Here is a 97,014-nt window from a genome sequence, read left to right as displayed (position 1 = left end):
GCGCGCCGGCTGCTCCAGCTCCGGCCCGATGCCCAGGTCACCCTGCTGGAGAAGGAGGACCGGCTCGCCGCCCACCAGACCGGCCGCAACAGCGGCGTGGTGCACGCCGGCCTGTACTACGAGCCGGGTTCGCTCAAGGCCCTGCTCTGCCGCCGCGGGGTCGGCCTGCTGAAGGAGTTCTGCGCCGAGAAGGGCCTGGGCTACTCCGAGATCGGCAAGGTGCTGGTCGCCCTCGACGCCGCCGAGCAGTCCCGGCTGGACGCCATCGCCGAGCGGGCCCGCGCCAACGGGGTCCCCGGCATCCGGATCATCGACCGCGCCCAGCTGGCCGAGCTCGAGCCGCACGTCACCGGCGTCGCCGGCCTGCACTCCCCCACCACCGCGATCGTCGACTACGCCGGGATCACCCGGCAGCTGGCCGCCGACGCGCAGGCATCTGGGGCCTCGGTCCGCACCGGCTTCGCCGTCACCGGACTGCGGCACACCACCGGCGGGCCGGCCGAGGAGGTCGTCGTGCAGGGAGCCAACGGCGAGGAGCTCGCCGTCGACCAGGTCGTGCTCTGCGCCGGCCTGCAGGTCGACCGGCTCGCCGAACTCGCCGGCGACGGTTCCGCCCCCCGCATCGTGCCCTTCCGCGGCGAGTACTTCGCCCTGGTCCCCGAGAAACGCTCCCTGGTCAACGGCCTCGTCTACCCGGTACCCGACCCGCGCTACCCGTTCCTCGGCGTCCACCTCACCCCCCGGTTCGACGGCGAGGTGCTCGTCGGCCCCAACGCCGTGCTCGCCATGGCCCGGGAGGGCTACCGCCGGCGCGACGTCAGCCCCCGGGAGCTGGCCGAGATCGTCCGCTACGCCGGGTTCCGCAAGTTCGCCGCCCAGCACTGGAAGACCGGTATCGCCGAGATGCGCGGGTCGCTCAGCAAGCGCACCTTCACCGCCGCCGCCCAGCGCTACGTCCCCGAACTCACCGCCGCCGACCTGGTCCCCGCCACCGCAGGCATCCGCGCCCAGGCGCTGGAATCCGACGGCAGCCTCGTCGACGACTTCCGCATCACCCGCACCGGCGCCGTCGTCGCCGTCCGCAACGCCCCCTCCCCCGCCGCGACCAGCTCCCTGGCCATCGCCGAGCACATCGTCGACGACCTCCTCGGCCGCCGTCCGGGGTGACGGGCGCGGTGCCCCGCGCCGCCCGCCTGTGGTGCGACGGTCCGGCCGGCTTTCAGGCCCTGCCGGACCGGCAGGCGCCGGCGGGCCCGGCCAGCGGCAGGGCGAGCCGCGTCGGGGTCTGCAGCTGCGGGATCGGGGCCTCCGGCGAGGGATGCCGCCGCAGCCCCGACACGGGCAGCCCGCGGGACGACCGGACGATCCGCCGCCCGATCCGCATGATCACCGCGGCGACCAGGCACAGGCCCGCCGTCGTCAGCCAGGCTGCGGTGTAGGAGAACGCCTGCGCGATGACGCCGAACAGGAGCGGCCCGGCGCCGGCCCCCAGTGACAGCCCGGTCTGTACGAAGCCGGTGACGGAGGCGGCCGCGGACCGGTCGTCGCGGATGACGGCGAAGTGGAACAGGCCGGTCCATCCCCACCCGGACCATGCCTTCTCCCGCACGGCGCCGGCCCGGTCCCCCGTCCGCGGTCCCCGGGGGCGTCCCCCGACCGGTCACCGGGCGAGCAGCGCGGCCAACCGGGAATCGGCGGTGATGACATCCGGATCGGTGCGCACGTCCACCACGCACGGGCGGCCGCAGGCGAGCGCGCGGGCCAGGGTCGGCTCCAGCTCCTCCGGCCGGTCGATGGTCAGCCCTTCGGCACCGAGCCCGCGCGCCCACCCGGCCAGGTCGAGCGGACCGATGGCCACCCCGGCCAGCCGCCCGTGCACCTTCGCCTGGTGCATCGCGATCGTCCCGTACAGGCCGTTCTGGAACACGATTACGACGATGCCCGCACCGTGCCGGACCGCGGTCTCCACCTCCTGGCCGGTCATGAGCACGCCGCCATCTCCCACCGTGGCGATCACGGTGGTGTCCAGCGCGGCCATCTTCGCCGCGACGGCGGCGGGCACGGCGTACCCCATCGCACCGTTGGCGGGAGCCAGCTGGGTGCCCGGATCGGTGAAACGCCAGTAGCGGTGCACGAAGCCGGCGAAGTTACCCGCGTCGTTGGTCACCACCGTGCCGGCGGGCACCAGACGCCGCAGCGTGGTGACGACGTCGGTCGGGTGGATCCGGTCCGACGCCGGCCGGTCGCCCGGCGTGCTGAACCGGTCGACGGCGGCCCGCGCGTCCGACCAGTCCCTCGTGCGCGGGCTCGCCAGGTCCGCCAGGTGCTGGAGCAGCGAGCGGACGTCGACGTCGAAGGCCTCCGTCGGGCCGTCCCGGTCGGGGGCCTGCACCCCGTTACCGGCCATGATCAACCGCTGCCCGGGGAGCGGGAACCGGTAGCTCTGCGTCGTGGTCTCGTCGAGCCGGGTGCCCAGGACGAGGACGACGTCGGCCTTCTCCAGCGCGCCCAGGAGGTCCGGGGCCAGCCCCATCCCGAGGTGGCCGGCGTACTGCGGGTGGTCCTCGGGGAAGGCGTCCTGCCGGCGGAACGCCGTGTAGACGGCCAGGCCCAGCCGCTCCGCGGTGGCCACGAGCTCCGCACGCGCCGGGCGGGCGCCGCCTCCCGCGATGACGACCGGCGCGGAGGCGCCGTCCAGCGCCTCCGCGATCGCCCGCGCGGCGGCTGCCGCGTCGTCCTGGCCGGGAGACGTGTCCACCGGGGGTAGCTCGCCGTCGTAGGGCTGCGCCCAGAAGTCGCCCGGTACAGAGAGCACGGCCGGCCCCCGCCGGCCCGTGGTCGCCGCCCCGAGCGCCTCGGCGACCAGTGCCGGGACCTCGGCCGCCGTGGCCGCCTCCCGCGACCACGTGGCCAGCGGTGCGAAGAAGGCGGCCAGATCGACTTCCTGGAAGCTCTCCCTGCCGAGGTCTTCCGACTCGACCTGACCGAGCAGGACCAGCATCGGCGTCTCGTCCTGGAAGGCCGTGTGCACACCGATGGACAGGTTCGCCGCACCGGGCCCGCGGCTGCCGAGCACCACCGCCGGCACGCCGCAGAACTTGGCGTCGGCCTCGGCCATGAAGGACGCACCCCCCTCGTGCCGCGTGGAGACGAGGGTGGTGGACGGCTCGGCCTCCAGCGCGTCGAGCAGCCCCAGGAACGACTCGCCCGGGACGGTGTAGGCCCGTCGGACACGGCTGCGGACCAGGAGGCGGACGACGGCTTCGGCAACGGTGCTGCCCATGGACTTTCCCATCTCTCGTCGGGGTGCGAGCGGTCGCCCGGTCGGCTCAGATGACCGCGCCGACCCGCCAGGGGACGAACTCCTCGTCCCCGTAGCCGAGGTCCTCGCTCTTGGTGGCCCTGCCGGATGCGGTCTGCAGGACCAGGTCGAAGATCTCCCGGCCCACCTCGTCGAGGGAACGGTCGCCATCGACGATGGCCCCCGCGTTGACGTCCATGTCGTCGGTCATGCGCAGGTAGAGCTCGCTGTTGGTGGCGACCTTGATGCTCGGCACCGGCTTGCACCCGAAGGCGGAGCCGCGGCCGGTCGTGAACACCATGACCTGGGCACCACCGGCCACGATCCCGGTCACCGAGACCGGGTCGTACCCAGGCGTGTCCATGAAGACGAAGCCCTTGCTGGTGACCTGCTCGGCGTAGTCGACGACGTCGGCCAGCGGCGTGGTGCCGCCCTTGGAGATCGTGCCGAGGGACTTCTCGAGGATCGTGGTCAGCCCGCCCGCCTTGTTCCCCGGCGTCGGGTTGTTGTCCAACGTCCCTCCGGACTTCTCCAGGTACTGCTCCCACCAGCCGATGCGTGCGAGCAGCTTCTCCGCGACGGCGGGAGCCACCGCCCGGCGGGTGAGCAGGTGTTCGGCGCCGTACACCTCCGGCGTCTCTGCCACGACTCCGGTCCCGCCGTTGCGGACCAGCAGGTCCACCGCGGAGCCGACGGCGGGGTTCGCGGTGATCCCGGAGTAGGCGTCGGAACCGCCACAGTTCGTGCCCAGGATGAGCTCGCTCGCCGGCACCGTGGATCGGCGGGCCTTGTCGACCTCCGGCAGCATGCTGGTCAGCGTCGACACCCCCGCCTCGACGGTCCGCCTGGTGCCGCCGAGCTCCTGGATCGTCGCCGCGACGATCGGCAGGTCGGGGCGCACGGGGACATCCCTCGTCAGCTCCGCGATCTGGTTGTGCTCGCACCCCAGCCCGAGCACGAGGAAGCCACCGAAGTTCGGGTGCATCAGGTACCCGGCCATGGTGCGGCGCAGCACGGCGAGCGTCTCGGGATCGCCGATCCCGCAACCGGTGCCGTGCGCCAGCGGGACGACGCCGTCGACGTGCGGGAACTGCTCCAGGAGGTCGGAGTACCGGAAACGTTCGGCGATCCGCCGCGCCGCGGTCGCCGAGCAGTTCACCGAGGTCAGGATCCCGAGGTAGTTGCGGGTCCCGACCCGGCCGTCGGAACGCACGTACCCCTCGAACGTCGCCTGCTCCGCCACGGGGAGGGGCTCGGGCACCACGACGCCCTCGCCGATGCCGCCCTCGCGGGAGAAGCGACCGAAGCGGAGGTTGTGCGAGTGGACGTGGTCGCCGGGGGCGATGTCGGCGGAGGCGAACCCGATGACCTGGCCGTACTTGAGGACCGGCTCACCGCCGCGGACGGCCCGGGTCGCCACCTTGTGTCCCCGTGGCACCGGGCCGGTCGGCGAGTCGACGTCGCCGATCGCCACCGCGACGTTGTCGGCGAGGCTCAGGACCAGGAGCCCCGGATGGGAGCGGCCGGAGACCGACCCAGAGGGCATGTGCACGTTCGTCGTCACAGCATTCTCGTTTCCGTGTCGTGTCGTCCCGCCGTCGGCCGGGCTCGACGTCCGCTTTCTCAGTCGAGCAGGTACTCGGCTCCCGAGCGCTCGCAGACGGCCCGGATCTTGTCCTTCAGCGTCTGCGGCACCGGGATGCCGTCGCGTGCCCGTTGCTCCCGCGACGCCGCCTCGGGGTCACCGGGCACCAGCACGGGCAGCTCCGGGTCCACCGGAGGAGTCGCGTGCAGCACGTCGATGGCGGCATCCAGGTCCGCCTCGAACTCACCGGGCGCACGGAAGGCCTTCGGATCGATCGCCAGGAAGAAGTGGCCGATGTTGTCCGGATCGCCCGGCCGTTCCTCACGGATGGGCGCGAAGGCACCGCCGGACAGGGTGGCCGACAGGATCTGCACCATGACGCTCAACCCGTAGCCCTTGTGGCTGGACATCTCCGGGGTGCCACCCAGTGCGGTCAGCCCGCCGTCCGGGCGGTCGAAGATGTACTGCATGGCTGCCGCCGCATCCCGGACCGGCGTCCCGGCCTCGTCGAGCACCCAGCCCTCCGGGAGCGGCTTGCCGTGGAAGTCGTAGACCTTCACCTTGTTGGCAGCCACCGTGCTGGTCGACATGTCGAGCACGAACGGACGGTTCCGGCCGGCCGGCGCCGCGAAGGCGATGGGGTTGGTGGACAGCCGGGGGACCGCGCCCCGGGTGGGCAGCACCGCCACGGTCCGGCCCGAGGTGGTCACCAGCCCGACCAGCCCGCGCTCCGCGGCCAGGGAGGCGTAGTAACCGGTGGCGCCGAAGTGGTGCGAGTTGAAGACCGTCACCACGCCGACCCCCGCAGCGGCAGCCTTGTCCGCCGCCAGCTGCATGCCCATGACGCCGGCGGGATGCCCGAGCCCACCTCGCGCGTCGATGAGAGCCGTCGCCCCGTGCTCCCGCACGACGACCGGGCGGACGTCGAGCCTGAGCTCGCCCCTGTCCCGGATGCCCTCGTAGTACATGAGCATCGACAGCCCGTGCGAGTCGATGCCCGCCAGGTCCGTGTCCACCATGACGTCAGCCGTCGTACTGGCGAGCTCGCCGTCCATCCCCCACGCGTCCAGCACGCTCAGGATCTGCTTCCGGACCCGTTCGGCCGGCACGCTCATCGAGATCTCCTCGTCCTCGTCCGTACGGCAGCGAGCGGCGGCTCCCTGCCGGATGCGCCTGTCGCCGGGTGGATGGCGGCCCACCCGGTCAGTGGTCAGGGACGTGCGCCCTCCCCACCCGGGGTCGGCCGGTCGGCCACCCACTGCCGGTAGTCCGCCCGGGTGCTCTCGTCCGGCGGGTAGGTGCCCCGCAGGGGCGCACCCGCGTCGACCCGGGACAGGACGAACTCCTCCAGGCGTTCCTGCTCGGCCGCGGCGGCGGCCACCTCGGCCGCGAGGTGACGCGGCAGGCACACCACACCGTCGTCGTCGCCGACCATGATGTCGCCGGGGTAGATCGCGACCTCGCCGCAGCCGATGGGGACCTGCAGGTCGACGGCGTGGTGCTGGACCAGGTTCGTCGTCGGGGACGCGCCGGCGGCGAAGGTGGGCATGTCGACCGCGGCGATCCCCGCCGCGTCCCGTACCGAGCCGTCCGTCACCACACCCGCGACCCCGCGGCGGAACAGGCGGGTGGCCAGGATCTCCCCCAACGAGGCCGCGCGCGTCTGCCCGCGGGAGTCGATCACCAGGACCGCGCCGCTGGGGACGGACTCCACGGCCAGGCGCTGAGGGTGGTCGTAGTCCTGGAAGACCGCCAGCACGTCGAGGTCCTCGCGCGCCGGGATGCACCTCAGGGTGAACGCCGGGCCCACCATCCGGGGTCGGCCCGGCCGCAACGGCCGCGGGCCGCCGAGGAACGTGTTCCGCAGGCCGCGGGCCATCAACTGCGTCGTCAGCGTCGCGGTGCTGACCTCGCGAAGAGTGGCGAGGACGGCATCCGGGACCTGCTCCGGCAGGCCAGGGACAGGATCGGGCGAGGGGGCCATGCGGATCGCCTCCCGGCGGGCTCGGCGTGCTTGGTATACCAATATACCAGCGATGCCTGCCGACGAGAAGGGCTCGCACCGGCCGATCCATCAGGCGGCCTCCGAGTCGACCGCCCCGCGCCCCGTGCGGACGCTCAGAGATCCACGGTGCAGGCCAGTGCGTCTCCACCGGTCTCAGGCGTCGCCGCCTCGGTGATGTGGCGGAGCATCAGCTCCCGCGCCTCCCCGGCGCGACCGGCTTCGACGGCCTCGAGGATCTGCCGGTGCTGGGTGAACTCGTCGGCCCAGCTGGGCGTCGCGGCCCAGAGCAGGCTCACCGCGCCCAGTGCGGTCAGGTCCTGCAGCCCGTCGAGGGCCGCGATGATCAGCTCGTTCCCGCACTCGCGGTAGAGGCTGCGATGGAACCGGCGGTTGGCGAGACTCAGCCCGACGTGGTCGTCGTTGGCCAGCCGCTCGCGCGCCTCTTCCAGCGCCAGCCGCGCCTGGGGGACGTGTTCACCGGAACGCTCCGCGGCACACGCCGTGGTCCACGGTTCCAGCAACAGCCTCATCTGGCGGACGCGTTCGAGGTCTTCCTTCTCCAGGCGCCGGACCGTGACCCCGCGGTTGCGCGCGATGGTGACCAGCCCCGACGAGGTCAGCGAGATCAGCGCTTCGCGCACCGGGGTCTTGGAGACGCCCAACGCCTCCGCCAGGCGACGCTCGACGAGGACCTCGCCCGGCCGCAGACGGCCGGAGAGGATGGCGCGCCGGATCGAGTCGGCCACCGTGTCGGAACGAGTCGTCGCTGCCGGCAGCGGGGTCAGCGAACCGTCACTCACGGAACCGATCGGCTCTGTCTGCGTCACCATGCTGGTATACCACCCACCCGCCGTTACGGAAACGTAGCGTCCCCGTCGAACCACCCCGACGGGGGTGCCGCGCGGACCGCCGGTCGTCGTCGGGCGCGTCCGCGCGGCGGCCCCGCGCCGGGGCCCACCATGGCGGGCTCGAGCGATCAGCCGCGAGCCCTGCCGGAGAGCTGCTCGACGAGCAGCAGGAGCGCGGAGTGGTCCAGGTCGCCATGGCCCTCGGCGCGCAGGGCCCCCATCAGCTGAGCCGCGAGAGCGCCCATCGGGATCGCCACCCCGACCTCCCGGGCCGCCGACGTGACGATGCCCAGGTCCTTGTGGTGGAGGTCCACCCGGAAACCGGGGGCGAACTGGCGCGCGAGCATCCCCGCGCTCTTGCGGTCGAGGATCCGGTTTCCGGCCAGCCCTCCGGCCAGGACCTTCACCGCCGCCTCGGTGTCCACGCCCTGGGCTTCGAGGAAGACGATCGCCTCCGCCACGAGCTGGATCGTGCCCGCGACGATGAGCTGGTTGGCGGCCTTGACGATCTGGCCGGATCCGGCCGGACCCACGTGGACGATAGTGGCGCCGACGACGTCCAGGAGGGGCCTGGCCGCCTCCATGTCGGCGCTCTCGCCACCGACCATGATCGAGAGGGTCCCCTCGATGGCGGCGGCCTCGCCGCCGGAGACCGGTGCGTCCAGCGCTCCGACGTCCTTGGCGCGGGCCGCCTCGGCGATGCGCACCGAGACGTCCGGGCGGATGGTGCTCGCGTCGACGAGCACCGTCCCGGGACGAGCGGACGCCAGGACGCCGTCGTCACCGAGCACGACCGCCTCCACGTCCGGGGAGTCGGGGAGCATGGTGACCACCACATCGGCGTCACCCACCGCTTCCCGGATGCTCCCGGCGGCGCGCCCTCCCCGCTCCACGAGGGCGTCGACCTTGCCTCGGCTACGGTTGAACCCGATGACGTCGTGCCCGGCCGCGACGAGATTGGCGGCCATCGGTCCGCCCATGATGCCGAGCCCGATGAATGCGATCTTGGTCATGGAACTTCCTCTCCTGGAACGGTCGTGGGTCAGGCGCCGGCGCGCCGCTCGCGGGGCAGCCAGCCCAGACTCTCCGCGGTGGTCGTGCTCGGCTTGTACTCCAGCGCGACCCAGCCGGAGTAGCCGGCCGCCGCGAGCTGCTCGAGGCGCCCGTCCAGGTCGATCGTCCCGGTCCCCGGCTCGTGCCGGCCCGGCGCGTCGGCGATCTGCACGTGCGCGATGCGCTCGGCGTGGTCGTCGATCACCCGATCGACGTCGTCGCCGTTGACCGTCAGGTGGTACAGGTCGCAGAGCAGGCCGAGGTTCGTGACGCCGGTGTCGGCAGCCACCCGGTCCAGCACCGCCACCGCGTCGGCCGCGATGAGCAACGGGTAGTCCGGTGCGCCGCTCACCGGCTCCACCAGGACGGTGCCGCCCACGCGACCCGCGGCACGACCGGCGAGGGCGAGGTTTTCCAGGGCTACCTCGTCCTGGGCAGAGCGGCCGCCATCGTGGCTGCGGTTGCCGTACAGCGCGTTGAACGCTCGGCAGCCCAGCCGCTCACCGATCCCGACGACGACGTCGACGTTGTCCCGGAACTCGGCTCGGCGATCCGGCAAGGAGACCAGGCCGCGGTCGCCGGCGGCCATGTCGCCGGCGAAGAAGTTGAGCCCGATCAGCTGGACCCCGGCCTCCTCGAACGCACCGACGAACGCGTCCACCGCGTCATCCGATGGCACCGCCTCGGCGAAAGGCCACCAGAACTCGGCAGCCGTGAACCCGGCTTCGCGAGCGGCGGCGGGCCGTTCGAGGAGCGGAACCTCGGTGAAGAGCAACGAGAGGTTGACGGCGTAAGGGAAGGGGTCGCCGGCCACATTCATCTCCTTCGCTTGGTCGCGACCACCGGGCCGCAGTGAGCACTGTCCGAGCGACCGCTCCGGTCGCCACGGGAGCCGGAGCGGTCGGGCGCCACACCCATACGGCAGCCTGGTGGACCGCTTGTCGGGGTACCGCTCATTGGTATACCGTACGCCACGTGGACCGGGGGCGGCATCGGTCGACCGGCGCTCCCTCAGGGAAAACCGGCCCCTGAGCGGGCCCGCCCGTCCCGCGACCGGGACCGGCGGGCACACGAGCAGGGCGGCCAGGGTCCACAAGGGGCCCATCCGGAAGGTCCCCGATGCACCATTCACGTTCCATTCACCGAACGCCGGACCCTGCTCACCTGACGGCGGGGACGCCGACGTCGACAGGAGGATCCCGTGTCCCTGAAGAAGCTGTTCACGAACGATGGCGTGGCGCTCGGCATGATGCTGTCCGGCGTCAGCAATCCCGGCGTAGTGAGCATGATCTCCACCGCCGGGCTGGACTACTTCATCCTGGACATGGAGCACGGCCCCTTCGACTGGTCGGACATGGCCGCCATGATCGGGATCGCGCGCGGCGCGGGGATTCGGCCGATCGTGCGCATCCCCGAGATCCGCCGCGAGACCGTGCTCAAGCCCCTGGACGCCGGAGCGGCCGGACTGCTGGTGCCCATGGTGGACACCGTCGAGCAGGCGGAGGAGATCGTGCGGCACGCCAAGTACGCCCCGCAGGGACAGCGTGGCACCGCGCTCCGGCGCGGTCACAGCGACTATGCGAAGAAGCCGGCAGTCGAATACATGGCCCGGGTGAACGAGGAGACGACGATCGCCATCCAGATCGAGAGCCGGGAGGCGGTGAAGAACGCCGAGGCGCTCGCCGCCGTGCCTGGGATCGACGCCCTGTTCATCGGGCCCTTCGATCTCTCGGTCGACATGGGACTCACCGGCCAGGCGTCGGATCCGCAGATGCGGGAGGTGTATCGGACCGTTCTGGCCGCAGCCAAGGCGTCGGGCAAGGTCGCCGGCATCCACCTCTTCGATACGCAGCTGGCCAAGAGCCTCATCGAGGAGGGGTTCCAGATGGTGTCGGTCAGCAGCGACATCGACATCATCGTGGACCAGACCGCCGCGAACGTCTCCGCGCTGCGCGGCTGAGCTTCCGCACCGGTCCGCGCTCGACCGCCAGGCCCGGCGCCGGACCCGGCTCCACCCCCAGGGGAGAGGAGCCGGGTACGGCCCGGGCCTGCGTCGTCGACCTGTCCGGGCGGTACGACTCAGTCGTTGCGCGGAAATCCCAGGTTCAGCCCGCCGTGCTCGGGGTCGAGCCACCGGGAGGTGACGACCTTGCCCCGGGTGAAGAAGTGCACTCCTTCCGCACCGTGCGCGTGGCTGTCACCGAACAACGACGACTTCCAGCCCCCGAACGAGTAGTAGGCCATCGGCACCGGGATGGGCACGTTGACGCCGACCATGCCGACCTCCACCTCGCTCTGGTACCGGCGCGCGGCGCCACCGTCGTTGGTGTAGATGGCCGTCCCGTTCCCGTAGGGGTTGCTGTTGACCAGCTCCAGGGCGGCGTCGTAGGTGGGTACGCGGACCACGCTCAGCACGGGGCCGAACACCTCGTCCCGGTAGACCGTCATCTCCGGGCGCACCTGGTCGACCAGCGTCGGCCCCAGCCAGAAGCCGTGGGGCTGGTCGGCGACGACGACGTCCCGGCCGTCGACCACGAGGCTTGCGCCCTCCCGTTCGGCCGAGTCCACGTAGGACGCCACCCGATCGCGGTGTGCCCCGGTCACCAGCGGGCCCATGTCGCTGCCCGCCGACCGCCCGTCCCCCACCGTGATCGTCGACATCCGCTTGGAGATCCGGTCGACGAGCTCGTCCCCGACCGGGTCGACGGCGACCACGACCGAGATCGCCATGCACCGCTCCCCCGCCGAGCCGAAGCCGGCGTTGACCGCCCCGTCCGCGGCCAGGTCGAGATCGGCGTCCGGCAGCACCACCATGTGGTTCTTGGCACCACCCAGGGCTTGGACGCGCTTGCCGTTCGCGGTACCGCGCTCGTAGACGTAGCGGGCGACGGGAGTCGACCCGACGAAGGAGATCGCCTTGACGTCGGGGTGGTCCAGGAGTCCGTCGACGGCCACCTTGTCTCCCTGGAGGACGGTGAACACGCCGTCCGGGAGGCCCGCCTCCTGCCACAGCCGTGCGATCCAGGTGGCGGCCGACGGATCCTTCTCGCTCGGCTTGAGGACCACGGCGTTGCCGGCGGCGATCGCCACGGGGAAGAACCACATCGGGACCATCGCCGGGAAGTTGAACGGGCTGATGATCCCCACGACCCCGAGCGGCTGGCGGATGGAATGGACGTCGACGCCGGACGACACCGCCTCGGAGTAGCCGCCCTTGAGCAGCTGCGGGATGCCGCAGGCGAACTCGACCACCTCCAGCCCGCGGGTGACCTCGCCGAGCGCGTCGGAGAGCACCTTGCCGTGCTCGGCCGTGATGATCTCGGCGAGCTCCTCCTTGCGCGCGTCGAGCAGCTGGCGGAAGGCGAACAGCACCCTCATCCGCCTGGTCAGCGAGGTCCGGCTCCAGGACTGCCACGCCCGTGCCGCGCTGGCGACGGCTACCTGGACGTCGTTCTCGGAGGCCAGCGCAACCGTCCGCGCGACGTGCCCGCCGGCCGGGTCGTACACGTCGGCCGAACGGCCCCCGTCACCGGCCCAGTCCGCTCCGTCGACCCAGTGACTGACGTGGCTGTCCATGTGCTTCCCTTCGTGGTGGGTGTTCCCGCGTCATAGTGCAGCTGCCCGTCCCCTGCTCCGCCGGCCGGGCGTCCGGCCCCGGTCGGGCGCGTGACGCGGTGGCCGGCGGACGAGGAACAGCCGCCGGTCAGGCCCCGACGTCGACCTTCGGCTCGTCCCCGCTCCGGGCGCTCCGGGCCCTGCGGGTGTTGCGGGCGTAGCGGAGCAGCGGAAGCACGACGGCGAAGACGACGACCGCCCCGAACAGGGTCCCGGAGATCGGCCGCTCGACGAAGCCGAGCAGATCCCCGTTGAAGATGCGCAGGGACTGGCGGAACGCCGTCTCCAGGAGCCCGCCCAGGACGAAGGCGAGGACGAGCGGGCCCGGCTCGTAGCCGTACTTCTTCATGAGGTAGCCGAGGATCCCGAATCCGATCACGACGAGCATGTCGTAGAAGCTCGTGTTGACGGTGTAGACGCCCAGCATGATCACGATGACCGTGATGGGCGAGAGGATCGACGCCCGGACGCGCACGATGCGGATGAACAGGCCCACCATCGGCACGCTCAGGATGAGCAGGAACAGGTTGCCGATGTACATCGAGTCGATGACACCCCAGAAGACCTCGGGGTTGTTGGTGATCAGCAGGGGCCCTGGGGAGATGCCCTGCAGCAAGAGGGCGCCGAAGATGATCGCCATGGTCGAGTTCGCCGGGATGCCGAGCGTCAGCAGCGGGATGAACGACGACGTCGCCGCCGCGTTGTTCGCCGACTCCGGCCCCGCCACACCCTCGATCGCACCCTTGCCGAAACGTTCCGGCGTCTTGGACCGCCGCTTCTCCATCCCGTAGGAGACCAGGGAGGACAGAGTCGCTCCTCCGCCGGGCAGGATGCCGAGGAAGAAACCCACGACGCTGCCGCGGGCGATGGCGCCGCGGGACTGACGGAAGTCCTGCTTGCTGATCCAGGCCCGACCCACCTCGGAGGTGGCGACGGCAGCCTCGGCCCTGGCACCGAGCTGGTACATGATCTCGCCCAGGCCGAAAAGGCCCATGACGATGGGGACGAAGTCGAAGCCGTCCGTGAGGTAGAGGACGTCGAAGGTGAACCTCTGGGCACCCACGATCGGGTCCCGCCCGACCGTGGCCAGCAGGAGCCCCAGCAGGGCCGCGATGGCGCATTTGAGCGGCGCCCCCGTCCCCAGCGTGGAGACGAGCAGGATGCCGAGGACCGCCAGCGCCGTGTACTCCGGCGGGCCGAAGTCGAGGGCGAACCCGGCCACCACCGGCGCGACGAACGTCATCGCGATGATGGAGACCGTAGCTCCGATGAAGGAGCCGATCGCGGCGATGCCCAGCGCGTTCCCCGCGCGGCCGGACCGCGCCATCTGGTAACCGTCGAAGGTCGTGACGACGGTCGAGGCCTCTCCCGGCAACGAGAGGAGCACCGACGTGATCGTGCCCCCGTACTGGGCTCCGTAGTAGATGCCGGCGAGCATGATGATCGCCGTCTCGGACGGGATCGCGTACGTGACGGGCAACAGGATGGCGATCGTCGCCGTCGGGCCGAGCCCCGGCAGCACCCCGATGACCATGCCGAGAGTGACGCCGAGAAGGCAGAAGGCGAGGTTGGTCGGGGTGAGGACGACGCCGAATCCGAAGAGGATCGGGTCCAGGAAATCCACCGTATCTACCGTTCCCTCAGAAGAAGAGCAGGCGCGGGAGGTTGACGCTCAGGCCGATGATGAAGACGAGATAGACGACGACGGTGGTGCCCACCGCGATCGTCAGCGTCATCCGCCACGTCTCCTTTCCGATGACCTTCAGCCAGAACGCCAGCAGAAGAAGGGTCGTGATCTCGAACCCGAGCGGCTCGAAGAGGTAGGTGAAGACGACGAGGCTCAGCGTGGCCACGGCCGTGATGCGCCAGCCCCGGCCGAAGCGCTCGGCGCCGTGCAGTCCGTGCCCGAGAGCCAGCAGGGCCAGCGAGGCGACGGCCATGGCAGCGCTGAGCACGAGCGGCCACAGCCCGGGTCCCGGGTTGGAGATGGAGCCGATGCCGAGGTCGAAGGCGCTGAAGACACCGGCGATACCGAGGGCCAGGGGAACCCCGCCGGCCACGATCCCGACCCAGCGCGGGAGGTCCGGCTCCTCGTCGGGGAACGGGGACAGCGGTCCGCCGAGGTCCTCGTCCTCGTAGTCCGCGGCGGTGTGCTCCGCGGTGGTGTGCTCCGCGGTTGTGTGCTCCGCGCCGGAGCGCGGGGTGGAGCCCGAAGAGGCCCCACCCCGCGCCGCGGCGGGCTCAGGCACCGAACTCAAGCGCCGCCGCCCACGTCGATCCCGAGCTCCGCGATCTGCTCCTCGAAGCGAGCCCGGTCGGCCTCGATCTCCTCCTTGACCTCCGCGCCGCCCACGACCCACTGCTCCATGAGGTTGTCCTCCATGAAGGACGAGCACTGTTCGCTCTTGATGGCGTCACCGAGCAACTGCTCGAGCCGCGCCGTCGTCTCCTCCGGGATCCCGGGGGGGCCCACGTAGAAGGCGGTCCGGTCGATGACGACGTCTACTCCCGCTTCCGCCGCGGTCGGCACCTCGGGCAGCAGGGGGCTGCGCTCCTCGGCGAAGATCGCCAGCGGCACGAGGGTGCCCGCCTCGATCTGCTCCGCCACCTCCGACGGGTGGGCTCCCGCGAAGTCGACCTGCTGGCCGAGCAGCGCCGTCCGGGCCGGTCCACCGCCCTCGAACGGCACCTCGGTCGCGGGGATGCCCGCCTCCTCGAAGAACAGCGTCAGCGCGAACGAGGTGGTGCTGCCGAGCCCGGAGGTGCCGAAGGTGACCGGCTGACCGCTCGCCGTCGCCGCCATGAGGTCCTCCACCGTCTGGTACGGGCCGTCGGCGTTGGCCATGAGCACCGCCGGCTCCCGGACCGCGCCGGTCACGACCGTCATGTCGTCGAGGGTGAGCGGGCTCTCCTCCGGGAAGAAGATCGGAGTGACCGCGAACATCGACTTGGCCGACAACGCCAGACGGTGCCCGTCGGGCTCACCGTTGACCACGTACTGCGTACCGACCACGCCGTTCGCCCCCGGCCGGTTCTCGACCAGGACCTCTTCGTCGACCAGCTCCGAGAGGCACTGCGCCACCGCGCGGGTCAGGAGATCACTGCTCCCGCCGGCGGCGTAGGGGACGACCAGTTCGATTGGTTGGGTCGGGAACTCTTCGGCGGCGGCCGGGGCGTCGCCGCCCTCTTCGGGATCGGCGTTCCCGCCTTGGGCGCAGGCGGCGAGCGTCAGGCTCGCTGTCGCGGCGATCACCAGAGACCTGCGCCGGTGCCTGCTCGGGCTCGTAGCGCGCCCGTGTCCGTGCGTGTTCATGCTTCCTCCGTCGAGCGATGTGGGCGGGACGTTCCTCAACTCGGTCTTCCTCACTTCCCCCTCCGGGGGTGGCTGCGGTCCTCGGGCGGGGACACGCCGGGCGCCGTCGCCGGCGTCACCGACCCAGCCCGCCGGACGGGGTGGCAACGGCCCGCGTCCGGGCCGACCCGAACACCGCCGGGTTCACCACGGCCGCCGGACGACCACCGCCGAGCACCGCGACGATCGCCTCGGCGGCACCGACGGACATCCGCTCCAGGGCCCCTTCGGTGTGCGCGGCCGTGTGCGGCGTCATGACGACGTTCGGCAGGCCGAAGTAGCCGCAGTCCGAAGGCGGCGGCTCGGCCTCGAAGACGTCCACCCCGGCGCCGGCGATGCCGTTCCGCCGGAGGCAGTCGATGAGCGCCTCCTCGTCGACCACTCCGCCCCGCGCGGTGTGGATGAGGACGGCGTGCGGAGGCAGCTCCGCCAGCTCGGCCGCTCCGATCATCCCGCGGGTCTCGGCGGTCAGCGGGACGTGGACGGTCACCACATCGGAGGTCCGGAAGAGGTCGCCGAGCTGCTCCACCGGCTCGGCGCCGCGTTGCCGGATCTCCGGCGCGCTGAGGTACGGGTCGAAGCCGACCACGTCCATGCCGAAGCCCTGGCCGGCGATGCGGGCGACGCGCGTGCCGATCCGCCCCATGCCGATCACTCCGAGCCGGTGACCACCGAGCTCGCTCCCGACCAGGGTGTCGCGGATCTCGAAGCGGCCGCCGCGGACGACGGCGTCGGCGGTGACCAGCCTGCGCTTCACCGCGAGGAGGAGCGCGAACACGTGTTCGGCCACAGATTTCATGTTCGCGTCGGGGGTGTTGGCGACGAGGATGCCCAGATCCGTCGCGTCGGCGACGGCGATGTTGTCCACGCCGACCCCGTGGCGCGCCACCACGCGCAGATTGGGGGCACGCCGGAACTCGTCACCGCTGAGGATCCTGGTGCGCACGAGGATCCCTTCGACCACCGGCAGGACGTCGTCGAGGGGTGTCGCGTCGTCGCCGTAGCCGAGGACCACGTCGGCGCTGCCGGCGAGCAGGTCGAGGGCCCTCGGGTGCACAGGCTGGGTCACGTAGACGACGGGCCGCGGAGTCGACATGCTACGACCGCCCGGACCGGCGAGCCGGCCGGCAGGCGACCCGCGCTGACGACGACGTCCGCGACCGGAGGCGGCAGATCGACCGCGATCTCTTCCGGGAAGGCATGTGGTGCACGGTATACCGTGGGTCGCGCTGGGACAAGGGTCATATGTGTCCTGCGTCTCATGCGCCGCGTATGGGCGCCGGCGTCCTCGTCGCGGGGGGGGTCCGTGCGGCAACACGGGGCAGGAATGTGGGACTTCCGCATCGAGCGGACGCTCGAACCAGGCTTCTGACCTGTGCGCCCCGCGGGACGAGTGAGGGCCGCCAGGCACGGCCGAGCACCGGTGACGGGGCTCGCGCCGGGGACCTCGACTCCAGTGGTGATGTCCCACGGGACCGCCCACGTGGTGCCGTACTGCGGGGGACACGCCGCGGCGGGCGTCGCGCCGTCCGGCCGGAGCTCAGGCCACGATGTCCGCCACCGCAGCGGCGAGCCGGGCGGCAGCGTGCGGCGCCTGCGGAAGGAAGAGGCTCGGTTCGGTCAGCTCGAGCTCCAGGACGATCGGCCGCCCCTCGGCGTCCTCCACCAGGTCGACCCGTGCGAACAGGAGCGGCGCCGCCCCGGGCAGCAGTGCCGTCACGGCATCCAGCACCGACTCGGCGGCACGGCGCTGAGCGGCGCTCGCCTCGACGGGAAGGAGGTCACCCCGGCTGTCCCTGTCCTGGCGCACGCCCTCGCCGCGGCGCAGCAACGGTCCCTTCCGCACCGCGTGGGAGAACCGGCCACCGAGGAACAGCATCGCCGTCTCGCCCAGCCGGTCGACGCTGGCCTGGTACGGCTGGACCATGGCGACCCGACCGGCGGCGGCCAGGTCCGCGGCGTGCGCCAGCGCCGCGTGGGCGTCGGTCCAACGGGCGGTGTCGCGAGAACCGGCGGAGACCGACGGCTTGACCACCCACTCCGCCGCCTCGGGCAGGTCGTCGACGGCCCGGGGCGCCCAGGCGGTCGGCACCACGGGCAGCCCGGCCCGCTCGAGGTCCCCGAGGTAGGCCTTGTCCGCGTTCCAGCGCATGACATCCACCGGGTTCCGGAGCCTCGGCACCCGCTCCGCCCAGGCGAGGAACTCAGGCAGGCGCCAGGTGTAGTCCCAGCAGGACCGGACCACGGTCAGCGCGAAGGAATTCCAGTCGACGCCGGGCTCGTCCCAGCGAACGACGTGCGGCTCCAGTCCGGCCGCCACCAGAGCCGGGACGGCGAGCGGGAGGTCCGGGTCCAGCGGCTGTCCGCGTTCGGACGTGACCAAGGCGACCCGGGTACCCGCCCCCACCTCAGGCACCGGCCTTCTGCGGCACGCTGTCGATGACGTCGGGCATGGGCCGGAATCCTCCTGCGGTGCGGTCGTCGTCGCGGCCGGTGGTCAGCACGGCGCAACGATGTGGAACCGGTCCACGGTCCAGGCCCGGGCCTGCTCGCTCAACGTGATCCCGAGACCCGGACGCCCGGACAGGTGCATCCGCCCGCCGCTGATCCTGAGGCGCTCGTTGAACAACGGGTAGAGCCAGTCGAAGTGCTCGACCCAGGATTCGTGGGGGTAGGCCGCCGCCAGGTGCAGGTGGATCTCCATGGCGAAGTGCGGGGCCAGCAACACGTTCCGGTGCTCGGCGAGGGTCGCCAGGCGCAGGAACTGCGTGATGCCGCCGATACGCGGGGCGTCGGGCTGGATGATGTCCACGGCGCCCAAGCGGAGCAGTTCGTGGTGGTCGGCGACGCTGGTGAGCATCTCCCCCGTGGCGATCGCCGTGTCCAGGGAGTGGGTGAGCTGGGCATGACCCTCCGCGTCGTAGGCGTCGAGCGGCTCCTCGATCCAGGTCAGGCCGAACTCGTCGAGCGCCCGGCAGACCCGTCGTGCGGTGGGCCGGTCCCACTGCTGGTTGGCGTCCACCATGAGTGGGAAGTCGTCGCCGATGTGCTCGCGCACCGAGCGGACCCGTCGCAGGTCCTCCGCCGAGTCGGGCTGACCGACCTTGATCTTGATACCGCCGATGCCGGCGTCCATCGAGGCGCTGGCGTTGTCCACGACCTGCTCGATCGATTCGTGCAGGAAGCCACCGGAGGTGTTGTAGCAGCGGACCGAGTCGCGGTGGGCCCCCAGGAGCTTGGCCAGCGGCAAGCCGGCCCGCTTGGCCTTGAGGTCCCACAGGGCGACGTCGAGCGCGGCGATCGCCTGCGTCGACGCCCCGCTGCGACCGACGGAAGCGCCCGCCCACACCAGCTTCGTCCAGAGCCGTCCGATGTCGTTCGGGTCCTCGCCGATCAGGTCCGGGACGATCTCTCGGGCATGGGCGAACTGTGCCGGCCCACCAGCTCGCTTCGAGTAGCTGAACCCCAGCCCCTCGTGGCCGCTTTCGGTACGCACCTCGGCGAACAGGAACGCCACTTCGGTCATGGGCCGCTGGCGGCCCGTCAACACCTTGGCGTCGCTGACGGCGGCGGCCAGCGGGAGGGTGATGGACGAGAGCGTCACCGACTCGATGCGATCGAGAACCGCGGGGACGGAGTCAGGACGTGGGACCGCACCACTCACGATGGCGGGCGTGTCGGCGGCCATGCGCCTCCTTCGTGACTAGCAGCTCACCTTGGGCCGAGCGCCTCGGTGAGCTCCGGTGGACCGGGCCGCCCCTGTCGGGTCCGGCCCGGACGAGGCACCACGGAGCTGCGTCGCACCCTACGCTTGTTGGTATCTCGTATCCTACCGAGGCTCATCCCCCGGCGGACCGCCCTCCGCACCCCGATCTCGAGGAACTCTGATGACCGTCCTGGTCGGCTACATCCCCAACCCGCAGGGAGAGGCCGCCTTCGCGGCAGCGCTCTCGGAAGCACAGCGCCGCAACGAGGACCTGCTGGTGCTCAACTCCCCACGCGAGGGGGCCGCGGTCAGCGCCGCGCTGGCCGGCGAGGGGGCGGTCGAGGAGTTGCTGGCGCGGGCGTCCCGGTCGGGCGTACGCGCCCACATCCGCCAGGAGCCCTACACCGGGGAGCTCGCCGACCGCATCGTGCGCGTCGCCCAGGAGACCGATGCATCGGTCGTCGTCATCGGGCTGCGCCACCGGTCTCCGGTCGGCAAGCTCATCATGGGGAGCACAGCCCAGCGGATCCTGCTGGAGGCCGACCGCCCGGTATTGGCCGTCAAGGCCTGAGTTCGGTCGACCCGGCCGGACGCGCGCCGACCGGTGCCCTCAGAAGGTCGCCCACCCTGCCAGCGCGAGGACCAGGGCGGCCCCGACGAGCAGCGGCGGGCCGAAGGGCACGGCGCTGCGCCAGCCGGCCCGGCCACTGGCCACGAGGGCGACCGAGGCCAGCGCACCGGTCAGCAGCCCGAGGAAGATCCCGGCCAGCAGGACGCCCCAGCCGAACCAGCCCAGCACCAGGCCGATCAGCCCCAGCAGCTTGACGTCGCCGAAGCCCAGGGCCGCCGGCGCGAGCAGCCGGGCCCCGCCCGAGACGACGACCACCGCCGCACCGGCCGCGACCGCCCGCGCCAGTGCCGTCCAGGTGCCCAGCACGACGGCATCGACAAGCAGCGCCGCGGTGCAGACAGCCAGCGCCGGCAGGACCACCCGGTCCGGCAGCCGGTGGACCGCCAGGTCGACCAGCGCGAGGACGACCGCGGCGCCGGCGCCCCAGGCGAGTGCGAACGTGGCCGGCCGGAGCCCGCCGAGCAGCACGGCGCCGGCCAGGCCGGCAGCGAGCAGCGCCGTCGCCAGCGCGAGGGCGGCGGGAGGCGCGGTCGCCCGGTCGTCACGGGCGGCGAGCCGCGCGGCGGTCCGCGCGAGCCAGGGACCGAGCGCCAGCGAACCGATCAGCGCGGCGCCGACCAGGACCGGCCGGGCGATGTCCACGGCGGCGTTCAGCGGGCGTCGAGGGCGGCGCGCATCGCACCGAGGGGCGCGGGCTGCCCCGTCATGAGCTCCACCTGGACGGTGGCCTGCCAGAACAGCACCTCCAGGCCGCCGATGACCGTGCCGCCCGCCGCGGTGACGCGGTCGGCCAGCGGTGTGGGCCACGGCGCGTAGAGCACGTCGAGCACCGTCTGCCCGCCGTGCCAGTCCAGCGCCGCCACGGCCGGCTGACCGCCGACCGGTACGGTGCTGACCACGACCGGGGCCTCGACGTGGGCACCCGCGAGCGGCAGGACACGGGTCCGCACCCCGAGGGTGTCCAGCACCCGCCGGACGTCACCGGCCCGCGCCGGCTCCCGGACGACCAGGTCGATCTGCTGGGCGCCCAGCGACGCGAGCGCCACGGCAGCCGCCGCCGCCGTCCCCCCGGCCCCGAGGACCGCTGCGTGCTGCACCTGCTCCACGCCGGCAACCTGCAACGCCATCCCGACGCCGGTGACGTCGGTGTTCTCGGCCCGCCAGCCGGCGTCGGTGCGGACCAGGGTGTTGGCGGCCTGCAGCAGCCGCGGCAGCGGTTCCACGACGTCGGCGACCTCGACGGCCGCCCGCTTGCACGGCATGGTCACCGAGAAACCGCGCCACTCCTCGCCCAGTCCGGCGAGGAGTGGCACCACGTCCTCGGCCCCGACGTCGAGCGCGTCGTAGGTCCAGTCGGTGAGCCCCAGTGCCGCGTAGGCAGCGCGGTGCAGCAGCGGGGAGAGCGAGTGCGTCACCGGCCGGCCGACGACCGCCGCCCGCTGGTGCCGGTCAGCCACCGCATCCGAGACCGGCCGCGGCGCACCGCTGGCGCGCTTCCTGGAACTCGGCGTAGTTGCTGGTGAAGAAGTGCGCGCCGTCCTCGGACTCCAGCACGTAGTACAGGAGGTCACCGGTGCTCGGGGTCAGGGCGGCCTCCAGGCTGGCCTCCCCGGGCGAGCTGATCGGCGTCGGTGGGAGACCCTGACGGGTGCGGGTGTTGTACGGCCCATCGGTCTGCAGATCCGACACGGTGAGCTCGTTGCCGCTCTTGTCCAGGCCGTAGGCGAGCGTCGCGTCGATGCCGAGTGGGATCCCCTGCTCGAGCCGGTTGTAGATCACCTGGGCGACGTCCGCCCGCTCCTCGTCGAGCCGCGTCTCCGACTGCACCATCGACGCGACCGTGACCACCTCGTAGGGGCTCAGGCCCAGCGCCGCGGCGCGCTCCTCCAGCCGGATCCGGGCGGCCACCTCGGTGAACGTGTCGACCATCCGCTGCAGCATCTGCTGCGGCGTGGTGCCGGGTTCGAAGTCGTAGGTGGCCGGGAACAGGAAGCCCTCGAGCTGGCCACCAGCGTAGGCAGGAAGCCTCAGCACGGCCGGATCGGCCGCCGCCTCCAGCTCCTCGAGCGGCGTGCCGGTCTCCTCCGCGAGCCGGGCGAGGATCTGCTCCACCGTGAAGCCCTCGGGCACCGTGACTCGCGACACCTGGCGCGAGGCCGGGTCGAGCAGCATCTCCAGCGCCGCCTCGCCGCTCATCTGCAGCCGCAGGGTGTAGACGCCGGGCTGGATGCCGGTGGCGTCGGGATCGGCCTCCGCCGCGCTCACGAACGGTGCGGTGGAGGCGATGACGTCGGCCTCGGCGAGGGTGCGGGCGATGTCGCTGAGCGTGTCGCCCTCCTGGACGCGCACGTCGATGCTGCCGGTGCCCGCGCCGGTGTAGTCGCGGGAGGCCGGGTCGAGCAGGCCCAGCAGCTGCTGGCCGCCCACGACGATCCCCGTGACGATGCCCGCGAGCACGAGCAGCGCCAGGATCACCGCGAACGGCCGCCGGCGGCGGCGCCGGTCGCTGCGCGGGTCGTAGGGCTCCACCGGGATCTCGTCGTCGGCGGCCGCGTCGTACCCGTCCGCGGTGGAGGTGTCCAGGAGATCGTCGTCGTGTCCGGTCGGGAGGTCGTCGCCCCGGCGTCCCGGAACCTCTCCCCCGTCCGCCACCGGTGCCGGCGGCACGGCCGCGGGGCGACCGCGACGGAATCCGCGGCGGCGCGGTCGGTCATCGGCGACGTTGGCGCCGATGACGTCCAGGCCGCCGGTCTGCTCGTCCCAGAGGGGCTCAGCGGTCGTGGGGGCGTCGTCCTCGGGGAGCTCTTCGTCGGGGTGTCCGGCGAGCCGCGGGGCAGCCACGGTCGCGTCGTCGTCCCCCGGTTCCGGCCGCGGACGCAGCCGGTCCCAGGCGCCCGTGGGCAGCGGCGGGAGCGGCGCCGACGGATGGGGGCCGAAGCCGTGCTCGTCGCCGCCGCCGTGCCGCGAGCTGAGCGGGTGACCCGGGTCGTCGGTCGATCCGAACGACCACCAGTCCGGCTCCACCATCGGACCGGTGGCGTCCTCGTGTGCGGCCCCACGACCGAGGCTCGGCGGGAAGCCGTGGCCGGCGGAGGGGCCGGGGCCCGTCCCGAACGACGAGGGGCCCCCACCGAGGGCCCCGTCGAAGGAGTACCTGCCTCGCCGCGGCGGCCCGCCGGGCGCAGTCACGAGCCCGTCCGGCTGCTGTCGAGATACTGCTGGAGGATGACCACGGCCGCCGCCTGGTCGATCACTCCGCGCTGACGCCGGCTGTCGATGCCGCCCTCGCGGAGCTGGCTGGCTGCGGTCACGGTGGAGAGCCTCTCGTCGATCAGGTTCACCGGCACATCCGGGATGCGGTCGGCCAGTTCCTGTGCGTAATCGGCAGCATCCTGGGCAGAAGTGCCCGGCAAACCGGACAGGTGCACCGGCTCCCCCACCACCACCTCGGTCACCTCGTGTTCCGCGACGAGCGCGACGAGCTGGTCGAGGTCCGACCTGTTCTTCGCCCGGCGGAGCGTCTCCAGCGGGCTGGCGAGGGTGCCGGTCACGTCGGACAGCGCGACGCCGACCCGCACGGTGCCCACGTCGATGCCGAGCACCCGGCCTCGCCGCGGGGTCGCGCCGGGCCGGCGCGGCGGCACCTTGAGGTGCTGCGGCCAGCCACCGCTCAGGTCGATCTCCGTGGTCTCGTGCTTGACCGGCGGGAAGCCCTGGGTGAGATCGATCTCGGTGGTCGGGTGGTAGGACGGCTGCTCACCGGTGGACGGCCGGGGACGCGCCGGTGGCACGGCCGGCAGCTCACGACGCCGCCGGCCCACGGGGCCGGTGTCCTCGGGGCTGTGCTCGGATCCGGACACGATGGTCTACCTCCCAGTGGCGGTCGCAACCGCCTGGATGCCTGCCTGCAACGCAGCGGGGATACCCGCGGGATCGGTGCCGCCCCCCTGTGCGACGTCGGACTTGCCGCCCCCGCGACCGCCGACGGGAGCCGAGGCCGCCTTCAGGACGTCGTTGGCCGACAACCCCTGCGCGACCGCGACCGGGTTGAGGGCGGCAACGAGTGCCACCTTGCCACCGGACTCCGAGGCCAGCAGCACGACGGCCGGCCGGTCGGCGGCCAGGCGGCCCCGGACGTCGAGGGCGAGGGTGCGGAGATCGCCGCCGCTCAGCCCGGCCGGTGACCCGGTGACGACGGCGACGCCACCGACGTCGCCGGCCGAGGCGGCGAGCTCCCCCGCCGCGGCGACGCTCTGCTGGGCGCGCAGGTCGGCCAGCTCCCGGTCGAGGTCGCGCAGGCGGGCCACCATGCCGCTCACCCGGTCGACCAGCCCGTCCTGCGGCGACTTGAGGATCTCGGCGAGCTGGCGGACCAGGTCCCGCTCGCGGGCCAGGTAGCGGAAGCCCTCGAGCCCGACGACCGCCTCGACGCGCCGGGCGCCCGAGCCGACCGACGACTCGCCGGTCAGGGCGAGGGTGCCGATCTGCGCGCTGCCGCGGACGTGGGTGCCACCGCAGAGCTCGCGCGACCACGGGCCGCCGATCTCCACGACGCGCACCTGCTCGCCGTAGGTCTCGCCGAACAGCGCCAGCGCGCCGAACGCCTGGGCCTCGGGCAGCGTCATCCACGACGCGGTGACCGGGTGGTCGGCGCGGACGGCGGCGTTGGCGACGTCCTCGATGTCGCTCCGCTGCTGCTGGGTGAGCGCCCCCTGCCAGGCGAAGTCCAGCCGCAGGTAACCGGGGCGGTTGTACGAGCCCGACTGCAGCGCCTGCGGGCCGAGCACCTGGCGCAGCGCGGCGTGCACCACGTGCGTGCCCGAGTGCGCCTGGCAGGCCGACAGCCGCCACTCGCGGTCGACCTCGGCGGTGAGCTCCGTGCCGCGGTACAGCTCGCCCTCCAGGATCCGGACCTGGTGGGCCACCAGCCCCTTCACCGGCCGCTGGACGTCGATGACCTCGGCCCGGCCGCCGTCCCAGGTCAGGATGCCGGCGTCGGCGACCTGGCCACCGGACTCCGCGTAGAACGGGGTGCGGTCGAGGACCACCCGGGTGATCTCTCCCGGGCCGGCCGGGCGGGCCTCCTCGTCGTCGCCCTCGGCGACGACGCCGAGGACGCGGGAGTCGGTGCGCACGGTCTCGTAGGCGCGCCAGTCGGTCGGGCCGTGCTCGGCCAGCAGCCGGCGGTAGGCCAGGACGTCGACCGACCCGGTGCGCTTGGCGCGCGCGTCGGCGCGGGCGCGGTCGCGCTGCTCCGTCATGAGCGCGCGGAAACCCGCCTCGTCGACGGTCACGCCCTGCTCGGCGGCCATCTCGAGGGTGACGTCGATCGGGAAGCCGTAGGTGTCGTGCAGCGAGAAGGCCTGCTCCCCCGACAGCTTCGGTGTGCCGGCCTGCTTCGCCTGCGACACGGCGGTGTCGAACAGCGCCGTCCCCGAGGCGAGGGTGCGGCGGAAGGCCTCCTCCTCGGCGTAGGCGACGGCGGAGATGCGGGCGAAATCGGTGGCCAGCTCGGGGTAGCTGGCGCTCATCGCGTCGCGGGAGACCGGCAGCAGCTCGGGCAGCGTCGCTTCGTCGACGCCGAGCAGCTTCATCGAACGGACGGCGCGGCGCAGCAGCCGGCGCAGGATGTACCCGCGGCCCTCGTTGCCCGGCGTGACACCGTCGCCGATCAGCATCAGACCGCTGCGCACGTGGTCGGCGACCACGCGCAGCCGCACGTCGGAGTCGGTGTCCTTGCCGTAGGTGACACCGGCGAGGTCGGCGGCCCGGCGCAGCACCGGGGCGACCTCGTCGATCTCGTACATGTTGTCGACGCCCTGCAGCAGGAAGGCCACCCGCTCCAGGCCCATGCCGGTGTCGATGTTCTTCTTCGGCAGCTCGCCGACGACCGTGAACTCCTCCTTGCTCCGGACGTCGGTCAGCTCGTACTGCATGAAGACGAGGTTCCAGATCTCCAGGAACCGGTCGCCGGCGGTGTCGACCAGCGGGCCGCCGTCCGGACCGAACTCCGGGCCGCGGTCGAAGTAGATCTCCGAGCACGGCCCGCCGGGGCCGGGAGCACCGGTGTGCCAGTAGTTGTCCTTCTTGCCCAGCCGCTGGATCCGCTCCTCGGGCAGGCCGGCGATGCGGCGCCAGGCGTCGGCGGCCTCGTCGTCGTCGAGGTAGACGGTGACCCAGATGCGGTCGGGGTCGAAGCCCAGCCCGCCGTCCTCCAGCCGCCCGGTGATCAGCTGCCAGGCGTGCTGGACGGCGCCTTCCTTGAAGTAGTCGCCGAAGGAGAAGTTGCCGTTCATCTGGAAGAACGTGCCGTGCCGGGTGGTCTTGCCCACCTCCTCGATGTCGAGGGTGCGGACGCACTTCTGCACGCTCGTGGCCCGTGCGAACGGCGCGGGCTCCCGGCCGGTCAGGTACGGGATGAACGGCACCATGCCGGCGACGGTGAACAGCAGCGACGGGTCCGGCGAGACCAGCGAGGCACTGGGGACGACGGTGTGCCCTCGCTGGGCGAAGTGCTCCAGGAAGCGGCGGCGGATCTCGGCGGTCTGCATCGTCTACTCAGTTCTGCGGGGCCGGGCGGCCTGCGGTGCCCGGCCGGGGGGTCAGGAGTCGGCGGCGTGCGCGCCCCGCCGCAGCGAGGCGTCGCCCGGCGCGGGCAGCGGCGCGTCCAGCCCGGTGCCCGAGCGCAGCTCCAGCTCGCGCTCGCTCATCGCGTCGCGGACGTCGGCGCCGAAGTCGCCGATGGCATCGGCCAGGTCGCGCAGCCCCTCGGCGATCGAAGCCCCGATGCCGGCCGGGGTCACCTTCTCGGCGGCCGCGGAGAGCTTGCGGACGACCAGCGCGCCGATCGTCACGCCCATCGCCAGCCAGAACAGCCGGCGCATCAGGCGGCCCGCCGGGCGGCCCGGCGCGAGCGACGCGCCTCCTTGTCGCGGCGGGCGGCGTCGGCCAGTGCCTGCCCCTCCCGCTTCTTCTTCGCGGCGCTGCGCACGCCGTAGCTGAAGGCGGCCACCTTGATCAGCGGGCTGCCCAGGGTGGCGGCGACGACGCTGGTGAGGGCGGCGACGTTGCTCGAGACGTTCGCGGCGTTGCCGGTGATGTCGTCGACCCGCTCCAGGTTGCTGTTCACGTGGGCGACCGTGGTGCTGGCCTGGCCGAGGATCGGAGCGCTCTGCTCCCGCACCTGGCGGATGGTCAGCGTCGTCTCGTCCAGCGTGCGCCCCAGCTTGAGCAGCGGAATGGCCACGAGCACCACCAGCAGCACGAAGGCCAGGGCGGCGATCAGTCCGGCCCACTCTCCTGCGGACACGCGGGTCTCCTGTTCGTCGATGAGGTGCGATGACCGGGCGGCAGCCCGGAGTGGTCACAGTAGTCGCGGGCCCCGGCCGTCGTCCGTCGCCCGGCAGGGAGTCACCGAGACCGGCGGACGATGTCCTCGGTCAGGCTCCGCGCCCCGGTCCGCTCCTCGCTCGTTCCTCGCTGCGATGCTCCCGGAGCTGTCGCCTGACGATCTCCCGCAGCCGGCCCAGCCGCGCGGCGATCGGGCCCTCCGTGCCCCGGGCCGTCGGCCGGTAGTAGTCCTTGCCGACCAGCGCGTCCGGCGGGTACTGCTGCGGGACGACGCCGTCGGGGTGCGCGTGCGGATAGACGTAGGTCTTCCCGTGGCCGAGCTTCTTCGCCCCGGCGTAGTGGGCGTCGCGCAGACCGGGCGGGATCGGCCCGCCCAGGCCGGCCCGGACGTCCGCCATCGACTCGCCGATGGCCGTGGTGACCGCGTTCGACTTCGGGGCCGTGGCGAGGTGGACGACCGCCTGGGCCAGCGCGAAGTGCCCCTCCGGCATGCCGATGAAGGCGACGGCGTCGGCGGCGGCGACCGCGGTGAGCAGCGCCGTCGGATCGGCCATGCCGATGTCCTCGCTGGCGGAGATGACCAGCCGCCGGGCGATGAACCGCGGGTCCTCCCCCGCGGTGACCATGCGGGCCAGGTAGTGCAGCGCCGCGTCGACGTCACTGCCGCGGATGCTCTTGATCAGGGCGCTCGCGACGTCGTAGTGCATGTCACCCTGGCGGTCGTAGCGCACCGCCGCCTGCGCCACCGCCGTCTCCAGCGTGGCGAGGTCGATCTCGGCCGCCCCCACGGCCCGGGCCGCCCCCGCGCCGGACTCCAGCGCAGTCAGCGCCTTGCGTGCGTCGCCACCGGCCACCCGCACCAGGTGGTCCTCGGCCTCGGCGCTGAGCGTGAGCGTGCCGCCCAGCCCGCGCTCGCTGGCCAGCGCCCGGTGCAGCACGGAACGGACGTCGTCGTCGGTGAGCGGCTGCAGGGCCAGCACGAGGCTGCGGGACAGCAGCGGACCGACCACGGAGAAGAAGGGGTTCTCGGTCGTGGCGGCGATGAGGCTGACGATCCGGTCCTCGACCGCGCTGAGCAGCGAGTCCTGCTGGGTCTTGGAGAAGCGGTGCACCTCGTCGATGAACAGCACGGTGCGGCGGCCGGCGTAGGTGAGCTCGCGCTTGGCGCTGGAGATGACCGCCCGCACCTCCTTCACCCCGGCGTCGAGCGCGGAGAGCTGCACGAACTGCCGCTTGGTGGCCAGCGAGATGACGTGCGCCAGCGTGGTCTTCCCGGTGCCGGGCGGGCCGTAGAGCACCAGCGACATCGGCTCGTCGGACTCGACCAGCCGGCGCAGCGGCGCCCGGTCGCCCAGGAGGTGCTGCTGCCCGACGACCTCGTCCAGCGAGCGCGGGCGCATCCGCACCGCGAGCGGGGCACCCGGCTCGGCGACCGGTGCACCCTCCTCGCCCGGCGCGGGGTCGAACAGCGAACTCACGGGTGGGAACGCTACCCGCGGGGCACGACAGCCCCCATGCAGCAGCGACGCATCGGGACCGTGACCGTGGGCGCCATCGGGCTGGGCGCCATGCCCCTGTCCACCAAGGACTCGCGCCCCCCGGCGGAGGACGCCGTCGCCGTGGTGCACGCCGCGCTGGACGCGGGCGTCACCCTGATCGACACCGCCGACGCCTACGCCCGCGACGAGGCGGAGTTCGGCCACAACGAGACACTGGTGGCCGACGCCGTGCGGTCCTACGGGTCCGGCGCCTCCGACGTGCTGGTCGCCACCAAGGGCGGCCACACCCGGCGCGGCACCGACTGGGAGCTGGACGGATCACCGGCCTACCTGCGGCGGGCGTGCGAGTCCTCGCTGCGGCGGCTGGGCGTGGAGACCATCGGGCTCTACCAGTTCCACCGGCCCGACCCGGCGACGCCGTGGGAGGAGTCGATGGGGGCGCTGCGGCAGCTCGCCGACGACGGGCTGGTGCGCATGGTCGGCATCTCCAACGCCGACATCGCGCAGATCGACGTCGCCCGGTCGATCGTCGGCGACGCGCTGGTCAGCGTGCAGAACCAGTTCTCCCCCGGCTGGCGCCACTCCGCCGACGAGCTGGCGCACTGCGCGGGCCACGGGCTGGCCTTCCTGCCGTGGAGCCCCTTCGGCGGCGTGACCGCGGCCGGGTCGCTCGGCTCCACCGCGCCGGCGTTCGCGGAGGTGGCCGACGAGCTGGGCGTGTCGGTGTACCGCGTGACGCTCGCCTGGCACCTGGCGCAGAGCGACACCGTCGTCCCCATCCCCGGCGCCTCCCGGATCACGTCGGTCAAGGATTCGGTGGCCGCCGCCGAGCTGACCCTCTCCCCCGACCACCTCGCCCGCCTGAACGGCAGCTGACTGCATCTTCCGTTGATCATCGGCGTACGGCTCCCCCCCTTGGCGTGTCACCCAGCCATCTGCCGATGATCAACTACTGCAGCGGTGTCCACAGCCGCCGGCCGGTCCACAGAAGCGATCGACCGCGTCCAGCGACGGCGCGGTCCGCGCAGCGTGGCGACCATGCCACTCCCACCCACCTTCACCGCTGCGTCGGCGCGCGCCGCAGGACTGTCCCGCGGGCAGCTCCGAGGCAGCCGGTACGTGCGGCTGGCGCACGACCTCACGGCCCGACTGGACGACGCCATCGACGAGGTGGACCGACTGCGACTGCTGGCCACGGCCCTTCCTGCCGACGCCGCCTTCAGCCATGGCACCGCGGCATGGGTCTTCGGCGCCCCGGTCGCTCTGCCGCGGCGGCCGCACGTCGCCCTCACCCCTCGCCGGGTGCTCCCGCAGCACGCCGGCCTCGTCGTCCACTCACGGCGCCTCGTCGAGGACGACGTGGCCGCGCACAGGTCGCTACGACTGACGTCCGGCGCGCAGACCTACCTCGACCTCGCGCCGCTACTGACGCCACGGGACCTCGTCGCGGTCGGAGACGCTTTGCTCCGCGACGGGCACCTCGACGTTCCGGCGCCCACCAGGCGGCTGGCTCGGGCCCATCGCGTCCGCGGCGTCGTCCGTGCTCGGGAGTGCGCCGCGCTGCTCTCTCCGCTGTCCATGTCGCGGCCCGAGAGCCTGATGCGCTATTGGCTCGTGACCAGCCGCCTGCCCGACCCCCAGCCCCAGGTGCCGATCCATGATCGCTGGGGTCGGATCGTCGCTCACGGAGATCTCGGCTTTCCCGAGTGGCGGGTGTTGCTCGAGTACGAGGGCCGTCAGCACGCCGATGTCGACCAGTTCGGCCGGGACATCGACCGCTACTCGCTCATGGGCGCCGACGGATGGCTGGTGCTGCGGTTCGCCAACCGTCACCTCGGAGGGCCTACCACCGTGGTGGAACGCACCCGTCGAGCTCTCATCAGCCGAGGCTGGGACCCCGGTCCGGGTTGATCATCGGCATGTGGCTGTCCGACACGCCGTACAGGCCAGCCATACGCCGATGATCAACTCGGGAAGCCGCCGCGTGGGTCAGCGGCCGAGGGTCTCCTTCAGGGCGGCCAGCACCAGCGCGACCTTGTCGGGCGTCGCGTTGGCACCCATCAGCCCGATCCGCCAGACCGTCGCGGCGTAGGCGCCCACTCCGCCGCCGATCTCGAGGTCGTAGCGCTCCAGGAGCTCCTTTCGGACGGCGGCCGGGTCGACGCCGTCGGGGACCTTCACCGTGGTCAGCTCCGGCAGCCGGTGGCCCTCGGCCGCGAAGAGCTCGAGGCCGAGCTCGGCGAGCCCCTCGTGCAGCAGCCGGCCGGCCTCCGCATGGCGAGCGTGGACGGCGTCCAGCCCCTCCTGGAGGATCCGGCCGAGCCCGGCGTGCAGCGACACGACCATCCCGGTCGGCGCCGTGTGGTGGTAGGTGCGCCCACCCGACCCGGCGGCCTCTCCCGCATACCCGCCCAGCATGCCGAGGTCCAGATACCAGCTCTGCGGCTTCTCGATCCGCCGCTCCCACGCGCGGTCGCTGATCGTGAACGGCGCCAGCCCGGGCGCGACGCCGAGGCACTTCTGCGAGCCCGAGTACGCGAGGTCGACGCCCCACTCGTCGAGCTGCACCGGGATGCCGCCGAGCGAGGTCACGCAGTCGGCCAGCAGCAGCGCGTCGCCCTTTCCGGCGGCGAGCGGCGCGAGGTCGGACAGCACGCCGGTCGAGGTCTCCGCGTGGACGGCGGCGATGAGCTTCGGCGCCGGGTGGGCGGCCAGCACGCGCTCGGCGTCGACCGGCTGCCCCCACTCGTGCTCCACGGCCACCACCTCGGCCCCGCACCGCGAGGCGACGTCGACCATCCGCTGCCCGAACAGGCCGTTCACCGCGACGACGACGACGTCGCCCGGTCCCACGGTGTTGACGAACGCCGCCTCCATACCCGCCGACCCGGTGGCCGACAGCGGCAGCGTCCGCCGGCTCGCCGTCCCGAAGACCTGCCGCAGCCGGTCCGACGTCTCGTCGAGAACCTGCAGGAAGACCGGGTCGAGGTGACCCAGCAGCGGCCGGGCCAGCGCGACCTGCGCCTCCGGGTACGGGTTGGAAGGGCCAGGACCGAGGAGGGTGCGGGCACGCAACGGCATGCTCCGGACGCTACCGGCGACCCCGGCAAACCGCCGCAACACAGTTGATCATCGGCAGGTGGCTGGCCGACACGCGGCCGGACACCGCCATGTGCCGATGATCAACAGGCAGAGGTCGCGCTCACTTCGTGGGGTCGGAGGGCCCCGGGGCACCGGGCTCGCCGGGGAGCGCCGGCTCGTCGGGCTTGGCGTCGATGCCGGACTCCTTGCGCTGCGCCTCGGTGATCGGCGTCGGGGCGCCGGTCAGCGGGTCGAAGCCGGCGCCGGTCTTCGGGAAGGCGATGACCTCGCGGATGGAGTCGACCCCGGAGAGCAGGGCGGACAGGCGGTCCCAGCCCAGCGCGGCGCCGGCGTGCGGCGGCGGGCCGTAGGCGAACGCCTCGAGGAAGAACCCGAACCGCTCGCGGGCCTCCTCGCGGGACATGCCGAGGGTCTCGAACACCCGCTCCTGCAGGTCGGCGTCGTGGATGCGCACCGACCCGCTCATGACCTCGTTCCCGTTGATCACCATGTCGTAGGCGTCGGACAGCGCCGCGCCCTTGTCCTCGGCGAACCGCTCCCGCCACTCCGGGGTCGGCGAGGTGAACGGGTGGTGCATGAACGTCCAGTCGCCGTCCTCGGTCTCCTCGAACATCGGGAAGTCGACGACGAACAGGAACGACCAGGTGCCCGGCTCGATGAGTTCCAGGCGCCGCGCGATCTCGTTGCGGGCCGCGCCCAGCAGCTCCTGCGAGGTGCGCCGCGAGCCGGCGGCGAAGAAGACGCAGTCCCCCGGCTTCGCACCGACGGCCTCCACCAGGCCGGACCGCTCGGCGTCGGAGATGTTCTTGGCCACCGGGCCGCCGAGCGTCCCGTCCTCGGCGATCGTCACGTAGGCCAGGCCCCGGGCACCGCGCGACTTCGCCCAGTCCTGCCACGCGTCGAACGCCCGCCGCGGCTGCGAGCCCCCACCCGGCATGACGACGGCGCCGACGTACGGGGCCTGGAACACGCGGAACGGGGTGTCGGAGAAGTAGTCGGTCAGCTCGGTGAGCTCGGTGCCGAAGCGCAGGTCGGGCTTGTCCGAGCCGAAGCGGTCCATCGCCTCGCGGTAGGTCATCCGCGGGATCTCGGGCACCTCGTAGGAGGCCAGCTCGAGCCACAGCGACCGGACGACGTCCTCGGCGATCGCCAGCACGTCGTCGCGCTCGACGAAGCTCATCTCGAAGTCCAGCTGGGTGAACTCCGGCTGCCGGTCGGCGCGGAAGTCCTCGTCCCGGAAACAGCGCGCGATCTGGTAGTACCGCTCCAGCCCGCCGATCATGAGCAGCTGCTTGAACAGCTGCGGGGACTGCGGCAGCGCGTACCACTTCCCCTGCTGGAGGCGGACCGGCACGAGGAAGTCGCGGGCACCCTCGGGGGTGGACCGGGTGAGCGACGGCGTCTCCACCTCGGTGAACCCGTGGCCGGCCATCACCCCGCGGGCGATGCGGCTGATCTCCGAGCGCAGCCGGATCGCCCTGGCCGGACCCTGCCGGCGCAGGTCGAGGTAGCGGTACTTGTAGCGGACGTCGTCCGAGGCCGCCCGGTCGGTCTCGATCGGGAACGGCAGCGGCGCCGACGCCGACAGGACGCGCAGCTCGGAGGTGGCCACCTCGATGTCACCGGTGGGCAGCTCGGGGTTCTCGTTGCCCTCCGGGCGGCGCCGCACCTCGCCGGTGACGAGCAGGCAGTACTCGTTGCGCAGGTGGTGGGCCTCCTCCTCGCGCACGACCACCTGGACGTAGCCGGAGGCGTCGCGCAGGTCGAGGAAGACCACGCCGCCGTGGTCGCGGCGGCGGGCGACCCAGCCGGCGAGGGTGACGGTGGTGCCGGCGTCGGACGCGCGCAGCGTTCCGGCGTCGTGGGTGCGGAGCACGGAGGGTGCCTTTCGGAGGGAGGGGGTGGTTACCAGCGGTCGTGCACGTGGGCGCGGATGCGCTCGTCGTACAGCCGCTCGAGGTCGGAGAGCTGGGTATCCGACAGCGGCGCCATCGTCGCCGCGGCGACGTTGCCGCGGACCTGGGTGACGTTGCGCGCCCCGGGGATGACCGTGGTGACGCCGGGCTGGTCGATGACCCAGCGCAGCGCGAACGCGGCGGTCGGCACGGCGTCGCCGGCGATCGCCGCGACCTCGCGGGCGGCCTCGACGCCGACCTCGAAGGGGACCCCGGCGAACGTCTCGCCGACGTCGAACGCCTCGCCGTTGCGGTTGAAGTTGCGGTGGTCGTCGGAAGGGAAGGTCGTCGACTCGTCGTACTTGCCGGTCAGCAGCCCGCTGGCCAGCGGCACGCGGGCCAGGACGCCGACGCCGGCCTTCTGCGCGGCGGGCAGCAGCTCCTCGAGCGGCTTGCGCCGGAAGACGTTGAGGATGACCTGGAGGGCCTGGACGCCGGGGTGCTGCAGCGCGGTCAGCCCCTCGGCCACGGTCTCCACCGAGACGCCGTAGGCCGCGATCGAGCCGTCGGCCACGAACCCGTCGAGGGTGTCGTAGACCCGCTGGTCGGAGTAGACGGCGGTGGGCGGGCAGTGCAGCTGCACCAGGTCGAGGGTGTCCACCCCGAGGTTGCGGCGCGAGCGGTCGACCCACGCGCGCAGGTTCTCCGGCGTGTACTGGGCGGCCTCGAAGGGGTCCGCGCGCCGGCCGGCCTTGGTGGCGACGAAGGGTCGCTCCGCCCGCGGGGCCAGCGCCTTGCGGATGCGGACCTCCGACCGCCCGTCGCCGTAGACGTCCGCGGTGTCGAGGAGGGTCACCCCGGCGTCGAGCGCGGCGTCGAGAACCTCGCCGGCCACCTCGTCGTCGACGTCGCCCCAGTCACCACCGAGCTGCCAGGTGCCCAGGCCGATGACGCCGACGTCGGCCCCGGTCTTCCCGAGCGGTCGCTGCTCCATCGAAGTACTCACTCCTCCACACTCGCACGCACGGTCTCGAACAGCTCGCCCACGGGAACGGCCCGCTGCTCGCCGGTGCGCAGATCCTTGAGCTGACCGACGCCCTCGGTCAGATCCCGCTCGCCGATGACGACGGCGTGCGTAGCGCCCGACCGGTCGGCCGCCTTCATCGCGCCCTTGAGCCCGCGGTCGCCGTACACCGTGTCGGCCGCGACGCCGGCCTGCCGCAGCTGCCCGACCAGCCGGACGGCGACCCGCTTGGCCTCGGCCCCCAGCGGGACGACGAACGCCTGTACGCCGGCGGCCGCGCCGATGTCGAGGCCCTCGGCCTGGACGGCCAGCAGCGTGCGGTCCACGCCGACGGCGTAGCCGATGCCCGAGACGTCCGGCCCGCCCAGCGCCGCCGACAGCCCGTCGTAACGGCCGCCGCCACCGATGGCCGACTGCGCGCCGAGCCCGTTGTGCACGAACTCGAAGGTGGTCTTCGTGTAGTAGTCCAGCCCGCGCACCAGCTTCGGCGCCTCGGTCCAGGTCACGCCCAGGTCGGTGAGGTGCTGGCGGACGGCGTCGTAGTGCGCCCGCGTCGAGTCCGAGAGGTGGTCGACCATCAGCGGCGCGTCGTCGAGCTGCGCCTGCACCTCGGGGCGCTTGTCGTCCAGCACCCGCAGCGGGTTGATCGCCGCCCGGCGCCGGGTCTCCTCGTCGAGGTCCAGCTTGTCCAGGTAGGCGACGAGCAGCTCGCGGTACTGCGGCCGGCAGGTCGCATCGCCCAGCGAGGTGAGCAGCAGCTCGAAGTCGGTCAGCCCCAGGTCGCGGAAGCCCTGCACGCCCAGTGCCACCACCTCGGCGTCGAGCGCCGGGTCGTCGACGCCGAGCGCCTCCATGTCGACCTGGGTGAAGTGCCGGTAGCGGCCGGCCTGGGGGCGCTCGTAGCGGAACGCGGAACCGACCGTCCAGAGCTTCACCGGCAGGGCGCCGCTGTGCATGCGGTGCTCGATGAACGCCCGCATCAGCCCGGCGGTGAGCTCCGGGCGCAGCGTGAGGGAACGCCCGCCGCGGTCCTCGAAGGTGTACATCTCCTTCGTGACGACGTCGGTGGACTCCCCCACCCCCCGGGAGAAGACGGCGGTCTCCTCGAACACCGGCGTCTCGACGTAGCCGTAGCCGGCCCGCCGCAACGGTGCGGTGAGCCTGTCCCGGACGGCGAGGAATCGCGCCGAGTCCGGCGGCAGCGTGTCGAAGGTCCCCTTCGGGGCGGTCAACCCGGTCACGATGCTCCCCGTTCGGCTCCGGACTCGTTCCGCTCCTCGGTCGCTGGCGCTCCCTGCGATGCTCGCTCGCCCGTCGCTCTCACAGCCCGCGCCCCTTCGGCGCCTGGGCCGCCTCCGCCAGGTACGGGTTGGTCGCCCGCTCGCGCCCGATCGTCGTCGCGGGGCCGTGACCGGGCAGCACCACCGTCTCGTCGTCCAGCGGGAGGACGACGTCCCGCAGCGACCGCAGCATCGCGTCCCACGAGCCGCCGGGCAGGTCGACCCGGCCGACGGAGCCGGCGAACAGGACGTCACCGGCCAGCAGGCCGGGCGCCTCGCCCAGGTCCACCGAGAACATGACCGAGCCCTGCGTGTGCCCGGGCGCGTGCCGGACGGTGAGGTCGACGCCCGCCAGCGAGAGCACCGCGCCGTCGTCGAGCGCCTTGACGTCGCTCGGGTCGGGCAGCGCGACGCCGGTGATCAACGGAGCCAGCTGCGGACCGTGCCAGCGGGCCGGGTCCGACAGCATCCCGAAGTCCTGCGGGTGCAGGTAGGCGGGGATGTCGTAGCCGTCGCAGACGGGCAGCACCGAGAACGTGTGGTCGAGGTGGCCGTGGGTGAGCACCACCGCCACCGGCTTCAGACCGTCCTCGGCGAGCATGCGGGCCAGCGGCTCGACGGCGTCCATGCCGGGGTCGACGACGACGCACTCCTGCCCGTGGCCGGAGGCGACGGCGTAGCAGTTGGTGCCGAAGGCGCCGGCGGGGAACGAGCGGATGAGCACCCGTGCAGGTTACGCGGCGCCACCCGCGGCACCCGGCGCTGCCAGGGAACCCCCAGCCCGGCCACCTAGACTCCCTCCCCGAGCGGCCGCACGCGCCCGCCCGCATCCCCGTCCGGCCGCCACCGCGCCCGCCCGCCCGAGGAGTCCGCCCCCGTGCCCACGAACAAGCAGCGTCGCGAAGCCGCGCAGCGCCACCTGCAGCGTCAGCTGGAGCGTCGTGCCGAGCTGGTCAAGAAGCGGCGGCGCAACCTGGGCATCCTCCTCACCGCGCTCGCCGTCGTCGTCGTGGCGGGAGCCGCACTGCTGGTCACCGGCGTCCTCGGCGACGACGGAACCGACGACCAGGCCGCCGGTACGGCCACGCCGACGGCGGAGACGCCGGCGACCAGCTCGGCGGCACGCACCACCAACGCCGACGGAACCGTCACCTGCGAGTACCTGCCCGACGAGTCGGGGAACCCGAACCTGACCGACGTGGGCACCCCGCCGAACCCCGAGGCCACCCCCACCCAGGGCACCGCCACCCTGCTCATGAGCACCGACCAGGGCGACCTGACCCTGACCCTCGACCGGGCCGAGGCACCGTGCGCGGCGGCCAGCTTCGTATACCTCACCGAGCAGGGCTTCTACGACGGCAGCCCCTGCCACCGGCTGGTCAACTCCGAGACCTTCGGCGTCCTGCAGTGCGGCGACCCGACCGGTACCGGTTCGGGTGGCCCCACGTACAAGTACGCCGAGGAGGTCACCCCGGACACCACCTACCCGCGGGGCACGATCGCCATGGCGAAGACGGCGGCGCCCAACAGCACCGGCGGCCAGTTCTTCCTGACCTTCGTCGACACGCAGCTGCCGCCCGAGTACACCGTCGTCGGGACGGTCGACGAGGCCGGCCTCGCGGTTTTGGACGAGGTCGCCGCGGGTGGTGTGCAGGGGGCCGAGGGCCCCGGTGACGGCGCCCCGAACATCCCGGTCACGATCGAGGACATGGCCGTCGTCGGCTGACCGGCGACGCCCCTTCGCCGCGCAGGCCGCCGTCCCTCCCCTGGCTCACCTGCAGGGGTCCTGGCTCACCACCGGACGTGAGCCAGGACCCCTGAGCCCGAGTGACCTGATCATCAGGGGGTGATGCGGGAGGGCGTGCACCGCACGGGGCCCGCGGTGGTCAGGCGGTACGCATGGCGCGACTCCGCGCCCCGGTCCGCTCCTCGGTCGCTAGCGCTCCCTGCGATGCTCCCGCGGCTGTCGTCACGCGGTGACGCGCTCCACGTCGAAGACGCCATCGACGTTGCGCACCGTCTGGAGCACCGCCCCCAAGTGAGCGGGATCGGCCAGCTCGAAGGTGAACCGGCTGATCGCCACGCGATCGCGGCTGGTCTGCACCGACGCGGACAGGATGTTGACCCGCTCGTCCGCGAGCGCCTTGGTGACGTCGGAGAGCAGCCGGTGCCGGTCGAGGGCCTCCACCTGGATGGCCACCAGGAACACCGAGCCCGGCGACGACGCCCATTCGACCTCGACCAGACGTTCAGGCTTGCTCTGCAGGTCAGCGGCGTTCGTGCAGTCGGTGCGGTGCACGCTGACCCCACCGCCCCGGGTCACGAACCCGAGGATGTCGTCGCCGGGCACCGGGGTGCAGCACTTGGCGAGCTTGGCCCAGACGTCGGTCATGCCGTGGACGATGATCCCGGGGTCGCCGCTCGCCGAGCGCCGCGCGACCGGGCGCCGGGTGGGGATCGCGGTCTCGGCGATGTCCTCGGCGGCACCCTCGCTGCCGCCGAGGGCCGCCATCAGCTTCTCGACCACCGAGGCGGCCGAGAGCTGGTTCTCCCCCACCGCCGCGTACAACGCGGTGACGTCGGCGAAGTGCAGGTCCTTGGCGAGGGTCGACAGCGCCTCCCCACCGAGCAGTCGCTGCAGCGGCAGCCCCGCCTTCCGCATGGCGCGGGTCAGGGCCTCCTTGCCGGCCTCGACCGCGTCCTCGCGGCGCTCCTTGGTGAACCACTGACGGATCTTGGTGCGGGCGCGGGACGAGCCGACGAACGACAGCCAGTCCTTGGAGGGACCGGCATTGGGCGACCGGGAGGTGAAGATCTCGACGACGTCACCGTTGCTCAGCTTGCTGTCCAGCGACACCAGCGAGCCGTTCACCCGCGCCCCGATGCACCGGAACCCGACCTCGGTGTGCACCGCGAAGGCGAAGTCGACCGGGGTCGACTGCCCGGGCAGGCTGACGACGTCGCCCTTCGGCGTGAAGACGAAGACCTCCTGCGGGCCGAGGTCGTAGCGCAGCGTCTCCAGGAACTCCCCGGGCTCCTGGGCCTCCCGCTGCCAGTCCAGCAGCTGGCGCAGCCACAGCATGTCGTCGGGCGAGCCGGCCGTGGGCGGCGCCCCGAACTCCCCGGCGCTCGGCTTGCCGCCGGCCCGTGCCTTCTCCTTGTACTTCCAGTGCGCCGCGATGCCGTACTCGGCGGTGCGGTGCATGTCGTGCGTCCGGATCTGCAGCTCGACCGGCTTGCCCTGCGGCCCGATCACCGTGGTGTGCAGCGACTGGTACATGTTGAACTTCGGCATGGCCACGAAGTCCTTGAAGCGGCCGGGGACCGGCTGCCAGTGGGCGTGCATGATGCCCAGCGCCCCGTAGCAGTCCCGCACCGAGTCGACCAGGATCCGGATGCCCACCAGGTCCCAGATGTCGGTGAAGTCGCGCCCGCGGACGATCATCTTCTGGTAGATCGAGTAGTAGTGCTTCGGCCGGCCGGTGACGACGGCCTCGATCTTGGCCGCCTTGAGCTGGTCGTTGACGGTGGTGGTGACCTCGGCCAGGTAGGTGTCCCGGGACGGCGCCCGCTCGGCGACCAGGCGCACGATCTCGTCGTAGCGCTTCGGGTACAGCGTGGCGAAGGCCAGGTCCTCCAGCTCCCACTTGATCGTGTTCATGCCGAGCCGGTGGGCCAGCGGAGCGAGGATCTCCAGCGTCTCTTGCGCCTTCCGCTCCTGCTTCTCCGGCGGGAGGAAGCGCAGCGTGCGCATGTTGTGCAGCCGGTCGGCGAGCTTGATGACCAGCACCCGCGGGTCGCGGGACATCGCGACGATCATCTTGCGGATCGTCTCCGCCTGGGCGGCATCGCCCAGCTTCACCTTGTCGATCTTGGTGACGCCGTCGACGAGGTGGGCGACCTCCGAGCCGAAGTCGGCGGTGATCGTCTCCAGCGTGACCCCGGTGTCCTCCACGGTGTCGTGCAGCAGAGCCGCGATCAGCGTGGTGGTGTCCATCCCGAGGCCGGCCAGGATGGTGGCGACGGCGAGCGGGTGGGTGATGTACGGGTCGCCGCTCTTGCGCTTCTGCGTGGAGTGCGCGGCCTCCGCCACGTCGTAGGCCCGCTGGAGGAGCGCGAGATCGGCCTTGGGGTGGCTCTGCCGGTGCAGGGCGGCGAGCGGCTCGAGCACCGGGCGGACCAGGCCGCTGCGCTGGCCGGAGGCGATCCGCCGTGCCAGGCGGTCGCGTACCCGACGCCGCGGCACGCCGGACTCCGGGTCGAGCGGCTCGGCGGCGACGTCGTCGGGTCGGCGCACCACGGGACGCTCGGGCAGCGGGCTGCGCACCGGGGCATCCCCCGGTGGACCGTCGCCGGCGCCTGGCGGCCCGGTGACCGTGCCAGGCCGCGCGGGAGCCGCGTCGGCGGCTACATCGGAGGCCACGGTGACTCCCACGGGCTCGAGGAGGGAAGAACCCTCCCCATGCTAGCCGGAGAGCGCCATCCGGTGCCCCCGGTCGCCGGTGCGCCTCCCTCGGTCAGGTGGTCCAGAGCGCGTGCACGGTGTGCGGGGCCAGCCGCTGCCGGCCACCGAGGGCGGCCAGCTCGACCACCACGGCCACGGCCGAGACCACCCCACCCAGCTGTTCCACGAGGGCGACCGCCGCCGTGAGCGTGCCGCCGGTGGCCAGCACGTCGTCGACGACCAGCACGCGCTGACCGGGGCGGATCGAGTCGGTGTGCAGCTCGAGCGTCGCGGTGCCGTACTCCAGCGCGTACTCGGCCGCGATGCGCTCGCGCGGCAGCTTCCCGGCCTTGCGCACCGGCACCACGCCCACGCCGGCATCCAGGGCGACCGCGGCGGCGAGGAGGAAGCCCCGGGCCTCCACGCCGGCGACGACGTCGAACGCCCGCTCTCCCGCTCGCGCGTCGGCCAGTGCCGCCGCACGCGGATCGGACTGCGCGGGTGCGGCGAGGCCGTCGACCACCCGGCGGAAGGCCGGCCCGTCGGCGAAGACCGGGGTGAGGTCCCGGAAGACGATGCCGGGCTCGGGATGGTCGGGGACGTCGACCGTCAAGCCGGCGATGAGCTCGTCGACGGGTTGCCGGGACCGGGTGCCGGTCACCGGCGCCGCTTGCCGGCCGGCCCGGTCCGCCGATCGGTCCGGTTCGGCCGCGCGCCCGGGCGCGGTGCCGCCGTGGCACCGCCTGCCGACTCCGGCCGCACGGTGTCCGGGGACTCGACGACCACGTCGGCGGCCACGCTCTCCGGCAGGTCGGCGAGGGCGACCCCACCGGCAGGACGCCGGCGGCGGGCGCTGGCCACCGGGCCGGCCGGCGCCGGGCCGCCCTCGGCGCGCGCGGCCGACGACCGGCGGGCCTGCACCCGGCGGCGCAGCGCCTCCTGGGCGGGCTCGCGCTCCTTGAGGTCGGCGACGATCGGCGTCGCGAGGAAGATCGACGAGTACGTGCCGGCGGCCAGGCCGACGAAGAGCACCAGCGCGAGGTCCTTGAGCGTGCCGACCCCGAGGATGCCGGCCCCGACGAACAGCAGCCCGGCGACCGGCAGCAGCGCGATCACCGAGGTGTTGATCGACCGCATCAGCGTCTGGTTCACCGCGAGGTTGGCCGCCTCACCCCACGTCATGCGGGCGCTGTTCTCCAGGTCGCGGACGTTCTCGTCGACCTTGTCGAACACCACCACGGTGTCGTAGAGGGAGAACCCGAGGATGGTCAGGAAGCCGATCACCGTCGACGGCGTGACCTCGAAGCCGATCAGCGAGTAGACGCCGGCCGTGACGACGATGTCGTGCGCCAGCGCCGCCATGGCGCCGACCGCCATCTTCGGCTGGAAACGCACTGCCAGGAACAGCACGACGGCCACGAGGAAGACCGCGAGCGCCACGAGCGCCTGCTGGGTGATGTCCCCACCCCACTCGGCGCTCACCGACTCGGGGCTCACGTCGTCCGGCGCGATCCCCGCCGCCTCGGCGAGCGCGTTCACCACGGCCCGCTCGGCTTCGTTGTCGAGCTGTTCGGTGCGCAGCAGCAGCGTGTTGCCGCCGACCACCTGCGCGGTGGCGACCTCGGCGCCGGCGTCCTCCGCCGCAGTGCGGGCCTCCTCCAGCTGCGCCTCGGTGCCGGGCAGTCGGAAGCTGTTCCCGCCCTCGAAGTCGATCCCGAAGTTGAACCCGCGGAACACCATGGAGGCGATGCAGAGCAGCACCACGACCGCGGTGACCTTGTAGATCAGGCGGCTGCGGCCCACGACGTCGAGGCCGGCCTCACCGTTGTAGAGGCGGTGCGCCAGACTGGCGCGGCGGCCACCGGCCCCAGCGGGGGCCGCGGGCGCACCGTCGTCATCCGGGCCGTCCAGCAGACCGGCGTCGGCCAGCGCCTCCTCGCCGGTACCGGCGTGCTCCGGCGCCAGTTCCTCGGAGTCGGTCGGGCGGGTCATGAGGTGCTCCTGTCCTGGCGGCCGTTGCCGCTGGTGGCGCCGACGAGTTCCCGGCCGCGGCCCGGCGTCCCCTCGGGGCGACGGGTGTGCTCGACGCGGCCCAGCCCGGAGAACCGGTTCTTGCCGAAGCCCTTGACCCGGGACAGCACGGCCATGAGCGGGTGGGTGAAGAGGAAGACGACGATCAGGTCGAGCACGGTGGACATGCCGAGGGTGAAGGCGAAGCCCTTCACGTCGCCGATCGCCAGCACGTACAGGATCGCCGCCGCCAGGAAGCTCACCGCGTCGGCGGACAGGATCGTGCGCCGCGCGCGGACCCAGGCCCGCGGGACGGCTGACCGCAGCGAGCGGCCTTCCCGGATCTCGTCCTTGAGGCGTTCGAAGTAGACGACGAAGGAGTCGGCGGTGATGCCGATGGAGACGATGAACCCGGCGATGCCGGCGAGGCTGAGCGTGAACCCGATCTCCCGGCCCAGCAGGATCAGGCAGGCGTAGACGACCACCGCCGACAGCGCGAGGCTCGCGATCATCACCAGGCCCAGCAGCCGGTAGTAGACCAGCGCGTACACGAAGACCAGGGCGATGCCGAGGGCACCGGCGACCAGGCCGGCCTGCAGCTGCTCCTCGCCGAGTTCGGTGGAGATCGACTGGGCGGTCGCCTGGGTGAAGGTCAGCGGCAGGGCGCCGTACTTGAGCTGGTTGGCCAGCTCGGTGGCCGACTCCTGGTCGAACTGCCCGGTGATCGTCGTCGGGTTCGTCGTGATCGCGCTGTTGATGGTCGGTGCGGAGATCACCCGGCCGTCGAGCGTGAAGGCGACGTTCGAGCCGACGTTGGCCGTGGTGTACGCGGCCCAGGTGGCCAGGCCCTCGGACTGGAAGTCCAGCAGCACGATCCACTCGCCGGTCCCGGGTTCGGTGCCGGCGGTGGCGTCGTCGATCTCGGTGCCCTCGATGATCGTGGGACCGAGCAGGTACTTCGCGGTGCCGTCCTGGGTGCAGGCGGCGACGTAGGACTCCGGGCGATCGACGTCGCCGGTGACGTTGTCCGCCTCGCAGGTCAGGGTGGCGAAGGCCGCGGCGGCCTCCTCCTGGGTGACCACGGGGGCGTCATCATCGGGCAGTGCCGGGTCCTCGACGGCGCCGTCGGTGTCCGCAGGGGCGTCGCCGGCAGCGGCCCCGTCGTCTTCGGCGGCGTCCGCGGTGGCGTCTCCGTCGGCCGTCTCGGCGCCCTCGGTCGGCTCCTCGCCGTCGACGGGCTCCTCGGCCGGCACTGCCGGTACGGGACCCTGGAGAACCGGACGGAACCGCAGCTGGGCGGTGGCACCCAGTTCCCGGGCCTGCTCGCCGTCGTCCCCGGGAACGGAGATGACGATGTTCGAGTCACCTTCGGTGACCACCTCGGCCTCGGCGACGCCGAGGCCGTTGACCCGCTGCTCGATGATCCGGCGGGCCAGCTCGAGATCCTCCGCGGCCGGCGCCTCGCCGTCGGGTGTACGCGCGGTGAGGGTCACCGTCGTGCCACCCCGCAGGTCGAGTCCGAGCTGCGGGGTGCGGGTGTCTCCGGTGAAGAAGACCAGACCGTAGAGCAGGGCGAGGATCAGCGCGAAGGCGCCGAAGTAGCGCCCTGCGGGCAGCGGGCCGTTGGCCACCGACGTCCTCCGGCTCAGACGGTGCCGTCGGCCGGACGCGCGGGGTCGTCGACCTCCGCCGACGCGTCGGCCGGGCGGCGGATCTCCAGAATGGCCTGGCGGGCGTAGGTCACCACGACCCCGGGGGCGATCTGGAGGTCGATCGTCTTCTCGTCCAGCCCGGCGACCGTCGCGTGCAGACCGCTCGTGGTCATCACGGGGGTGCCGACCGTCAGCGAGGCCTGCATGGCAGCGGTCTGCTGCTGCATCTTCTTGCGCTGCCGGGCCGGGAGCACGAAGAGGACGACGGCCAGCACGGCCAGCATGATCAGCGGGAAGTAATCCACGACAGGTGTGCCTCTCTTCCGCGACTGGTTCTCCGCGGTGGATGCGGTCCGGGACGGGACCGCTCGGGTACGTCGGTGCCGGCACGCGCGGCCACCGGGCGGGACGCGCACGACCCGGCCTGCGAGTTGCGCGCCAGCGGTGGGGAGTCTAGGCGTCGAACAAGGCTTCTGACGACGACCCCGGGACCGGTGGGTCTGCTGTGACCCGACCGAGGGGGACGCCGCCCCGCGGAACCGGCCGGCCCAGGTGCTGCCAGGCCGCCTCGGTCGCCACGCGGCCGCGGGGCGTCCGGGCCAGGAGCCCGGCGCGCACCAGGAACGGCTCGCACACCTCTTCGACGGTGTGCGGCTCCTCCCCCACCGCCACCGCGAGCGTGGCCACCCCGACCGGGCCGCCGCCGAACTTCCCGACCAGCGCTTCCAGCACCTCGCGGTCCAGCCGGTCCAGGCCGAGCTGGTCGACGTCGTAGAGGGCCAGCGCCGCCTCGGCCACCTCTCGGGTGACCCGACCGTCGGCCTCCACCTCCGCGTAGTCGCGGACCCGGCGCAGCAGCCGGTTGGCGATCCGCGGCGTGCCGCGGGACCGACCGGCGATCTCGGCCGATCCCTCGCCGGTCAGCTCCACCCCGAGGAGGGCCGCGCTCCGGGCGAGCACCCGTTGCAGCTCGGCCGGCTCGTAGAACTCCATCTGCCCGACGAAGCCGAACCGGTCGCGCAGCGGGCCGGTGAGCAGCCCGGCGCGGGTGGTGGCACCGACGAGGGTGAACGGGTTGATCTCCAGCGGGATCGCTGTCGCACCCGGCCCCTTCCCGACGACGACGTCGACCCGGAAGTCCTCCATCGCCATGTAGAGCAGTTCCTCGGCCGGGCGGGCGATGCGGTGGATCTCGTCGATGAACAGCACGTCACCGGCTGCGAGGTTGGACAGCATCGCCGCCAGGTCGCCCGACCGCTCGATGGCCGGGCCGCTGGTGATCTTCACCGAGGTGCCGAGCTCCGAGCCGATGATCAGCGCCAGGCTGGTCTTGCCGAGCCCGGGAGGGCCGGAGAGCAGGACGTGGTCGGGGGTGCGGCCCCGCCGCTTGGCCCCCTCCAGCACCAGCGCGAGCTGGCGGGCCACCTTGGGTTGGCCGATGAAGTCGTCGAGCGAGTGCGGCCGGAGGGCCGATTCGACGACCCGTTCCTCGTCACCGGCCTGCGGCGACACCGACCACTCCGGGGGCAGGTCACCGGCGAGCTCCCCGGTCAGCGACCGGTCGAACGGTGCGCTCATGATGTTCCCCGTTCGCTCCCGCGGGGCGCTCCGCTCCTCGCTCGTTCCTCGCTGCGATGCTCACGCCCCTGTCCGCTCATGACCTGCCCAGCAGCTGCAGTGCCTGCCGCAGCAGGACGGCCACCTCGACACCGCCGGTGACAGCGATCTGCTCGTCGGCCACGGGGGCGAGCTGGGTGACCGCGCTCTCGGCCTCCTTCGCCGACCAGCCGAGACCCACCAGCGCGGAGGCGAGCTGGTCCCGCCACGGGGCGACCGGCGTCACCTGCGGCCGCCCGGTGGGCGCGTCCAGCGTGGTGTCGGTGCTGGTGGACCCGAGCCGGTCGCGCAGCTCGAGGATCAGCCGCTCGGCGCCCTTCTTGCCGATGCCGGGCACCTGCATGAGCGCCTTGACGTCGGCCATCGAGACGGCGCGGCGGACCTCCCGCGGCGGGTGAATGGCCAGGACGGCCTGGGCCAGCCGCGGGCCGACGCCGTTCGCCGTCTGCAGCAGCTCGAACAACTGGCGCTCGTCGTCGTCGGCGAAGCCGTAGAGGGTGAGCGAGTCCTCCCGCACCACGAGGCTGGTGGCCAACCGGGCGGCCTCGCCCACCTGCAACCGGGCGATCGTTCCGGGGGTGCACTGCACCGCCAGGCCGATCCCGCCGACCTCGACGACCGCACCGTCGGGGCTGACCGCGGCCACCCGCCCGTGCACGCTGGCGATCATCGGGCGACCACCCCCGTCCAGCGCGGGAGGGTGGTGGCGCGCACCGGCGCCCCGATGCCACCGGCGATCGCGGCGGTGCGCAGCCGCTGCTGCGCGGGGCCGCGCCACGCGTGGCAGACCGCCAGGGCCAGCGCGTCGGCAGCGTCGGCCGGCTTGGGTGCGGCGGCGAGACCGAGGACCCGGGTGACCATGAGCGTGACCTGTTCCTTGTCCGCGCGGCCGTTGCCGGAGATGGCTGCCTTGACCTCGCTGGGGGTGTGCCAGGCGACCGGCCGGTCGGCCTGGGCCGCGGCGAGGGCGGCGACGCCGGCGGCCTGGGCGGTGCCGGTGGCGGTGCCCTTGTTGTTCTGCGTGAACACCCGTTCGATGGCCACGACGTCGGGGCGGTGCTCGCGCAGCAGGGCGGTGACCGCGGTGTGCAGCTCCAGCAGCCGCAGCTCGAGGTCGAGCTCCGCCATGGTGCGGACGACGCCCACACCGACCGCTGTCGGCCGCGCGCCGGGACGGCCGTCGACCACCCCCCACCCGCACCGGGTGAGGCCCGGGTCGATACCGAGCACCCGCATGGTCACTCTCCCGTCGGCCGAACTGGTGTTCGACCGAGGCTAACCGGCCGGGCCGACGCCGTGACGCCGCAACACGCCAGGCGAGGTGCTGGAACGGCCCCGGTGCAGGGACCCGCCACGAGCGGAGCGAGTGGTGGGGGGCACCGGGTCGAAGGACCCCCTCGCCCCCCAGCACTCGCACGCTCGCGCCGGGCCCCTGCGAGGGGGCCTAAGCGTCGGCGGTGACCTGCTCCATGACCTCGTCGGGCACGTCGTAGTTCGCGTAGACGTTCTGCACGTCGTCGAGGTCCTCGAGTGCGTCGATCAGCTTGAACACCTTGGCTGCGCCGTCGGCGTCCAGCTCCACCTGGACGCTCGGCAGGAAACCCATGTCGGCCGAGTCGTACTCGATGCCGGCGTCCTGGAGTGCGGTGCGCACCGCCACCATGTCGCCGGGCTCGCTGACCACCTCGAAGGTGTCACCGAGGTCCCTGACCTCCTCCGCGCCGGCATCCAGGACGGCCACCAGCACGTCGTCCTCGGTGTGACCGGCCGCCGGCACCACGACGACGCCCTTGCGCGAGAAGAGGTAGGAGACCGACCCCGGGTCCGCCATCGAGCCCCCGTTGCGGGTCATGGCGGTGCGGACCTCCATGGCCGACCGGTTCTTGTTGTCGGTCAGGCACTCGATGAGGACGGCGACACCGCCGGCGGCGTAGCCCTCGTAGGTGATGCCCTGGTAGTCGACGCCGCCCGCCTCGAGCCCGGCGCCGCGCTTCACCGCCCGGTCGATGTTGTCGTTGGGCACCGAGCTCTTCTTCGCCTTCTGGACGGCGTCGAACAGCGTCGGGTTCCCGGAGGGGTCACCCCCGCCGGTGCGGGCAGCGACCTCGATGTTCTTGATCAACTTGGCGAAGAGCTTGCCGCGCTTGGCGTCGATCCCGGCCTTCTTGTGCTTGGTCGTCGCCCACTTGGAATGGCCGCTCACGAGTCCTCCTCGCTGGCGCTCGTCGGCCGCGTTCGCGGCCGGCCGGCTCTCTTCTTGGGTGGACTCGCAAGCTCGTTCACGTGGACTTACCCCTCTCGTTCCCGGCGTCCGCGCCGGCCTGCTCGGCCAGGTGAGCGCGGACGATGTCGACGAACAGCGCGTGCACCCGGCGGTCCCCGGTCAGTTCGGGGTGGAAGCTGGTGGCCACCACGTTCCCCTGGCGGACCGCGACGATCCTACCGTCGGCCGCACCGCCGACGACCCGGCCGAGGACCTCCACCCCGGGCCCGGCCTCCTCGACCCACGGGGCGCGGATGAAGACCGCCTGCAACGAGCCGCCGCCGATGCCCGCCAGATCGACCCCCGACTCGAACGAGTCCACCTGCCGGCCGAAGGCGTTGCGGCGCACCGTGACGTCCAGCCCCCCCACCGTCGGCTGGCCCGGCGGGGCGTCGACCAGGCGGTCGGCCAGCAGGATCATGCCGGCGCACGTGCCGTAGGCCGGCAGGCCCGCACGCAGCGCCTCGCGCAACGGCTCGAGCAGGCCGAAACGGCCGGCGAGCCGGGCGATCGTGGTCGACTCACCCCCGGGCAGCACGATCCCGTCGACGTCGGCCAGCTCCTCCGGACGCCGGACGGATCGGGCGTCGGCGCCCTCGGCCTGCAGCGCGGCCACGTGCTCGCGGACGTCGCCCTGCAGCGCGAGCACGCCGATGACGGGGCGCACGGAGTCGGTGGACACGATCGCCCAGGCTACGGCGGGCCGCCCCGGCCGTCGCCGGACGGGCCGTGATCGGCGGGGCCGCTCGGCAGGGCGGCGGTCCTGCGGGAGCTCCACGTCAGCAGCCGCTCCAGCGGCCCCTGACCGAGGACGATGCGCCAGATGGTGGCGGCCAGCACGGCGTAGCCGGCGAACGCCAGCCACGTGCCCGGGCCGCCGCCGGCGGCAGGGTCGAGCATCCGGACCAGCCAGAGGGCGACGACGTGCCCGGTGTAGACCGACAACGCCAGGGCCCCGACGGCGGCCAACGGTGCGGTGAGCACCGGAAGCCGGCCGGCCAGCAGCAGGCACAGCCCGATGACGGCGACGGCGACCCCGGTCGAGCCCACCATCTCGAAGGTGGTCCCGCTGTGCGGCGCCGCTCCGGTGAACCAGGCGGGGTCCCACTCCCCGACACCGGCGCCGAAGCCCTCCTCGGGTCCGGCCGAGGGACGCCCGTCCGCGACGGCCCGGGTGGTGAGCCAGCCGCCGCCGTAGCCGAGGACCGCCGCTCCCGTTCCCGCGCCGACCAGCCACACCCGCACCCGTCCGGCGCGCACGTCGGACCGGCCGACCGCGAGACCGGCCAGCACGTACGCCCACCAGAGCAGCGCCGGGTAGACGCCGGTGATCACCAGGTCCGCGAACGGGTCGTCGGCGTTGCCGCCCTCGGTCGCCACCTGGCCGAGCAGCAGGTCCAGTGGCGGCCCCGCGACGGCGATTCCCGCGGCGAGGGCCAGCAGCCGCGACACCGGCCACCGCAGGAACGGCGTCGCCAGGACGAACAGCACGGCGTAGACGCCGAGGATGATGGCGACCCGGGTGTCGAGCAGCTCCAGCAGGCCGCCGATGGCGAAGATCCACGCCGCCCGCACCAGGATGCGCGTGCGGGCCCGCACGAGCGCCTCCCCCGTGGCCGGGATGCCCCCTCCGCTGAGCAAGGCGATCGACACCCCGGCCAGAGTGGCGAACAGGATCGACGGGCGGCCGTGCACGATCGCCGGCCAGGTGACCGGATCCGCGGCCAGCCGGTCGCTGGTTCCCAGGTGCGCCCCGAACATGCCGAGCACCGCCAGCCCGCGGGCGAGGTCGAGCCCAGCCACCCGGTCGGGGCCACCCCGGCGCCACAGCCGGGCCGCGACCGCGCCGCCCGGGCCGGGGGCGCGCTCGCCGGTCACCAGCCGCGGGTGGCGTACCGCTCGCTCTCGGGCAACGCCGAGACGTTGATGCCCACCATGGCCTCGCCCAGACCGCGCGACACCTTGGCGATCACGTCGGGGTCGTCGAAGAAGGTCGTCGCCTGCACGATGGCCGCCGCGCGCTGAGCCGGGTCGCCGGACTTGAAGATGCCGGAACCCACGAACACGCCCTGGGCCCCGAGCTGCATCATCATCGCCGCGTCGGCCGGGGTCGCGATGCCGCCGGCGGTGAACAGCACGACGGGGAGCGCGCCCAGCCGGGCCACCTCGACGACCAGGTCGTGCGGGGCGCGCAGCTCCTTGGCGGCGACGAAGAGCTCGGTCTCGTCGAGGGTGCCCAGCCGCTTGATGCCGGCGCGCAGCGCCCGCATGTGCCGGGTGGCCTCCACGACGTTGCCGGTGCCCGCCTCGCCCTTGGAGCGGATCATCGCCGCCCCCTCGGCGATGCGCCGCAGGGCCTCGCCGAGGTCGGTGGCGCCGCAGACGAACGGCACCGTGAAGGCGTGCTTGTCGATGTGGTGGGCCTCGTCGGCGGGGCTGAGCACCTCGGACTCGTCGATGTAGTCGACGCCGAGCGACTGGAGCACCTGCGCCTCGACGAAGTGGCCGATGCGGGCCTTGGCCATCACCGGGATGGAGACCGCGTCGATGATCCCCTGGACCATGTCGGGGTCGCTCATGCGCGCGATGCCGCCCTGCGCCCGGATGTCGGCGGGCACCCGCTCCAGCGCCATGACGGCGACGGCACCGGCGTCCTCGGCGATCCTCGCCTGCTCGGGGGTGACGACGTCCATGATGACGCCGCCCTTGAGCTGTTCGGCCATGCCGCGCTTGACGCGGTCGGTCCCGGTCGCGGTGTCCGGCTGGTCGGGGTGCGCTGCCACGGGTGTCCGCCTTCGCGTAGACGAGTCGAGTAGCCCACAACGGTACGGGGATCAGCCCGGCGGGCGGCCCGCCGGGTCGGCGTCCTTGGTCACAGCGGCGACCCGGTCGTCGATGTCGAAGTAGCGCGGCAGCGGCCGGGAGCGGTGCAGGCCCGCCCAGCGCGGGAACCGGCGTCCGCGCAGCTGCCGGGTGTCGCGGACGGCGTCGTTGTAGAACCGGCGGGCCAGCGCCACCCGCGTCTGGGTACCGGCGAGGTCGGTGCGCAGCGCCGCCGGCACTCCCGGCAGCTCCGGCGGCAGCTCGCGCAGGACGCGGCCGAGTGCGTTCTCCGCGAGTTCGCGGTCGCCGGGACCGGATGCCCGCCCCTGCGCGGCCGCGGCGGCCAGCGCCCCGGCCGCCGCATCGCCGAGCGCGGCCGGATGCTGCCGCGCCAGCTCCTCGGCCAGCCCGGCGCGCCGCTGGAGCTGGGCGTCCAGGGTCGCCCACGCGCGGTCCACCCGGGCGCCGAGCCGCCGCAGCCGGGTGAGGGTCCAGCCGGCCCAGACGACCAGCACGACCAGCAGCCCTGCGGCGAGCAGCAACCAGGCCAGGGACGTCACGGGGGTCGAGGCTAGCGGCGGACCCGCCGGATCCGGGGAGGTCGCGCCATGGTGCCCGTCGGTGGCACGGCCGGGAAGTCGTCCTCCGGCCCGGCCGTCACCACCCCGCCACCCGCGGGCAGGACGGTCTCGTAGACGGCGAGGATGCGTCGGGTGAGGACCTGCCAGTCGTAGCGTGCGGCCACCTCCGCCCCGCGGGCGGCGAGCAGGTCGCGGCGCTCCGGGTCGGCGAGCAGGTCGCACAGGGCCCGGCCGAGGGCGGCGGCGTCCCCACGCGGCACGAGCACGCCGGCCGTGCCGTCGTCGAGCACGCGGGCGAACGCGTCGAGGTCGCTGGCCACGATCGGCGCCTGTGCGGCCATGGCCTCGATGAGGATGACGCCGAACGACTCGCCGAGCAGGTTCGGGGCGCAGTAGACGTCGACCGAGCGCAGGAGCGCAGCCTTGTCGGCCTCGGAGATCTCACCGAGCAGCGTGACGTGGGGTCGCAGCTCCTCCCCCACCAGCCGCCACAACTCGCCGGCGTCGCCCCGGCCGGCGACGAGCAACCGCGCGTCCGGGTGCTCCCCGACCACGGTGCGCAGGGCGCGGAGGAGCACGGGCAGGCCCTTGCGCGGCTCGTCGTACCGGCCCAGGAAGCCGATGGTCGGGGGGTGCCCGGCGCCGCCATGACCGGGCAGGGCCGGCCCGTCGGCGAAGAACGGCACGTGCACCCCGTTGGGCAGGACGACCGCATCGCCGCCGAGGTGCTCGACCTGCACCCGCCGGGCGAAGTCGGAGACGGCGATCCGGCCGCTGACCTTCTCCAGCCACGGCCGCGCCATGGGCCCGACCGCGGCGAGCCACTTCGAGCGGGTCGTCGCCGCGTGGAACGTCGCCACGATCGGCCCGGTCGCGATCATGCAGACCAGCAGCGACACCGACGGTGTGGCCGGCTCGTGCACGTGGACGACGTCGAAACGCCCGTCCCGGAGCCAGCGCCGCACCCGGGCCGCCGAGACCGGACCGAACTGGAGGCTGGCCATCGAGCCGTTGTAGGGCACCGGGACGGTGCGCCCGGCGAAGGTGATGAACGGGTCGGTGACCGAATCCTCCCGCTCGGCGGGGGTGAGGATCTCGACGTGGTGACCCATGGCCCGCAGCGTCCCGGCGAGGTCGCGGACGTGGTACTGGACGCCGCCGGGGACGTCCCACCGGTACGGGCAGACCAGGCCGATGCGCATCAGGCGGTCGCTCCCGCACCGCTCCGGGGCGGGTCGGCGGGGACGTCGTGCCAGATGCGGCCGAGCATGTGCCAGTCCTCGGGCCGCTCGGCTATCCCGGCGGTGAACGCGTCGGCCACCTGCTGCATCGCCGTCGCCACCCGGTCCTTGAGCCGGCCGGGACCCTGCACCGGCACCTCGGGGTGGACGCGCACCCGCCAGCCGGCCGTGGTGAACTGGCCGACGGCCGGGATGAGTGCGGCGCCGGTGCGGTCGGCGAGCAGGGCGGCGCCGCCGGGCATGGCCGCCTCCCGGCCGAAGAAGGTCACCGGGACGCCGCCGGGGCCGAGGTTGCGGTCGACCAGCAGGCAGGACACGCCGCCCTCGGCGACCCACTCACGCAGCCGGTCCGAGCTGGGCCGGTCCCCTCCGGTCAGCGGCACCACCCGCATCCCCAGCGACTCGCGGTACTCGAGGAACCGCCGGTAGAGCGACTCGGGCTCCAGCCGCTCGGCGACGGTCATGAACGGTCCGCCCAGCCAGTCGATGAACCAGGCACCGGCCGCATCCCAGTTCCCGCTGTGCGGCAGGGCGATGATCACGCCGCGCCCCTCGTCGCGGGCCCGGGCGATGTGCTCGATCCCCGGGACGGCAGTGTCCCGGCGGATCCGTTCCGCGGTCAGGGAGGGCAGCCGGAAGGCCTCCTGCCAGTAGCGCGCGTAGGAGACCATCGCCCGGGTGGTGAGCTCTTCGAGGGCGGCCTCGGAGAGGGCGCCGCCGGTGGCGACGCGCAGGTTGGCCCTGAGCTGGCGGACACCCTTCCCCTCGCGCCCGGCGGCCCAGCGGCCGGCGTGGTCGAAGGTGCCTCGGGCGACCGGTTCGGGCAGCATCCGCACCGCCCGCCAGCCGGCCGCGTAGCCGGTGTCGGCCAGCCGCGCGAGCAGCTCCTGGCGGGAGCCGCTCACGACGCGATCCCCCGGCCACCGGCGGCGCGCTTCACCGCCAGCACGCGCTGCCCCACGGTGATCGCGCTCCCGACGAGCAGCACCCACAGCGCGACGTGCACCGCGTAGGGGATCTGCAGCCCGGTGAAGCCGGTTCCGACGAGGACCAGGATGAGCCGCTCGGTGCGTTCCACCACCCCGACGTCGCAGGACAGCCCCATCCCCTCGGCGCGGGCCTTGATGTAGGAGGTGAGCACCCCGAGGACCAGGCACACGAGGGCGAGGAGCACCAGCAGCCGGTTGTCGCCGCTGCCCGCGTACCACCAGACGAGCGCGCCGAAGATGGCGGCGTCCGCGGCCCGGTCCCCGGTGGAGTCCAGGACCGCGCCGAACACCGTTCCGCCGCCGCGTAGCCGGGCCAGCGCGCCGTCGAGCATGTCCAGCAGCACGAACACCGTGACGGCGAACGCGCCCCAGAACAGGTGCCCGGTGGCGATCAGCCCCATGGCCGCCGCGACGGCGCCGACGGTGCCCGTGACGGTGACCATGTCGGGGGTGACCCCGGCGCGGGCCAGTCGAGCGGCCAGCGGGTTCACCACCTTGGCCACCACCGGGCGGGCGTTGACGCCGAGCACTCAGGCCTCCGTCGGGGCGGCGGGGTGGGTGGAGGACGCAGCGGCGGCGGGGTGGGTGGAGGACGCAGCGGCGGCGGGGTGGGTGGAGGACGCAGCGGCGGCGGGGTGGGTGGAGGACGCAGCGGCGGCGGGGTGGGTGGAGGACGCAGCGGCGGCGGGGTGGGTGGACGACGCAGCGGCGGCATGGTCGGACCAGGCGGCCGCGAGCAGGTCTCGGGTCTCGCGCAGCACCTGCGGCAGTACCCGGGTCAGGCCCACGACCGGCATGAAGTTGGTGTCCCCGCCCCACCGCGGGACGGCGTGCTGGTGCAGGTGGTCGGCGATGCCCGCGCCGGCCACCGAGCCCTGGTTCATGCCGATGTTGAACCCGTGCGCGCCGGCGACCGTGCGGATGGTGCGCATCGCGGTCTGGGTGAAGGCCCCCAGCTCGGCGACCTCCTCGACGGTGAGGTCGGTGTAGTCGGGCACGTGCCGGTACGGGACCAGCATCAGGTGCCCGGCGTTGTACGGGTACAGGTTGAGGACGGCGAAGACCGTCGTCCCCCGGGCCACGACCAGCCCCTCCTCGTCCCCGAGGGTGGGGATGACGCAGAACGGGCAGTCGTGGGTGCCGGTGGGCTTGCCCTCGCCTCGGATGTAAGCCATCCGGTACGGGGTCCACAGGTGCTCGAACACCGCCGTCGGCCCGGCGTCGTCGGAGGGCACGGACATCCGGTACGGCTCGGTGCCGCCGCCTCCCCTCCCCGGGGCGCTCATCCGCGAACCGTGGCGTTCTCGGCGGTCGGGTCGGCGTTGCTGCGTGCGGCGACCCAGGCCGTGATCTCCTCGACCGCCTCGTCGACGGGGATGCCGTTGCGCTGGCTGCCGTCGCGGTAACGGAAGGAGACCGCACCCGCCTCGGCGTCGGTGGCCCCGGCGATGAGCACGAAAGGCACCTTCTGCTTGCTCGCCGTCCGGATCTTCTTCTGCATCCGGTCGTCGGAGTCGTCGATCTCCACCCGGATACCGCGGGCGCGCAGCTTCAGCGAGACGTCGGTGAGATAGGGCACCTGGTCGTCGGTGACCGGGATGCCGACGGCCTGGACCGGTGCGAGCCAGGCCGGGAAGGCGCCGGCGTAGTGCTCGGTGAGCACTCCGAAGAAGCGTTCGATCGAGCCGAACTTCGCCGAGTGGATCATCACCGGCTGCTGCCGGGAACCGTCCCCGGTCGTGTACTCCAGCCCGAAGCGCGCGGGCTGGTTGAAGTCGTACTGGATGGTGGACATCTGCCAGGTGCGGCCGATGGCATCCCGCGCCTGCACGGAGATCTTCGGGCCGTAGAAAGCCGCGCCGCCGGGGTCGGGGACGAGCTCCAGGCCGGTCTCCTTCGCCGCGTCCTCCAGGACGGCGGTGGCCACGGCCCACTCCTCGTCGGTCCCGATGAACTTCTCCGACTCCCCACGGGTGGACAGCTCGAGGTAGTAGTCGTCGAGGCCGAAGTCGCGCAGCAGGCCGAGCACGAAGTCCAGCAGGTGCCGGATCTCCCCGGGTGCCTGCTCCGGGGTCACGTAGCTGTGCGAGTCGTCCTGGGCGAAGCCCCGCACCCGCGTGAGGCCGTGGACGACGCCGGACTTCTCGTAGCGGTAGACCGAGCCGAACTCGAAGAACCGCAGCGGCAGCTCGCGGTAGGACCGCCCGCGCGAGGAGAAGATCAGGTTGTGCATCGGGCAGTTCATGGCCTTGAGGTAGTACTTCGCGTTGTCCATGTCGAGCGCCGGGAACATGGTTTCCTCGTAGTACGGCAGGTGCCCGGAGGTCTCGAACAGGCCGCCCTTGCTGATGTGCGGCGTGCCGACGTAGTCGAAGCCCTCCTCGATGTGGCGGGCGCGGACGTAGTCCTCCATCTCCCGCTTGATCACCCCGCCCTTGGGGTGGAAGACGGGCAGGCCGGAGCCGATCTCGTCGGGGAAGCTGAACAGGTCCAGCTCGGCGCCCAGCCGGCGGTGGTCGCGGCGCTCGGCCTCGGCCAGGTGCTCGAGGTAGGCCTTGTGCGCGTCCTTGCTCTCCCACGCGGTGCCGTAGATGCGCTGCAGCTGCGGGTTCTTCTCGCTGCCCCGCCAGTAGGCGGCCGCCGAGCGGGTCAGGCTGAACGCCGGGATGTTGTTCGTGCGGGGCAGGTGCGGACCGCGGCACAGATCGGTCCAGACCCGGTCGCCGGTGCGCGGATCGAGGTTGTCGTACATGGTCAGGCCACCGGAGCCGACCTCGACGGAGGCGCCATCATCCTCGGACGGAGCCTCGCCACCCTTGAGCCCGATCAGCTCGAGCTTGTACGGCTCGTGCGCCAGCTCGGCCTGGGCGTCGGCGTCGCTGATCTCGCGACGGCGGAAGTTCTGACCGGCCCGGACGATCTCGGTCATCCGCTTCTCGAGCGCCGCGAGGTCCTCGGGCGTGAACGGGCGCTCGGGGTCGAAGTCGTAGTAGAAGCCGTTCTCGACCGGCGGGCCGATGCCCAGCCGGGTGCCCGGGAAGAGGTCCTGCACCGCCTGGGCGAGCACGTGGGCGGTGGAGTGCCGGATGACCGCGCGGCCATCGGCGCTGGCGGCCGGCACCGGGTCGACCTCGGCGTCGGCGTCCGGCGCCCAGGCGAGGTCCTTCAGGTCGCCGGTCGCCAGGTCCCGTACGACCACCGCGCCGTCGGGGCCCTTCAGCGGCACGCCGGCGTCCTTGAGCGCCTGCTGCGCCGTCGTCCCGGCCGGCACCCGGATCGGTCCGACTGCGGTTGGCGAGGGCGGGGTCGACACGGGGACGCTCCAGAGGATCGGTGGGCGGGTGGGCGAGCACACCGAGCCTAGTGCGCGGGCCGACCTCAATCGGGAACGACGGCAAGCCCGTCCGTGCTCGCCCCTCGCCGGTCGAGCACCCCAGCGACGAGATCGAACGTCACCGGGTCCGCGGGCACGATCCGCAGCCCGTCAGCACGGCGGTCGATGAGCAGCGGAACCGCCTCCACCTCCGAGACCGTGAACCGGCCATCGGAATCGCGGGTGAACGTGAACCGCGCCATCACCGATTCCTCGGTGGCGTAGCCCAGGGTCGCTTGCTCGGCCAGGTGGTTGCCCAGCCCGTAGGCGATCCACTCACCGTCGATCTCCTCGAAGGGCTGCACGACGTGCGCGTGGTGGCCCAAGACGAGGTCGACGTCCGGTGAGGCCAGCAACGTCCGTGCGGCCTGCTCCTGCGCCCGGGTGGGGTCGTGGTCGTACTCGGCGCAGCAGTGCAGGCTCGCCACCACGATCTCCGCACCGGCGGCGCGGGCCCGGGCGGCCGCGGCGCGCATCGGCTCGACGTCCGGCACCTCGACCACGTCCACTGCCCACGGCTGCCCGTCCGGCAGCGGGATCCCGTTGAGGCTGAACGTCCCCGCCACGTGCCCGACCCGGACCCCGCCGGCATCCACGATCGTGGGCTCGAGGCTCTCCTGCTCGCTGCGGTGGGTGCCGGTGTGCGCCACACCGGCCGCCTCGAGGACGTCGAGGGTCCGGGTCAGGCCGTCGAAACCGTCGTCGAGCGAATGGTTGGACGCCGTGGAGCACAGGTCGTACCCAGCCCCGGCCAGCGCCGCCACGATCTGCGGCTGGGCGACGAATCGCGGGTAGCCCCGGAACGGCCCACCCGGTGCGGCGACCGGGGTCTCCAGGTGGCAGATGGCCAGGTCGGCCGCCCGGATCATCGGGGCCACCGGCGCGAACACGTTCTCGAAGTCGTAGCCACCGCCCTCCACGGCCGCACCGGCGGTGAGTGCGCCGTCCTGATGGATCAGGACGTCCCCGGTGGCCACCAGGGTGACCGCTTCCGGCGGTGGCGGTGGCGGTGGCGCTGGCGGTGGGCTGGCGGACGTGGCAGCCGCGGAACTGCCCGACGCCACCGAAGTGGCTGCAGCCGGGGGTACCTGCTCACCGTCGGCCTGCGTCGAGCAGGAGGCCATCAAGGGCAGCAGCACCAGCACGACGTCCGCGCAGCGGCTCTTCGGCACGCCTGGAGGTTAGTCGCCGAACAGGCTCACCAGATCGCCCACGGCGATGTCGCCGGGCTGCCGGACCTCGGCGTAGACGCCCAGGCAGTGCTTGGGGGTGCGGGTGACGTGCAGTTCGGCCGAACCGATCCGCACCGTGCGGCCCACCCAGCTCCGCTCGTCGTCGTCGGGCAGGTCGAGCAGCACGTTCGCGCGGGGGTCGTCGGCCGAGCAGCCCTCGGGGACGTCACCCTCCGCGGCCCGGTCGATCGCCTGCCGGGAGACCAGGTGCACCGCGGCGACGTCGGCGCCCGATCCCCCGGATGCGACTTCGATGCGGACCGGCCGGCCGAGCACCCCGGCCACCGTGCGCCCGTCGACGTCCGGATCCCCGCTGGGCGTGACCTCGGACAGGCCGGGGGCGTGCTTCCCGCGCAGCACCTTCCCACTGGCGGCGTCGACGACGGTGTACGCCCGGTCCCCCTCCGGCCCCGCCGGCGCCAGGTGCACGCGGTCGCGGGAGGTGCCCCCGAGGGACTTCACGGGGTAGATCCAGATCGTCGCCACCCGGCCGGTCGTCGTCACGGCCCCGACCCTAGGCGGCGGCCCCGAGGCGGCGCAGGCGGCGCAGCTGCGCGTCCAGATAGGGCCGGGCCCGGCGCTGGCCACCGGTGCGGGCGATCGCCTCGCCCAGTGCGGAGAGCGTGCGCTCGAGGCGGCGCGCGTCGGCGGGCCACCCCCGCCGCCGGCACTCCTCCAGCCACTCCACCGGCGTCCGGTGCCCGCGCTCGCCGTTGCACCGGCCACAGGCCGCCACCTCGTTCTCCAGCCACGACGGCCCGCCCTTGACCCGCGGCACGACGTGCTCGGTGGTCGGCCGCACCAGCGGGGTGAAGACCCGCCCACACCACACGCAGCTGGGCCCGTCCCGGTCGAGGACGAGCTGCAGCCGGGCCGCTCGGTCCGGCTGCGCGCTCACCGTTCCATGGTGCTCCCGGCGGCCGGCCGCGCGCTCGTGCGCACCCAGCGGACTCCCCGGGAGACGGATCGTGAGGGATCGCGGGGACTGGCCGGGCAGCCCCCGCACGCGGCGCTTCCGGCCCCACCACAGATCTCCCGGTCCCGCAAATCTGCACCGTCCGACCCGGTCGGCACCCGCGCCGGCCGCCGTCCACCGACAGAGAGGCTGGGATGATCGATGTGCACGACGAGGAGGCTCCGCCGCTGGTCGGCGGGGGGCGCGGCGCTGCTGCTCGCCGCCGCGGTGACCGCGTGCGGGTCCGACGGGAGCTCCGTCGAGACCTCGGGCGACACCCAGGCCGCGGGAACGCCGGCGGCCGCTGATCCGGCGGAGTTCTGCGAGGCATCGGTGGACGTGGAGGCGTCGTTCGCCGGCGCACCGCCCATCGACGAGACCACGCCGCCGGAGGAGGCGCAGGCGGCGCTGGAGGAGTTCGGCGCCGAGGTCGAGCCGCTGCTGGCGCACGCGGAGGAGACCGCCCCGTCGGAGCTCGCGGAGGACGTGGGCACAGCGGTCGGCGCGGTGCGGGAGGCACTGGCGGGCGACATGTCGGCGCTCGACAGCGACGAGTACGTGGCGGCCGACGACGCCATCGACGAGTACATGCTCGCCGAATGCGGCTACGAGCACATCGAGGCCACCGGGGTGGACTACGAGTACGAGGGCATCCCCGACACGGTGCCGGCCGGGACCGTGGCGGTGACGTTCACCAACGAGGGAGAGGAACTGCACGAGATCGGCATCGCCCGGATCAACGACGACGTGTCCATGCCGCTGGAGGAGATCGCCGCTCTCCCGCCGGAGGAATCGGAGTCGATGATCCAGTTCACCGGCGCGGCCTTCGCCCACCCCGGCGGGTCCGACACCGTGTTCCTGAAGATGGAGCCGGGGCGCTACGGCGCCGCCTGCTTCGTCCCCCAGGGCACGACGCACGACACCGAGGGCAGCGGTCCGCCGCACATGGCGCTGGGGATGCTGGCGGAGTTCGAGGTCGAGTGAGCGGCCAGCGACCGCCGCTGACCCGCCGGAGCTTCCTGGCCGGGTCGGCGGCGGCCGGGCTGGCCCTGATGACCGGATGCGGCACCCCCGCGGCATCCGGCCCCCCGGCGCTGCAACTGCGGCCCGGTCCCATGACCCTGGACGTCGCGGGCACCGGGGCCCGCACCTGGGGATACGGCACGGTCCCCGGCCCGGAGATCCGGCTCCGGGCCGGGGAGCTGCTGCGCGTACGCGTGACGAACGGGCTCCCCGACGACACGACCGTGCACTGGCACGGGCTGGCCCCGCCCAACGCGATGGACGGCGTCCCGAACGTCACGCAACGGCCGATCGCACCGGGCAGCGAGTTCACGTACGAATTCCGGACGCCGGTGCCGGGCTCGTTCATGTACCACGCGCACGTCGGCATGCAGCTGGACCGCGGGCTCTACGGGCCGCTGGTCGTGGAGCCCCGGGACGAGCCACTGGCCTACGACCGCGAGCACACCCTGATGCTCGACGACTGGGCCGACGGCGTCGAGCAGCACTCCCGCCATACCGGCGAGGAGCCCGGCACGTCGGCGATCTCCGACGCCCGGGAGGTGGTCTCCTTCGGCGGCCGCCGGTACCCCTTCCTCCTGGTCAACGGCCGGCCGCCGGAGGATCCGACGGTGGTGGAGGGCCGGCCGGGTGACCGGCTGCGCCTGCGGGTGATGAACGTCGCCGCGGACACCGGCTTCCGCTTCGCGGTTGCCGGCCATCCCCTCACCATCACGCACACCGACGGCATGCCGGTGGAGCCGGTGACCGTGGATGCCCTGCGACTGGGCATGGGTGAGCGCTACGACGTCCTGGTCGACCTGCGGCAGCGCGGTGGGACGTGGCAGATCGGGATGGAGCCGGAGGGCCGGTCCGGCGCCGGCCGGGCCCTGCTGCGCTACACCGGGAGCCCGGCGTCGACGGCCCCACCCGCCGCGCATCGGCCGTCCGAGCTCGACGGCCGCCTGGCCCGCTACGACGAACTCCTGTCGACCGAGCCCCTGGCCCTCCCGAGCGGCAGCCCGGATCGGGTCTTCGACCTGACGCTGGAAGGCACCGAGATCAGCGGGCAGAGCTATCCCGACGCCGACCCGCTCCCGGTCGTCGAGGGCGAGTGGGTGCGGCTGAGGATGCGGAACACCGGGGCGAAGTGGCACCCGATGCACCTGCACGGGCACCACTTCCAGGTGCGCACACCGAGCGGACGCGGCCCGGTCAAGGACACCGTCGCCGTGCCGGCACACGGTGGGGAGGTCGGCATCGACTTCCTGGCGACCAATCCCGGCCGGTGGCTGTTCCACTGCCACAACCACCACCACATGGCGGACGGCATGGTGCGGCTCGTGGAGTACCGCAGCTGACGCCGGAGCCGCGGAACGCCGAAGGCCCGGTCCGCGGAAGCGGACCGGGCCTTCGTGCCGGTGGGCGATACTGGGTTCGAACCAGTGACCTCTTCGGTGTGAACGAAGCGCTCTACCACTGAGCCAATCGCCCGGTACGTCGTCGATTGTGCCAGACCGTCATCGCCAGAGCGGGACCCACCCCGGCACCCAGTCGGGCACCCCCGTCATGTGCAGGGTGACCACCAGGACGCCGTAGACGAACGCCGCCGTCGTCATGGTGAGCAGCAAACGCAGCCACACCGGCCGCCCGGCGAGCCAGTCGGTCCACCGCTTGACGTGGTGCTTGGTGAACTCGAGCAGCCGCTCGGCCCAGGTGAACTCGGTGGCCAGCACGAACAGGCCGGCGATCACGGTCAGCCACCCCGGTCCGGGCAGCGGGATGGTGGCGAGGCCGACGGCCACGACCAGGCCCCCGACGACCCCGACGCCGACGCGGTACCCGTGGTTCACGCTCCGGCGGGCGGCCAGCCGGCGCCGCCACCGGGCCCCGGCCACCCGCTCCCGGAGGCTGTGCACCTCGTCGGAGTCGTAGCGGGCGCGCCGCTCGTCGGCGGTCTCCGGCTGGGCGCGCGTGGCCGACTGCGTCGCCGTCTCCGATCCGCTCAGCTGGCCACCTCCCCTGTCGCCACGACCTCCGTCGGTGACGACGGAGCCTGCCGACCGGGTTCGATGCTGATCCCGTACGCGGGGAACTCGTCGACTCCGGCCTGCCCGGAGCCTACGGTCTGGAGCTGCATCTGTGACCGATCGACGTCGAAGACGCCCAGCGGCACCGGGTCGCCGTCCCCGAGCCCCCACACCACGTAGGTCGTCGACGCCGTGTCGTTCGGCTGGAGCCCGTCGGTGACCACCTGGAGCGTGTCGCCACGGGCGACCACGGTGGCCACCCGCTGGTCCTCCGAGGTGAGCGGCGTGATCGTCGCCCGGCCCGGCCGGGTCAATTCGGCCACGACGTCCTCCTGGGCCGCCACGGTCGAGCGCAGGTCGTCCCGCGCCTGGTCGAGGACCGCGACCCACACCCCCAGACCCACGACCGCGGCCGTCGCGGCGGCCACCAGGGCACGGGGCAGCAGGGCGGGCCGCCCAGCGGCACTGCGCGGCACCGGCCGCGGCCCTGCCTGCTCCACCGCGCTCGGCGGCGGTCCGGCGGGAGGAGGAGCAGCCACCGGCGACACCTGCTCCGTCTCCTCCACGGCGGCACGGAGGCGGGCACGCAGCTCCGGCGAGGGCTCCGCTGCCGGAAGGTCCCGCGCCAGGGCCGCCATCACCTCGGAGGTCTCGGCGACGGTGCGCAGGCACCGCTCGCACCCGGGCAGGTGCCGCGTGAAGTCCGCCTCGTCGTCGGGCTCCAGCGCGTGCAGCGCCCAGCCGACCGCGAGTTCGTCGTACGCGTGCTCCGCGGTCATCGTGTCCCGTCCCATGGCGCGTCCTCGGTCAGCGCTCCACCGCCCACCGGGCCGGACAGCCCGCCCAGCTCGGACTTCAACCGGCGCATCCCCGCCAGCATCCGTGTCTTGACCGTGCCGAGCGGCGCACCGGTCAGAACGGCGACCTCCCGCTGGGTGTAGCCGCCGTAGTAGGCGAGCGTCAGGGCCTCCCTCTGCGGTCCGGGCAGGACGCGCAGCGCCGACCGCACCTGCTCGGCGACGACGCGGGACCACGCGTCGTCCTCCACGTCCCGGGTGGCGACCGGAGCATCGAGGACCGCCTGGTCCTCGGCCCGGGCCTGGCGCCGTCGCTGCGACTCCTCGCGGCGCACCGCGTCGACCGCCTTGTGGTGCACCACTGCGAGCAGCCAGGACGCGAAGCTCCCCCGCGCACCGTCGTAGGCACCAGGGTCCCGCCAGACGCCGAGGAAGACGTCCTGCAGGACGTCCTCGGCCAGGCCGTCATCGGCCAGGATCCGGCGGGCCAGTGCGAACGCGGGCCGCCGGAAGCGCTCGTACAGCTCGTCGACGGCACCGCGGTCACCGGCGCGGATGCGCCGGAGGATCTCGACGTCACCGACGCCGTCCTCCGGCCGGACGACCGGTCGACTCACGACTCCCATGGTCACACGAGGCGTTCGTCCGGAACCAGCCATCCGGTTCAACGGGGCTCCTGTGGCGCATGATGCAGGTGTGACACCACATGCCCGAATTCGTGACTTCTCGCGCCGCCGGTCGTTGACCTGACATGACGAGCCGATGGATGCCCGGCCACATTTCCCCCGTCACTCTTCAGCTGGTCGGCCCCCAGTCCTGGACCGAGGTGCCGGCGCTGCTGTGCTACGACCCGACCGACCCGTTCGCCGTGCGCATCGCGTTCGGCGACCCGGGCGACCAGGACACCGCCGACGGCGACGAGGGCATCGCGTGGCTGGTGAGCCGCGAACTGCTGCAGGCCGGCCTCGAGCACCCCGCCGGCGACGGCGACGTGCGCGTCTGGCCGGCGCGCGCGACCGCGGACGTGCTGTTCCTGCACCTGCGGGCGCCCTCTGGCGAAGCGCTCTTCGAGCTCTCCCGGGCGACGGTCGCCGCCTTCCTGCGGCACACCGAGGCCCTGGTCCCCACCGGGTCGGAGAGCGCACTGCTGCAGCTGGACCAGGAGCTGGACACTTTGCTGTCCAACGGCGGACCGGACTCGCCGGGGCGCTGACCTGCGGAGATGCTCCGGCGACAGGCAGTGGGAGCCGACCGGGGGACCCCCCCTTCGACCCCTCCCCGGACGTCCGCTAGAGTTCTTTCCGTAACGCGGACGTGGCTCAGTGGTAGAGCATCACCTTGCCAAGGTGAGGGTCGCGGGTTCGAATCCCGTCGTCCGCTCGGAACCTCGGGCGTCGGTCGAGAGACTGGCGCCCGCGTGCGGTGGAGTGGCCGAGAGGCGAGGCAACGGCCTGCAAAGCCGTCTACACGGGTTCAAATCCCGTCTCCACCTCGTCTCCTCGCGGAGCACGAGCGCGGAGGAGGGTCCGGTCGCGAGACCGGAACGGGCGATTGGCGCAGCGGTAGCGCGCTTCCCTGACACGGAAGAGGTCACTGGTTCGATCCCAGTATCGCCCACCACAGAGCCCCAGGCCGCCGACCGGCAGCCTGGGGTCCCGTCGTCGTGGCTCAGCGGACGTTGCGGAAGCTGTTGTCGTTGGCGCCGCCCTCGCGGTGGTCTCGTCGTACAGGCAGAACTGCACGTAGCCGACGCCGTTGGCCAGGGGCTCGTACGCGCTCGACTTCGGGTCCTCCGATCCCGAGACCGGCTCCTCCTGGTCGACCTCGAACCAGCCGACGTGGATCCTGCTGTCGCAGACCACCTCGTTGCGGTGGCTGTCGGACCAGGCGGCCGCGATGCACTGCTTCCCGGTTCCGCGAGACGGGGGCTGCGGTGCGGTCGGCCGTTTGCTTCACCGAGACCCACAGGTGCGCCTCGCCCGTGCAGCGGTACCGGGCCTGCACCAGTGCCTGCACGGGATCGGACGAATCCATCCGGACACTTCCCGCACAGTGCAGCGTGCGAGCCGTCCAGGGGCGCGGCGGTGAGCGATGCCGGGCGGTCGACGGGGTCGGCGAAGCCGGCCGGCTCACGCCGGGAACATCCGCTCGGGCCAGGCGCGGCCGACCTGCCCGGTCACCGGCCGCCTAGCTGCGGAGTTCGCGCTCCGCCACGACCCGCTCGCCGTCGACCGCCGTGGCGAATCCGCTCGCGCGCAGTACGGTGAGCGCCCCATCGTTTCCGCTCGTCGTCTCCGCACGCACCGCCGTGGCTCCCGCTTCCCGCGCCCGCTCCAGCGCGAGTCCGACCGCCTCCCGCCCGACACCCCTGCCACGGGCGTGGCGGACCAGCCAGATGCCCAACTCCAGAACACCTGGTCCACCGGCGCGGCGCAGCCGCACCGCGCCGACAACCCGCCCCGAGCCCCGGCCCTCGTCATCGACGACCTCGACGACGGCCCAGGTGGCCTCCTGCGCCGGCCCGTCCAGCCCCGCGCGCCGCTCGCGGTGGAAGGCGCGCAGCCACTCGATCCGCTCGGCCGTCCACCCCTCCCCCGGCGTGATCGACGGCGTCACCTCGCCGGCCGCCGTTCCGTCCGTCGCCGCCGTCACCAGCCGGGAGAGAGTCGTCTCGGTGACCGGCCGCAGGTCGATCCCGACGAGCGTCGCCAGCCGCGCCCGTTCCCGCCGGAACCTGCGCCACAAGGCGAGCCCGGCGCCGAAGTAGACCAGCGAGAGAACCGTCCAGACCCAGTCCAGCCAGACGCTCCCGTCGTCCTCGGTCCACCGCACGGCCGCCAGCACCACCCAGAACGACCCCGCGAGCATCTGCAGGCACACCCGGAACCGGGCCCATGAGACGTCCTCGAGCGCCTGCCGGCGCCGCCGGAGGAGCGAGTCCGCGTCAGCCACGCGCCGGCGCGACCCGATCGCGCCAGAACCGGTCGACCTCTTCGGCCAGCGCCTCGGGCGTCCCGCTGTTGTCCAGGACGACGTCGGCGACCGCACGCCGCTGTTCGTCGGTCGCCTGAGCGGCGATCCGGGCTCGGGCGTCCTGTTCCGGCAGCCCACGCTCGATCAGTCGCGTCACGCGGGTCTCGAGGTCGGTCTCGACGACAAGCACGAGGTCGTAGGAGCCTGCCCGACCGGTCTCCACCAGCAGCGGGACGTCGTTGACGACGACGGCTTCCGCGGGTGCGCCGGCGATCAGCTCGGCGGACCGCTGCCGCACCAGGGGATGCACCAGCCCGTCGAGCCTCCGCCGGGCGGCCTCGTCGGAGAACACGATGGACGCGAGCACCGCCCGGTCGAGCGAGCCGTCGGCAGCCAGGACGCCGGCGCCGAACTCGGCCGCCACCGCTGCGAGACCGGGGGTGCCGGGCTCGAGCACCTCGCGGGCGATGCGGTCGGCGTCCACCACGAGCGCCCCGCGCTCGGCGAGCAGCCGCGCGACGGTGCTCTTCCCCGAGCCGATTCCACCGGTCAGTCCGATCGTCAGCACGTACGGACAGTAGCGATCGCGCCCACCGAGGTCACAGAGCGATAACACGGACGTGGCACGCACGGCGCGTCGCAGTAGTCACACGAGCCCCACCGTTAACGTCTGCACCGGCGATCTTCCCCGCCCAGAGAGGCAGACCCAGAACATGTCCCGTTCCACGAGCGCATCCCCGTCGTCCCGCGCCGCCGGACGGCACCGGCTCGGTGCCGCCGCGGGGGTGCGCTGCGCCGACATCCCCGCCGTGCGCGAGCGGATGCAGTTCCAGCGGCCGGCCATCGCCCACCGCAGCTCGCTGCTGCGGTGGATGTTCCGGACGCCGACCACCGGGCGCCACACGTGGAGCTTCCTCGCCGGCTCCGGCGGCCGTCCCCGCACGGCGTTCGCCATCATCCTCAGCCTCTGAGAAAGGACCCCGTTCTCCCCACCGCTCGCAAGCTCGCGGCGGTGCCCTGAACGGGGCAAGGCCCCGTGGACGACGTCCACGGGGCCTTTGCCGCGCCCGGACGGGAGGGCGCGGGTGAACGGCAGAGGCCCAGAACCACGTGGGTTCTGGGCCTCCGACGTTCAGTGCTCAGGCATCAGCAGCGGCGCTGCTCACTCACCGCCGGCGAGCTTGGCCCGCAGCGCGGCCAGAGCCTCGTCGCTGGCCAGCGTGCCGCCGCCACCGGTCGCCGGGGCGTCCGGGCCGGCAGCGTCGTCGCTGGAGTAGCTGCCACCGGCCGCCGCCTCGGCGTCGGCCTCCTTCGCCGCCGCGATCTGCTTGCGGTGCGCCTCGAAGCGGGCCTGGGCCTCGGCGTACTGCCGCTCCCACGTCTCGCGGGCCTCGTCGTAGCCCTCGAGCCACTCGCCGGTCTCCGGGTCGAAGCCCTCCGGGTAGATGTAGTTGCCCTGCTCGTCGTACGAGGCGGCCATGCCGTAGGCGGCCGGGTCGAACTGCTCCTCGTCGCCGACGACGCCCTCGTTGGCCTGCTTGAGCGACAGCGAGATGCGCCGGCGGTCCAGGTCGATGTCGATGACCTTGACCAGGATCTCGTCGCCGACCTGCACGACCTGCTCGGGGATCTCCACGTGGCGCTCGGCCAGCTCGGAGATGTGCACCAGGCCTTCGATGCCCTCGTCGACGCGCACGAACGCACCGAAGGGAACGAGCTTGGTGACCTTGCCGGGCACGACCTGGCCGATCTGGTGGGTCCGTGCGAACTGACGCCACGGGTCCTCCTGCGTCGCCTTCAGCGACAGCGAGACCCGCTCCCGGTCCAGGTCGACGTCGAGGACCTCGACGGTGACCTCCTGGCCGACCTCGACGACCTCGGACGGGTGGTCGATGTGCTTCCAGGACAGCTCGGAGACGTGCACCAGGCCGTCGACACCGCCGAGGTCCACGAAGGCACCGAAGTTGACGATCGAGGAGACGACGCCGCTGCGCACCTGGCCCTTGGCGAGCTTGTTGAGGAACTCGCTGCGGACCTCGGACTGCGTCTGCTCCAGCCACTGGCGACGGGAGAGGACGACGTTGTTGCGGTTCTTGTCCAGCTCGATGATCTTCGCCTCGAGCTCGCGGCCCACGTAGGGCTGCAGGTCCCGGACGCGGCGCATCTCGACCAGCGAGGCGGGGAGGAACCCGCGGAGGCCGATGTCGAGGATGAGGCCACCCTTGACGACCTCGATGACGGTGCCGGTGACGACCTCGTCGGCTTCCTTCTTGGCCTCGATCGTGCCCCAGGCGCGCTCGTACTGCGCGCGCTTCTTGGAGAGGATCAGCCGGCCTTCCTTGTCCTCCTTCTGGAGGACCAGAGCTTCCACCTCGTCGCCGACGCTGACGACCTCGTTCGGGTCGACGTCGTGCTTGATGGACAGCTCGCGCGAGGGGATGACGCCCTCGGTCTTGTAGCCGATGTCCAGCAGCACCTCGTCCCGGTCGACCTTGACGATGACGCCCTCGACGATGTCGCCATCGTTGAAGTACTTGATCGTCTGATCGATCGCGGCGAGGAAGTCCTCCGCCGTGCCGATGTCGTTGATGGCGACCTGGGGGGTGCTGGAAGGACGGACCTGGGTGGAGGTCATGAAGTCGAGTGCTCCGGATGGTTTATGCGTAGGGACAGGACACCCACGGCCGGGGCGACCGCAGGGAGGAACAGGTGAGACCCGGCGCGGTCCGCCCACTCACGGGCACGGACACGTCAGACCTCTGGCGCCCGTCCATCGTACGGACGCCGGGACGGTGCGGTCCACCTGGGGGGAAGCGGCCACCTCCGCCGGCGGCGTGTCACGATCGGCGTGTCATGAGCCTGCACCCGCCGTCGTCCCCCCTGCCGCTCGCGAGCGACGGCTATCCGGCCGCGGGCGGGGTCGCCCGCCGGCCCGCGGACGCCGCGGAATCGGTGCGCGCCAACCGCCGGTGGTGGGACGCCGCGGCCCCGGCCTACCTCGCGGAGCACGGATCCGACCTGGGCGACGCCGACTTCCTGTGGTGTCCGGAGGGTTTGCGGGAGGCCGACGCACACCTGCTCGGGGAGGTCGCCGGCCGGCGGGTGCTCGAGATCGGCTGCGGTTCGGCGCCGTGCTCACGGTGGCTGCGGTCGGCCGGCGCCGACGCCGTCGCCCTGGATCTCTCCGCAGGGATGCTCGTCCGCGCCGCCGAGCTCAACCGGTCGACCGGCATCGCCGTCCCCCTGTTGCAGGCCGACGCCGGAGCACTGCCGCTGGCCGACGACAGCGTGGACGTGGCCTGCTCGGCGTTCGGTGGACTGCCCTTCGTGGCAGACGTCGAGGGTGCCCTGCGCGAGGTGGCGCGTGTTCTGCGCCCGGGCGGGCGCTTCGTGGCGTCGGTGAACCACCCGATGCGCTGGCCGTTCCCCGACTCCCCCGACCCCGACGACCTGCGGATCGTCTCCTCCTACTTCGACCGGACGCCGTACGTGGAGACCGACGACTCCGGGCGGACGGTCTACGTCGAGCACCACCGGACGATCGGTGACTGGGTGCGCGCGGTGGTCGGAGCCGGTCTGGTGCTGGAGGACCTGCTCGAGCCGGAGTGGACACCAGGCCGTACCGAGAACTGGGGGCAGTGGTCGCCGGAGCGCGGCGCGCTCGTCCCCGGCACGCTGATCCTGCGCACATCGCGACCCTCCGGGCCGCACCGCGACCAGGTGCCGTCCCCCTGACACGTGGTGCCGCTGCGCCCCGCCCGCGCGGAACCCTCCGGGTCCCACTCGGCGCGACAGCTCCGTCTCACTTTCCGGCGACTGGCCGTGAGCCGTGCCGCACCCACACCTCACGCGCCGCGGCGGTGACTCCCGCGGTCAGCGGTACGAACAGCAGCGCGCCGGCGATGCCCCAGAGCACGCCACCGACGGTGACCGCGACCAGCACCACGGCGGCGTTCAGCGGGAGACGGTTGCGCATGACCCACGGCTCGATGACGACGTTGCCCACCTGCTGCACGACCACCACCAGCGCCAGCACCGCTGCCGCGGTGCCCAGGCCGCCGGACCCGTACGCGACCACGACGGCGAGCAGGCCGGCGACGAACGCTCCGATGGTGGGGATGTAGGACGCCAGGAACTGCAGCACCCCGAGGGTCAGGGCCAGTGGGACACCGAGCAGCAGCAGCCCCGCGCCGATGCCCAGCGCGTCGAAGACCGCGACGATGGTCAGCCCGCGCACGTACCCGCCCACCGTCGTCCAGGCCGCGCGGCCGGCGGCGTCGACGTCGCCGCGCACACCGCCCCCGAACTTGCCGACCAGCCAGCGCCACATGCCCGGACCACCCTGGAGGAACAGGAACGCCAGCGCCACGACCAGGAAGGCGGCGATCACGACCTCGATCACCGTCTGCGCCGGGCCGAGCAGCGCGGAGCCTCCTGCCGAACCGCCGGAGGAACCGCCGGAGGAACCGCCCGAGCCCCCACCGATGCCCGGCAACTCGACGCCGAAGCGCTGGGACAGATCGGCGGACACCTGCTGGAACTGCTCACGCAGGCGTGGCAGCTGACCGGCGATCCGCGCCCCCAGCCCGACCGCCACGCCGACGAAGAACCCGACCAGCAGCAGCACGGACCCACCCGCTGCCAGCCACCGCGGCAGACCCCTGCTCGTGCCCCACTGGACCACCGGGGTCAGCACCCCGGCCACGAGGAGCGCGACCAGCACGGCGACGAGGGGCAGGGTCACCTTGACCGCGAACCCGGCGATCAGCCAGAGCAGGACGGCCAGCACGAGCAACCGGCCGCCCACGTTCGCTGACCTGACCAACCAGGCGGGGGCCGCAGAGGCATCGGAACCGGGCGAGGGAGGAGGCATCACCTACCCGGTGTTGTCCGCAGATCCCCGGGTGACACATCACCTCCCCGCATGGGCACGGATTGCTGCGCAGCGACCTCCGGGTCACGCCCGCGACGTCAGTGGGCCGCCGCGTCCCAGCTGGCTCCGACGCCCACCGAGACCTCCAGCGGGACCGACAGCTCCGCCGCGCCGGCCATCTCGCGGCGCACCAGCGTCTCCAGGGCCTCCTTCTCCCCCGGCGCCACCTCGAGCACGAGCTCGTCGTGCACCTGCAGCAGCATCCGGGACTGCAGCCCCTCGGCGGCGATGGCCTTCTCGACGTTGAGCATCGCGACCTTGATGACGTCGGCCGCCGAGCCCTGGATCGGCGCGTTGAGGGCCATCCGCTCGGCCATCTCGCGCCGCTGCCGGTTGTCGCTGGTGAGGTCGGGCAGGTAGCGGCGGCGTCCCAGCGTCGTCTCGGTGTAGCCGGTCGTCCGGGCCTCGTCGACGACGCCGTCGAGGTAGTCGCGGATCCCGCCGAAGCGCTCGAAGTAGGCGTGCATCTGACTGCGCGCCTCCTCGGGGGTGATGCGCAGCTGCTGCGCGAGGCCGTAGGCCGAGAGCCCGTAGGCGAGCCCGTAGCTCATCGCCTTGATCCGGCGACGCATCTCCGGGTCGACGTCGGAGATCGGGATGTCGAAGGCTCGCGAGGCGACGAAGGAGTGCAGGTCCTCCCCGGACGTGAACGCCTCGATCAAGCCCTCGTCACCGGAGAGGTGCGCCATGATGCGCATCTCGATCTGGCTGTAGTCGGCCGTCATCAGCGACTCGTAGCCGGAGCCGACGACGAACGCCTGGCGGATCCGGCGCCCCTCCGCCGTGCGGATCGGGATGTTCTGCAGGTTCGGGTCGGTCGAGGACAGCCGGCCGGTCGCCGCGATCGTCTGCTGGAACGTGGTGTGGATGCGGCCGACGTCGTCGACCATCGGGATGAGGCCGTCGATGACGGTGCGCAGGCGGGTGACGTCGCGGTGCCGGAGGAGGTGCTCGAGGAACGGGTGCCCGGTCGATGCCAGCAGCGTGGTGAGGGCTTCGGCATCGGTGGTGTAGCCGGTCTTGTTCTTCTTGGTCTTGGGCAGGCCCAGTTCGTCGAACAGCACGGTCTGCAGCTGCTTGGGCGAGCCCAGGTTCACCTCGCGGCCGATCACCGCATAGCACTCGGCGGCCGCCGCGGCGACGCCGTCGGCGAACTCTTTCTGCAACTCGTGCAGGAAGTCGAGGTCGGCGGCGATGCCGCGCTGCTCCATGCGGGCCAACACGTTGGTCAGCGGCAGCTCGATCTCGCCGAGCAGGTGGCCACCGCCGCGCTGGCCGAGCACCTGCTCGAGCGCGTCGGACAGGTCGTTGACGGCCAAGGCCTTGAGGACGTCGGCCTTCGCCGCCTCGGCCGCGAGGTCGTCCTCGCTGGGCCCCAGGCCGTCCAGGGTGAGCTGCCCGTCGGCCTCGGCGGCGTCCTTGAGCTCGCGCCGCAGGTAGCGGACCGCCAGGTCACCGAGGTCGAACGAACGCTGCCCCGGCAGGGCCAGGTAGGCGGCGAGCGCGGTGTCGCTGACGACGCCGGCGAGGTCCCAGCCCCGTGCCCAGACGGCCAGCAGCGGCCCCTTCACCTCGTGCACGACCTCGGGCCGGGCCGGGTCGGCCAGCCAGGCGGCCAGCGCCTGTTCGTCGGCGACGTCGAGCTCCGGGCCGAGGTCGACGAACGCGGTGTGGTCGTCGGCGGCGGCGAGCGCCAGACCGGTCAGCTCGCCGGTGCCGCGGCCCCAGGTGCCGCGGAAGATCAGGCCCGTGTGGCCGGTGCGCGCGTGCGCGTCCAGCCAGGCGCCCAGCTGGCCGGCGGCGATCTCGTCGACCGTGACGTCGAACCCGCCCTCGACCTCGGGCTCCGCGCTGGTGAGCGTGGCGAACAGCCGGTCGCGCAGCACCCGGAACTGCAGGTTGTCGAACAGCGTGTGCACCTCGTTGCGGTCCCACGACTGGACCGCGAGGTCCTGCGGGCCCATGGCGAGGGCGACCGCGCGGTCGAGCTCGGTGAGCCGCCGGTTCTGCAGCACCGAGGACAGGTGCTCGCGCAGCTTCTCCCCGACCTTGCCCTTGACGGTGTCGACCTGGTCGACGAGCGCGTCGAGGGAGCCGTACTCCCGCACCCACTTGGCGGCGGTCTTCTCGCCCACGCTCGGGATGCTCGGCAGGTTGTCGCTCGGGTCGCCGCGCAGCGCCGCGAAATCGGGGTACTGCCGGGGCGAGAGGCCGTACTTGGTCTCGACCTCCTCCGGCGTGAAGCGGGTCATGTCCGAGACGCCCTTGCGCGGGTAGAGGACGGTGACGTGCTCGTCGACCAGCTGCAGCGCGTCCCGGTCGCCGGTCGCGATCAGGACGTCCATCCCCTGCTCGACCGCCTGCACGGTGAGGGTGGCGATGACGTCGTCGGCCTCGTAGCCCTCCGCGGTGATGACCGGCACCCGCAGCGCGCCGAGGACCTCCTGGACCAGGCTCACCTGGCCGCGGAAGTCTGTCGGGCTCTCGGACCGGTTGGCCTTGTACTCGGCGAAGATCTCGCTGCGGAAGGTCTTGCGGCCGACGTCGAAGGCGACGGCGAGGTGGGTGGGCTGCTCGTCGCGCAGGATGTTGATCAGCATCGACGTGAAGCCGTAGACGGCGTTCGTCGGCTGCCCCGTGGTGGTCGAGAAGTTCTCCACCGGCAGTGCGAAGAACGCGCGGTAGGCCAGGGAGTGCCCGTCGAGCAGCAGAAGCCGGGGACGCGGCCCCGAACTGGTGGGGACGGCGGACGGCGGGGCGCTGGGGGTACTGACCGGAGCGGACATCGGTGCCGATCCTAAGAGGCCCCTGCTGCCCCCCACCCCTCGCACGCTCGCGGCGGGCCCCTGCACCGGGGCCTTGGTTACGGTGCCGGGGTGAGCACCCCTCCCCCGGCCTGGCTCCCCGAGGGCATGCGCAGCCCTCTCGACGACAAGCTCGGCGTCCGGATCACCGACTACGACCCCGACCGGCTGGTCGCGACCATGCCGGTCGCGGGCAACGAGCAGCCGTTCGGGCTGCTGCACGGCGGCGCCACCTGCACGCTCGTGGAAACGGTCGGCTCCGTGGCCGCCGCGCTGGGCGCCGGCCCGGACAAGCAGGTCGTGGGCATCGAGCTGAACGCCAGCTACCTGCGCGCGGCCACGTCCGGTTCCGTCACGGCCGTCTGCACCCCGGTCCGCCGCGGGCGCACCCTCTCGACGTTCCTCATCGAGATCACCGACGACCGGGGCCGGCCGACCGCCACCGCTCGGCTGACCTGCATGACCCTGAACGCGTCGAAGAAGGGCTGACCCGGGGCCCGTCCCGGCGACGGCGGGCCCGCCCGGCGTGTCGCAGAAAGGTCACAGCTGGGTGCATGAGGACAGCTGTCGCGCACAACTGCGTTAGGTTCCCTCCTCAACGAATCCGCCGAGGAGGTCGAGTGACGCACCCGACGGACCGTGTCCGCCGGCACGGTCGACGAAGCAGTCCCGCGAGAGCGGGGGCTCGGGAGCCGGTCGGTGCGCTGCGACGCACTGGTCTGACCGCCGTGCGACTGGCATTGATCGGCATCTTCGTCGCCGGGCTGACCGCCTTCGTGCCGAGCGGGGCGCAGGCCGCCGAGGACGCCGGTGAGCGGATCTTCGGCACCCTGCAGACCAGCGTGAGCGGACCCATCGAGGGGGTGTCGGTCGAGGTGGCCGAGGCGTCCGGCGCGGAGGTCGACACGGTCGAGACCGACGAGCAGGGGCGCTGGTCGGTCGACCTGCCCGGCCCCGGTCAGTACACCGTCACGGTCGACGCCGACGACCTTCCCGAAGGGGTCACCCTCAACGGCGACCCCAGCCGCACGGTCACCGTCGACGAGGGTCGGGACCAGGGCGTCCTCATCGGGCTCAACGACGGCAGCCGGAACGCCGGCGGCGGCACCATCCGCTGGGTCGAGCTGCTGGTCTCCGGCCTCCGGTTCGGCCTGCTCATCGCCATGGCGGCCATCGGTCTCTCGCTGATCTTCGGCACGACGGGCCTGGTCAACTTCGCGCACGGCGAGCTGGTGACCATCGGCGCCATCGTGGCGTGGTTCATCAACGTGGGGGCCGGCGTACCGCTGATCGCCGCCGCACTCCTGGCGATGCTGGTGGGCGCCGGGATCGGCGCACTCAACGAGCTCGCCCTGTGGCGGCCGCTGCGTCGCCGGGGCACCGGCCTGGTGGCGGCGCTGGTCATCTCCATCGGCTTGTCGCTGCTGCTGCGGTACCTCTACCAGGTCATCTACGGCGGCCGCTCCAACGCCTTCGCCGACTACCGCGGCCAGCGCACCGTCGACTACGGCGCCTTCTCGATGACCAACAAGGACCTCACGTCGATGATCGTGGCCCTGGTCGTCCTGGTCCTCGTGGCGGTGATGCTGCAGCGGACCACGATCGGCAAGGCCATGCGGGCGGTCTCCGACAACCGCGATCTCGCCGCCTCCTCCGGTATCGACGTCAACCGGGTGATCCTCGTGGTCTGGATGGTCGGTGGCGCGCTGGCCGCGCTGGGCGGCGTGCTCCTGGGGCTCTCCGACGAGGTCCAGTGGGACATGGGCTTCCGCCTGCTGCTGCTCATGTTCGCCGGCGTCACGCTCGGCGGTCTCGGCACCGCCTACGGCGCTCTCGTCGGCAGCATCGTGGTCGGCGTCTTCGTCCAGATGTCGACGCTGGTCATCCCCAATGACATGAAGTACGTGGGCGGTCTGCTGCTCCTGATCGTCATCCTCATCGTGCGGCCGCAGGGGATCCTCGGCAGCCGGGCCCGGATTGGTTGAGCCATGGCTGAACTCCTCGACGCACTCGCCGTCGCACTCAAGGCCGGGATCGGTTTCCAGGCCGTCTTCTTCGCGCTGCTCGCCATCGGGCTCAACATCCAGTTCGGGTACACGGGGCTGCTGAACTTCGGCCAGATCGCGTTCGCCATGCTCGGGGGCTACGGGATCGCGATCTCCGTGGCCCAGTGGGGGCTCCCGTTCTGGGTCGGCGTGCTCATCGGGATCGCCGCCGCCGTGGTGCTCGCCCTGCTGCTGGGCATCCCGACGCTCCGGCTACGCGCCGACTACCTGGCCATCGCCACCATCGCCGCGGCCGAGGGGCTCCGGCTGACCTTCCGGTCGGTCTCGGCGACGCCGATCACCGCCGGCACCCGGGGCCTCTCCGGGTTCAGCGACCCCTTCGTCGAGCTCGCGCCCTGGGACACCGCACGGCGCTACAGCATCCTGGGGACCCGCTGGAGCGGCGCCGACCTGTGGGTGACCCTCGTCGGTTGGCTCCTGGTCGCGCTCGCGTGCCTGCTGGTCTGGCTGCTCGTCCGCAGCCCGTGGGGCCGGGTGGTGAAATCCATCCGCGAGGACGAGGACGCCGTGCGTGCCCTGGGCAAGAACGTCTACGTCTACAAGATGCAGGCGCTCGTTCTCGGGGGCGTGCTCGGCGCGCTGGGCGGCATGATCTACGCGGTCGGCACCGCGTCGGCGACCCCGGACCAGTACCAGAACGCCAACACGTTCCTGGCGTACGCGGCGCTGATCCTCGGTGGTGCCGCCCGGGTGCTCGGACCGGTGATCGGCGCGATGCTCCTGTACTTCATCATCCAGTTCGCGGACACCGGTCTGCGTACCCTGATCGGCAACGGGGTCATCCCGGAGAACCTGCTGTCCGCGACCGACGTCGCGCAGATCCGATTCGTGATCATCGGACTCGGGCTGATCCTGCTGCTGATCTTCCGCCCGCAGGGCATCTTCGGGGACCGACGAGAGGTGATGCTCGATGCCCGCTGAGCCGACGCCCTCCGGGGCGCACGCCATGTCCACGACCGGCACGGGCGGGCCTCCGAAGCGGCTGGCCCAGGCCGCGCTGCGGAACCTGCCCTGGGAGGTCGGGGTGGCCAAGCCCGACCCCGCGATCGTGGTCGACGGCGTGGTCCGGACGTTCGGCGGCCTCACGGCCGTCTCGGTCGACCACCTGGAGATCCAGCGCGGCGGCATCACCGGGCTGATCGGCCCCAACGGCGCCGGCAAGACGACGCTGTTCAACCTGCTCACCGGGTTCGACCAGCCCGACGGCGGTACCTGGTCGTTCGACGGCCGGTCGCTCGGCAAGCTCTCCCCGCACCAGGTGGCCCGGCTCGGGGTGGTCCGCACCTTCCAGCTGACCAAGGCGCTCTCCCGGCTCACCGTGCTGCAGAACATGCTGCTCGGCGCGCAGGGGCAGAAGGGGGAGAGTTTTCTCCGCGCCCTCGTCCCCGGGATCTGGCGGGCGCAGGAGAAGGCCAACACCGAGAAGGCCATGGACCTGCTGCGCCGGTTCAAGCTGGACGCCAAGAAGGACGACTTCGCCGGCACCCTCTCCGGTGGCCAGCGCAAGCTGCTCGAGATGGCCCGCGCGCTGATGAGCGACCCCAAGGTCGTCATGCTCGACGAGCCGATGGCCGGGGTGAACCCCGCGCTGACGCAGAGCCTGCTGGGACACGTCAAGGACCTGCGCGAGCAGGGCATGACGGTCGTCTTCGTCGAGCACGACATGGACGTCGTCCGCGACATCAGCGACTGGGTCGTCGTCATGGCAGCCGGCAAGGTGATCGCCGAGGGCCCACCCGAGTCGATCAGCCAGAACAAGGCGGTGGTCGACGCCTACCTCGGCGCGCACCACGACGCCCCGCTGACCATCGAGGACGAGGACCGCGTCCTCGCCGAGGCGGAGGCGGCCATCTCCCGCGAGGAACACGCCGACGACGTCCGGCGCCCCGACCGGAAGCACGAGAAGGGGACGGACCGATGACCATCGATCCCGGTCAGGGCAAGGACCCTCGCGAGAGCACCGACCCGGAGTACGAGTTCGACCGGCCGGTCGACCAGGGGGACGGATCAGAGGCCGTCGATCGGGGGCCCAGCCGAGCGGAGGCGGCCGGCGACCTCTCACCCGCCGAGCAGGCGGCCACCCGCGGGGAGCACGTCCGGCTGGCCGGCGACGCGCTGATCCGCGCCGACGAGCTCGTCGCCGGCTATCTGCCCGGGGTGAACATCCTCAACGAGTGCGACTTCTACCTCAACGACGGCGAACTGGTCGGCATCATCGGCCCGAACGGTGCCGGTAAGTCCACGTTGCTCAAGGCCCTGTTCGGGCTCATCCCGGTGCGGTCCGGCTCGGTGACGCTGCGCGGAGAGGAGATCACCTCCGCACCGGCCCACCGGCTGGTGTCCCTCGGGGTCGGCTACGTGCCGCAGAACAACAACGTGTTCCCCTCGCTGACCATCGAGGAGAACATGCAGATGGGTGTCTACCTGCGGCCGAAGACGTTCAAGGAGCGCTTCGACTACGTCGTCGACCTGTTCCCGCTGCTCGGTGAGCGGCGCAAGGGCAAGGCGGGCTCGCTGTCCGGCGGCGAACGGCAGATGGTCGCCATGGGCCGGGCACTGATGATGGATCCTTCGGTGCTGCTGCTCGACGAGCCGTCGGCCGGGCTCTCCCCCGTCTACCAGGACGAGGTGTTCATCCGCTGCCGGCGGATCAACGCCACCGGCGTCTCGATCATCATGGTCGAGCAGAACGCCCGGCGCTGTCTGCAGATCTGCGATCGCGGCTACGTCCTCGACCAGGGCCGGAACGCATACACGGCCACCGGCGAATCGCTGATGCACGACCCGAAGGTCATCGAGCTCTATCTCGGCACACTCGCCAAGGCGCACTGACCGCGTCACCCGCACGCACGTCCGGCGCCGTCCCTCCCGGGGGACGGCGCCGGAGCGGTCTGTGGGCTCGCACGGCCGTGAGAGGGCATCTGCGGCCCTCGGTCGGCCGTTTCCCGATCGCGCCGCTACCGCTGGATCGTGACCCGCACCTGCGGCTACCGCTGAGTCGTACCGCCCGGCCCCGGACAGCGCAGTGGGGCGGGCCCCCCCCGGGGGGGGGGGCGCCGCGCCCCGGGGGGAGACCCCCCCCCGGCCCCCCCCTGTTCCTCCCCCCCCCCCCCCCCCCCCCCCCCGGGCCCCCCCCCCCCCGGGGGGGGCGCCCCCACTGCGACCGGCGTTCAGCCGACCCGCATCACCGTGATGACGCGGGCCGGCCGGACGACCTCAGTTGCGCGCCGGGCCGATGCCCTCCGCGTTGAGGCCTTCGATGATCCGCGCCGACTCCTCGAAGCCGATGACCACGATGGCGTCGGGGTTGAACTCCACCATCTGCTGGATCTCGGAGTCGAAGTTCGCCGCCTGCGGGTCGTAGGTCAGCGTCTCGATGCTGTCCTCCGACAGGCCCGCGGAGATCAGGTTCTCCACGGTGTTCTCCATCAGACCGGTGCCGTACGGGTCGTTCAGCGCCATGATCCCGACGGTGTTGTTGCCGTCGTTGATGATCAGGTCCGACAGCGCACGGGCCTGGAGGGTGTCCGGCGGAGCCGTCCGGAAGTACAGCCCGTTGTCGTTGTAGTCGGTGAACTGGTCGGAGGTGTTGGCCGGGGAGATCTGGACGACACCGGCACGGGTGATCGCGTCGATGACGGTGAGGCTCACCCCGGAAGACGCCGCCCCGACGATGACGTCGACGTTCTCGTTCAGGAGACGGTTGACCGTCTGAGAGGCGGTGTCGGTGGAGGCGTCGCCCGAATCGCCCTCGACGAGCTGGACGGGCTGACCGAGCACGCCACCGGCCTCGTTGATCTCCTGGACGGCCAGCCGCGCACCGGCGACCTCGGGGGGGCCGAGGAAGGCGAGGTTACCGGTGAGGGGCAGCAGGGTGCCGATGACCAGGGGGTCGTCGGACGTGGCGCCCGGAGCAGCCGGAGCCGGCCCCTCGTCGCTCGCTGCGTTGTCCGCGTCACCGGCGAGCTCGAACTCGGTGGCCTCGTCGTCGAGGGTGTTGTCCTCGCCGAACTGGAGGATGCCGAAGCTCGCCACCGCGGGCTCGCCGGGCTCGGTGAAGGCCAGCGGACCCGAGACGCCCTCGTAGTCGGGGTTGCCGCCCTGGTCGATGATCGACTTGCACTCGGTGAAGCTGGCGCACGCCTCACCGCCGAAGGTCACCCCGTTGATGTAAGGGGAGAACTGCGCGGGATCGGTGCTACCGGCCAGCAGTGAGGCCAGCGCGCTGACGATGATCGCGTCGTACGTCTCACCCGCGTAGTTGTAGTCCTGGAGACCGGGGTAGATGGCGTTGAGCCGATCCCGGAAGTCGGAGGACAGGTCGGTCAGCGGAGCAGTACCCCGCATCCCGACCAGGGCTCCGTCGGTGGTGAAGGACTCGCCGAGGGCGTTCCCCATGTTGCCGTCGGTGCCGTAGACGTTGACCTGCTTCTCGCCGCTGCCGGTGTCACCACCGGCGTTGGTGGTGTCGCCGCCCTCGTCGCCGCCACCGCAGGCGGTCAGCGCGAGCAGGGCGGCACCGGTGACGGCGATGCTGCGGGCAGTGGTGCCAGTGCGCATCAAGCAACTCCCAGTGTCATCAGTGCGTCCGCCGCCGGCGCGCATGCGCGACGACCGCCGAGCGGACGCCGATCGGTGCGCAGAACCTAGCCGCCCACCACGGGGTTGCGCCCGGCCGCGGAGGGACCGTGATGAGGTCGTGACCTTGATCGCACCCGGGTACAGCGCGCGGAACCCGACGGGTGGGCCGGCAACGGTGCGCCGCGGCCGATCACACCCGGCGTCACGGCGAGCTCAGTCGGAACCGCCCTGCCAGGTCCCATCCCCGGACAGGATCTCCTCGGCGAGCGACTTCATGCTCGTCCGCCGGTCCATGGCGTTGCGCTGCAGCCACCGGAAGGCGTCCCCCTCGGTCATGCCGCGATGGGCCATCAGCCGGCCCTTCGCGCGCTCCACGACCTTGCGGCTCTCGAGCCGCTCCTCGAGCGTGCGCACCTCGCCGTCCAGTGCGGTCATCTCCGCGAACCGTCCTCGGGCGACCTCGATGGCCGGCACGAGGTCGTTCTTGGAGAACGGCTTCACCAGATAGGCCATCGCCCCGGCGTCACGGGCACGCTCCACGAGCTCGCGCTGGCTGAAGGCGGTCAGCACGATCACCGGCGCGATCCGCGCGGAGGCGATCCGCTCGGCCGCGGACAGCCCGTCGAGCACCGGCATCTGGATGTCGAGGATGACCAGGTCGGGACGCAGCTCCTCGGCGCGATCGATCGCCTGCTGCCCGTCGCCGACCTCCGCGACGACCCTGTACCCCTCCTCCTCCAGCATCTCCTTGAGATCGAGCCGGATCAGGGCTTCGTCCTCGGCGATCAGAACGCGGACCGGGTCACTGCTCACGTCGGAAGACCCTATCGACGTCGGGGACCGCGCACCGCCCCGCTACGCTTTCCGCGCAGCCGGGCTCCCCCGGCGCGCCCCCGTACCCCAATCGGCAGAGGGAGCGGATTCAAAACCCGCGCAGTGTGCGTTCGAGTCGCACCGGGGGCACTCGGCAATGTAACTGCGATCCTCCGGATCGCACCGCGGCCAAGTGCCGTCCCCCGGCTTGAATTGAGCCGTTGTCCGCGCTGCCTCGGGGAGCCTCCGGCCCCCGCTCGGCAGCTCGCCTCGCGGGGCGGCTCGCGTTCCAGCGTCTTCGTCCTGCGTCGCCTCGCTCCTCGAGGACCCCTCCGGGGCCCGCTCGTCGCGGGCAATAGTCTCGGCTGGTGACCGAGCCTGCCCCGCACATGACCCCCGAGCAGTTCCGGCGCCACGGGCACGAGATCGTCGACTGGATCGCCGACTACTGGACGCGGATCGGCTCCCTCCCGGTGCGCTCGCAGGTCTCCCCCGGCGACGTCCGCGCCTCGCTGCCGGCCGCGGCTCCCGAGCGGGGCGAGCCCTTCGACGCGATCCTGGCCGACCTCGAGCGTGTGGTCATGCCCGGCGTCACGCACTGGCAGCACCCCGGCTTCTTCGGCTACTTCCCCGCGAACACCTCCGGCCCCTCCGTGCTCGGTGACCTGGTCTCGGCAGGGCTCGGCGTGCAGGGCATGTCGTGGGTGACCAGCCCCGCGGCCACCGAGCTCGAGCAGCACGTCATGGACTGGCTGGCCGACCTCCTCGGCCTGCCGGCGTCCTTCCGCTCCTCGGGCACCGGCGGCGGTGTGGTCCAGGACTCCAGCTCCGGCGCCAACCTGGTCGCCCTCCTGGCGGCGCTGCACCGGGCCAGCGGGGGTGCGACCGTCCGGCAGGGCGTCCAGCCGGAACGGGCCACCGTCTACGTCTCCAGCGAGACGCACTCGTCGATGGAGAAGGCCGTGCGCATCGCCGGCCTGGGTACCGACGCCGTCCGCATCGTGGAGGTCGACGGCGACCTCGCCATGGATACCGGCGCGCTGGCTGCCCGCCTGGAGCGGGACGTGGCCCGCGGCTACCGGCCGGTGCTCGTCTGCGCCACGGTGGGCACCACGTCCACCACCGCCGTCGACCCGCTGGCCGCCATCGGGCCGATCTGCCAGAAGTACGGCGTCTGGCTGCACGTCGACGCCGCCTACGCGGGCGTCAGCGCCGTCGTGCCGGAGCTGCGGAAGCTGCAGGCCGGCGTCGAGTGGGCCGACAGCTACACCACCGACGCGCACAAGTGGCTGCTCACCGGGTTCGACGCCACCCTCTTCTGGGTCGCCGACCGTGCAGCCCTCACCGGCGCGCTCTCGATCCTCCCCGACTACCTGCGCAACTCGGCCACGGACGCCGGCGCGGTCGTCGACTTCCGCGACTGGCAGATCCCGCTGGGCCGCCGCTTCCGTGCGCTGAAGCTCTGGTTCGTCCTCCGCTGGTACGGCGCCGAGGGGCTGCGGGCGCACATCCGTGATCACGTGGCCCTCGCCCAGGAGCTGGCCGGGTGGGCCGAGGCCGACGAGCGGTTCGACGTCGTCTCCCCGCACCCGTTGTCGCTGGTCTGCCTGAAGCCGCGCTGGCCGGAGGGCGTCGACGCCGATGTCGCCACCATGACGCTGCTGGACCGGCTCAACGACGGCGGCGAGGTCTTCCTCACCCACACGACCGTGCACCGCGAGCCGGTGCTGCGGGTGGCCGTCGGCTCGCCCGCCACGACGCGGGCGCACGTCGAGCGGGTCTGGACGCTGCTGAAGGAGGGCCACGACTGGCTCGCCGCCGACTTCGCCGCGCAGGCCGCCGAGCAGGCCGCGGCACGCGCGGCGGAGCGGGAGCGGGCCGAGCGCGAACACGCCGAACGGCAGCGGGCCGGGCGCGAGCAGGCCGAGGGCGACCCGGAGCAGCCGACCGGCGATGCCACGGACGCCGCAGCTCCCGGCCAGGAGGCGAACCAGCCCTGACCGACCAGGCCTGGTGAGGGACTCAGGCGTCCGGTGACCGGATGAGCCCCTCCTGGGCCACGGTGGCGACGTGCGTTCCATCCGCCGACCAGATGCGGCCGAAGCACAGGGCCCGCCCGGAGGACGCCGCGGGACTGTCGGTCTCGTAGAGCAGCCAGTCGTCGGCACGCACGGGATGGTGGAACCACACCGCATGGTCCAGGCTCGCGCCCACGAAGTCCGGCCAGCCACCGCCGAGCCGGGCGAATCCGGCCGAGAGCAAGGTCAGGTCGCTCACGAACGTCAGAGCCGCGGCCTGCACGACCGGGTCGTCGTGCAGCTCGCCCGCGACCCGGAACCAGGTCCACGACTGCGTGTCCGGCGGCGACTTGGGGGGCGCCGCGAACGGGTCGTGCAGGAACCGCTGCTCGACGACCCGCCCCATCGCCGCCATGAACGCCGCCCGCTCGCCGTGCCGGGCGACGATCTCTTCCGTGCCCATCATCTCGCCGGGACAAGGCACTTGCGGCATCGGGAGCGAGTGCTCCGCGACGGCGGTCTCGCCGGCGTGGAAGTCCGCGGTCAGCGCGAAGATCGCGACGTCCTCGCCCCTGCGGCGCTGGCAGGCGATCACCCGCCGGGTGGAGAAGGACCGGCCGTCCCGGATGCGGTCGACGGCGTAGCGGATCTCCTCCGACGGGTCGCCGGGCCGGAGGAAGTACGAGTGCAGGGAGTGCACCCCCCGCTCCCCCGGGACCGTGCGCCCCGCGGCCACGAGCGCCTGGCCGGCGACCTGACCGCCGAAGATGCGCTGCCGCTCGGTGCTCGGCGTCTTGCCGACGAAGACGTCGGTCTCCCGCTCGGCGAGGTCGAGCACCGACAGCAGCGCCGCCGCCTGCGTGTCCTTCGGCCTCTCGCTCACGCGTCGGTACCTATCTCGTGCACGCGGATGAGGTTGGTCGAACCCACGGTGTTCGGCGGGCTGCCGGCCACGACGACGACCCGGTCACCCACCTTCAGGCGGCCGATCGACAACAGCGAGAAGTCGACCTGGGCCACCATGTCGTCGGTGTGCTCCACGGCAGGCACCAGAAAGGTCTCCACCCCCCAGGACAGGGCGAGCAGGCTGCGCACCCGGGCGTCCACGGTGAACGCCAGCAGCGGCTGGCGGGGATGCAGCGCGGCCAGTCGGCGGGCCGTCTCACCGGTCTGCGTGAAGGTCGCCAGCGCCTTGACGTCCAAGGACTCCCCGATCTCCCGTGCAGCGCGGACGATCGCACCCGAACGGGACCGCGACCGGCGCGCCACCTCGGGCACCCACAGGTGGTCGCCCTCGACGGCGCTGATGATGCGGTCCATCGTCCGCACCGCGCCGATGGGGTACTGCCCGACGGAGGTCTCGCCCGACAGCATCACCGCGTCCGCGCCGTCGAGGACCGCGTTGGCCACGTCCGAGGCCTCCGCACGGGTCGGCCGGGAGTTGGTGATCATCGACTCGAGCATCTGGGTGGCCACGATGACCGGCTTGTTGCGCTCCCGGGCCGCCTGGATCGCCCGCTTCTGCACCAGCGGAACCTGCTCCAGGGCCAGCTCCACGCCCAGGTCGCCGCGGGCGACCATGATGCCGTCGAAGGCCTCGACGATCGCGTCGAGGTTCCGGACGGCCTCGGGCTTCTCCAGCTTGGCGATGACGGGGACGTAGATGTCCTCCTGCCGCATGATGTCCCGCACCAGGGCGACGTCGGTGGGCGAGCGCACGAAGGACAACGCGATGAAGTCGACACCCAGGTGCAGGGCGAAGCGCAGGTCCCGCTCGTCCTTGCCCGACAGCGGGGGCACGCTGACCGCGACGCCGGGCAGCGACAGCCCCTTGTTGTTGGAGACGGTGCCGCCCTCGACCACCAGGCAGAACACGTCGGGGCCGTCCACGCGCACCACGCTCAACGAGAGGTTGCCGTCGTCGACGAGCAGCCGGTCACCCACGCGGACGTCGTTGGCGAGGTCCTTGTAGGTGGTGGAGACCCGCTCCGCGGTCCCGGCCACGTCCTCGACGGTGATGCAGATCTGGCTGCCCGTGACCCAGGTGACCGGTCCCTCGGCGAAGGTGCCGAGACGGATCTTGGGGCCCTGGAGGTCGGCGAGGATGGCCACCGCGTGACCCACGCGGTCGGAGGCCTCGCGCACGAGTCCGTACGCAGCCGCATGGTCCTCGTGGGACCCGTGGCTGAAGTTGAGCCGGGCGACGTCCATCCCCGACTCGACGAGGGCGTTCACCTGCTCCGCGGAGCTGGTGGCAGGACCCAGGGTGCAGACGATCTTGGCGCGGCGCGACATGGTCAGAACGCTATGGCATCGCGGTCCTCCGGACCGCACCGCCTCCACGTGCCGTCCCCCACGTCAGACGGAGCGCGTTCGCCCCGGGCTTCGCGCAGCGTGTGGACCGGTCGCGGGGCCCGGAGGGTCCCCGACCGGGACACGGAAAGCGGCTCCGCGCGGGTCGGGGACGGCCATTGGCCGCGGTGTCGTCCGGTAGGACGACAGTGTTATCGCAGGGCGACCGCCGTCGGGGTGACCGGTCGCGGCAGCATCGACCCGCCCGTGAGCCAGGTGTCGACGGCGGCGGCCGCAGCACGGCCTTCCGCGATGGCCCAGACGATGAGCGACTGGCCGCGGCCCATGTCACCGGCCACGAAGACGCCGGGCACGGTGGACATGAACTCGCCGTCGCGGGAGACGTTGCCCCGGCCGTCGACCTCCACGCCGAGGGCGTCGACCAGGCCCTCGCGCTGCGCGCCGGTGAACCCCATGGCGAGGAAGACCAGGTCGGCCGGCAGCTCGCGCTCGCTGCCCTCGACCTTCTGGAACCGGCCGTCCACCCGCTCCACCTCGTGCAGCAGCAGGGCCCGCACGCTGCCGTGGGCGGGGCCCTCCTCGTGGCCGAGGAATCGCTCGGTGTTCACCGAGTACAGCCGCTCGCCGCCCTCCTCGTGCGCGCTGGAGACGCGCATGATCATCGGGTAGGTCGGCCACGGATTGGCAGCCTGGTCCCGGCGGTCCGGCGGCGCCGGCATGATCTCCAGCTGGGCGACCGAGGCCGCCCCCTGCCGGTGCGCGGTACCCAGGCAGTCGGCCCCGGTGTCGCCGCCACCGATGATCACCACGTGCTTGCCGTGGGCGTTGATCGGCGGGGTGTCGAGCTCGCCCAGCGCCTGGAGGTTGCCGTAGGGCAGGTAGTCCATCGCCAGGTGGATGCCCGCCAGCTCCCGGCCGGGCGCCGGCAGGTCACGGCCGATGGTCGCACCCCCGGCGAGGACGACCGCGTCGAACTCGCCGCGCAGCCGCTCGGTGGAGAGATCCTTCTCCCCCGACCCGCCGACGTCGACACCGGTGACGAACCGGGTGCCCTCGGCGCGCATCTGGTCCAGCCGCCGGTCCAGGACCGACTTCTCCATCTTGAACTCGGGGATGCCGTACCGCAGCAGGCCGCCAGGCCGGTCGGCCCGCTCGTACACGGTCACGTCGTGCCCGGCGCGGGTGAGCTGCTGGGCGGCGGCGAGGCCGGCCGGCCCCGAGCCGACGACGGCGACCTTCTTGCCGGTGCGCTCGGCCGGCGTCTGCGGGGCGACCCAGCCCTCGTCCCACGCCCGGTCGATGATCTCCCACTCGATCTGCTTGATCGTGACCGGGGACTCCTGCAGGTTCAGCACGCAGGAGCCCTCGCACGGGGCCGGACACAGCTTCCCGGTGAACTCGGGGAAGTTGTTGGTCGCGTGCAGCCGCTCGATCGCCTCGTGCCAGTCGTCGCGGCGGGCGAGGTCGTTCCACTCCGGGATCAGGTTCGCCACCGGGCAGGCGTGGTGGCAGAACGGGATGCCGCAGTCCATGCAGCGGGCGGCCTGGGTGCGCACCTCCGCCGTCGGGAAGAGCGGGTCCTCGCCGTTCTGGCGCCGGGTGTAGACGTCCTTCCAGTCCATGATCCGGAGCTCGACGGGACGGCGCGGCGGCAGCGCGCGCTCGTAGTTCAGAAAACCGGTCTGGTCAGCCACGTGCCGCCTCCATCACTGCTCGATCCACATCCACACCGGCGGCCTCGGCGGCACGCCGCGCCTCGAGAGCCCGCCGGTAGTCCCGCGGCATGATCACGCTGAACTGCCCGGACCAGCGGCCCCAGTCGGCCAGCAGCGCCGCGGCGACCGGCGACTCGGTGTCGGCGGCGTACCGGACGAGCACGTCGCGCAGCCACTGCGCGGACTCGCCGTCCAGCAGCTCGACGTCGACCATCTCGGTGTTCACCCGGTGCCGGGCGAGGTCGAGCACGTAGCCGACACCACCGGACATGCCCGCTGCGATGTTGCGGCCGGTCGGGCCGAGGATGACGGCGCGCCCGCCGGTCATGTACTCCAGCGCGTGGTCGCCCACACCCTCGACGACGGCGAGCGCCCCGGAGTTGCGGACGCAGAACCGCTCGCCGACGCGCCCGCGCAGGAAGATCTCCCCGCTGGTGGCGCCGTACCCGATGACGTTGCCGGCGATGACGTTGTCCTCCGCGGCGAACGGCGCCTCGCGCGAGGGCCGGACGACGATCCGCCCACCGGACAGGCCCTTGCCGACGTAGTCGTTCGCGTCTCCGAACAGCCGCATGGTGATGCCCCGCGGCACGAACGCGCCGAACGACTGCCCGGCCGACCCACCGAAGGTGAGGTCGATCGTCCCCTCGGGCAGCCCCTCGCCGCCGAAGCGGCGGGTGACCATCGAGCCCAGCATCGTGCCGACGGTGCGGTTGACGTTGCGGACCGGCAGCTCGAGGCTCACCGGCCGGGCGTCGAGCAGCGCCCCCTCGCACAGCTGGATCAGGGTCTGGTCCAGCGCGACGTCGAGGCCGTGGTCCTGGCCTCGCACCGCGTGGCGCGGCGTGCCCTCGGGCAGCTCGGGGACCACCAGCATCGGCGCGAGGTCCAGACCTGCGGCCTTCCAGTGGTCGACCGCCTGGCGGGTGTCCAGCAGCTCGGCGTGGCCGACGGCCTCGTCGATCGACCGGAAGCCCAGCTCGGCCAGGTAGTGCCGCACCTGCTCGGCGAGGAACTCGAAGAAGGTGACGACGAACTCCGGGCGCCCGGTGAACCGCTTGCGCAGCTCCGGGTTCTGCGTGGCCACACCCACGGGGCAGGTGTCCAGGTGGCAGACCCGCATCATCACGCAGCCGGAGACGACCAGCGGCGCGGTGGCGAAGCCGAACTCCTCGGCGCCCAGCAGCGCGGCCACGATGACGTCGCGACCGGTCTTCATCTGGCCGTCGACCTGCACCACGATGCGGTCGCGCAGCCCGTTGGCCAGCAGCGTCTGCTGGGTCTCGGCCAGGCCCAGCTCCCACGGGGAGCCGGCGTGCTTGAGCGAGGTCAGCGGCGCGGCACCGGTGCCGCCGTCGAACCCGGAGATCAGGACGACGTCGGCGTGTGCCTTGCTGACGCCGGCCGCGACCGTCCCGACGCCCACCTCGGCGACCAGCTTGACGTGGACCCGCGCCTCGTTGTTGGCGTTCTTCAGGTCGTGGATCAGCTGCTTGAGGTCCTCGATCGAGTAGATGTCGTGGTGCGGCGGCGGGCTGATCAGGCCGACCCCCGGCGTGGAGTGCCGGGTGCGGGCCACCCACGGGTAGACCTTGCCGCCGGGCAGCTGCCCGCCCTCGCCGGGCTTGGCGCCCTGCGCCATCTTGATCTGGATGTCGTCGGCGTTGACCAGGTACTCGCTGGTGACGCCGAAGCGGCCCGACGCCACCTGCTTGATCGCCGAGCGGCGCAGGTCGCCGTTGGGGTCGGGGGTGAAGCGGTCGGGGTCCTCGCCGCCCTCACCGGTGTTGGACCGGCCGCCGAGCCGGTTCATGGCGATGGCCAGGGTCTCGTGCGCCTCCTGCGAGATCGAGCCGTAGCTCATGGCGCCGGTGTTGAAGCGCTTCACGATCTCACTGACCGGCTCGACCTCGTCGAGCGGCACGGGGGGCCGGACGCCGGACTTGAGCGTGAACAGCCCGCGCAGCGTCGCCGCGTCCTCGGACATCTTGTCCACCGTCTGCGTGTACTGCTCGAAGACGTCGTACTGCCGCGACCGCGTGGCGTGCTGCAGCAGGAACACCGTCTCGGGGTTGAACAGGTGCACCTCGCCCTCGCGGCGCCACTGGTACTCGCCGCCCGTCTCCAGGGTGCGGTGCGCCCGCTCGGTCGGGTTCTCCGGGTAGGCCCGGCGGTGGCGCATCGCCACCTCCTCGGCGAGCACGTCGATGCCGACCCCGCCCAGGGGGGCGGACGTGCCGGTGAAGTACTCGTCGACGAGGTCCTGGGAGAGGCCGACGGCCTCGAAGATCTGCGCCATCGTGTACGAGCCGACGGTGCTGATGCCCATCTTGCTCATGACCTTGAGAACACCCTTGCCGAGCGCCTTCACCATGTTCCGGACGGCCTGCGCCGGCTCCACACCGGTGAGCGCGCCGTCGCGGATGAGGTCCTCGATCGACTCGAAGGCCAGGTAGGGGTTCACCGCGGCCGCGCCGTAGCCCAGCAGCAGCGCCACGTGGTGCACCTCGCGGCAATCGCCGGACTCGACGACCAGACCGACCTCCATGCGGGTCTTCTCCCGCACCAGGTGGTGGTGGACCGCGGCGGTCATGAGCAGCGACGGGATCGGCGCGCGCTTCTCGTCGCAGTCCCGGTCGGAGAGCACGATGATGCGGGCGCCGGCGGAGATGGCCTTGCTGACCTTCGTGCGCAGCTGCTCGACGGCTTCGGCCAGTGCCGCCCCGCCGCCGTTGACGTCGAAGTGGCCGGTGATCCGGACGGCGGCGTAACCGGGGAGGTCGCCGTCGTCGTCGATGTGCAGGATCTTCGCCAGCTCGTCGTTGTCGATGACCGGGAAGGGCAGGTGCACCTGCCGGCACGACGCCGGGGTCGCCTCCAGCAGGTTCTGCTCCGGGCCGAAGGTGCGGCCCAGGCTGGTCACCAGCTCCTCGCGGATGGCGTCCAGCGGCGGGTTGGTGACCTGGGCGAACAGCTGCCCGAAGTAGTCGTAGAGCAACCGGGAGCGGTCCGAGAGCGGGGCGATCGGCGTGTCGGTGCCCATGGAGCCGATCGGCTCGGCGCCGCTGGCCGCCATCGGCGTCACCAGCAGGCGCAGGTCCTCCTCGGTGTAGCCGAACAGCATCTGGCGCCGGACGACCGACTCGTGGCTGGGCCGGGACCGCCGGCGCTCCGGCAGCGCGGGCAGGTGGACCAGCCCGGCGTGCAGCCAGTCCTCGTACGGGTGCCCGGCGGCCAGGGCGCCCTTGACCTCCTCGTCGGAGACGATCCGCCCGGAGGCGGTGTCGACGAGGAACATCCGGCCCGGCTGCAGCCGGCCCTTGGCGACGACGTCGGCGGCGGGGATGTCGAGCACGCCGACCTCGCTGGCCATGACGACCAGGTCGTCCTTCGTGTGCCACCAGCGGCCCGGGCGCAGGCCGTTGCGGTCGAGGACGGCGCCGATCAGCGTGCCGTCGGTGAAGCAGACGGCGGCGGGCCCGTCCCACGGCTCCATGATCGAGGAGTGGAAACGGTAGAACGCCCGGCGGGCCGGGTCCATCTCGTCGTGGTTCTCCCAGGCCTCCGGGATCATCATCAGCACCGCGTGCGGCAACGACCGACCCGACAGGTGCAGCAGCTCCAGCACCTCGTCGAAGGTCGCCGAGTCGCTGAAGTCGCTGGCGGTGACCGGGAAGATCCGCTCCAGGCCCAGTTCCGACGCCGGGCCGGCCGGCCCGTCGAAGAGCTCGGTGGCCAGCTTCGCCTCGCGGGCGCGCATGCGGTTGCGGTTGCCCTTGATGGTGTTGATCTCGCCGTTGTGCGCGATGAAGCGGAACGGGTGGGCCAGCGGCCAGCTCGGGAAGGTGTTCGTCGAGAAGCGGCTGTGCACCAGCGCGATGGCCGACTCGTAGCGCTCGTCGCGCAGATCGGGGAAGAACAGCGGCAGCTGGTCGGTGGTCAGCATGCCCTTGTAGGTGATGGTCCGGGACGACAGCGAGGCGATGTAGAGCGAGCTGCCGGCGTCCACGGCGGCGCGCTCGGCCCGCTTGCGCAGCACGAAGGAGCGCCGCTCCAGCCGGGTGACGCCGTGGGCCTCCACGTTGCCGCCGAAGGCTGCGGTGTCGGCCCGGCCGGCCATCGTCTCGGCCACGAACAGCTGGGCGAAGTGCGGCATGACCGCGCGCGCGGTGGGGCCGAGGTCGGCGCCGTCCGGGTCGACCGGCACGTCGCGCCAGCCCAGGACGGTGAGCCCCTCCTCCTCGGCGAGGCGGGCGACGTCCTCGGCGCGGGCGGCCCGCTCCTCGTCGTCGACGGGCATGAAGGCGATGCCGACCGAGTACTCGCCCATCGGCGGCAGGTCGAACGCGACGCTGGCGCGCAGCAGGGCGTCGGGGATCTGGGTGAGGATGCCGGCGCCGTCACCGGAGTTCGGCTCGGAACCGGCGGCACCCCGGTGGTCCAGGTTGTGCAGCGCGGTGAGGCCGGCCTGCACGATGCGCCGACTCCGTCTTCCACGGGCGTCGGCCACGAAGGCGACACCGCAGGCGTCCTTGTCGTTCGCCGGGTCGTACAGCCCGATCGGGGCGGGCACTGCGGAGAAGGGCACTGCCGCGGTGGCGGAGGCGGGAAGGTCGGTCATGTCACTCCCGTCGTCGGCGCACCGTCGTCTCCCGGGGGAGGTCGGACGGGGGGCGGGGCCCGGGCCGGAGGTCGAAGGCGGCGGTGATGGCGGCACGTGCGGAGGGCGGGTGCCGGAAGGGACAGCTGCCCCGGCCGGCGTGGCGCGGGCCCACCGGTTGTTGCCGGCGGGCCGTCGTCCGCGGGGCAGCGCTGGCCCGGTTCCGACACGAGACCCGGCCAGGATCGCTGACGGGTCAGCCCGAAGGGTACACAGCCGGAACACGGCATCGACATGATCGGAGTCACGCCGCGTCGGCCGCCTGGATCACCCCGATCCGCGGCCGGAACAGCGGTGCCGGAAGCGTCTCAGGACGCGGTCGGGGGCTCGTCCTCGTGCTCACGGGCAGGCGCCCGCCGGGCACCTGCCCGGCGCCCGGTCACCTCGTGGGAGCGCTCGGCCGCCACGTCGGGGCGGTCGATCACCTCACGCGGCCGGCCGCGCTGCCAGACGAAGTACGCGACGGCCAGCAGACCCACGATGACGGCGGTGAAAACGTTCACCCGGACGCCGAAGAACGTCTCGGCCGGGTCGGTGCGCAGGAGCTCGATCCACAGCCGGCCCAGGCAGTAGGAGGCGACGTAGAGGGCGAAGACCCGCCCGTGGCCCAGCCGGAACCGCCGGTCGGCCCAGATGACGAAGGCGGCGGCGGCGAGGTTCCACAGCAGCTCGTAGAGGAATGTCGGGTGGAACGTGCCGAGCACCACCGGTTCGCCATCGGCACCGGTGACCGCTCGGCCGCCGCTCCACTCGTAGATCGTCAGGGCCCATGGGAGATCGGTGGGGCCGCCGTAGAGCTCGTTGTTGAACCAGTTGCCCAGCCGCCCGATCGCCTGGGCGACCAGCAGCCCGGGGGCCACCGCGTCGGCGAAGGCGGGCAACGGGATGCCGCGGCGCCGGCAGGCGATCCACGCCCCCACGCCGCCGAGCGCGATCGCGCCCCAGATACCGAGCCCGCCCTCCCAGATGGCGAAGGCACGCAGCGGGTCACCGCCCTCGCCGAAGTACGGGCGCGGGCTGGAGATGACGTGGTAGATCCGGCCGCCCAGGATGCCGAAGGGCACCGCCCAGACGGCGATGTCGAGCACGTCCTCGGCGGCGCCGCCGCGGGCCACCCAGCGCCGCTGGGTCAGCCAGACCGCGGCGACGATCCCGGTGATGATGGCCAGCGCGTAGGCGCGGATGGGCAGCGGACCCAGCTCCCAGACGCCCTGGGTGGGGCTGGGGATCGCGGCGAGCACGGTCATGCCCGGGCCCCCGCCCGGCGGACGCCACCGGCGAGATCCTCGGTCAGGGCGCGGACCCCGGCCGCGCCCCGGCCCTCGAGCAGCTCCCGGACGTACGCCGAGCCGACGATGACCCCGTCGGCGAACGCGGCCACCTCCGCCGCCTGGTCGCCGTTCGAGACCCCCAGCCCGACGCAGACATGCCGGTCCGGGGCCGCCTGGCGGGTGCGGGCCACCAGCACCTCGGCCGCGTCGCCGACGGTCGCCCGGGTACCGGTCACGCCCATGGTGGAGGCGGCGTAGACGAACCCGCGGGAGGCGGCGGCGGTCGCGGCCAGCCGGGCATCGGTGGACGACGGCGCCACCAGGAAGACCCGGTCGAGACCGGCGCGGTCGCTGGCGGCGATCCACTCCTCCGCCTCGTCGGGGATCAGGTCGGGGGTGATCGCCCCCGCACCGCCGGCCGCGGCCAGGTCCGCGGCGAACCGGTCGACCCCGTAGCGCTCGATCGGGTTCCAGTAGCTCATCACCACCGGGACGGCACCGGCGTCGGCCACCGCCCCGACCGCCCGCAGCACGTCGCGCATGCCCACACCCGCGCGCACGGCGACGTCGACTGCCTCCTGGATGACCGGGCCGTCCATGCCAGGATCGCTGTAGGGGACGCCGACCTCGATCACGTCGGCGCCCGCCTCGACGGCGGCCACCATGGCCGCGATCGAGCCGTCGACGTCGGGGTAGCCGACCGGCAGGTAGGCGATCAGCGCGGCACGCCCCTGGGCCTTCGCCGCCTCGATCCGCTGTGCGAGTGCGCTCATGCCTGCTCCCCCGCTTCCTGGCCGGCCGCGGCCTCGTGGTTGCTGACCGCGCCCTCGGTGGGCTGCTGGTCGGTGTCCAGCCCCGGGCCCGGGTCGACCTCCTCGCGATCGCCCAGCCCGAACCAGCGCGAGGCCGTCTCGACGTCCTTGTCGCCGCGACCGGAGAGGTTGACCAACAGCAGCGCCCCCGTCCCCAGCTCCTGGCCGAGCTTCATCGCGCCGGCCAGCGCGTGCGCGGACTCGATCGCCGGGATGATGCCCTCGGTGCGGCACAGGAGGGCGAACGCCTCCATCGCCTCGGCGTCGGTGACCGGCCGGTACTCGGCGCGTCCGATGTCGTGCAGGTAGGAGTGCTCGGGGCCGACGCCGGGATAGTCCAGACCGGCGCTGATCGAGTGCGACTCGATGGTCTGGCCGTGCTCGTCCTGCAGCAGGTACGAGCGGGCGCCGTGCAGCACACCGGGCGAGCCGCCGGTGATGGTGGCCGCGTGCCGCTCGGTGTCCACGCCGTCGCCACCGGCCTCCAGGCCGAGCAGCCGGACACCGTCGTCCGGCACGAAGGCGGTGAAGATGCCGATCGCGTTGCTGCCACCGCCGACGCAGGCCAGGACGGCGTCGGGCAGCCGCCCCTCCCGCTCCAGGACCTGGGCGCGGGCCTCGTCGCCGATGACCCGCTGGAAGTCGCGGACCATGGCCGGGAACGGGTGCGGGCCCGCGACGGTGCCGAAGACGTAGTTCGTGGTCTCCACGTTGGTGACCCAGTCGCGGAACGCCTCGTTGATGGCGTCCTTGAGCGTGCGCGACCCGGTGGTCACGGGGATCACCTCGGCGCCGAGCAATCGCATGCGGGCCACGTTGAGCGCCTGCCGGCGCGTGTCCTCCTCGCCCATGTAGACGGTGCAGGACAACCCCATGAGTGCCGCCGCCGTTGCCGTCGCGACGCCGTGCTGGCCGGCGCCCGTCTCGGCGATGACGCGCGACTTGCCGATCCGCTTGGTGAGCAGCGCCTGGCCCAGCACATTGTTGATCTTGTGCGAGCCGGTGTGGTTGAGGTCCTCGCGCTTGAGCAGCACGCGGGCGCCGCCGCAGTGCTCGGCGAACTTCGGCACCTCGGTGACCGGGCTGGGCCGGCCCGTGTAGTCACGCTGCAGCCGGGCGAACTCGGCGAGGAAGGCGGGGTCGACGCGCATGGCCTCGTAGGCCTCGGTGAGTTCGTCGAGCGCCGCGACCAGCGCCTCGGGCACGAAGCGGCCACCGAAGACCCCGAAGTGGCCGGTGGCGTCGGGCCAGCCCGGGCGCGCCGGGAGGGAGAGTTCTCCGGGCTGCGGCGGGCTGGTCGTCGTCATGGCACCAGTGTCCCGCGCCCGGCGCCGCGAGCGGCGCAGGGGTCGTGGTGAAGTTCCCGGAGCGGGCCTAGTACTACAGCCGCATTTCACTGGCGGAGCCGCGTCGGGCGTAGTGGCAGCGGCGGGCGCGGGCCTGGTGTCTGCGGCGCCAGTGCGACCAGTCCAGGACTTGCTGGGGTGGGTGCTGCGGTGCCGGTGCCCAAACCAGGCAGGTGATCAGGTGGCGGATCTCGGGCAGTGAGAGCTCGGTCAGCTCGCCGTGCAGGTTCGGGACCCCCCTTTTTCGCCGCTGGTGGCGGCGCGGGTGACGGTGAGGAAGGCGTGTGCCCAGCAAGCGAGGGTGATGTGTCGGTACCAGGCGTCGTAGCGGCGGACCTGGTACTGGTCCAGGCCGACTTCGCCCTTGCCGGTCTCGAAGGATTCCTCGATCGCCCAGCGACGGCCGGCGACGCCGACCAGGTCGGCCAGCGACGCCTGCGCCGGGCAGAAGCACAGATAGTGGGCCAGTTCGCCATCGGTGAGGCGGCGACGGACCAGCAGCCAGTACCGGCCGGGCTCATCCAATGACCGGATCGGGATGCGCGCCCAGTCGTAGAGCCGGTGGCCCTTGGCGCCGACACCGGCCGACAGTCGCTGCCAGTCCGCCTCGGGCACGGCGGCCGAAAGCGCATCGACCCGGGTGCCGGCCGGCCGGTCGTCGATGGTGGCGATGACGTGCTGGTTCACCGGGACGGCGAGCACGTAGGCCATGCGACGTTCCTCCAGCGCCAGCCGCAGGGCGCCGTTCTGCCCGTAGACCTCATCACCGGCGACCCAGCCGGCCGGCACCTCGGCGTCCAGGGCCCGGATGAGCATTCGCAGAGCCAGCTCCGGCTTGGTCGCGAACTCCACCTCCGGGCCGATACCAGCCTCAGCACAGCGGGCACGATCATCGGTCCAGGCCTTGGGCAGATACAGCTCCCGGTCGATGAACGTCCGCCCGGCCGCAGCGGCGTAGACCAGGAACACCCCGATCTGGGAGTTCTCGATCCGCCCCGCCGTACCGGAGTACTGCCGGGCCACCCCGGCGGACTTGCTGCCCTTCTTCAGGAAGCCGGTCTCATCGATCACCAGCACCGCGTCGTCATCGGCGAGGTACTCCACGACGTATTCGCGCAGGTCATCGCGGACCCCGTCGGCGTCCCACTCGGCGTGGTTGAGCAACCGCTGGGTCGCATCCGGGGTCTGATCACCGGCCTGCTCGGCCAGCGTCCACCCGTTCTTGCGCTCCACCCCCGACAACAGACCCCGCAGATAGGCGCCGGCCTGCGCACGCGGCTGCGGCCGAGAAAACCGCGGCCCGATCCGCCAGGTCACCTCTTCCAGGCCGACTGCCCAGCCCTCGACCTCGGCCACACTGACATCTTCGACCATCCAGCCAAGGTCACCGGCCCGATCGCCGCAGTCCGGCAGACACGCCGCGGCCACTCAAAACCTTGCGGCTGTAGTACTAG

General features: G+C 72.5%; 84 protein-coding genes and 5 tRNA genes. 21 read left to right on the top strand and 68 right to left on the bottom strand.

All coding sequences use genetic code 11. From position 1 onward, the window contains the following. On the top strand, positions 1 to 1,167 hold a 1,167-nt coding region (gene lhgO, locus QOZ86_RS18385; protein ID WP_284493424.1), incomplete at its 5' end, for an L-2-hydroxyglutarate oxidase. Positions 1,168 to 1,219: 52 nt separating this feature from the next. Here the strand turns inward: lhgO and QOZ86_RS18380 are convergent. From QOZ86_RS18380 to QOZ86_RS18345, 8 genes are all read right to left on the bottom strand, one after another. Beyond that, on the bottom strand, positions 1,220 to 1,609 hold the full coding sequence (locus tag QOZ86_RS18380; RefSeq protein WP_284493423.1) for an MFS transporter: 390 nt from the start codon (positions 1,607 to 1,609) through the stop codon (positions 1,220 to 1,222). Positions 1,610 to 1,660: 51 nt separating this feature from the next. Then, the gene (locus tag QOZ86_RS18375) at positions 1,661 to 3,283 is read right to left on the bottom strand and encodes a thiamine pyrophosphate-dependent enzyme (RefSeq protein ID WP_284493422.1); all 1,623 of its coding nucleotides are present in this window, start codon (positions 3,281 to 3,283) and stop codon (positions 1,661 to 1,663) included. 46 nt (positions 3,284 to 3,329) lie between these two features. Next, positions 3,330 to 4,865: a UxaA family hydrolase gene (locus tag QOZ86_RS18370; protein WP_284493421.1), complete on the bottom strand. Its 1,536-nt coding sequence runs from the start codon at positions 4,863 to 4,865 to the stop codon at positions 3,330 to 3,332. Positions 4,866 to 4,924: 59 nt separating this feature from the next. Beyond that, positions 4,925 to 6,001, bottom strand: a complete 1,077-nt coding sequence (locus QOZ86_RS18365) for an Ldh family oxidoreductase (RefSeq protein WP_284493420.1) — start codon at positions 5,999 to 6,001, stop codon at positions 4,925 to 4,927. A 95-nt stretch (positions 6,002 to 6,096) separates the two neighbouring features. Beyond that, positions 6,097 to 6,870, bottom strand: a complete 774-nt coding sequence (locus QOZ86_RS18360; protein ID WP_284493419.1) for a ribonuclease activity regulator RraA — start codon at positions 6,868 to 6,870, stop codon at positions 6,097 to 6,099. Positions 6,871 to 7,004: 134 nt separating this feature from the next. Beyond that, the gene (locus QOZ86_RS18355; protein WP_284493418.1) at positions 7,005 to 7,691 is read right to left on the bottom strand and encodes a GntR family transcriptional regulator; all 687 of its coding nucleotides are present in this window, start codon (positions 7,689 to 7,691) and stop codon (positions 7,005 to 7,007) included. A 176-nt stretch (positions 7,692 to 7,867) separates the two neighbouring features. Then, on the bottom strand, positions 7,868 to 8,752 hold the full coding sequence (locus QOZ86_RS18350) for a 2-hydroxy-3-oxopropionate reductase (protein ID WP_284493417.1): 885 nt from the start codon (positions 8,750 to 8,752) through the stop codon (positions 7,868 to 7,870). Positions 8,753 to 8,781: 29 nt separating this feature from the next. Then, entirely contained in the window at positions 8,782 to 9,606 is an 825-nt protein-coding gene (locus tag QOZ86_RS18345) for a hydroxypyruvate isomerase family protein (protein WP_284493416.1), read from the bottom strand. A gap of 387 nt (positions 9,607 to 9,993) precedes the next feature. On the opposite strand from QOZ86_RS18345, the gene QOZ86_RS18340 reads away from it, so the two are divergent. Continuing rightward, a complete protein-coding gene (locus QOZ86_RS18340) occupies positions 9,994 to 10,752 on the top strand; it encodes an HpcH/HpaI aldolase family protein (protein WP_284493415.1) in 759 nt (252 codons plus the stop codon). A gap of 119 nt (positions 10,753 to 10,871) precedes the next feature. Here the strand turns inward: QOZ86_RS18340 and QOZ86_RS18335 are convergent, their stop codons facing one another. The 7 genes from QOZ86_RS18335 to QOZ86_RS18305 form a co-directional block, all read right to left on the bottom strand. Beyond that, positions 10,872 to 12,368, bottom strand: coding sequence for a CoA-acylating methylmalonate-semialdehyde dehydrogenase (locus QOZ86_RS18335; RefSeq protein WP_284493414.1), 1,497 nt, complete (start codon positions 12,366 to 12,368; stop codon positions 10,872 to 10,874). A gap of 127 nt (positions 12,369 to 12,495) precedes the next feature. Further along, a complete protein-coding gene (locus QOZ86_RS18330; RefSeq protein WP_284493413.1) occupies positions 12,496 to 14,031 on the bottom strand; it encodes a tripartite tricarboxylate transporter permease in 1,536 nt (511 codons plus the stop codon). 16 nt (positions 14,032 to 14,047) lie between these two features. Further along, entirely contained in the window at positions 14,048 to 14,656 is a 609-nt protein-coding gene (locus QOZ86_RS18325; protein WP_284493412.1) for a tripartite tricarboxylate transporter TctB family protein, read from the bottom strand. Between the two features lie 5 nt (positions 14,657 to 14,661). After that, on the bottom strand, positions 14,662 to 15,660 hold the full coding sequence (locus tag QOZ86_RS18320; RefSeq protein ID WP_284493411.1) for a tripartite tricarboxylate transporter substrate binding protein: 999 nt from the start codon (positions 15,658 to 15,660) through the stop codon (positions 14,662 to 14,664). A 175-nt stretch (positions 15,661 to 15,835) separates the two neighbouring features. After that, positions 15,836 to 16,855, bottom strand: a complete 1,020-nt coding sequence (locus tag QOZ86_RS18315) for a hydroxyacid dehydrogenase (protein ID WP_284493410.1) — start codon at positions 16,853 to 16,855, stop codon at positions 15,836 to 15,838. 444 nt (positions 16,856 to 17,299) lie between these two features. After that, the gene (locus QOZ86_RS18310; RefSeq protein WP_284493409.1) at positions 17,300 to 18,142 is read right to left on the bottom strand and encodes an ATP-grasp domain-containing protein; all 843 of its coding nucleotides are present in this window, start codon (positions 18,140 to 18,142) and stop codon (positions 17,300 to 17,302) included. Positions 18,143 to 18,256: 114 nt separating this feature from the next. Next, positions 18,257 to 19,447, bottom strand: a complete 1,191-nt coding sequence (locus QOZ86_RS18305; RefSeq protein ID WP_431521232.1) for an L-talarate/galactarate dehydratase — start codon at positions 19,445 to 19,447, stop codon at positions 18,257 to 18,259. 199 nt (positions 19,448 to 19,646) lie between these two features. Between QOZ86_RS18305 and QOZ86_RS18300 the strand changes: the two genes are divergently transcribed. Beyond that, positions 19,647 to 20,036 (top strand): universal stress protein, encoded by a 390-nt coding sequence (locus QOZ86_RS18300; RefSeq protein ID WP_284493407.1) that lies wholly within the window; start codon positions 19,647 to 19,649, stop codon positions 20,034 to 20,036. 39 nt (positions 20,037 to 20,075) lie between these two features. Here the strand turns inward: QOZ86_RS18300 and QOZ86_RS18295 are convergent, their stop codons facing one another. The 8 genes from QOZ86_RS18295 to QOZ86_RS18260 form a co-directional block, all read right to left on the bottom strand. Beyond that, on the bottom strand, positions 20,076 to 20,738 hold the full coding sequence (locus QOZ86_RS18295; RefSeq protein WP_284493406.1) for a prepilin peptidase: 663 nt from the start codon (positions 20,736 to 20,738) through the stop codon (positions 20,076 to 20,078). An 8-nt stretch (positions 20,739 to 20,746) separates the two neighbouring features. Next, on the bottom strand, positions 20,747 to 21,553 hold the full coding sequence (locus QOZ86_RS18290; RefSeq protein ID WP_284493405.1) for a shikimate dehydrogenase: 807 nt from the start codon (positions 21,551 to 21,553) through the stop codon (positions 20,747 to 20,749). Beyond that, on the bottom strand, positions 21,546 to 23,123 hold the full coding sequence (gene mltG / locus QOZ86_RS18285; protein WP_284493404.1) for an endolytic transglycosylase MltG: 1,578 nt from the start codon (positions 23,121 to 23,123) through the stop codon (positions 21,546 to 21,548). Before mltG ends, QOZ86_RS18290 begins: the two co-directional genes overlap by 8 nt. Before the next feature lie 158 nt (positions 23,124 to 23,281). Beyond that, complete coding sequence (ruvX, locus tag QOZ86_RS18280) at positions 23,282 to 23,956, bottom strand: Holliday junction resolvase RuvX (protein ID WP_284493403.1); 675 nt, start codon at positions 23,954 to 23,956, stop codon at positions 23,282 to 23,284. 6 nt (positions 23,957 to 23,962) lie between these two features. Further along, positions 23,963 to 26,647: an alanine--tRNA ligase gene (gene alaS / locus QOZ86_RS18275; protein ID WP_284493402.1), complete on the bottom strand. Its 2,685-nt coding sequence runs from the start codon at positions 26,645 to 26,647 to the stop codon at positions 23,963 to 23,965. A gap of 51 nt (positions 26,648 to 26,698) precedes the next feature. Beyond that, positions 26,699 to 26,980, bottom strand: a complete 282-nt coding sequence (locus QOZ86_RS18270; RefSeq protein ID WP_284493401.1) for a hypothetical protein — start codon at positions 26,978 to 26,980, stop codon at positions 26,699 to 26,701. Further along, a complete protein-coding gene (locus QOZ86_RS18265) occupies positions 26,980 to 27,405 on the bottom strand; it encodes a DUF948 domain-containing protein (protein ID WP_014376127.1) in 426 nt (141 codons plus the stop codon). The genes QOZ86_RS18270 and QOZ86_RS18265 overlap by 1 nt, the downstream gene beginning before the upstream one ends. 130 nt (positions 27,406 to 27,535) lie before the next feature. Next, positions 27,536 to 28,924 (bottom strand): replication-associated recombination protein A, encoded by a 1,389-nt coding sequence (locus tag QOZ86_RS18260; RefSeq protein WP_284493400.1) that lies wholly within the window; start codon positions 28,922 to 28,924, stop codon positions 27,536 to 27,538. Positions 28,925 to 28,960: 36 nt separating this feature from the next. Between QOZ86_RS18260 and QOZ86_RS18255 the strand changes: the two genes are divergently transcribed. After that, positions 28,961 to 29,821: an aldo/keto reductase gene (locus tag QOZ86_RS18255; protein WP_284493399.1), complete on the top strand. Its 861-nt coding sequence runs from the start codon at positions 28,961 to 28,963 to the stop codon at positions 29,819 to 29,821. A 162-nt stretch (positions 29,822 to 29,983) separates the two neighbouring features. Further along, a complete protein-coding gene (locus QOZ86_RS18250) occupies positions 29,984 to 30,856 on the top strand; it encodes a hypothetical protein (protein ID WP_284493398.1) in 873 nt (290 codons plus the stop codon). A 78-nt stretch (positions 30,857 to 30,934) separates the two neighbouring features. On the opposite strand, the gene QOZ86_RS18245 is transcribed toward QOZ86_RS18250, so the two are convergent. The 5 genes from QOZ86_RS18245 to QOZ86_RS18225 all read right to left on the bottom strand — a co-directional run bounded on the left by QOZ86_RS18245 (position 30,935) and on the right by QOZ86_RS18225 (position 36,970). Beyond that, on the bottom strand, positions 30,935 to 32,026 hold the full coding sequence (locus QOZ86_RS18245) for a pyridoxal-phosphate-dependent aminotransferase family protein (protein WP_284493397.1): 1,092 nt from the start codon (positions 32,024 to 32,026) through the stop codon (positions 30,935 to 30,937). A gap of 121 nt (positions 32,027 to 32,147) precedes the next feature. Further along, the gene (aspS, locus tag QOZ86_RS18240; protein WP_284493396.1) at positions 32,148 to 33,923 is read right to left on the bottom strand and encodes an aspartate--tRNA ligase; all 1,776 of its coding nucleotides are present in this window, start codon (positions 33,921 to 33,923) and stop codon (positions 32,148 to 32,150) included. A gap of 29 nt (positions 33,924 to 33,952) precedes the next feature. Further along, entirely contained in the window at positions 33,953 to 34,936 is a 984-nt protein-coding gene (locus QOZ86_RS18235) for an aldo/keto reductase (RefSeq protein WP_284493395.1), read from the bottom strand. Between the two features lie 8 nt (positions 34,937 to 34,944). Further along, complete coding sequence (hisS, locus tag QOZ86_RS18230; protein ID WP_284493394.1) at positions 34,945 to 36,207, bottom strand: histidine--tRNA ligase; 1,263 nt, start codon at positions 36,205 to 36,207, stop codon at positions 34,945 to 34,947. A 79-nt stretch (positions 36,208 to 36,286) separates the two neighbouring features. Beyond that, on the bottom strand, positions 36,287 to 36,970 hold the full coding sequence (locus tag QOZ86_RS18225; RefSeq protein ID WP_284493393.1) for an MBL fold metallo-hydrolase: 684 nt from the start codon (positions 36,968 to 36,970) through the stop codon (positions 36,287 to 36,289). A gap of 153 nt (positions 36,971 to 37,123) precedes the next feature. Between QOZ86_RS18225 and QOZ86_RS18220 the strand changes: the two genes are divergently transcribed. Next, positions 37,124 to 37,972: a peptidylprolyl isomerase gene (locus QOZ86_RS18220; RefSeq protein ID WP_284493392.1), complete on the top strand. Its 849-nt coding sequence runs from the start codon at positions 37,124 to 37,126 to the stop codon at positions 37,970 to 37,972. 243 nt (positions 37,973 to 38,215) lie between these two features. Here QOZ86_RS18220 and QOZ86_RS18215 read toward each other — a convergent pair whose 3' ends face one another. From QOZ86_RS18215 to QOZ86_RS18115, 21 genes are all read right to left on the bottom strand, one after another. Then, positions 38,216 to 40,573, bottom strand: coding sequence for a RelA/SpoT family protein (locus tag QOZ86_RS18215; protein WP_284493391.1), 2,358 nt, complete (start codon positions 40,571 to 40,573; stop codon positions 38,216 to 38,218). A 190-nt stretch (positions 40,574 to 40,763) separates the two neighbouring features. Beyond that, on the bottom strand, positions 40,764 to 41,351 hold the full coding sequence (locus tag QOZ86_RS18210) for an adenine phosphoribosyltransferase (protein WP_284493390.1): 588 nt from the start codon (positions 41,349 to 41,351) through the stop codon (positions 40,764 to 40,766). Continuing rightward, a complete protein-coding gene (secF, locus tag QOZ86_RS18205) occupies positions 41,348 to 42,682 on the bottom strand; it encodes a protein translocase subunit SecF (protein ID WP_284493389.1) in 1,335 nt (444 codons plus the stop codon). Before secF ends, QOZ86_RS18210 begins: the two co-directional genes overlap by 4 nt. After that, positions 42,679 to 44,331, bottom strand: coding sequence for a protein translocase subunit SecD (gene secD / locus QOZ86_RS18200; protein ID WP_284493388.1), 1,653 nt, complete (start codon positions 44,329 to 44,331; stop codon positions 42,679 to 42,681). The genes secF and secD overlap by 4 nt, the downstream gene beginning before the upstream one ends. A gap of 14 nt (positions 44,332 to 44,345) precedes the next feature. After that, the gene (gene yajC, locus QOZ86_RS18195; RefSeq protein WP_284493387.1) at positions 44,346 to 44,657 is read right to left on the bottom strand and encodes a preprotein translocase subunit YajC; all 312 of its coding nucleotides are present in this window, start codon (positions 44,655 to 44,657) and stop codon (positions 44,346 to 44,348) included. Between the two features lie 148 nt (positions 44,658 to 44,805). Beyond that, positions 44,806 to 45,930, bottom strand: coding sequence for a Holliday junction branch migration DNA helicase RuvB (ruvB, locus tag QOZ86_RS18190; protein ID WP_284493386.1), 1,125 nt, complete (start codon positions 45,928 to 45,930; stop codon positions 44,806 to 44,808). Positions 45,931 to 46,006: 76 nt separating this feature from the next. After that, positions 46,007 to 46,639 carry a Holliday junction branch migration protein RuvA gene (gene ruvA, locus QOZ86_RS18185; RefSeq protein WP_284493385.1) on the bottom strand — a complete coding sequence of 211 codons (633 nt, stop codon included), beginning with the start codon at positions 46,637 to 46,639 and terminating at the stop codon, positions 46,007 to 46,009. Continuing rightward, complete coding sequence (ruvC, locus tag QOZ86_RS18180; protein WP_284493384.1) at positions 46,636 to 47,205, bottom strand: crossover junction endodeoxyribonuclease RuvC; 570 nt, start codon at positions 47,203 to 47,205, stop codon at positions 46,636 to 46,638. The genes ruvA and ruvC overlap by 4 nt, the downstream gene beginning before the upstream one ends. 208 nt (positions 47,206 to 47,413) lie before the next feature. Then, a complete protein-coding gene (locus QOZ86_RS18175; protein WP_284493383.1) occupies positions 47,414 to 48,172 on the bottom strand; it encodes a YebC/PmpR family DNA-binding transcriptional regulator in 759 nt (252 codons plus the stop codon). Positions 48,173 to 48,248: 76 nt separating this feature from the next. Beyond that, the gene (gene pdxT / locus QOZ86_RS18170) at positions 48,249 to 48,914 is read right to left on the bottom strand and encodes a pyridoxal 5'-phosphate synthase glutaminase subunit PdxT (protein WP_284493382.1); all 666 of its coding nucleotides are present in this window, start codon (positions 48,912 to 48,914) and stop codon (positions 48,249 to 48,251) included. Between the two features lie 11 nt (positions 48,915 to 48,925). Beyond that, entirely contained in the window at positions 48,926 to 50,110 is a 1,185-nt protein-coding gene (locus QOZ86_RS18165) for a heparan-alpha-glucosaminide N-acetyltransferase domain-containing protein (RefSeq protein ID WP_284493381.1), read from the bottom strand. After that, positions 50,107 to 51,015 (bottom strand): pyridoxal 5'-phosphate synthase lyase subunit PdxS, encoded by a 909-nt coding sequence (gene pdxS / locus QOZ86_RS18160; RefSeq protein ID WP_284493380.1) that lies wholly within the window; start codon positions 51,013 to 51,015, stop codon positions 50,107 to 50,109. The genes QOZ86_RS18165 and pdxS overlap by 4 nt, the downstream gene beginning before the upstream one ends. 51 nt (positions 51,016 to 51,066) lie before the next feature. Continuing rightward, the gene (locus QOZ86_RS18155) at positions 51,067 to 51,615 is read right to left on the bottom strand and encodes a LemA family protein (protein WP_284493379.1); all 549 of its coding nucleotides are present in this window, start codon (positions 51,613 to 51,615) and stop codon (positions 51,067 to 51,069) included. A gap of 11 nt (positions 51,616 to 51,626) precedes the next feature. Then, positions 51,627 to 52,838, bottom strand: coding sequence for a glycosyltransferase family 4 protein (locus QOZ86_RS18150; protein ID WP_284493378.1), 1,212 nt, complete (start codon positions 52,836 to 52,838; stop codon positions 51,627 to 51,629). Further along, positions 52,838 to 53,782, bottom strand: coding sequence for a phosphatidylinositol mannoside acyltransferase (locus QOZ86_RS18145; protein WP_284493377.1), 945 nt, complete (start codon positions 53,780 to 53,782; stop codon positions 52,838 to 52,840). The genes QOZ86_RS18150 and QOZ86_RS18145 overlap by 1 nt, the downstream gene beginning before the upstream one ends. Then, positions 53,779 to 54,396, bottom strand: coding sequence for a phosphatidylinositol phosphate synthase (gene pgsA, locus QOZ86_RS18140; protein WP_284493376.1), 618 nt, complete (start codon positions 54,394 to 54,396; stop codon positions 53,779 to 53,781). Before pgsA ends, QOZ86_RS18145 begins: the two co-directional genes overlap by 4 nt. Next, positions 54,397 to 55,152, bottom strand: coding sequence for an HIT family protein (locus QOZ86_RS18135; RefSeq protein ID WP_284493375.1), 756 nt, complete (start codon positions 55,150 to 55,152; stop codon positions 54,397 to 54,399). Then, positions 55,149 to 57,179 carry a threonine--tRNA ligase gene (gene thrS / locus QOZ86_RS18130; RefSeq protein WP_284493374.1) on the bottom strand — a complete coding sequence of 677 codons (2,031 nt, stop codon included), beginning with the start codon at positions 57,177 to 57,179 and terminating at the stop codon, positions 55,149 to 55,151. The genes QOZ86_RS18135 and thrS overlap by 4 nt, the downstream gene beginning before the upstream one ends. Before the next feature lie 65 nt (positions 57,180 to 57,244). Beyond that, the gene (locus QOZ86_RS18125) at positions 57,245 to 58,411 is read right to left on the bottom strand and encodes a CapA family protein (protein ID WP_284493373.1); all 1,167 of its coding nucleotides are present in this window, start codon (positions 58,409 to 58,411) and stop codon (positions 57,245 to 57,247) included. A 9-nt stretch (positions 58,412 to 58,420) separates the two neighbouring features. After that, the gene (locus tag QOZ86_RS18120) at positions 58,421 to 58,975 is read right to left on the bottom strand and encodes an MOSC N-terminal beta barrel domain-containing protein (RefSeq protein ID WP_284493372.1); all 555 of its coding nucleotides are present in this window, start codon (positions 58,973 to 58,975) and stop codon (positions 58,421 to 58,423) included. 10 nt (positions 58,976 to 58,985) lie between these two features. After that, on the bottom strand, positions 58,986 to 59,369 hold the full coding sequence (locus QOZ86_RS18115; protein WP_284493371.1) for an HNH endonuclease: 384 nt from the start codon (positions 59,367 to 59,369) through the stop codon (positions 58,986 to 58,988). Positions 59,370 to 59,588: 219 nt separating this feature from the next. Here QOZ86_RS18115 and QOZ86_RS18110 point away from each other — a divergent pair, with 219 nt between their 5' ends. Then, positions 59,589 to 60,410, top strand: a complete 822-nt coding sequence (locus QOZ86_RS18110; protein WP_284493370.1) for a hypothetical protein — start codon at positions 59,589 to 59,591, stop codon at positions 60,408 to 60,410. Further along, positions 60,407 to 61,789, top strand: a complete 1,383-nt coding sequence (locus QOZ86_RS18105; protein ID WP_284493369.1) for a multicopper oxidase family protein — start codon at positions 60,407 to 60,409, stop codon at positions 61,787 to 61,789. Before QOZ86_RS18110 ends, QOZ86_RS18105 begins: the two co-directional genes overlap by 4 nt. Positions 61,790 to 61,850: 61 nt before the next feature. On the opposite strand, the gene QOZ86_RS18100 is transcribed toward QOZ86_RS18105, so the two are convergent. The 4 genes from QOZ86_RS18100 to QOZ86_RS18085 all read right to left on the bottom strand — a co-directional run bounded on the left by QOZ86_RS18100 (position 61,851) and on the right by QOZ86_RS18085 (position 63,881). Next, positions 61,851 to 61,922: transfer RNA gene (locus tag QOZ86_RS18100), tRNA-Val, on the bottom strand. Positions 61,923 to 61,948: 26 nt separating this feature from the next. Further along, positions 61,949 to 62,347: a TIGR02611 family protein gene (locus QOZ86_RS18095; RefSeq protein ID WP_284493368.1), complete on the bottom strand. Its 399-nt coding sequence runs from the start codon at positions 62,345 to 62,347 to the stop codon at positions 61,949 to 61,951. 86 nt (positions 62,348 to 62,433) lie between these two features. Then, complete coding sequence (locus QOZ86_RS18090) at positions 62,434 to 63,252, bottom strand: anti-sigma factor (protein ID WP_284493367.1); 819 nt, start codon at positions 63,250 to 63,252, stop codon at positions 62,434 to 62,436. Then, entirely contained in the window at positions 63,234 to 63,881 is a 648-nt protein-coding gene (locus QOZ86_RS18085; protein WP_284493366.1) for a sigma-70 family RNA polymerase sigma factor, read from the bottom strand. Before QOZ86_RS18085 ends, QOZ86_RS18090 begins: the two co-directional genes overlap by 19 nt. A gap of 140 nt (positions 63,882 to 64,021) precedes the next feature. Between QOZ86_RS18085 and QOZ86_RS18080 the strand changes: the two genes are divergently transcribed. From QOZ86_RS18080 to QOZ86_RS18065, 4 genes are all read left to right on the top strand, one after another. Beyond that, complete coding sequence (locus QOZ86_RS18080) at positions 64,022 to 64,468, top strand: SsgA family sporulation/cell division regulator (protein WP_284493365.1); 447 nt, start codon at positions 64,022 to 64,024, stop codon at positions 64,466 to 64,468. A gap of 95 nt (positions 64,469 to 64,563) precedes the next feature. After that, positions 64,564 to 64,635, top strand: a tRNA-Gly gene (locus QOZ86_RS18075). A 41-nt stretch (positions 64,636 to 64,676) separates the two neighbouring features. After that, positions 64,677 to 64,747 (top strand) — tRNA-Cys (locus QOZ86_RS18070). Between the two features lie 53 nt (positions 64,748 to 64,800). Further along, positions 64,801 to 64,875 (top strand) — tRNA-Val (locus QOZ86_RS18065). A 567-nt stretch (positions 64,876 to 65,442) separates the two neighbouring features. Here the strand turns inward: QOZ86_RS18065 and QOZ86_RS18060 are convergent. Both QOZ86_RS18060 and coaE read right to left on the bottom strand, forming a co-directional pair. Next, the gene (locus QOZ86_RS18060) at positions 65,443 to 66,207 is read right to left on the bottom strand and encodes a GNAT family N-acetyltransferase (RefSeq protein WP_284493364.1); all 765 of its coding nucleotides are present in this window, start codon (positions 66,205 to 66,207) and stop codon (positions 65,443 to 65,445) included. Then, on the bottom strand, positions 66,200 to 66,796 hold the full coding sequence (gene coaE, locus QOZ86_RS18055) for a dephospho-CoA kinase (RefSeq protein WP_284493363.1): 597 nt from the start codon (positions 66,794 to 66,796) through the stop codon (positions 66,200 to 66,202). The genes QOZ86_RS18060 and coaE overlap by 8 nt, the downstream gene beginning before the upstream one ends. Before the next feature lie 145 nt (positions 66,797 to 66,941). On the opposite strand from coaE, the gene QOZ86_RS18050 reads away from it, so the two are divergent. Continuing rightward, complete coding sequence (locus QOZ86_RS18050; protein ID WP_284493362.1) at positions 66,942 to 67,199, top strand: hypothetical protein; 258 nt, start codon at positions 66,942 to 66,944, stop codon at positions 67,197 to 67,199. A gap of 191 nt (positions 67,200 to 67,390) precedes the next feature. Here QOZ86_RS18050 and rpsA read toward each other — a convergent pair whose 3' ends face one another. Further along, on the bottom strand, positions 67,391 to 68,863 hold the full coding sequence (rpsA, locus tag QOZ86_RS18045; protein ID WP_284493361.1) for a 30S ribosomal protein S1: 1,473 nt from the start codon (positions 68,861 to 68,863) through the stop codon (positions 67,391 to 67,393). A 218-nt stretch (positions 68,864 to 69,081) separates the two neighbouring features. On the opposite strand from rpsA, the gene QOZ86_RS18040 reads away from it, so the two are divergent. Then, entirely contained in the window at positions 69,082 to 69,963 is an 882-nt protein-coding gene (locus QOZ86_RS18040; RefSeq protein ID WP_284493360.1) for a class I SAM-dependent methyltransferase, read from the top strand. Between the two features lie 67 nt (positions 69,964 to 70,030). On the opposite strand, the gene QOZ86_RS18035 is transcribed toward QOZ86_RS18040, so the two are convergent. Together QOZ86_RS18035 and polA are read right to left on the bottom strand one after the other, a co-directional pair. After that, entirely contained in the window at positions 70,031 to 71,035 is a 1,005-nt protein-coding gene (locus tag QOZ86_RS18035; protein WP_284493359.1) for an AI-2E family transporter, read from the bottom strand. A gap of 164 nt (positions 71,036 to 71,199) precedes the next feature. After that, entirely contained in the window at positions 71,200 to 73,947 is a 2,748-nt protein-coding gene (gene polA, locus QOZ86_RS18030) for a DNA polymerase I (protein WP_284493358.1), read from the bottom strand. 90 nt (positions 73,948 to 74,037) lie between these two features. Between polA and QOZ86_RS18025 the strand changes: the two genes are divergently transcribed. The 5 genes from QOZ86_RS18025 to QOZ86_RS18005 all read left to right on the top strand — a co-directional run bounded on the left by QOZ86_RS18025 (position 74,038) and on the right by QOZ86_RS18005 (position 78,863). After that, positions 74,038 to 74,454: a PaaI family thioesterase gene (locus tag QOZ86_RS18025; protein ID WP_284493357.1), complete on the top strand. Its 417-nt coding sequence runs from the start codon at positions 74,038 to 74,040 to the stop codon at positions 74,452 to 74,454. Positions 74,455 to 74,693: 239 nt separating this feature from the next. Continuing rightward, on the top strand, positions 74,694 to 75,950 hold the full coding sequence (locus QOZ86_RS18020; protein WP_284493356.1) for a branched-chain amino acid ABC transporter permease: 1,257 nt from the start codon (positions 74,694 to 74,696) through the stop codon (positions 75,948 to 75,950). A 3-nt stretch (positions 75,951 to 75,953) separates the two neighbouring features. Continuing rightward, the gene (locus tag QOZ86_RS18015) at positions 75,954 to 76,952 is read left to right on the top strand and encodes a branched-chain amino acid ABC transporter permease (protein WP_284493355.1); all 999 of its coding nucleotides are present in this window, start codon (positions 75,954 to 75,956) and stop codon (positions 76,950 to 76,952) included. Beyond that, positions 76,942 to 77,952 carry an ABC transporter ATP-binding protein gene (locus tag QOZ86_RS18010; protein ID WP_284493354.1) on the top strand — a complete coding sequence of 337 codons (1,011 nt, stop codon included), beginning with the start codon at positions 76,942 to 76,944 and terminating at the stop codon, positions 77,950 to 77,952. Before QOZ86_RS18015 ends, QOZ86_RS18010 begins: the two co-directional genes overlap by 11 nt. Then, positions 77,949 to 78,863 carry an ABC transporter ATP-binding protein gene (locus QOZ86_RS18005; protein WP_284493353.1) on the top strand — a complete coding sequence of 305 codons (915 nt, stop codon included), beginning with the start codon at positions 77,949 to 77,951 and terminating at the stop codon, positions 78,861 to 78,863. The genes QOZ86_RS18010 and QOZ86_RS18005 overlap by 4 nt, the downstream gene beginning before the upstream one ends. A gap of 384 nt (positions 78,864 to 79,247) precedes the next feature. Here the strand turns inward: QOZ86_RS18005 and QOZ86_RS18000 are convergent, their stop codons facing one another. Continuing rightward, positions 79,248 to 80,591, bottom strand: coding sequence for an ABC transporter substrate-binding protein (locus QOZ86_RS18000; RefSeq protein WP_284493352.1), 1,344 nt, complete (start codon positions 80,589 to 80,591; stop codon positions 79,248 to 79,250). A gap of 234 nt (positions 80,592 to 80,825) precedes the next feature. Next, the gene (locus tag QOZ86_RS17995; RefSeq protein WP_284493351.1) at positions 80,826 to 81,425 is read right to left on the bottom strand and encodes an ANTAR domain-containing response regulator; all 600 of its coding nucleotides are present in this window, start codon (positions 81,423 to 81,425) and stop codon (positions 80,826 to 80,828) included. A 76-nt stretch (positions 81,426 to 81,501) separates the two neighbouring features. Between QOZ86_RS17995 and QOZ86_RS17990 the strand changes: the two genes are divergently transcribed. Further along, positions 81,502 to 81,575, top strand: a tRNA-Leu gene (locus tag QOZ86_RS17990). 218 nt (positions 81,576 to 81,793) lie between these two features. Continuing rightward, the gene (locus QOZ86_RS17985) at positions 81,794 to 83,425 is read left to right on the top strand and encodes an aminotransferase class V-fold PLP-dependent enzyme (protein WP_284493350.1); all 1,632 of its coding nucleotides are present in this window, start codon (positions 81,794 to 81,796) and stop codon (positions 83,423 to 83,425) included. A 22-nt stretch (positions 83,426 to 83,447) separates the two neighbouring features. Here the strand turns inward: QOZ86_RS17985 and QOZ86_RS17980 are convergent, their stop codons facing one another. From QOZ86_RS17980 to QOZ86_RS17945, 8 genes are all read right to left on the bottom strand, one after another. Next, positions 83,448 to 84,326: an acyl-CoA thioesterase gene (locus tag QOZ86_RS17980; protein WP_284493349.1), complete on the bottom strand. Its 879-nt coding sequence runs from the start codon at positions 84,324 to 84,326 to the stop codon at positions 83,448 to 83,450. Next, positions 84,323 to 85,738 carry a pyruvate kinase gene (gene pyk, locus QOZ86_RS17975; RefSeq protein WP_284493348.1) on the bottom strand — a complete coding sequence of 472 codons (1,416 nt, stop codon included), beginning with the start codon at positions 85,736 to 85,738 and terminating at the stop codon, positions 84,323 to 84,325. The genes QOZ86_RS17980 and pyk overlap by 4 nt, the downstream gene beginning before the upstream one ends. 209 nt (positions 85,739 to 85,947) lie before the next feature. Continuing rightward, positions 85,948 to 87,450: a glutamate synthase subunit beta gene (locus QOZ86_RS17970; RefSeq protein WP_284493347.1), complete on the bottom strand. Its 1,503-nt coding sequence runs from the start codon at positions 87,448 to 87,450 to the stop codon at positions 85,948 to 85,950. Further along, on the bottom strand, positions 87,443 to 92,092 hold the full coding sequence (gene gltB / locus QOZ86_RS17965; RefSeq protein ID WP_284493346.1) for a glutamate synthase large subunit: 4,650 nt from the start codon (positions 92,090 to 92,092) through the stop codon (positions 87,443 to 87,445). The genes QOZ86_RS17970 and gltB overlap by 8 nt, the downstream gene beginning before the upstream one ends. A 347-nt stretch (positions 92,093 to 92,439) precedes the next feature. After that, positions 92,440 to 93,378, bottom strand: coding sequence for a prolipoprotein diacylglyceryl transferase (gene lgt, locus QOZ86_RS17960; protein ID WP_284493345.1), 939 nt, complete (start codon positions 93,376 to 93,378; stop codon positions 92,440 to 92,442). Then, complete coding sequence (gene trpA, locus QOZ86_RS17955) at positions 93,375 to 94,175, bottom strand: tryptophan synthase subunit alpha (RefSeq protein WP_284493344.1); 801 nt, start codon at positions 94,173 to 94,175, stop codon at positions 93,375 to 93,377. Before trpA ends, lgt begins: the two co-directional genes overlap by 4 nt. Next, positions 94,172 to 95,521 carry a tryptophan synthase subunit beta gene (gene trpB, locus QOZ86_RS17950; protein WP_284493343.1) on the bottom strand — a complete coding sequence of 450 codons (1,350 nt, stop codon included), beginning with the start codon at positions 95,519 to 95,521 and terminating at the stop codon, positions 94,172 to 94,174. The genes trpA and trpB overlap by 4 nt, the downstream gene beginning before the upstream one ends. Before the next feature lie 249 nt (positions 95,522 to 95,770). Continuing rightward, positions 95,771 to 96,934: an IS701 family transposase gene (locus QOZ86_RS17945; RefSeq protein WP_284493342.1), complete on the bottom strand. Its 1,164-nt coding sequence runs from the start codon at positions 96,932 to 96,934 to the stop codon at positions 95,771 to 95,773. Positions 96,935 to 97,014 lie beyond the last annotated feature (80 nt).

Source organism: Blastococcus capsensis (assembly GCF_030165005.1).
GTDB lineage: Bacteria > Actinomycetota > Actinomycetes > Mycobacteriales > Geodermatophilaceae > Blastococcus > Blastococcus capsensis.
The sequence above is the reverse complement of the archived record's forward strand: the minus strand, read 5'-3'. Positions and strand labels throughout refer to the sequence as shown.

Excerpts from the sequence above, each read along its gene's own strand:
- QOZ86_RS18375 (WP_284493422.1), bottom strand. The coding sequence starts at position 3,283 with ATGGGCAGCACCGTTGCCGAAGCCGTCGTCCGCCTCCTGGTCCGCAGC.
- QOZ86_RS18360 (WP_284493419.1), bottom strand. The coding sequence starts at position 6,870 with ATGGCCCCCTCGCCCGATCCTGTCCCTGGCCTGCCGGAGCAGGTCCCG.
- trpB (WP_284493343.1), bottom strand. The coding sequence starts at position 95,521 with ATGACGACGACCAGCCCGCCGCAGCCCGGAGAACTCTCCCTCCCGGCG.
- QOZ86_RS17945 (WP_284493342.1), bottom strand. The coding sequence starts at position 96,934 with ATGGTCGAAGATGTCAGTGTGGCCGAGGTCGAGGGCTGGGCAGTCGGC.
- mltG (WP_284493404.1), bottom strand. The coding sequence starts at position 23,123 with ATGGTGGAGCCGGACTGGTGGTCGTTCGGATCGACCGACGACCCGGGT.
- QOZ86_RS18040 (WP_284493360.1), top strand. The coding sequence starts at position 69,082 with ATGAGCCTGCACCCGCCGTCGTCCCCCCTGCCGCTCGCGAGCGACGGC.
- QOZ86_RS18305 (WP_431521232.1), bottom strand. The coding sequence starts at position 19,447 with ATGGCCGCCGACACGCCCGCCATCGTGAGTGGTGCGGTCCCACGTCCT.
- QOZ86_RS18300 (WP_284493407.1), top strand. The coding sequence starts at position 19,647 with ATGACCGTCCTGGTCGGCTACATCCCCAACCCGCAGGGAGAGGCCGCC.
- QOZ86_RS18015 (WP_284493355.1), top strand. The coding sequence starts at position 75,954 with ATGGCTGAACTCCTCGACGCACTCGCCGTCGCACTCAAGGCCGGGATC.
- QOZ86_RS18050 (WP_284493362.1), top strand. The coding sequence starts at position 66,942 with ATGTCCCGTTCCACGAGCGCATCCCCGTCGTCCCGCGCCGCCGGACGG.
- QOZ86_RS18090 (WP_284493367.1), bottom strand. The coding sequence starts at position 63,252 with ATGGGACGGGACACGATGACCGCGGAGCACGCGTACGACGAACTCGCG.
- trpA (WP_284493344.1), bottom strand. The coding sequence starts at position 94,175 with ATGAGCGCACTCGCACAGCGGATCGAGGCGGCGAAGGCCCAGGGGCGT.
- alaS (WP_284493402.1), bottom strand. The coding sequence starts at position 26,647 with ATGCAGACCGCCGAGATCCGCCGCCGCTTCCTGGAGCACTTCGCCCAG.
- QOZ86_RS18335 (WP_284493414.1), bottom strand. The coding sequence starts at position 12,368 with ATGGACAGCCACGTCAGTCACTGGGTCGACGGAGCGGACTGGGCCGGT.
- secF (WP_284493389.1), bottom strand. The coding sequence starts at position 42,682 with ATGACCCGCCCGACCGACTCCGAGGAACTGGCGCCGGAGCACGCCGGT.
- gltB (WP_284493346.1), bottom strand. The coding sequence starts at position 92,092 with ATGACCGACCTTCCCGCCTCCGCCACCGCGGCAGTGCCCTTCTCCGCA.
- QOZ86_RS18085 (WP_284493366.1), bottom strand. The coding sequence starts at position 63,881 with ATGGGAGTCGTGAGTCGACCGGTCGTCCGGCCGGAGGACGGCGTCGGT.
- QOZ86_RS18245 (WP_284493397.1), bottom strand. The coding sequence starts at position 32,026 with ATGCCGTTGCGTGCCCGCACCCTCCTCGGTCCTGGCCCTTCCAACCCG.
- QOZ86_RS18235 (WP_284493395.1), bottom strand. The coding sequence starts at position 34,936 with ATGGAGCAGCGACCGCTCGGGAAGACCGGGGCCGACGTCGGCGTCATC.
- QOZ86_RS18110 (WP_284493370.1), top strand. The coding sequence starts at position 59,589 with ATGTGCACGACGAGGAGGCTCCGCCGCTGGTCGGCGGGGGGCGCGGCG.
- QOZ86_RS18080 (WP_284493365.1), top strand. The coding sequence starts at position 64,022 with ATGCCCGGCCACATTTCCCCCGTCACTCTTCAGCTGGTCGGCCCCCAG.
- QOZ86_RS18315 (WP_284493410.1), bottom strand. The coding sequence starts at position 16,855 with ATGTCGACTCCGCGGCCCGTCGTCTACGTGACCCAGCCTGTGCACCCG.
- ruvA (WP_284493385.1), bottom strand. The coding sequence starts at position 46,639 with ATGATCGCCAGCGTGCACGGGCGGGTGGCCGCGGTCAGCCCCGACGGT.
- QOZ86_RS18150 (WP_284493378.1), bottom strand. The coding sequence starts at position 52,838 with ATGCGCATCGGCCTGGTCTGCCCGTACCGGTGGGACGTCCCCGGCGGC.
- ruvB (WP_284493386.1), bottom strand. The coding sequence starts at position 45,930 with ATGAGCGCACCGTTCGACCGGTCGCTGACCGGGGAGCTCGCCGGTGAC.
- QOZ86_RS18005 (WP_284493353.1), top strand. The coding sequence starts at position 77,949 with ATGACCATCGATCCCGGTCAGGGCAAGGACCCTCGCGAGAGCACCGAC.
- QOZ86_RS18255 (WP_284493399.1), top strand. The coding sequence starts at position 28,961 with ATGCAGCAGCGACGCATCGGGACCGTGACCGTGGGCGCCATCGGGCTG.
- QOZ86_RS18365 (WP_284493420.1), bottom strand. The coding sequence starts at position 6,001 with ATGAGCGTGCCGGCCGAACGGGTCCGGAAGCAGATCCTGAGCGTGCTG.
- rpsA (WP_284493361.1), bottom strand. The coding sequence starts at position 68,863 with ATGACCTCCACCCAGGTCCGTCCTTCCAGCACCCCCCAGGTCGCCATC.
- QOZ86_RS18350 (WP_284493417.1), bottom strand. The coding sequence starts at position 8,752 with ATGACCAAGATCGCATTCATCGGGCTCGGCATCATGGGCGGACCGATG.
- QOZ86_RS18250 (WP_284493398.1), top strand. The coding sequence starts at position 29,984 with ATGCCACTCCCACCCACCTTCACCGCTGCGTCGGCGCGCGCCGCAGGA.
- ruvC (WP_284493384.1), bottom strand. The coding sequence starts at position 47,205 with ATGCGGGTGCTCGGTATCGACCCGGGCCTCACCCGGTGCGGGTGGGGG.
- QOZ86_RS18135 (WP_284493375.1), bottom strand. The coding sequence starts at position 55,152 with ATGAGCGCCCCGGGGAGGGGAGGCGGCGGCACCGAGCCGTACCGGATG.
- QOZ86_RS18000 (WP_284493352.1), bottom strand. The coding sequence starts at position 80,591 with ATGCGCACTGGCACCACTGCCCGCAGCATCGCCGTCACCGGTGCCGCC.
- QOZ86_RS18010 (WP_284493354.1), top strand. The coding sequence starts at position 76,942 with ATGCCCGCTGAGCCGACGCCCTCCGGGGCGCACGCCATGTCCACGACC.
- polA (WP_284493358.1), bottom strand. The coding sequence starts at position 73,947 with ATGTCCGCTCCGGTCAGTACCCCCAGCGCCCCGCCGTCCGCCGTCCCC.
- QOZ86_RS18270 (WP_284493401.1), bottom strand. The coding sequence starts at position 26,980 with ATGCGCCGGCTGTTCTGGCTGGCGATGGGCGTGACGATCGGCGCGCTG.
- pyk (WP_284493348.1), bottom strand. The coding sequence starts at position 85,738 with ATGTCGCGCCGCGCCAAGATCGTCTGCACCCTGGGTCCTGCCACCAGC.
- lgt (WP_284493345.1), bottom strand. The coding sequence starts at position 93,378 with ATGACCGTGCTCGCCGCGATCCCCAGCCCCACCCAGGGCGTCTGGGAG.